This window comes from Candidatus Ozemobacteraceae bacterium (assembly GCA_035373905.1).
Lineage (GTDB): Bacteria > Muiribacteriota > Ozemobacteria > Ozemobacterales > Ozemobacteraceae > MWAR01.
The window spans coordinates 1-114048 of the sequence record DAOSOK010000017.1 but is presented as its reverse complement, the minus strand read 5'-3'; the positions used below and the strand labels follow the sequence as shown (position 1 = coordinate 114048).

The window sequence follows — 114048 nt, the reverse complement described above, 5'->3', positions numbered from 1 at the left end:
AATCGATCCGGTGTCAAGCGCAAACTCGCTCTAGAACGCATAGTGAGAATTGCTGACTGCGCGGAAGTTTGAAGAGGGAAGGATGAAGTTTGAAAAAGGGAGAGGGACGGTGCGATGCGTTCGCCCTTCGACAGGATCAGGGCGAACGGGGGCATCATGGCGCAGGAAACAATAGTTCCTGAAATACGACCTGCCCGGCCGAGAGACTCGACGGGCAGGTCGATCGAGAGAGGGGGATTACTTCAGGTCGTGGTCGACGACGGCAACCATATAGCGGGAGGTATTGTTCATCGTGCGGCGGTCGACGGCGATCTTCACGTTGAAGGAGGCCGGCTTCGGGTGGCCGACGGTGAGGAAGGTGCGGTGGATGATCTCCTGCTTTTCGTTGGAGCAGAAGACGTCGAGGCGGATCTGCTTCGCGTTCTTGCGGAGATAGGCGAGGGCGGCCTTCTGGTCGACCGACAGGCCGGCTTCGTCGGCGTCGAGGTTCACGATCTCGGAAATCAGACCGGTGACTTCCCAATACCCGTCGATGAACGCCTTCTCGCTCTCGAGAACGCGGATCGTGGCGTCGACGATGATCAGTTCCTGCGTCTGGGCCATGCCCGCAACGGGGACGAGGGCAACGCAGAACGCGCAGAGAAGGGCGAGCAGACTGATGCGTGAAAACATGTGGTCATTCCTCCGGTAGCTGATTGAATTTTGAAATGCGACAACGCGAAACGCAATATGCATGCCACCTTGAAAAATGTTTATTCAAGCCTCTCTGCCGTTCATGGCTGCCGACTTTCCGTACACGGTGCCGAAAGATTCGGCACGTCCCGTGGTCTGAACCCCCGGAATGTTCGAATCCAATCACCGCCGTTGTCCCACAAGGGCGGGTTTGAAACCCGCCCCTACAACAGATGGTGCATCGGAATGTGACGGAAAATGGCCCTTGATGGAAAAGACTTCGGAGTTCGGAGCCGGCAGCCGAAAGACGAAGTGGTGCATTCTTTTTCTTCGACGAGAGAAACCTGAATCATGGCCGACAACAAGCGCCCGGCGATCATCCGCCTGACGGCTCTGGGAGCCGCTCTGGCGGTGATGCTTTGCATCTGCCCTCGGCCGGCGGCCGCCTCGCGGTTCACCGCTGCGTGGGATTACGACTCGAAGACCGCCATCGACAGCACGCGCAAGGACTCCTACACCGTCGAGTATCCCGCCCCCCTGTATGCGCCCGTCGCGAAGCCGGCGGCTTACGACAAGAGCTTCGTCAGCACGGTGCAGGATCTGAACTTCACCCTCCGCGGCGACCTGTCGGAGCGACATTTCATCGACGTCAGGGAGACGTTCCACTACCAGGGATATCGCCCCGAGGATGAGAAAGCCTTCGCCGTCGACACCTACAAATACTCGGCGCTCGACCACACGTTCGATTTGACCTACGGCCTCTCGGTCGGCGAGGCCGACCTCCTCATGCTCGATTACGTGAACGCCGCCTACCGGCTTCCGATCGAAAATATATTCAACTATACATCGAACATGGCGAAGATCCGGTACGACCACCGGGCGGGCGATCACACGGGTCTCGGCTTCGAAGGCTCGTACGAAGAGCGCGAATTCGCCGACGACCGCGACGCGAACTACGAGGAGGGCAATCTCTCGATCGACCTCTCGGCGTTCCTGCCCGAGCGGCTTCACTACACGCCGGTCAGCAACTCGATCCGCGGCGAGCGCTCGACGTTCGAACGTATCCCGACGGGCATGGCGACCCGGAAAGCCGTCAACGCGTATACCGACTGGACCCGCCGCCCCGGCGAACCCGATCCGCAGGCCCGATTCGTCTCGCGCGTCGCCCGCGGAGCGCTGTATCTCGGCCTCACGGGGAATCTGAAACGACAGCGCCGGACGACGATCGACAACGGGTTCGATCAGCCTTCCGGCACCTTCCGCGCGACGTACGAGGCGAACCGCCAGACCAGCCTGACGCTCGAGGAGACGTATTCCTCGCGCAGGCACGACAAGGAATCGGATGCCTATTCCCTGTTCAACCACGATTCGAACAGACTTTCGCTTTCCGGGCAGTACCGGCCGTCCGAACGATTCCTGCACCTGATGACCCTGTATGACGAGCGGTATCTCCACTCCACACACGAGGAGCACGATTACCGCGTCGACGCGTTCCTGTGGGAAAACTATTTCACCGGGCGGCGCACCGCAGCCAGTCTGAATCTCAAGGCCACCAGGACCAGATACGGAACGCCCCGGGCCTTTTTCGCGGATTCCGACGAGTATCAGATGCTTTTCGGCTACGACTACCCTTTCACTCCGACCTGGCTGCTTCACCTGAAGGACGAGTGGCTCGACACGAAATACGACCAGTTCGAAGATCTCGTGCTGTCGTCGAACACGCGGCACACCTGGCGCGTCGGCGTCGAAAAGCAGCTGTCGACCTCCCAGAGCCTCGAACTCGGCTACCAGAGCCGCCGCGAACGACACACCACCCATACCGCGAACAACATCACCGAGAAATCGCTGATTTTCAGCTGGCTCTCGAACTTCTGATCGTTCCGGCGTTTCACGCGCCGGGTCATCGTCGTTTCCCTCTGCGTTCCACCTCCCGCACGCTTCGTGTGAATCCGGAAATTGTCTCCCGGAATTCGGGGCTTTTGAGTTGAGGGTCCGCATCTCTCTGTGATAAACTCAGGCGGCTTATGCTGTCTTTGCTCGTGCTGGGGGTGATGACCCGGGAGATCCGCGCGTCCGATCTGCGGTCTCTGACGTCGTCCGCCTGCTGCGAGGGAGACGGTCAGACGGCCGTGATCTGCAATGCCTCCGGTCTCTTCGGAACCGGCGGCCGACCGGCGGGTCACGTCGAACGGCTCTTTGACAGTGGAATCGACGTTATCACGCTCGGGGCGAAATCCCTGGCGAGGCCTGCCGTGCGCGAGTTTCTGGCCTCGGACAATCCCGCGAGACCGATCATCCGGCCGTTGAATCTCCCTCCCGGAGCCCCCGGAAAGGGGTCGGTGAAGCTGGAAACTCCCGCCGGAGCCTGCTGGATCGTCTCGCTCGACACCGGAGACGACCGTTTTCCCGTCGAGCCGGCGTGGGAAACGCTCATCCCGTTCGAGCGTTCGCTTCCCGACCGACTGCCCATAGTGATCGACATCCACGGCCCCGGTCTGGAGCTGAAGCAAGCGCTCGCATGGCGTGCCTCCCCTCTTGGCAGGCCGATCCACGTGATCGGAACCGGTCTGGGCTGCATCGCGGGCCATCCTACCGTTCGAAACGGCCGGGCATGCGTTCCCGATGCGGGTGTCGCAGCCGAAGAGTCGGCGATCAACGGCATCCCGCCAGACGCCTGGTGGCAGCATCGAGAACATCTGCGGGGAGGCTCATCGCTGCCTCCGGAACGGGTTCTGATCGATGCGGTCAGACTTCACCTCGCCGAGAACGGCCGGGCGGATTCGCTCGAACGCCTGCGTCTCGTGGCGAACCCGTGAAACAAAACGTCGATTCCATTGAACGGATGGAAATATGGTAAAATCTGCTCGGGCTCGCGTTCAACGCAGGCCGTTGCTCAAGGAGAAAAAAACGGGTGGTCGAAGCTTCCGGCGGTGACGTGGTGCAGGTCCTTTACAAGACCCAGCGCGACATTCTCGCCAACGCCAAAGATTCCGACTCGCTGCTTGCCATTCTCAGCAAGGCGGCCCGCGAACTGTCGGGCCAGCCGGGGTTTGCCGTCCTGTTTTACGACGTCGCCTCGAAGCAGACGCGTGTGCGCTTCTCGGACGGCTTCGACGCCGCTTCCCTGACCGCCTACTGCAAATCGTTCACCGCCGCAAAGCTCGGCAATCTGCCGATCTCCAGCGAAATCGTCTCGACCCTGGAAGGCAGCCGCCGGTATTTCATCCCGATCGGCGACGAGCTGCTGCCGTTCGGCGCGCTGATCCTGCCCGTCACCGAGACGCGCACCTTCGATTACGGCATCGACGAGTTCCGAAGCATCGCCGCCGACGCGATCGGCCGCTTCATGGAAGTCGAGCTCGTCAAGCTCCAGATGGCCGAACTGGCGACGTTGCTCGAGATCGGCAAGGCGATCAGCTCGACCCTCGACCTGAACGACCTGCTGCGCAAGATCATGCAGATGGCCACGAAGGTCATGCGATGCGAAACATCGACCGTCTATCTCGTCGACCGGCAGACCAACGAACTGTATTTCCACATCGTTCAGGGCGACCCGAACGTCGGCTCCAAGCTCCAGGAGATCCGCCTCCCGATGGGAACCGGCCTCGCAGGCTGGTGCGCCAAGGAGAACAAGCCCGTCATCGTGCCCGACACGGCGAAAGACCCGCGGTTCTTCAAGGGCGCCGACAAGAAATCGGGCTTCGTCACGCGGTCGATGATCTGCGTGCCGATGCGCCTGAAAGACGAGGTGATCGGCGTCCTGCAGGTTCTCAACCGCACCGGCGACATCCCGTTCAACGATCACGACGTCGAGATTCTCGAGGCGCTCGCGAACCAGGCGGTGTCGGCCATCGACAACGCGCGGCTGTATGAGAACATCCAGAAGGTCTACCTGTCGACGATCGAGGTTCTCGCGACCGCGATCGACGCGAAAGATCCGTACACGCAGGGCCATTCCCGGCGCGTCACCCAGTATTCCGTCGCCATCGCCGAAGAGATCAACATGAACCGCAAGGAGATCGACGCGGTTCGATACGCCGGTCTGCTTCACGACGTCGGCAAGATCGGCATCAACGACAGCATCATCCGGAAGCCGTCGCGGCTGACCGACGAGGAATACGCGATCATCAAGAAGCACCCCGAAATCGGCGCCAAGATCCTGCGCCCCGTCGATTTTCTCGCCGACAAGGTGCCCGGCGTCAAGCATCACCACGAGTATTACGACGGACGCGGCTACCCCGACCACCTCAAGGGCGAGGAGATCCCGCTGATCGCGCGCATCATCTGCGTCGCCGACGCGTTCGACGCCATGACGACCAACCGCCCCTACCGCAAAGGACTCAGCTTCAACACCGCCGTGGCGGAGTTGAAAAAATTCTCGGGGAAGCAGTTCGACCCCGGCTGCGTCGATGCGTTCCTGCAGGCGTTCGAGAAAAAGTTGTTCCAGTATTTCGAGAAGGTCGGCGATACCGGCGACATGGTCCTCAAACAGGACCCGGCCGAGGCCGAGGAAAGCCACGGCCCCGCCGGCGGCAGTCTCGAAGGACAGCCGTATCCGCCCATGATGGCGATCGGCAACACCCCGTCCTCGCAGCCGTACCCGCCGATCATCCCCGCCGGTAACGAGCCGCCCGGCAAGGGAACGCCCTCGTCCCAGCCGTATCCCCCGGTCATCCCTCCGGGAAGCGAGCCCGCCGCAAAGGGAACGCCCTCATCCCAGCCGTATCCCCCGGTCATTCCCGCCGGAAACGAAACGTCGGCGAAAGGCGCGGAGGCACCGAAGCCCGACCCATCGGGCACCGAAAAGAAGTAGTCGCTAAAATATATCTATAGTTATATCGAAGCCCGGCCGGAGTTCCGGCCGGGCTTCGGTTTTCTGCGGAGTGCGAATGCGGGATTCGATCAGCGATCCGGGTTGGTTTCGCTCGAGCGGAGATTGATGAAGATGTCGAGAAGTGTCCGGCCGAACGCGATCATGTCGGGCCTGTATCCCTGCTTCACGAGCAGTTCCTCGGACTCGCGCCATTTCGTCTGCCGCTCGGCGAGCTGCTCGGGGGTCTCGCTCGACCATTTGTCGAGCTGGAGCGCGTTCACCACCATTTCGCCGAGGACCGCGAGTTTCTGGGGGGTCATGAACAGGCGACCGTCCTTCCAGATGCCTTTCGCCCAATTCATGTGGAGGCTGATCTCTTCGGGAAGGCGGACGGTGGGGTTGTCCTCGTAGGGTTCGACGATCAGGTCATGCTCGCAATGCGGGCAGGGGAAGCGCTCTCCCGGCCGGAACGTCTCCGAAAACATCTGATTGTGACACAACGGGCACTGAACGGACTGCATGCGACTGCGTCTCCTCTCTGAATCAAACCCTGATTTCCGTCGGACTTCGCAAATTCTACCACGGCGCCCCCTCCCGGAAAACCCGGTTCTTTCTGCCGCGTGCGACCTCCTGCGGCCGAAGGATTTTTCCCAGGAGGGAGAAGGAATGTGAACGTTTTGTGGAATTCGGCCGATAAAGGAAGCGGATTCATATGCCTTTTGCGGAACGACACCCTCAATCGACCTACCTGCCGCCCCGGCCGGTCGGGTATGTTCCCGTCGCCGGCGGCCGCGGCCCGACGTCGTGGCATTGCCTCCACTGCGGAAAGCGCAATTTGTCCACGTCGAAGTTCTGCGGCGGATGCGCGGCGCCCAGCCGGCTTCCGGCCGAGTTTCTCGAATCGCTGGAAACCCGGAACCACGAGGCGCAGACGCCTGCGCCGACCCAGCCGCCTTCCGCCCACGCGCTGGCGACGGCCGGCGTCCCCACTCCGGCGAAGCCTGTTGAGCCGGCCGAGGCGACCGTCTCGGCGGTCGCGACCTTCACGACCATCTCCGTCATCCCGCAGATCGATCCGCCGGAACCAAAGCTGATCGAACGAATCGACCTGAGCGTTCAGCCGCAGCAGCAGATTCCCGAGCAGCCGGCACCCCGGGAAAACCCCGTCCCCCCCCCGAGCCCGGCCACGCAACCCGCGGCCGTTCCGCAGGAAAGCGTCTGTCGCGAAGCCGCTCACGAACCGGCCACAACAAAAGCCGCCCGCCGCAGGCCGGCCCCGCACCTCCGTGAGCTGGTCGGCCTGATCGCTCCGTCGGTCCGCTCGATCCGGGCATCGATCGTCGCCGCCGCTTCGAACGCGGCGCGCCTGATCGTCTCCCATGTCTCGGCTCGGCACAGTCTGGCCGTCGGGATCGTCTCGGTGCTCGTCCTGTGCGCGCTCTGGCCGATGCCGACCTTGACCGCCGCCAAAAGCATGACGATCCCCGCCCTGGAAGGCGGCAAGCCGGTGTTCTGGAATGATATGCAAGAATATATTTCGAAGAAGCTCGGCCTGAGCATCTCCGATACCGAACTGCTCGCCCGAGCCGCGTGGGGCGACGTTCCCTCACTGCATCTCCCGATGACCTGCGAAAGGGCCCTCGCGATCGAGTCGGTGGTCAACCAGCGCGGAACCGGCTCCCTCGTCGTCTTCCCGAACATTCCGTTCCGAGGCCCCCTCCTGGACCGCCATCTTCAGATGACGGCGAGCGCCCCGGCGCCGTTCTCGGATGTTCCGCTCGATCATCCGGTCTACGACGCCTGGCGGGCCCTGCTCGCCATGACGCCGCCGCCGCCCGTCGCGCTCCCGAGCGGGAAAGCATGTCCCTACGAGGTGATCCGGTGGGAGGAATGGCAGCCGCTGGTGGCGGCGGTCTGGCGCTCCTGCCGGCCGGGCCGGACGCCCCCGGAAGATGTGCTCGCCGAGCGGTCCGGCACCGTCACAGGCGACGACGCGGACCGCTCGCTCCGGGCGCTGGCAGAAGGGCTGGGAGTCGAGATCGGGGAGACTCCGTTCCGGGCGAACCCGCAGGAAAGACCGAGCCGGATGGAAACCCTGGCGGCCCTGTCCCGACTTCTCACCGCCGCTCGCAAGATCGCGGAAGAGGCGGACGGCGCATGATTTCCACGAGCCTTCGCGCGCTGCTGATGACCGCGATCATCCTCGGATTTCCCGGGTCGCCGGCCTGCGCGAAAGAGCCGACGCGGATCGAGGACGTCGTCGTCAGTACCTCCGACACCGACGGGAGCGTCGAGATCAGAATGACCGTTCCCGCACAGCCGGTCATCAGCTGGATCGCCGCCGACTCCTGCTGGCGCCTCGATTTTCCGGGGGTGACGACGGCCCGGACCGCGGGCGATCCTCTCTCTTCCGAGTTTCGCGGTCCTCTGCGCCAGATCTGGCTGGGGCAGGTCAACCAGGATCCGCCCGTCCAGCGATTCAACCTGTACGTGAAACCCGGCACGGGCATGAAAGTCGCCCACACGACCGCCGGACTGACGGTCCGCCTCAAGGTGGGGATGCCGATCGGTTCGTTCTCTTCCGGAGGAGGAAACGCGCCTCTCCCGGCTCCGCTGATGTTGCCCGGCCACGGCGGGGGAAGCGTCGAGATCGACGTGAAGCGGGCCCCCGTGATGCCGCTGCTCGGCGAGCTGTCGAAAAAAGCCGGCATCACGCTGCGGCTTCGCGACGACCCGCCGGCGCTCGTTTCGTTCCGCACGCAAAGCGACTCGGCCATGGCGGCCCTCAACAGGCTCGCTCTCCGGATGGGCATGACGCTGACGCAGGAAGACGGCGAATGGTGGCTGAGCTCGAAACGGAACCCCCTGCTCAAGCTCCCGTCGAACGGACTCGTTTCGACCGCGGCCCTGCACGGCATCACCGTGAGGGAAGCCCTGAACCGGCTTGGGGGGCGCGAACTCGGGAAAAAGCTGTGCGACGGCGTTTCCCCCGACCTGCTCTCGAAGAAACCCGACCTTTACCCGGAAGGCCTTTCGCCGCGTTCGATGGCCCAGTATCTGAGAGAAATATATTGATGAACATATTCGATCGGGCGGGCGCAACGGTCCGGCCACGGCTTTTCGCAGGCATCGCCGGCGCCGGGATCGTCATTCTGATCCTGGCTGGATGGTGCTCTCCGGACGCCGCGCCCCGGATAGATCTCCTCACGAGGCGGGACGTCGGTCTGCACCTGGCACGGGGGTTTCTCCAGACGGGCGGCGCCGTCGCGCTCCCGCCCGACCTGGATGCGGCGGCGGACGCGGATATCGGCCCGTTGATCGCCTCCGGTCACATGGGTGTGTTTCCCGACGGAACCTTCAGACCCGAAACGACGATGCGGATCGGGGAAGTTCTCGCCGTCTGGGCGCGCCTCTGGAAGAGCCTGCACCGGGAGAACGTTGCTCCCGCCGGAAGCGCCCCTCCGTCAGCCGGATTCGATTCGCGATGGCGCTGGGCCGCAGAGCATCTCGCTCTCCTTGCGGAAGCGGATGCGGAAGCGGCGGCCGCGGTGGCGGCCTCGTCACCCGACGCGCCGGCGTCGCGAGACTTCTGGCGATACCTTCCCCTGCCGGACGGCAGGAGGACGGCGCCCCCGAGCACTCCCGACGAGCCGGCCTGTCCCTTCGATCCGCGGACGACGGGACTCGTGATCGACGCCGTCACCGGAAGGCCCCTTCCGGGGGCCGTCGGAACAATCGATGGGAAGGCATTTGCGTCGGACGCCCACGGACGCTTTCGTCTTCCGGACGGCCCGACCGATGCGATTCGCGACGTTTTCGTCGCCGTCAACGGGTATCGGAGCCTTTCGTTCCGCTGGAATCCCGGGTTGAGGCCAGAGCTGAAACTGTCGTTGAAACAGTTCCGGGCTCCCGTCGACGTCCGCGTGCTGACGGCATCCGGCGAACCGGCGCCGGGAATCAGCCTTTCGCTCCCGGATGCGGCCGCATGCGTGACGGATGACGACGGAATGGCCAGACTCCGGTCGATCCGGCCGGGGTATCACCGTCTGCGCGTGGCGGCGCCGAACAAGGCCTCCACGACGATGCTCATTTCCGTCGCCGAGAGCGGCGGCGTGCATACCATCAGACTTCCCGCCTCGTTCGCGTTCTGATCGCCGGGCCTTTTCGGCAGAGCATCAGAGAATCCTCCCGTTCGCCCTGAGCTGCTCGAAGCCTGTCCTGAGCATGTCGAAGGGGGCGAGGACCTCTCGTGCTCTGACAAGCTCAGCACGAACGGGACCGCGACTCTGGCTATCGGGATGCAGGAATCAATGAAGGAGGGCAAACGTGCCGTCGGGTCGTTTTTCGGCCCTGCCTGACGCGACGAGTTCGGACACGAGCGTTCTCAGCCGTTCCGCATCTCCGCCGAAGACGTGATGGAGCTGTTCGAACGTGCATGGATGCCTGCCGAGGAGATCGATGATTTCCGGGCCGGTCGGCGGACGCTGCGATGACGCCGGCCTGGGGAGCGGCGAATGATCGAACGCCGTCGAGACGGGGACGTTCAGGCCCAGGGCCGTTCTGAACCCTTCCAGGAGTTCGGGGGCCGCCTTGGACAGCGACGCATCGACGGGGCTTCGCACGGCGGAGTTGAGATACACCGCTCCCAGGCCGGGGAGTTCCCTGAGGAACCGGCCGAGGTCCTCGGTTTCGCATGGGGCGTCGTTGAGGCCTGGACAGACGAACACCTCGAGCTCGAGGAAGCCGGAAAATTCCGCCCCGAACGTCTTCAGTCCCTGTAATATATTTGATAATTTTATATTTGGCGACGGCCGGTGGATCGAACGCCAGGTTTCCTCGTGTACGCTGCACAGGGTCGGCATCACGCGGTCGGCGAGAAGCAGATCGGCGCGGACGTCCGCGCGATCGAGGAGCGACCCGTTCGTGATGACGCAGACGGGCGCCGCGCTCAGTTTTCTGATGCCGCGAAGGACGGCGCCGAGCCCCGCGTAGAGGGTCGGTTCGCCGGTGCCGGAGCAGGTGATCCAGTCGGGAGGCTCGATCGTCGCAAGTTTTTCCCGCAGTTCCGAGAGCAGATCCGACGGCTCGAAAAACATCCGCCGCTCGGAGCCGAGATGGTTCGTCTCCGTCAGCTGACAGTAGCGGCAGTCGTAGGTGCAGGTTTTCGCCGGCGTCAGATCGAGACCCAGCGATCGCCCGAGCCGTCGGGACGGAACGGGGCCGAAAACGCGCGAGGTCATCGTCCGGGCTATTCGACGCTCAGCGCCAGACCGGCAACGACCTCGGTCAGCTTGATCCTGTCGCCGCACCCGGCGAGGTCTCCGCCGAATTCATACGGGGGAGAATAGATCGCATCGACGCGGGCGACGAGCGGGAACTTGTATTTCCCGAACGCGAAATCGCGGATCTTGTATCCGACGAAGGCGCGAAACAGGCCGTTGACGCCGTCCTTGAGATCGAGGTTGTAGCGGGTTTTCCCGAGGTCCTTCAGGCCGTCGGTGAACAGGATGATGTTACCGCCGACCCCGCCTCCGAAGAAAATCTTCGGCCCCTTGTAATAATACCGGTTGAACGAGAACTGGACCCGGTCGATGCGTTCGTCGTTCTTCATGCCGAACGGCACCATCGGCCGCCAGGAGTATTCGATGACTTCGGAGTAACCGCTCTTGCGCTTGATGAAGGCGACGCGCGGCTCGAAAAAGTCCTTGTAGCCATGCTTCGTGAACCACCGTGCGCCGAACTCGGGCGAGACCTTCTCGAGAACGGGAACCCCGGAGGCCGTCGTTCCCGCCTCTTCCGCGGCCCGGACCGGAAGGCATATCGCCGCCAATACAATAACAATTGCTATGACATGACGCATCGGGGAGATATCCTTTCTCATTGGCAGGAGGGTCTGGTCTTCCAGACGATCAGCAGGGCGATCGCCAGGCCGAAGCCGAACAGGACGTAAGGGAGCGGGGAACGGGCTTCGCGGCATTCGGCCTCGTCCTCGAGGTGGTCCCGCACGTGCCGCATGCGGTTGAACCGCTGCGTCAGCTGGCGCTTCAGCGGCCCGTCAGGCAGGGCCTCTATCGCCTTATTGAGATCCCCCATGGCCCCGTCGAGGCCGTCGATCGTTTTCGGGTCGAGCATGCGTGTTCTCCTTTGACGTATGCGCGTATGATAGCAGAATCACTCGACGGATGGCGACGGGCTGCCGGTATACCTGTGAAGCTCGGCCAATTGCGTCTCGGAGAGATTCATCCCCTTGAGACGGCCGAGAAGCTCCGCCGCGTCGGTCCGCCTCCCGAGGCGGTTGAACCGTTCGACGATGCCGAACATGGTATCCGGGTCGATCAGGGGGCTTTTCAAAGCCGCCTGATATTGGAGAACCGCCGCATCGGTCTGACGGCGGGTCCAGTACAGGTCCCCCAGCTTCACGAGGGGGGCCGGGTTCTGCCCGTCGATCTCGAGAGCGCGCCTGAAGGCGGATTCGGCCTGCGCATCCTGCCGGAGGGCGAGGTAGACGTCGCCCTGGAGCAGGGCGAGTTCCGGCGAGTCGGGGTTTTCCGCGACGCCGACGCTGACGATCGACAGCGCCTCTTCCGCAAGGCCATTCGCCAGAAGCGTCTTCGTGAACGGTCCGAAGGCCCGCGGGTTGCTTCGCGTCGTCGCCGCGGGGACGCCGGAATCGGCGGACGCTCCGGTCGCGCGCGCCGCCAGTCCGGCCGCGTGGCCGCGAAGGCCGAGTTCGTCGTACGCCCGGCTCAGCGCCTTGAGGGCGTTGGCGTTGCTCCGCTCCTGTTTGAGCGCGAGCAGGTAGTGGGCGGCCGCGTCGCTCGGTCTGTTCATCGCCATGTAGACGTTTCCGAGATTCATGCGGGCGTTGAAATTCGTCGGAGAAGCCGCCAGGATTCGGCCGAACCCGTCGATCGCCTCCTGGTATCGGCCGGCGCGGGCCGACTCAAGCGCGGCCTGGTAGACCGGATCGGACGTCTCGCTTCCGGTCGAAGGCGGAACGACGACGTTCCCGACCGATGTCGAACGAATCGCCACGGGGAGAGGTTCAGCCGCGACAGCGACGGGAACGGAGGCGGCCGGCGCCGCAGGGGCGGGAAGCGGCTTTCCGAGGGCCGCGGCGATGCGGAGCGCATACGGGTCGGACGGCGCAAGATAGGCCTTCGCGCTTTCCCAGACGGCTTTCGCCTCGGGTTCCATGCCGGCCTGCTTGAGGTTGAGTCCCGCGAAATACCGGAACTTCAGGTTCGCGGGTTCCCTGGCGAGGGCTTTGTCGAACCAGTCACGCGCCTCGTCGGCCTTTCCCTGCTCCATCGCCAACTGGCCGATATTGAACATCGCCGGGGCGTAGGAAGGATTCGCGGAGAGGGCTCGTTTCCAGCATGCTCCGGCCTCGGCGAATCTGCCGAGCTTCGCGTAGACCAGGCCCGTCTCGTCGAACACCTGGGCGGTCGCCTTGTTTTCCGATGCGAGCTCGTTCAGCGCCTGAAGCGCATCGTCGGTGCGGCCGGCGAACTGGAGGCACCGGGCGCGCAGCAGGCGCGCGCGAAGGTCGTCCGGCGAGCCGGAGAGGTAGGTTTCGACGAGGGCGAGAGCGTCCTCGTGCCTGCCCATGCGCTCGTACAGCGTCGCCTGGCGCAGTTTCGCCCAGGCGGCGTCGGGATGGGCGGCAAGATACGTTTCGAGAAGGGCCTGCTGTCCGGCCAGGTCGCCGGCCGACTCGAGCCGGGCCAGCTTTCGGACGGTGTCGGCGTCGGGCTCGTCGGACTGGTCCGACGAAGGGCTTTCTGCCTGGCCGACGGGGATGGTGTTCGCGAGATCGGCCTTGAGCGTCAGCGCCTCTGCATTTCGGGGAGCGAATTCGAGCACCTGCTCGACCTGTCGGAGCGCGCCGCGCACGTCACCCATGCGTCTCAGCAGGGACGCGTAGGAAACGAGGCCGGCCTCGAAGTTCGGATGGGCATCGACCAACTCTTTCAGCTCGCGCTGGGCCTCGACCAGGCGATCGCCGTCCATCAGGAGCTTCGCGAGGTCGAGCCGAGGCATCGGACTGTCGGGAATGATCCCGATGGCCTCCCTGAACGCCTTTTCGGCTTCAGCCGGCCGGCCGGCCGAAGCCTTCGTTTCGCCCAGGCGCCTGTATGCTTCGGCAAGTCGTTTCTCGGTCTGCCGGGGCTCGTATTTCATCGCCAGACATCGTTTCCAGAGTCGAATCGCTTTTTCCGGGTCTCCCGCTTCGAGCGCCCCGGCCGCATCGGCGTCGAGAAGGCCCGCCAACCCCTGACGCACGCTCGCATCGCCCGGTTGCAGGACTTCGGCCTTTTCCAGCGCCTTTTTCACGTCCTCGTCCGGGCGGTTCAGCGCGACGAGGCTGCGCGCCAGCAAGCGATGTGCCTCCCCGTCGGCCGGATGGCTTTCGATCCGCTTCCGGGCGAGCCGTTCAGCGGTCTTCGCGTCGCCCCGGTCGAGCGCGGCGCGGATACGAGCGTTGGCCTCGCTTCCCGGGATCTCCTTCCCGCTCTTTTCCGGCCGTTCGACGGTCGCGGAGACCGGGTTCCGACGCCGGCCGCCACCGCCGCAGCCCGCGAGGGTCGTGGCCAGGAGAGCTACCGAAAGCCCCCCGATCAGAAGAGGAGTTCGCATGAAACGCATGGGGAAAAACCTCCGTGAGGGGCTTCGGATCTTGCCTAGATGAACAGTTCGCTGACGGAGCGCTTGTCGTAGATGCGCTGGATGGCTTCGCCCACCAGCCGCGACAGCGAAATCGTGTGAACGCGACACTTCTTGCGCTTTTCCTCGTCGACCGGAATCGAGTCGGTCGTCACGATCTCGGTCACGGCGGAGGGCGCGATCCGCTCGGCAGCCGGGTCGGAGAGGAGGGCGTGAGTGCAGCAGGCGATGATCTTCTTCACGCCTTTTTCGGAAAGAGCTTCGGCGACCCTGACCAGCGTGCCCGCCGTGTCGATGATGTCGTCGATGATGATGACGTCGCGGCCCTTGACCTCGCCGATGACGTTCATCACGACGGCCTTGTTGGCTTCGGGGCGACGCTTGTCGATGATCGCGAGAGGCAGACCGAGCCTGTTGGCGAACGCCCTGGCGCGGTGAACGCCGCCGGTGTCGGGCGAGACGATGACCGTGTTCGAGAGGTCCGAACTCCGGAAATGGTCGGCGAGCAGGGTCGAGGCCGAGAGATGATCGACGGGGATGTCGAAGAAGCCCTGGAGGGCGGGGTCATGCATATCGACCGATACAATACGCCCGGCGCCGGCCGTGCAGATGAGGTTGGCGACGAGTTTCGCGGTAATCGGCTCGCGGCCGGTGCTCTTCTTTTCCTGGCGGCTGTAGCCGAAATACGGCACGACGGCCGTGACGCTGCCGGCCGAGGCGCGGCGGAGCGCGTCGATCGTGATCAGCAGGCGCATCAGGTTGTCCGTCACCGGCGGACAGGTCGGCTGGATGATGAACGTGTCGCAGCCGCGCACCGACTCGTCGATGCGGCAGTACAACTCGCCGTCGGCGAACTTGTTGTGCATGATCCTGCCCTCGCGGACCTGCAGATACTCGCAGATCGACTGTACAAGCTTGGGATTCGCGGTGCCGGAGAAGATCTTCACCTGCTTGCCGTTGACCATGACCTTCGATGCCTCCGTTGGCTCGTTCGGGGCCGGGCTCAGGCGGGCTCGTTCCCCGAGATGTTCGTGAATGGTGAAAGGGTCACGCCGTCGCGGACGGTCGCGCGGTCGATCACGCTGAATCTGACGACGGCGCCGTCGCCGACGTTCGAGTCCGAAATCATCGTCTGGGGGCCGATGACGGCGCGACGTCCGACGGAGGTCGCGCCGGTCAGCGTCGTTCCAGGCCAGACGACGGTCTCTGCGCCGATCGTCACGCCGGGCTCGATCCAGGTCTGGCCGGGGTCGAGAATCGTCACGCCGGCCGCCATGTGACGTTCGAGCACCTGGCGGCGCAGGATGTCGCCCACCATCGCCAGGTCGGCGCGGCTGTTGATGCCGAGGGTCGACCGCTCGTCCCGCTCCCGGATCGCGAGAACGCGCTTTCCGTCGGTCGTCAGCATCCCGACGATGTCCGTCAGGTAGTATTCCTTCTGATTGTTGCGGTTGGTCAGCTTGAAGAGCCGCTCGTAGAGCGCCGGGCCGTCGAAGAGATAGATCGCCAGGTTCACTTCCCTGATTTTCTTCTGGTCGTCGGAGCAGTCCTTGGCCTCGCGAATCTCGGTCACGTTGCCGTCCCGGTCTCGCAGGATGCGGCCGTATCCGCCCGGTTCGGCCATGTCGAGAGTCATCATCGTGCAGGCCGGCCGCTCGCGCAGGTGCGTCTCGACCATGGTGCGAAGGGTGTCGCGCGACAGGAGGGGCGTGTCACCGCACACCACGAGCAGATGTGCGGGCGGCGTCGGGCAGGCGCGGGCGAAGCACTGGGCCGCGTGGCCCGTTCCGAGCTGCTCGGGCTGTTCGACAAACATGGTCCCGTCGTCGCGCAGCGCCTCGATCAGGCGCTCCTTGCCGAATCCCACGACGACATGGACCGGGTCGGCGCCGATCGAGCGCACCGTGTCGATGACGTATCGGACCATCGGGCGGCCGAGAATCGGGTGGAGGACCTTCGGCAGGTCGGATTTCATCCGGACCCCTTTGCCGGCGGCGAGAACGAGGGCGGTGATGCTGTCGGCAGCCATGCTGGCGACCTCCCGGGGCGTTCAGTTCACACAGGGTTGAAAAAAAAGAGCTGGGGCGCCAGGATTCGAACCTGGGAATGCATGCTCCAAAGGCATGTGTCTTACCGCTTGACGACGCCCCAAAAAGCGCTCGGAAGAGCTCGCGAGCACGGGCTACACGGTAGCACAAAACCGCGTTTCCTGCAACGGTCAGGGACGGGCGAGTTCGTCCTCGTAGGCGCGGAGGATGCTCGCCTGGATGCGGCCGCGGAGTTCGCCGGTCACGGGGATGACGAGGTCATGGAAACGCCCGTCCGGGGCGCGGCGCGCGGGCATGCTCACGAAGAGGCCTCGCGGGGTTTCGATCACTTTGAAGTCGCGGATCGCCAGTTCGCCGTCGAACGTGACCTCGGCGAAGGCTCGCGTCTGTCCCTGAGGGGTTTTCAGCCGGACGATCCTGATGTCGGTGATGTTCAAAACTTCAGGATGAATTCGGTCCAGACCTTCTGGTCGCTGGCCGGCTTGCGGTCTTTCGTCTCGGACGGGCTCGTCTCGTTGCGATACCCGGCCTTGATGATGACGTCCTGGCCGGCCTGGACGATACCCTCGACCTGGACGTTCTCGTTGGGATCGAACGTCTCGATCTCGGAGCGCTTGTAGGAAACCTTGCCCTGGAGCGAAGGCATGAAACTGTAGATGGCCTCGAGATAATAGTTTCTGAGGGCCAGGGCGGAGACGTCGTCGTTCGCCGCATGCGCGTCGATGGGCCGGACCAGTTCGTCCTGCGCGGTTTTCGGCATCGCGGGGGCCACGCGGTTCGCCTGAACGACCGGGCTGGCCTGCGGCCTGACCGACGAGGTCTGGAGAGGGTTCTTCACGACCGTGGCATGGTCGATCTCGCCGTAGAGCGAGAGGCGGCCGATTCGGCGAACGCCCGAGATGCGGGGGGAATCCTCCTGCGGCTGGGCGTAGCCAGTCATCAGAGTCAGCGTCGTATCGAACTCGTCCACGCCGATCCGGCGTGATTCGCGGATTCGGCGGAGGGGAATCTCGAAGGCGGAGGAATCTTCTTCGGCAAGCGAGGAACTCCGCAGAACCAGTTCCCCGGTGAAGGGCTGGGAAGAGGCTTCCGGCAGCTGAAAGCGCTCGGCGACGGTCTGTTCGACGCGCGGGGCGAGCAACTGGCTGTCGAGGGAGATGCGAAACTCGCCGAGGGGTTCGCTTTCCTGGGGGGTGGTGCGAATGGCAGGTTGGCCGGCGAGGTTGAATTTCATCGGAGAAACAGGCTGCGCAATAACGGAGCCGACCGCGCACAGCAACAGCGCGATCGCGACCGGGAGCCTGGATGCAAGATTCAACTGCCGAAGCATAGCTATTCCCTCAAAGGGAATAGTATATCACATATAAGGGAAAAGGCAAGGGAAAAGTGGCGAAAAAACCGCTTCAGTCCAGCTCCAGATCGCGATGTTTCCGGGAAACGAGCACCTGGGGATGCTCGAGCGTGTCGGCGAGATACTCGGCCATGGCGACCGACCGGTGCCGTCCGCCCGTGCAGCCGATCGCGATCTGGACGCGTGTTTTCGGTTCCTGGACGAACTGCGGGATCAGGTATTCGAGAAACTCCTTCAGCCGCCCGACGAACTGGCTTCCGACTTCGGAGCCGAGGACGAAATCGGCCACTGGCTTGTCGAGCCCCGAAAGGTATTTCATCTCGGGAACGTAATAGGGATTCGGCAGGAACCGCACGTCGAACACCATGTCGGCATCGAGCGGGATTCCGTGCTTGAATCCGAAGCTCACGATGACGAGCGACATGGACTGGGATGCGGATTCGTAGTCGATGATCTTGCGGATCTCGTCGTACAGCTCGTGCGAGGAGAGTTCCGAGGTGTTGATGATGAAGTCGGCTCGCGCGCGAATCTCGGCCAGCCGTTTCCGTTCGTATTTGATGTCGTCGACGATGCGCCCGCCCGAACTGAGCGGGTGTTTGCGGCGGGTTTCGGAGAACCGCCTTACGAGAATGTCGTCTTCGGCCTCGAGGAACAGGATCCTGACCCTGACCCCCATGTTTTCGAGCTGCTGAAGCGATTCATTCATGCTCTCGAAGAACTTGCCGCCGCGGATGTCGATGACGATCGCGACCTTGGTGATTTTCCCGTGAGTGTCGTAGCAGAGCTGGGCGAATTTCGGCAGGAGCGTCGGCGGAAGGTTGTCGATCAGGAAATGGCCGGCATCCTCGAAGAACCGGCTGGCCTTCGTCAGGCCGGCGCCGGAGAGCCCCGTGATGATCGTCATCATGAGGTTCGGCGACGGGGTTCCGGGAGACTGGGTCTGTGAAAGGGATTCCATGGTGTCTTTCGCCTCCGCGCTCAGGTGAACAGGTCCAGGACGAGGCCCCGGATCTCGTCGAGAGAGCCGAGAAGCGCCAGGGCCTTGTCTTTCTGGAGGGATTCCCGCGTCATGCCGTCGACATCGTGTTTCACGGTCTCGACGAGCTGATATACCTTCTGCTGGCCGTCTTTCATGCTGCCAAGTTCCTGCCGAAGCGAGAACGTTTCTTTCGAAACACGGTCCAGATACTGGGCGACAGCGTCCTTGTAATCGTCGAGCTTTTCTTCGTCGGGGGACCGGAAGAATGCGTCGCCGATGGAGCGCACCTTGTCGAGCATCTGGCGCAGATCGCCGTCGAGCACCTGGCGCCTGGCGCTTTTCACCGCCGAACCGAAACCGGCGCGATCCGCTCCGCCCGCCGGTCCCGTGGATTTTTTCGCCGCCTCGCGCCGCGCCGGATCGACGGCGGGTCCCTTCACCTTGATGTCAACCATGGAACGGCTCCGTGCCCGTCACAATTCCGTTCCGCACAGGACGACGCGGTTACGGCCCTGCCCCTTGGCCTGGTACATCGAACTGTCGGCCTTCTGAATGAGCTCGTCCTTCGAATCGGCGTTCAGCGGGAAGCCGGCGACGCCGATCGAGATGGTGCAGTGCAGGGGCGGCTGGCCCGGCGCGAGGGCGGGGAACTCGAACTTCGCCGTGTCGCGCCTGATGCGTTCCGCGACGATGCGGGCATCCGACTGGGTCGTCTCGGGCAGGATGATGACGAACTCCTCGCCGCCGTAGCGGGCCGCGATGTCCGTCGATCGGATGTTGCGCCGCAGGATCAGGCTGACCTCGCGGAGAATGATGTCGCCCTGCTGGTGCCCGTACTGGTCGTTGATCATCTTGAAATGGTCGATGTCGCAGAGAAGCAGCGACAGGGTGGAGTTGTATCTGCGACTCCGCTTCACTTCCTCGTCGAGGCGGAGCTGGAAGTAGCGATGGACGTACAGTTTCGTGATCGAGTCGGTGATGGCGAGCGAGTAGAGACGGGCGTTCTCGTAGGCGATGACGGCCTGGGAGGCCAGCGTCGTGAAGAATTCGAGATCGTTTTCGGTGAAGGGTTCGCCGTTGATCTTCTGGCCGATCTTCATCACGCCGTAGATCTCGCCCTCTTTCAGGAGCGGGATGTAGACGGAGAACGGCAGCATGCGGTTCACGGCGAGGTAGCTCTGGAAATTGGATGCCTTCGTGAGCTCGTGAGAAAGGATCGGCTTTTTTTCCTTCTCGAGGGTGGTCATGGCCCATGACTCGGCGGGGTCCTTGCACAGCCCGTCGACCTCTTCCGATGAGATGCCCTTGAACGCCTTCACCTCGAGGTCCGGCCGGTCTTCCGCGGAGAGCATCAGCACGCCCTTGTTGGCCCACACGGTCTCGAGAAACATGTCAATCGAGCTTTTGATCAGCTCTTCGAGGTTGAGGGTCGAGCTGAGCACTTTGCCGGCCTGCTGGAGCGCCATCAGGTTGAACACCTTCCGGTCGAGTTCGTTCTTCGTTGCCTCGGACTTCTCGTAGAGCGTCGCATTGTTGATCGAGGTGCATGCGAGGCCGACGACGGCCTGGATCAGCTGCCGGTCTGCATCGGAATAGGCGCTTCCGTCCTTTTTCTCGCCCAGAACCACGATGCCGACGAAATGGTCCTTGATGCGCATCGGGAACAGGGTCCGGATCGACCGGACGGCGTCGGTTTCGAACTCGGCGGCCATCAGGGTCAGATCGGTCTCGGCCGGCGACCAGCACTCCTCCTGGGATAATATACTTGAAGCTATTTTATTATCCGAGTAGAACCGGAACTTCGCGAACAGCTCGGGCGGAAAGCCGAGAAGGTCCTTGATCGTGATCATGTCGGTGCGGTCGTTGTAGAGCATGATCGCCGCGCCGGCCGTCCCGATGCGCTCCATGAATAGTGTCAGAAGCGTCCGGATCAGGGAGTCGATGCTGAGCGTGGTGCCCATCGAGCGGCTGGCGGAGTACAGGACGGACAGCGAATCGACCTTCTGGGCCAGCTCCTTGTTCATGCTGCTGATCGTCTGCATGTAGTTCTCGATCGCGCCCCGCGATTCGACGAGGGTGCTGACGATCTTCGACATCCCCTGATGGACGTCCTGGACCGCGGCGAATTCGATCTTCTCGAGACTCTGGTCGAAATCGCCGTCGGCGATGTTGTCCGATATCTCGACGAACCGGCGGAGCGGTTTCATGATGCTCCGGTAGACGATGACCTGGACGACCACGGCGGTCGCGGCCGCGATAGCCACGTACGGCACGAGGGGCAACTCGACGCCGTTTTTCCGGAAGATGAACCAGCCTGCCACCCAGACGGTGAGCAGGTAGGCCTGGATTCGCAGGGTGAAATTCATGCCGGGGCCTCACAGCCGAGATTCAGGGCGAACCGGGCGTTGAGGGCGGCCGAAACGTCGCGGGCAATCTGCGCGACGTCGCGGTCGGCAGGGATGACGAGGTAGCGTTCCGGCTCGGAAGCGGCCGCCGCGAGATATCCTTCCCGGACGCGGCGGTGAAACGCGAGCTCTTCGGACTCGATGCGGTCGGGGGCGCCGCGGCCGGAGGTTCTGACACGCTCGAGCCCTTTTTCGGGCGGCAGGTCGAACAGAACCGTGGCATCGGGCAGGAACCCGGAGCCGAGAAAATCGATATGCAGCTTGCGGATCGCGGCGACGTCGATCCCGCGGCCGTATCCCTGGTAGGCGAGACTGCTGTCGAAATAGCGATCGCACAGAATGATGCAGCCGCGCGCTTTCGCCGGCTCGATGACTTTTTTCCAGTGTTCCGTGCGCTGAGCGAGCATCAGAAACACTTCCGTCTCGGGCTCCAGGGAGACGCCGGTTTTATCCAGGAGGATGCTCCGGATGCGGTCGCCGGCGGTCGTACCGCCCGGTTCGCGCGTAAGAATCACGGTTCGTCCGACCGCTTCGAGTTCGGCCGCAAGCCGCCTGATCTGGGTGCTCTTGCCGCTGCCTTCGGGCCCCTCGAACGTGATGAACAGCCCCGGCGATCGGCTCGGGGCGGTTGTTCCGGCGGCAGGCGGATGCATCATCGGATCGAAGACGTCGTTCAGCCCAGCTCGAAAAACTCGTTGAGCTTCGTGAGGCGGAAGACGTTGAGAACGGCTTCCGTCGGGTTGGCGATGACCATGCGTCCCTGGCTTCGAAGGATTTCCTTCTTGAGGTAGACGAGCATGCCGAGCCCCGAGCTGTCGATGTATCCGACGCTGTTCATCTCGATCACGTACGTCCAGACGCCCTCCTCGAGCTTCTCGAGAACGGTCGACTTGAGCGTCTTCGCCTGATGGACGTCCAACTCTCCGTCGAGGACGAAGGTCGTGCGCTGATGCGCCGCATCCCGCTGTATGTCTATCTTCACATGGGGCCTCCGGTCGTGAAAAGAGGTTTCAGCAATTTTACCATACGCAAGGTCACCATCCCCGTGGGGGGGTCTGTTGAATATACCACGTCATCCATGATGTTGCGCATGATATAAACGCCGAGCCCTCCGCCTTTGTATTCATCGAGATCCGGGAGGGGGATCGAATCAGGATTGAACCCGGAATCTTCATAGATCACGCGAATCAGGTAGAGCATCGGGGAAATCTGGATCGTGACCCCGAATTTTTTCGTCGGATCGTATTTGAACGCATGCTTGATGACGTTCGTGCATGCCTCGGTCACGGCGAGCTTGATGTCGTTGAGCAGGGTCTCGTCGAGAAGCATCGAATGGGCGCTTGCCTCGAGAAGACGCCGCACGAGGGCAAGGCAACGCGGATTGCCCGACAGTTCGAGATCGACGAGCGTCGTCCTGTCAGGCGCCGAATCAATCAACTTGTCTATATCGTATCCGCCGGAAACGGGCACCTTGGGCAAGATCCTTTCCAGGCGCGTCAGATCTTCAGGGCCAACTCCGGTTCCGATAGTATCACGGCCTGTCGAATCGCGTCCACCCGTGCCGCACGACCGAGCTCGCGATACATTTTCGCGAGCAGCATCTGGTATTCGACCGCATGAGGGTCGAGAAAAACGGCCGTCTCCAGATGTTTTGCCGCCCGGTCCGTCTGGGCGAGGTCTTCGAAGCCGAGATAGCATCGGGCGACCGCCGCATGGGCGGGGGCCAGGTCGGGATGTTCCCGCGCGATCTTCTCGCAGAGTTTCAGGTTCTGGTTCAGCGCCCGGAGCCGATCGGCGCCCTTGAGGAACTCGAGTTGCGCCTCCATCAGCCCCCAGCGCGACCACTGCGGCGCATCGGCCATCGAGGCGGCCTTGTTCCAGCTCAGGAGGGCCCGGCGCGACCATTCCTCGCGCTGCGTCGAGCGGCGCGCCATGATCGTCTGGGCGACGGCGAGATCGTATGCGGGCCAGGGGTCGATCTGGGACGCCTTCACCTGTTCCTGGACCGTTCCGAGGAATTCCATCAGCAGGTTCTTCCCGCCGGCCTCGCTCTCGTGCGACATCATCTCGACGATCCGGCGCCGGTACAGGCCGTTGTCGGGAAACAGGTTTTTGAGAGAGGTGTAACAGCGCCGCGCGTCCCCGTAGAACTGGAAGTTCTCGTGGAGTTTCGCCAGCGCAAGGAGTTGGGTCGGATCGGAACTCTGCCTGACCACTTCCTGCAAATGGTGCGCCGCCTTCTTCACGTCCCCCCGGGCCCGGAAGACCAGCGTCAGGCCTCGCTGAGCCCACGGATCGTCGCCGTTGCGGTACAGGGCCTCCTCGAATAATTCCTGGGCCTTCGCCAGCGCCTCGGTCTGGGAACGGGTTCCCATGCCGAAGATATACTGCGCGAATCCCTCGACCAGCGCCGGCACCGGGCTGTTTTTGCCGAGACCGGACAACTCGGCCTGCACATGCTTCATCAGCGAACCGAGCATGTCGCGCTCGAACCGGTCTCCTTTGACCTGGCCGCGCTTGAGTCTGAGGAGCGCGATATGCGTCTCGACGTCGCCCGGCTGATCTTTCAGCGCCGAAGCCAGGAGCTCGATCGCAAGCGTCTGCTTTTCCTCGCTCTCATACACCCGCGCGAGCTGGCGGCTCACCCATACGTCGCGCGGATCGGCGGCGCGCACCTTCGAGAGCATCTCCGAGGCGCGGCCGAACGCGCCGATGCGAAGGCAGACGTCGGCAAGAAGCCGCATCCAGGCTGTTTCGCGCGGAACGAGTTCGAGAGCCCGGTCGAGCCGCTCGACCGCGGTGAGAAGAAACCGTTTTTTAATCGCCTCGCGCGCCTGTTGAACGAACTGCTCGCCGTCGGCCCGGGCTTTCTCGATGCGGATAAGTTCGGGCGCCTGGTAGGCCCGGGCGCAGGTCGGATCGAGATGGGAAGCGGTTTCGAACGCTTTCTCGGCCTCCCTGAACTTGCCGAGCCGGATCAGGGTCTCACCCAGGTCGCACCAGGACTCGGGCGTGGCCTGGCCGGCCTCGATGAACGCCTTCTGCGCCTTCGCGACGCGCGCGAATTCGCCTTGGGCGCGGGCGCAACGGATCACGCCTTCCAGGGCCCAGGCGGTCCCGGGAACGCTTTCGAGGAACCGCTCGTATTCGGCGAGGGCTTTCGCCGTGTCGTTTTCGGCCTCGAGAATTTCGCACAGCATCCGGACGATCCCGGGATGATGCGGACTGCAACTGCGGGCTCGCTCGAGCTCGCTTTTCGCCCGGCCGGGCCGGCGTCTCTTCTGATAATATTCCGCCAGCGATAGAAACACCTCGCCGTCGCGCACGTTCTGCCGGTGAATCCGTTCGAACAGCTCTTCGGCTTTCTCCTCCATCCCCATGTCGCCGTAGAGGCGGCCCATTTCGAGGAGAACCGGGATTCTCGTCGGAGCCGCCGCCAGGGCCCGCTCGAACTCGAGCATCGCCTGGCCGCGCTCGCCGCTTCCCAGGTATGCCCGGCCCAGGCCGAGCCGGAGCTCGAAATCGTCCGGAAATTTCGCCAGAGCGTCCCGGTAATGGCGGATCGCGCCGTCGTGGAACGACTGGGCCATCATCGCCTGGCCGAGCAGGAGGAACATCTCGCGCGACTCACCGGTCTGCTTGCGGTACGCGGTCAGGTCGATCTGCGCCGCGACCGCATCTCCGAGACTCAGCTCGATCTCGGAAAGCCTGAGAAGAATCTCCGGCTTGCGCGGCGCCGCGTCCCGCAGCCGCTGAAGCCGGTCGAGCGCCTTCTGGCGCCGGCCGGACTCGTGGAGGATCCTGGCGGCCTGGAGGTCCGCCTCGATATCGCCGCCCGGGCTCAGCTTTACGACCGTGTCGAGCGCGGCCAGCGCCTCGTCGTGCCGCCCCAGCGTCTCGAGGATCTCGGCGCCGAGCCGGTGGATGCGGACGTCGTTCGGCGCGATGGCCTTGGCCGCCCGAAACGTCGAAAACGCCCGTTCTCCCTTTCCCGAGGCGAGCAGAGCCGCGCCGAGTCGCAGATACGCATCGGCAGAGGTCGGCGACCGTTTCACCTCGGCCGTCAGAGCCTCGAGCTCGGCGGGGGTGACGGCGCCGGACGCGCGTCCCCGCGGCGCCGACGGCGAAGCGGATTCGGGCGTTCCTTCGACGGACGATTCGAGGCGGGCTCCGCACGAACCGCAGAAACGGCGGTTGGGCTCGTTCGGCTGGGCGCAGGTTGGACAGACCGGCATGGCTTACATCTCCTGGGGCGCTTCGATGCCAAGCAGGTCGAGGCCGAGCGCCAGGGTTCGCCGCGTGATGCGGCACAGGGCGAGGCGCGACCTGCGTTGCTGCGGGTCGGCCGCCACGAGCACCGGGCACTGATCGTAAAAGCCCGAGAATGCGGTCGCGAGGTCGAACAGGTAGGTGCACAGGGTGTGAGGTCGCAGATCGGCTTCGACCGAGGCAACGACGTCCGCGAACTCCAGGAGCTTCAAACCGAGCGCCCGTTCTGCCGGCTCGACGAGGACGGGATCGCCGAGATCTTCGGCATCCGCGATTCCTCCCTTGCGGAAGATCGAGCAGATGCGGGCATGCGCGTATTGCAGATACGGCGCGGTGTTGCCCTGCAGAGCGAGCATGCGGTCGAACGAGAATATATAGTCATTATTACGGTTCTGACTCAGATCGGCGTATTTGACGGCGCCGATGCCGACGGCTTTGGCGACGCGGCGCTTCTGCTCTTCGGGCAGATCGGCGTTCTTCTCGCAGACCGTGGCGTAGGCGCGTTCAACGGCTTCCGAGATGAGGTCGGAGAGTTTCACGTTCTCGCCGCTGCGCGTCTTGAGAGGCTTGTTGTCCTCGCCGAGCACGCTTCCGAACGGCACGTGTTCGAAGCTGACGGAGGTCCCGTCGGCCCGTTTCGTCCAGCCGCAGACCGTCGCCACGTCGAACACCTGCGCGAAGTGCAGAGCCTGGCGGGCGTCGGTCACGTAGATCACGCGATCAGCGGCCAGCTCGTTCACGCGATAGATCACCGCCGCCAGGTCGAACGTCTCGTAGTTGTAGCCGCCGTCGGACTTCTGGACGATGACGGGAAGCGGGCTGCCGTCCTTCGCCTTGAAATGCTCGAGGAACACGCACCGGGCGCCCTGCGACTCGACGAGCCGGCCGGCCTGTTTTACGGCTTCGACCGCCGCCGCCAGGCGGTCGCGGTAGAAGCTCTCGCCGCACTCGTGCTCCGGCGTCAGTCTGACGCCCAGCTCGGCGTACATGCGATAGACCTCGGCCATCGAGACGCGGGTCACGGTGCGCCAGTCGCGGAGCAGCTGCTCGTCCCCGTTCTGAAGCTTCACGAGGATGTCGTGACACGTCGCGGCTGCGGTCGGGTCTTCCTTGCAGGCGGCCGTCGCATCGCGATACAGCGTTTCCAGCTTCGCGAGGGTCAGTTCGGACTCGACCGGCACGCCGCGGGCTTCGATGTCGCGCAGGAGCGGGCCGGCCTTCCAGATGACCATGGCGATGGGCAGTCCCCAGTCGCCGAGATGATTCTGGCGGATCACCTTTTCACCGCGGGCTTCGAGCACGCGCGAAAGCACGTCGCCGATGATGGTGGAACGAAGATGGCCGACATGCATCTGCTTCGCTATATTCACGCTCGAATAATCGATGACGACGGTCTGGGGCCGGTCTTCGCGCCGCACGCCCAGGTCGGCCTGCTTCGCGGTTTCAGCGAGCACGCGGCCGATGACGGCCGTCTTGAGAAACATATTGATGAAGCCCGGCGGCGCGACCTCGATGCGGTCGAACCAGTCGGTCTCGGTCCGGAGAATCGCGGCGATCTCCTCGGCGAGTTCGAGCGGCCGTTTCTTCGCGGGTTTCGCCAGGCGCATGGCGGTGTTCAGGGCGAAGTCGCCCTTCGAACGGTCGGGCGGCACCTGGAGATCGAAGACGCCGGCCGGGTCGACGCCGTACCGGCGCACCGTTTCCGTCAGTTTCGCTGCGATCAGGGCGGTCAGGGGCTTTTTCACAAACGGTCTCCTGGAACTCGGGCACCCGCGGGGGATGCCGGGATGGACGACGGCGGCTCAGGCCTTGGAGCGCATGATCAGCCACACGCCGATGCTGCCGATGATGAAGTTCGGCAGCCAGACGCCCACGAAGGGCGACACGTAACCACCGGTGGCGAAGGCCTTTCCGGCGGCGAAAAAGACGTAGTACAGGAAAATGATCACGACCGACATGCCGATCCCGATGCTGGTGCCGGAGCGGCTCGTCTGCGTGCCGAGCGGCGCGCCGAGAAGAACGAAGATCAGGCTCGCGAACGGAATCGAGGTCTTGGTCCAGAACTCGATCCAGTTCTGCTTCAGGGCCTTGCCGGTCAGTCCCTTGCCCTGGAGGTCCTGGATGTAGGCATAGAGCTCGCCCAGGTTCATCCGGCGGGGGTCCTTGTTGTCCGGCACGTCGTCGGGGTTCACGTAATGCGTGTCGATCGGGTAGTCGAGCGTGTCGAAGTAGGTGTAGTGATAATCGGCGCCGGAGCTGCGAAGGTCCGAGATGCGGCCGTTCCAGAACACGCACTTCCCGTCGGAGATCCGGGCTTTCGCGGCCTCGATGACCCGCGGGTAGTTCTTCGCCTGGCCTTCGTACATGATGACGCCGAACATGTCGCGGGTTTCCTTGTCGAACTCCTGAACGAAGAATTTCCGTCCGGGACCGGCCTCGAAGAACCGGTTCGCGGCGATCTTCGGAAGGGGCCGCTTGAGCGTGACCTCGCGCCTGAACAGTTTGCTGAACTTGTCGTTCGCGACCGGCACCACTTTCTCGTTGAACAGAAACGTGACGCCCGTGACGGCGATTCCGGCGACGACGGCCGGCATCGCGATGCGCGTGAAGCTGTACCCGCCCGCCTTCATGGCGATGACCTCGGAATCGGACGAGAGGCGGCCGAACGCCACGAGCGTGCCGAGCAGGATGGCCATGGGAAAGCTGATGACGAGGGTGGGCGGAAGATTGTAGACGAAGAACAGGAAGACGACCGAGGGAGGAACGCCCTTCGTGAAAATGAGGTTGATCAGCTCCATCATCAGGTCGATCAGCCAGATCGCGACGAAAAACGCCATTCCGAACAGGAACGGCTGCAGGAGCTCGGCAAAGATATAGCGATCGATCGTCTTCAGCATGTTTCCTACCGCGTCGGCGGGTTCGTCCGAACCCTCACTGTACCGTGACGCGACGGCAATTGCAACAGGAAACTCTTGCTCTGCGTCGGATTTCCTGCCACAATTGGAAAACGGATATGGGCATCGAAATCGAACGGAAATTCCTGGTCACCGGAGATGCTTGGCGCACGGGCGCGCGGGGCGTATTCTATCGTCAGGGATATCTTTCGACGGCAAAGGAACGGACCGTCCGCGTCAGAATCGCCGGCGACCGCGGGTTTCTCACCATCAAGGGGGAATCCTCCGGCGCGGCCAGGGCGGAGTACGAGTATGAGATCCCCGCCGTCGACGCCCGGGAGATGCTCGAGCGTCTCTGTGAAAAGCCCCTCATCGAGAAAACGCGGTATACCGTCGCATTCGCCGGCAGGAAGTGGGAGATCGACGAGTTTGCGGGCGAGAACGAAGGTTTGATAGTCGCTGAAATAGAATTTTCCGGCGAAGGCGTTCACTTCGAACTTCCCTCCTGGGCCGGCCGAGAAGTGACGGGCGACCCCCGCTATTTCAACTCCAGCCTGGCCCGGAACCCCTGGCGGAACTGGAACACCGCCTGACGGTCACTTTGCGTGATTGCCCGGGAACGCCGCCGTCACGTCGGACGGCAGGCTCGGCCCGAACTCCTTCAGCCTGCGCTCCAGGTCCTCCCGGGCACTCGGCTCGATCGCGTAAAATGCGACCGTATCGCTGCCGCAGATGATGTTGTTTTCGATCTTCCACGTCGCCACCTGCGTCCAGGAGGCGGGAATGCCGCCGAACACCTTGTACCAGTCGGGGGTCAGGATCGCCGTTTCCGCGCCGGCCCGCCTGGCAAGCCGTTCGATCGACTCCGTGGAGTATTCGTGGCGGATTCGGACGCGATAGACTTCGGGGCTGGCAAGGCCGAACAGGTCCAGGATGGGGGTGTCGGAGTAATAGGCGACGGCCCCGATATCGTTCAGGGCCACGGTCTTCCCGGTCCCCTTCGCCGCGAGAAATCGCGCCAGCTGCACCTGCTGGTCACCGATGTTCCGATACGCACGAGGGGTGTCGACCAGGGACAGCGCCGCCCGCGTGACGAACGGCCAGAACAGCACGCAGACGAGCGCGGAGAAAACGATCGAATGGAATTTCCGCCGATCGTCCCGCTGCGACGCATGAACGACGACGTCGTTCACGAAGGCCGGCAGGGCGGTCGTCATTCCGACCGCGATCAGGTAGGCTTCGTATCGGTAGAACCAGCCGACGCCGACGAATTCGGCATGGATGAGCGATGAGAGGGCGAACATGCCCGCGGCGCCGGCAAACCGGAACGACTCGTTCGTCCCTTCCCGTCTCGCGCGGATAAGCGTGTAGACGCCCAGCGCCATCATCACCAGCAGGGGTGGACAGACCAGGATTCGCATGGCGGCCTTCACCAGCGGTGTATACAGAAGCCACGACGGAAGTCCCTGGGCGAGCCCGACCGTTTTCACCAGGATCGACGCCGGCACGAAGGGCATTCTATTTACAATACTATATATTCCGAACAGAACCACTGGGAGGAGGGAAGCCAGAACCAGGGGGACGGCGAAATTCCATTTTCGTCTCCAGGCCAGCACTAGAAAGACCGGGGCAACCAGGGCCATGCTCTCATACCGCGTCGCAACCGTGAGCGCGGCGATTGCCGAGAGCGTCAGGAAGCCTTCGGAAGGCTTCGATGAATCGGGGCCAGGCCAGAGAAACTCCGCCGCCTTCAGGATGAAGAGAACCGCCAGCAGCGCATGCAGAAGATGCTCCATTCCCGAAAGGATGAGCGCCGGCGCGGGAATCGCGAACATGAGCGCGCACAGGAACGCGAAGCGGCGCCACGGCCGCCCGGCGTAGCCGTCCCAGGAGTCGCACAGCAGCGAATCGGCAACGGCGACCAGCAGACAGGCGAAGAGAACGTTCAATGCGAGCGGCGCCAGATCGCTTGCCCCGAAAATGCGGCACCAGAGGGCGAGAAGGATCGTCCAGAGAGGGGAGGAGGAGGCGGAGGAGAATTCGCGGGGTGACACGCCCCAGATGCCGTGCTCGGCGAGCGTTCTGCCGATCGTCAGGTGGATATAGGCGTCGTCCAGGGCGTAGACGAACGTGCCGTTCGCCGCGGTGCTGTCATACCAGCCGGCGAAGGCCGTGACGAACACGAGGCATATCACGGCGACGACGGGCCATCTCGACCTTCCGGTCATGACATCATTCCTCGCCCTGGGATTTCGAGGGCGGCGCCGGCGGGCGACCGCTCGGGAAAACGAAGCGGATGGCGTCGGCGACCGTCCGGACGCGGGTGATACCGGCGCCCTTGGGGGGGTCCCCGGCTTCCGAGACCAGGAAGCGCGTGAAGCCGAACCGGCGGCCTTCCGCCAGGCGGCGTTCGACGCCGGAGACCGGCCGGATGTCGCCCGAAAGCGTCAGCTCGCCGGCCATCAGGAGGTCGCGCGGCACCGGTTTGTCCCAGGCGCTGCCGACGAGGGCCATCGCGAGGCCGAGGTCGCCGCCGGGTTCGCCGAGCCGCAGGCCGCCCGCCACGTTCACGAAGACATCGCGGTTGTAGAATTTCAGCCCGCCGTGTTTTTCGAGCACGGCGAGCACGAGATGGAGCCGGTTCGAATCGATGCCCGACACCACGCGGCGCGGCATCGACAGGAACGAGTGGGTCACCAGGGTCTGCAGTTCGGCCAGGATGCAGCGGGATCCTTCGAGAAGCGGCACCACGACGACGCCGGGAGATTCGGTGCGGTGGCGGCTGACGAAGAGGTCGGACGGGTTCAGCACCGGCATCAGGCCGTTTCCCGTCATCTGGAACACCGCGACCTCGCCTGTGGCGCCGAATCGGTTCTTGAACACGCGCAGGATGCGAAAATTCGAATTGATCTCACCCTCGAAGTAGAGGACGGTGTCGACGATGTGCTCGAGCACCTTCGGGCCGGCGATCGCGCCTTCCTTCGTCACGTGGCCGATGATCATGACCGGCAGACCTCGGTCTTTGCCGAACTTCGTGAGGATGGCGGCGCACTCGCGCACCTGGGCGACCGCGCCGGGCGTGGCTTCGAGCTGAGGAGTGAACACCGTCTGGATCGAGTCGATGACGAGCAGGCGCGGCTGGTAGGTCATCACGGCCCCGAGCGCCGCGTCGATGTTCTGCTCGGAAACGAGGAAGATGTCCTTCCCGTTGCCGATGCCGAGCCGGTCGGCGCGAAGCTTGATCTGGGTCAGGGACTCTTCGCCCGAGATGTAGAGAATGGGCTTGATCGTCACCCCGAGCCGCGAGGCGAGCTGGAGCATGAAGGTCGACTTGCCGACGCCGGGCTCGCCGCCGATCAGGGTGATGCCGCCGGGAACGAGGCCGCCGCCGATCAGCTCGTCAAACGTATCGAAGCCGGTCGCGAAGCGGGCGGCCCGTTCCGCCTTCACGTCGTCGAGGGACTGGCACAGCGCGAGGTTCGCCGCCCCCGACTTGAAATCGTGCATCGTCGGGCGGCCGGCCGGGCCCGCGGCCTCGGCGACGATGGTGTTCCACTCCTCACACCCGCTGCACTGGCCCTGCCACTTGCTGTAACTCTGTCCGCACGTCTGGCACGCGTAGGTCACACCGTTCTTGCGGCCCATATCGTCTCTCCCTGCCTGTCTCGCTCCGGCACACCGGGCACCGATCAGGATATCACACCGCCGTCGTCCGGTCCGGCGCTTCCCCGCGCCGAATCAGCAGCCACCAGAACCAGGCCGCCCAGGCGAGCGGCAGGTAGGCGATCGCGAGCGGAAGACGATCCGAAAACGGCATGAACGGCATGAGGCCCGTCACAAGAAATACATATTTTGCTATTTTATAAGACGGCGCTCGCCCGAACGCCTCGACGGCCGCCGGTGTCAGGAGCAGGTAGGAATAACTCTTGAACCGCGGGACGACCAGAGCATAGGCGAGCACCGCGAGGAACACGGCCCGCCGGCGGGCCTCTTCTCCCTCTGCTGAGGCGCGATATCCGACCCTCCAGGTCGCCAGGCCGACGGCGAAGCTCACCAGAAGGGAGGGGATCAGCGCCTTTCCGGATGCGACGCTGCCGATCGGAACTCCCAGCAGATCACGCCAGAGAGCAACCTGGCTTTGGTTGTTCAGGCCTCTCTCGTCGATGGACGCGGCCAGGGAGAAAAACCTGCTCCACGACTCGGGCGCAACCGCGACCAGCACGCCCGTAAGGGCGGCGAGGCCCGCGACGGACATCGCCAGCGTGCGTCCGTGGCGCGGCGAACGCCAGGTTAGCAGAGAGATGAACGCCAGCGGCGCCAGCTTGGGCTGTCCGGCGAGAACGATCAGGGCGGCGAACCGCTCCGTCCGACCGTCGATCCAGGCTTCCAGAGCCAGCCAGACGAGGAGCGCCTCGAAAACGGCGATATTGCCCGCCCCCAGATCGGAAAAGAGGGCCCCGTGAAACCCCAGCATCGCGAACCAAACGAGGTTCCCCGCATGTTCCCCGACGATCCTCCTCCAGCATCGGATCAGCAGGATCAGCGCACCGACCTTCGCCGCGAGAAAAACCAGGTGGAAGAGCGGAAGAGGCAGCAGCGAGAGGATGCCGATGAACGGCAAGACCGTCGGCGGGTAGACGAACGGCAGGGGTGGCTTTCCCGTCATCTTCGTCAGGAGCATCAGGTCGTAGGGATCGGCGCCGGTCATCCAGGCCCGGCCGGCCCAGAAGTAGGCTTCGGTGTCCCACTGGAAGAGGCCCATCAAGGAGCCGGCTGCGACGGCAGCGATGAAGGCTGCAAGAACGATCAGATCCGGTCGACGCGCCAGGAGGGATGAATGCTGCGTCGGCGGCCGGTCAGCGGGCAACGGACCTGCTCCCGCGGCCGCGCTTTTCCGCTTTGGGTCTGGGTGAAGACGCCGGGCCCAGAATCTCGGCCAGGAAGCGGCCGGTCATGGACGCCGGGTTCGCGGCGAGGTCCTCCGGCGTGCCGGCGGCGATGATGCGGCCGCCGGCGTCGCCGCCTTCGGGGCCGAGGTCGATGACCCAGTCCGCCGTTTTCACGACGTCGAGGTTGTGCTCGACGACGACCACGGTGTTTCCCTTTTCCACGAGGCGGCTCAGAACCCCGAGCAGGCACCGCACGTCCTGGAAGTGAAGGCCCGTCGTCGGCTCGTCGAGGATGTAGAACGTCTGGCCTGTCGCCATACGGGACAGTTCGGTCGCGAGTTTGATGCGCTGCGCCTCGCCGCCGGACAGCGTGGTGCTGGCCTGGCCGAGCGTGATATACCCGAGACCGACGTCGCGGAGCGTTTCGAGCTTGCGTCTGAGGACGTAATGCGCCTCGAAGAAGGCGAGCGCGTCGTTCACGGTCATCGCGAGCACGTCGGCGATGTTCTTCCCCTTGAAGTGGACCTTCAGCGTCTCGTCGTTGAACCGCAGTCCTTTGCAGGCCTCGCAGGTGACGAAAACGTCGGGAAGGAAGTGCATCTCGATCTGGATCTGCCCCGATCCCTCGCAGACCTCGCACCGGCCGCCCTTCACGTTGAAGCTGAATCTGCCCGGCGTATAGCCTCGCGAGCGGGCTTCGACGGTCTGCGAGAACAGGGTGCGGATGGGGGAAAAGAGACCGGTATAGGTGCAGGGGTTCGACCTCGGCGTGCGGCCGATGGGATCCTGGTCTATATTTACCACTTTATTTATATGTTCGAGCCCGTCGAGTCCCGCATGCCCACCAACGTCGAGATGGGTCTTGACGAGGCGGTTCGACAGCAGCGGATACAGGGTGTCCGTCACGAGACTGGACTTGCCCGAGCCCGAGACGCCGGTGATCGCGATCAGCCGGCCGAGAGGGAACTCGACGTCTATATCTTTCAAATTATTATGTCGTGCGCCTCTGAGCGTCAGGGTCTTCCCGTTCCCCCCGCGCCGCGTATCCGGCGGCGAAATTCGCTCGATGCCTGCCAGGAAACGCCCCGTGAGGCTCTCCCGGTCGGCCGCGACCTCGGCCGGAGTCCCTTCCGCGACGAGTCGCCCGCCTTCGGTTCCGGCCCCGGGCCCCAGGTCGACGAGGTGATCGGCTTCGAGCATGATCTCGTGATCGTGCTCGACGACCAGCACGGTGTTTCCGAGACTGCGCAGGCTTTTGAGCGTGTCGATCAGACGCCGGTTGTCGCGCGGATGCAAGCCGATGCTGGGCTCGTCGAGCACGTATGTGATGCCGACCAGCGCCGATCCGATCTGCGTCGCCAGGCGGATGCGCTGCGCCTCGCCCCCAGACAGGGTGTGGGCCGGCCTCGCGAGCGTCAGGTAATCGAGGCCGACGTCGTTCAGAAACCGCAACCGGCTGCGGATCTCCTCGAGGATCTTCTTGCAGATGAACGCCTGTCGCTCGGTCAGAACGAGCTTCTCGAAAAACCGGACCAGGCTCCCGACCGACATCTGGGTCAGCCCGTGAATGCTGAGGTTCTCGACGGTCACCGCAAGGGCGGCCGGGGAGAGGCGCTTCCCGGCGCACCCGGGGCACGGGAGCTCGCGCATGAACCGCTCGTACCAGGCGCGGGCTTCGTCCGACGGCGTTTCGCGGTATCGCCGCTCGAACATGGGAATGATTCCTTCGAAAGGCTTCTTGAACGTCGCCGACATGCGGCGACCCTCGTAGAACACCTCGATTTCGTCCGTTCCCGACCCCTTGAACAGAATATCCATGACTTTTTTCGGGAGCTTCTCGACCGGGGTGTGCAGCGAAAAGCCGTAATGCTTCGCCAGGCTGTCGAGCCAGTGGCCGAGAATCGTCTCCTCGCCCGTGCCCATCGCCTTGAGGGCGCCGTCGGCAAGCGACACGCTCCGGTCGGGAATGAACAGGTCGGGATCGACGACGAGCTGGCTGCCCAGCCCCGAACAGTGCGTGCAGGCCCCGTAGGGAGCGTTGAACGAGAAGAGCCGGGGCTTGATCTCGGGCAGGCTGATCTCGCACCTCCCGCATCGGAGCTTCTCGCTGAACAGGATCTCCTGGCCCTTCGGTCCGTCCGGTTTCTCGAGAACGACGACCAGCTGGCCGTCGGCCATCTTGAACGCCAGTTCGACGGCATCGTTGAGCCGGGAAGCCTCTTCCCGAACGCCGGAGAGGGAAACCCTGTCTATAGCTATTTCTATTGTATGCGCGCGCTTCGCGTCGAGCCGCGGAAGTTCGTCCTCAAGGAGACGGAGTTCCCCGTCGACGCGCACCCGGGAAAACCCCTCGCGGCGCAGTTCCTCGAACACCTTCTGGTATTCCCCCTTGCGGCCGCGCACGACCGGCGCGAGCAGCGTCAGCCGGGTTCCCGCCGGGTATTCGAGCAGAACGTCGACGATCTGGGCGGGGGTCGAACTGGTGACTTTCGCACCGCACTCGGGGCAGTGAGGCTCGCCGACGGCGGCGAAGAGAAGCCGGAAATAATCGTACAGCTCCGTGACGGTGCCGACCGTCGAACGCGGGTTCCGCGAGGTCGTCTTCTGCTGGATCGCAATGGTGGGCGACAGCCCGTCGATGCTTTCCACATCCGGCTTTTCCATCTGCTGGAGGAACTGGCGGGCGTAGGAGGAAAGCGACTCCATATACCGCCGCTGCCCCTCGGCATGGATCGTGTCGAACGCAAGCGAGCTCTTTCCGGAACCGGAAACACCGGTGATGACGGTCAGCGCATTGCGGGGAATGCCGAGCGTCAGATCCTTGAGGTTATGGACGCGGGCTTTGACGATGCGAATCATGGAAACGCATCAGCGCCAGTCGTACTGAATGACGCTCGCCTGGGTGGGATTTCCCAGCTGGTTGGCATCGAACACAATCTTGTAGAATCCGGACACCTTGACCCGGCGACTCGCGCTCTTCTTGCTGTAGACCTCGACGAGACCGTTCTTCACCACGACTTCGCCGGTTCCTTTCGCCTGGTTGTACAGCACCTTGAAAAGTCCGGAAGCGCCCTTGGCGACGATACCGCCGCACTCGATCTCCAGCAGATCGCGTCCGTCGAGGGAGATCGCCGCCGTGAGCTCGCCCCGGCTCAGCTTCACCGACTCCCTGACGACGCGGTTCTCCTTCTCGTGCAACGTCGCCTTCATGACGGTCATTTCGGACATCGAGGCCAGTTTCACGACGTTGTCGAGCTGCAGCTTGACAGACAACTGGCCGCCCTTGTCGGCCTTGAACGTGTACTCGTCGTTGAAGGTGAAGTTCGGAGCGATTTTTTCCCAGTCTCCGATCGATCGGCCCAGGACGGGGCCCTTCACTTCCGCCACGGAAACGGCGTACATCTTGTCGCGTTCTTCCTTGTATGCCTTTTCCGCCGCGCGGTTCCGCAGGATCGACAGGAACACGAGGCCGCACACGATGGCGACGACGACGGAGGCGGCGATGATATACATCCGCTTCTTGTCGGCTTCCTGTTTCTGCAGCAGGGCCTGCTTTTCGCGGTCCTGCTGCAGCTTCTTCAGCGATTTGTGATCGAGTTTTTCAAGCTGATGCCATTGCTTTGCCATGTGTCGTCAACCGATTCTGCAACTTTCTACGGCAGCGTTTCAAGGCCGACGTTGGGCGTCGCCATCGTCGAATTGTCCTTGAACGCTTTGGGATCTTTGGGATATACGCAGTGGATCGAAATTTTCAGCGGCTGGAACTCCGTCGCCCCCGAGGGGAGCGGGCCGGGGGCCTCGAATTTGATCCAGGCCACATCGCGAACGAGCGTCTGCCTCCCCGGTTGTCCGTCGTCCACAAGATTGAGCTGGCCGGATTTCGCATACTGGGGGGCGGCCGTCGTGAATTTCCGGTTGACGATCTCGACGGAGAGATCTCCGACGCTGGTCAGGGTATTCTCCCGGCCCTCGAACCACAGGGTGAATTCTTTCATGACGCCCGCCGCGGGCGGCTTTTCCGGCTGGCAGGAAACCCAGGTCAGGACCTTTTTCTTCGCACCGGCGGCGGGCGCGGCTATTTCCTGGTGGTTCGCGAGGATCTTGACGAAGTATTTCCGCGCGACCGCTGGGTCGGAGTTGTCGGACGGATCGCTGATGCCGTCCTGGAGCAGCGTTGTCGGATATGAGGTGCTCTTGAGTTCCTTGCTGAGAAACCCCGTTGCAATGCGCAGTTCGTCGACGGCCGAGTTCGTCCACTGGGCTCTTCCCGCGGTTTTCGAGCCTCCGATGAAGATCTTGTAGGAAAAAATGAGGAAGACGGACAGGATCGCGACGGCGATCATCAGCTCGAGCAGGGTGAACCCGCGACACGCCGATTCCCGGCGCGACGCGGATCCCGTGCGGCAAGGCATGTTCGTCATTTTCCGGACCGCGTGATCTTCTGGATTTTCTTCTGGACTTGCGTGAAGCGCGCGCCCTTGAAGTCGACGATGCTTCCCTCGACCTCGATCTCGATCGCTTCCTCGTTGTAGCGGCGAAGTTCCTTCATGGCGTGGATATTCACCTTTGTGACACGATAACACATCGTGTAGGGAAATCCATCCGATCCTTTTCCGAGGGCCCAACTCTTCGCGTTGTTGATCGTCGGGCTGATGTTCGTCTCGAGCGCCGGCTGAATGTGTTTTCCGTCCTTGAGCATGTTGGTGCAGTCACGTATATAGTAATCGAGATACTTGCCTGCTCTCCAGCTCGGATCGGGCTTCACGGGCTGGACATAGCGGAGCCGCATGTCGGCCTGCGCCATGCCCGGCGCCAGATAGCGGTAGTCGGGGTTGTAGAAGCTGCCCATGCGGATGTAGGTGTCGTCACGGCCTTCCAGCTGCATGTAGAAGAATTTCGGCCGCTCGTTTTTGTCGCGCTCCTCGTTCGGCAGGACGCGGTAATACACGCCCGAGAAGCCCTGCAGGGGCTTGAATACCTGCCTTCCCTGAGCATCGGTTCCGAGGATTTCCGAGAAATCGCAGAGGGGGTTTTTGCCCTGGCTGAACTCGACGGCGTCGTAGAACTCCGTCGGGAAGAGCTTCGCCTTGAGCAGGATATGCTGGATGGCCGCGCGGGCCGCGAAAAAGGCCTGCTGGTTCTGGAGGTTGAGCCGGTTGTGGCCGGCCACGTTGCGATGCTGGAAGAACATCGAGGCAACGAGGATCATCAGGCAGAACGCGAAGAACAGCGCGATGACGATGGCCATGCCGCGGCGGTTCGTGGTCACCGGTTGATGTCTCCCTTCATCGTGATCAGGTGGATCCGCTGGATATCCGGACCGTCCGAATCGGGACTCTTGTATTTCCGCTTATCCATGTTCCACTGGACCTCGACGATCAGGCGCTTCATCGTGCAGAACGCGAACGTATCGTCATCGGTATAGTTCACCTTCTCGCTCGACATCCGCTGCGTGTATCGGGCCGCCGTGGGATTGAGGAACCGCGGGGAATCGTCGCCGGCGTCGTATCCTTCGTCCTTATAGATGTTGTCGGCCGGCTGGGCAACGCCCTTCTTGTCGGCCGTCAGCTCCGTCTCCCAGCGGGGAGACAGGGCGGTCGTGGTGAACAGGTTGTATTTCTGGAACCACTTCGGGTCGGACAGCCTCCCCGGGTTCTGCAGGAACGAAAAGGTCAGTTCGTTCACGGACGAAAAATCGGTCGGGGCGGAAACGGGGAATCCCGTACCGATCTGTTTGCGCTCCGGCTTCGCGTCCGCGGGAGCAGGCAGGGCGGCGAGGTCTTCGACGTACAGCGTCACGAGATAACTGATGCCACGCGGATCGGTGACGATGCCCCGACACGGATATCCGCGGGCGCCCTCGTCCGTCGAGCCAGGGAACAGCATCTGCGCGATTCCCTTGAGCCAGTTCGCGTCGTATCTGGAATATTCGGAAGCGGGAAGGCCCGAGATGCTCAGATATCCAGGGTTTCCCATGCGTAGTATTTCAAAAGGAATATTATCGAGCGCGGCGTTCAGTACGTCGGAGGCCTTGGTGATCGCGAAAGCCTGCGATGCCGTGAGATCGGTATCCTCCGTGCCTTTGTGGATCATGTTGAAAACCGGCAGGAGAGCGACCGCGAGGATGACCAGGGCGATCATGATCTCGACGAACGTCAGTGCCCGTCGCAGCCGCAGAACGCGGGGCGCGCGAGACACGTGAGGCCGACGGCCGGATCGCCGGGCGGCCGCTTCCGCGACGGTCATAGCAGTTCCGACGCGAGCGCCGACAGCGACGACCGTTCCGACTTGTTGAGGATGATATGGCCGAAAAGGGCGTTGTTCTTGAACTTCTCGATGATGAAGTTCAGGCCGTTCGAGGAGCTGTCGAGGTATGGGTTGTCGATCTGGTAGGGATCGCCGGTGAGAACGACTTTCGTGCCGTCGCCGGCGCGGCTGACGATCGTTTTCACCTCGTGCGGCGTGAGGTTCTGCGCCTCGTCGACGATCAGATACTGCTTCGGAATGCTCCGGCCGCGGATGTAGGTGATGGCTTCGATCTGCACCTTCTGCGACTCGATCAGGAACTTGATCTTCTTGTCGACGTCGTCGGAGTTGTTATACAGCTTGTCCATCACGAACTCGAGGTTGTCGAAGATCGGCTGCATCCAGTGGCTCAGCTTTTCATCCTTCGAGCCGGGCAGGAAGCCGATATCCTTGCCGAGCGGCATGATCGGCCGGCTGACGAGAAGTTTGCGGTACACGTGCTCGTCGATCGTCTTCTGGAGGCCGCAGGCGAGCGCCAGGAGAGTCTTTCCGGTTCCGGCGCGCCCGACGAGCGACACCAGGCTGATCTCGTTGCACAGCAGCAGCTCGGTCGCGAACTTCTGCTGAAGGTTCGCCGGCTCGACGCCCCAGGGCCGGGCGCTCTGATGATACAGCGGGATGATCTTTTTCGTCTGGCCGCAGAACTTGCCGAGGGCCGTCTTGTTCTCGTTCTCGGCGGCCTTCAGAAGCACGAACTCGTTGAGATACAGATCGTCGCCGGCATACTCCAGCGTTTTTTCCGCCAGGAATTTCTCGATTTCCTTGGCCGGAAGAATCAGCTCCCGCCAGCCGGTGTACAGTTCGTCGATATCGATCTTGTTGGTTTTGAAATCCTCGGTAATGACGCCGAGCGCATCGGCTTTGATGCGGGCGTTGATGTCCTTGCTGACGAAAATGACGTGCCGGCCCTGCTTCTTGAGGAAGAGCGCGCAGGCCAGGATGCGATTGTCGACCTTGCCCTTGTCGAAGCCGTACGGGATCTCCATCTCGCTGTCGAGCAGGACCTGGATGCTTCCGCCCGAGGGAAGCGGGATGCCCTCGTACAATCGCCCTTTCTGGCGCAGGGAATCGAGCTCGCGCGACGCCGACCGGGCTTCGCGGCCTCGCTCATCGTTGAATCCCTTGAATCTGTCGAGTTCTTCGATGACGCCGAGCGGAATGACGAGATCGTTGTCCTTGAAGGAAAACAACGCCTGATGGCTGTGAAGGATGACATTGGTGTCGATGACGAACGTTTTTTTCACGTGGGCCGTCCTTTGTCAGAAGGCTATTTGGATCAGCGTACTCTAGCATACGCACCCCATCCAGTCAAACGCAGCTCACGACTGGCAGCAATTCTCAGTGAGCGTTCTGGTACGGGTTTTGAGGGGAACCTCTGTCGGGATGTGGCTCGAAAGCTGTTCTGCAAGCTCATCTTCGCGACAGGTTTGAGATTGGGCTCTAGAACACTGGCTCCGCAGGAAAAGGGGAAAAATGGGTGATAAAGATGAATTTCTGGCATCTCCTTCCGTCCATCTCGAAGAACCGCTCCCTATGTTGATCTTCCCCTGCGGGCACCTAGGTTCGGGATTGAACGTGTACACATCAAATCGATCCGGTGTCAAGCGCAAACTCGCTCTAGAACGCATAGTGAGAATTGCTGCACGACTGGTTCAGGCAAGAAACTCTCTCAACATTCAACGACGTTGTGCCGATACCTGATCCGGATACCTATCGATCGACGCGTCCCATGCCCTGACGGCGGCGCGCCGGTGACAATGCGGAAAGGAACGGCCTTCCATGAAGAACCGCACGCTCAGTGTCATTCTGCTCTCCGGACTTCTCGCCCTGCACCTCCAGGCATCGCCCCTGGCGGCGCAGGAATACCCCGACGCATACGATCTGGACGTCGTATCGACGGCCCCGCCCGGGCGCGACGTCCCTCTCATCGATCCTTCCTCCGTGGGAATCGGCGGCAACGACGATTCCTCGGACGAAACGATCGCGTTCGTCTCCGGCGAGGGCGGCTACGACGCTTCGATCGAGGCCGACGGCATGGAAGAGGATGATGCCGCCCCCACCGCTTCCTCCGGCGATTCCGGCGGCTCGCAAAGCTATACGATCCGGAAAGGCGACACGCTCGGCTCGATTTCGCGCAAGTTCTACGGCTCGACGAAGTATTGGAAGAAGATTGCGGCCGCGAACGGCATCAGCAACCCCGCGGCGTTGAAAGTCGGCCGCAAGATCGTGATTCCTTCCGTCGGCAAGACCGTGACGAAGCGGAAACGCCCGGCACGGAGCTATGCGCCGCCGGCCATCGAAACGCGGACCGTCACGCCGCCGGCCCTCCAGCTGCCCCCCGTCACGGGCGGCAACGACCAGGTGCTCTACTCGGACAAGGGCCTGCCGCCGGTCATTCTGCCGGGCACCGAGAAGAAAACCGATGATTCGCGGCGGATGGTCAACTTCGACGGCATGACGGGCCTGGTGCACACCATCGCCGCCTACCCCCTCGGCAAGGGCAAGTTCTCGACGGCGTTCGGCGTAATCTGGAACAAGATCGTCAAGCGCGACGGCACCCGCCTCGTGAACGGAGAAGACGGCGACTATTACCAGTTCCCGATCGCCCTCACCTACTCGGCTGAGGACTTCGAGATCGGCATGCAGCTGCCATTTGAATCCTACGACATCTACGCCCCGATCACCTACAACTTCCGCGACGGAACCGACTCGGGCATGGGCGATGCGTCGCTCCGCCTCAAGTTCTCCTCGCAGAACGAAAACATGGCCTCGTGTCTCGGCTTCGGCGCGATCTTCCCGACAAACGACCGCGCGATCGGCAACACCGAGAACGACAACGCCTGGGAGCTGTTCGGCGGCGTCTCGACCAAGCGCAAGGAGGGCGGCAACTTCCACCTGAACTGCGGTTACGAGGCCGGATCGGGGAACACCGCTCACGAGGGCGTCTTCGTGAACGTTGGGTTCGAGTATCTCGCAAACGAGTCGTTCTCGTTCATGGGTGAAGTGAACGCCTACAACCGGGTCAACAACGGCCGCAGCACCGATCTGACGCTCGGCCTGCGGTATTTCGTGAAGGAAGGCATGGCCCTGACGCTGGCAGCTCCGATCTCGCTCAGCAATGACATGTTCTTCGGCTACGACTACCGGCTCGAAGGCCAGCTGCAGTACCACTACTAAAGCACTCGCATCAACGCCGGGGGCGGTCCGATCGGACCGCCCCCGGCGCGTTTCAGCACAACATGCGTGGGCTCATCCCCGGACGGCTTTCTTCTTCCGGCAGAAGGCGATTTCTTTGGCGAGCAGCTCCCCGAGACTCGAGGCCTGGAACTTCAGTTTCGATCTCGCCTTTTTCAGGTCGGCCGCCGCCATGTCGATTTCGCGCGAGGCAAGCAGCACGTCGTTGCCGCCCAAAGCATTCTCGCCGGCCATGTCGAGGCAGTACAGGCTTCCGTCTGCCGACTCGCCGACGATGCTCAGGCCAAGCCGATAGAATGATTCGCCATATTCGTCCCAGACGTTGAGATCGATGAGATCTTTCAGAGGCAGCAGCCTGAACCGTCCGACGTCCAGGGACTCCACGGGGTCGTGCTTTCGATAGAACTTTTTCAGCTCGTCCGGGAAATCCATCGAGCGCAATTCCTTGAACTCGGCCTCTTCGAGTTCCTGGAAACAGTCGGGGAACAGGAGTTCCAGCTCTTTCGCCACATCTTCGAACGTCATATCGTTTCTCCCGATACCGCAGTTCGGGCCGCCTGCGGAAATGGAGCCCAGCATACCATACCGCCAAAGAGTCGGCCCCCGGTTTTCACCGGGGGCCGGCCTGCTTCAGACGTGTTTTATATACGTATTTCTCTATGCGTCGTCTCTGCGACTCCGCGGTTCGTCACGGCGTCTACTCGGGAATGGCGATCGGACGTTCGACGCGGCCGGAGCCGAGGCAGATATTGCAGGTCTGGCGGCCGGTTCCGCGGCACCAGTTGCACAGCGTCTGAATCGGCTGGCCGTTCTGGCCCTGGACGACGATGATGCCCGTTCCGTTGCAGGTGTTGCAGCGAACCCAGCCGTACCCGTTGCATGTCCAGCAGCGCTCGGTGCGGAGTTCCAGGCGGAAACCCGCCTGCGCTTCGGGAGAATAGCGGGCGCATTCGTCGCTTTCGCACACGGCCCATTTGTAGTGATGATCGATCGGAAGTCGGCCTTCATCCATCTCGCAGGAGCGGGTATTGAGCACGATCCGCTCGAAGACGGTCTTGTTCGCGGTGACGTCGTACAGGGTGACGGCGGCGTATTTCCCAAGACCGCTCCAGGTGAAGGTCGGGGCGGTCGGGTCGCTGTTCTTCGCGAGCGCAAGGCCGGTCGGGCGGGCCACCGGCGCGCAGGGGGGCATATTCTCGACGGCTTCGAGCCGGACGTTCAGCGTGCCCTTGCTTCCGAACACGGCTTTCGGCAGATGGACGCGGACGTAGTAGTAGGTCGGGGTCAGTTCTTCCCGCTCGATCACGAGCTTGCCGCTCAGGGTCAGCGAGCGCCGGAAGAAGGACATGCCTTTTTGGGCCATCGCGTCGGGAAGGTCGATGCGGTGTTCCCAGCTCTGCGCGGCCTGGTTCATGCCGAGCTTGTGGTCGAAGTTCTGCGTGAGCGTCTCGGCCCCGGCGATCGCAGGAAGCAGGAACAGGCAGACGGTTACCAGCAGAAGAAAACGAACGAGTGTCCTCATGGGTGCCTCCAGATATCAAAATCTCTCTCCCCAGTATCGGCTCCCTCGGGCGTTACCGGCAAGTCGCAGCTGTTGTCCAGGCCGCCGGGCGGCATCGGACCGCCCTTTCACGCCATGCCACCCGCCGGGGGCGTTACATGATTTATGCAATCCTCGGCTGCACGGAACGAACGATCCTCGTCACCCAGAACAGCCCGACACTCCCGACGACCAGGTCGGTCGCCAGGCGCCCCGCAAAAACGCCGCGGACGCCGCCGTACCACGCCCCGACAAACGACAACGGCAGAAGCAACACGAGGATTCGGAGGGCGTTCAGCGCCGTCGCCGAGGCGGGACGATGCATGCCCGTGAGGATGAAGCCGCAATATCGGTGGACCTCCATCATGCCGTAGCCCCAGGCGATAATGCGCACGTAGGAGATCAGGATTCCCGCCACTTTCGGGTCATCGGTGAAGAAAGCGGCGATCAGCGGAGCTCCGAGGCTGAAGATCGCCGCAACGATCGCACCATATGCCAGAGCAAACCGCGTCGACAGGCTCTTCGCCTCCATGATCCGGTCCAGCCGGCGGGCGCCGAAATTCTGACTGACGAAGGGGGTCAGCGAGATTCCGAGCGCCATGGGAATGACGAACGCGAACATCTCGATGCGACTCGCGGCGCCGCAGGCGGCGACCGCCTCGTTCCCGAAACGGCTGATGAGCCCGGTGATGACGGCCGACGAGACGGGCATGAGCATCATGCTGATGATGCTCGGAACGGCGAAACCAAGAATCTGCCTCCACGAGGCGAGAACTCCGCCACCCTTCCAGAGCCCGAAATCGAGAAGGTGGTGTTTCACGGACAGCAGATGAAAGAGCCATACGGTCGAAGCAAGCTGCGAAAGGACGGTGGCGAGAGAGGCGCCGAATATTCCCAGAGCAGGGCATCCGAAAAGTCCGAAGATCATGATCGGATCGAGAACGACATTGAGCGCCGGTCCCAGGAGCATGAAGCTGCTCGCGGCTTTTGAATCGCCGAGCGAGATGAGAATGCCGTTTCCCATCATGGGAAGCGCCATCGTCACGGCGCCGAGATACCACGTGCGCATGTATTCGCCGATGAGCGGCAGCGTCGCGGCATCAGCCCCGAGTCGCGTGAAGACGGGCACGATGCTCAGATAGCCTGCAACCGCCAGCGCGCCCGCGACGAGCATGGTCAGAAGAACCCCGTGCGAAACCAGCCTGGATGCCGTCTCCCGGTCCTGGCGGCCCAGCGCGTGCGACGTCAGCGTCGTGACCCCCGTGCCGATGCCGCCCGCCGTGAAGGTCAGCAGCATGACGACGGGAAACGTGAACCCCATCGCGGCGAGCGGCAGCGTTCCGAGCCTGGCCACGAACCAGGTGTCGGCGAAGTTGTAGGCAGTCATCGCGAAGGTGCCGGCCAGCATGGGGAAAGCCGTGCGAAACAATGTCGCGCGGACACTTCCCTGAACCAGGCTGGCCATAGGGTTACGCATTTTTCACCGGTGTGGCATCAGGCGCCGTTTCCAGAGGGCGTATCGGCGTCGCCGCGATCGCTCTCAGGGCTCTTTTCCGGCTCGGGTTCGGGAACCCGCACCGACATCACCTGAATTTTCTGCCCCGTCGCCTTGCGAATATGGAACCTGAATCCGTCGACCGCGAAAACCTCTCCGGAGGCCGGAATGCGCCCTGTCTGCCGGAGGGCGATCCCCGCGAGGGTTTCGACGTCTTCGCACAGCGTCTCGCTCAGCGGGGGAAGCTTTTTCTTCTTCAGTTCGGCCTGGATTTCCGATATCCCCGTCCGCCCTTCGGCCTCGAACACCCTCGGGTTCACCCAGCGGATACGGGCGGCGCCCTGGTCGTATTCGTCGCTGATCTCTCCGAAAATCTGCTCGACGATGTCTTCGAGCGTGATGATGCCGGACGTCGTGCCGAACTCGTCGACCACCACCGCGAGGTGCGTCCGGCTCTGCCGCATCTTGTCGAAAATGCCTCCGATCCGGGCGGTCTCGGGAAAGAAGAGCGGCGGGCTCATCACGTCGGGGATCCGGAACGATCCGCGCAGATGATCGAATCGAACGACTTCCTTGATGTTGAGAATGCCGACGATCTGATCGAGGCTTTCGCGGAACACCGGCAGGCGCGAATATAATTCTTTTGTATATATATCACGAGCTTCTTCCAGCGAAGCCGTTTCCGAAATCGCGCACATCTGGGTCCGGTGGATCATGATCTCCCGCGCCATCGTCTCGTTCAGGAACATCGACCGGCCGATCAATTCGCGCTCCATGGGATCGATGACGCCCGCCTTCTGGCTCATTCTCACCAGGGCGAGGAGCTCGTCGGCGGAAGGCCCCGTGCGATTCTGCGGTGTTCCGATGACAAAAAGCACCAGGCGGTTCGCGAGATTCAGGATCGCCAGGAGCGGCGTCAGCAGCTTGACGAGGTAGTGGCAGGGATACGCGATCCAGAGAGTGATCCGCTCGCTGAACCGAATGGCGATATTTTTCGGAATCACCTCGCCGCCGATCAGCAGGACGGTGATCGAGAGGACGGACGCCGCGACCGGCGCCGACCATGCCGGAAGGGGCGAGTTCAGGATCATCGCGTCGAAGACCGTCGCCGCATAGACGGCCAGCAGGGTGTTCACGATGTTGTTGCCGATCAGCAGGGCCCCGATGACCGTGCCGCGGGAGGCGATCAACGAGAGCGCCATGGCCGCCCGCCGGTTCCCTTTTTCGGCCAGCGGCGCCAGACCGACGTCGGAGACCGATGTCAGCGCGGTTTCGGACCCCGAAAAGAATGCCGAACCGCCCAGGAGCAGGAGGAAGACGAACCCGTCGAACAGCGTCATCGCAACCGCTGTTCCCCGGAGGGTCGGGCGCGGGCTCCGCGGGGCGCCGTCAACCGCACCGCCTCCCGGATCGCGGCGACGAGGCCGCGGGGGTCGGCGACGCCGCGGCCGGCGATGTCGTAGGCGGTGCCGTGCCCGACGGAGGTGCGCACGTATGGCAGGCCGAGCGTCACGTTCACGCACCGGATGCCGCCGAGCGCCTTGATCGCGATCAGGCCCTGGTCGTGGGTCTGCGCGACGAAATACGCGGTCGTTCGCCGGTATTCGGCCTTGAAGAGGCTGTCGGCGGGAACGGGGCCTTCGACGCTCGGGTTGAGGAAACGAAATTTTTCTATAGCTGGTATTATTGATATCCGCTCCTCGTCGCCGAACAGGCCGTGTTCCCCGGCATGCGGATTCAGTCCCGCGACGCGGATGAGCGGATGCGGGGTCCGCCTCGTCGCAACGGCCTCGTGCGCAAGCCTGATCGTCTCGTACACCGAATCGACGGTGAGCAGCGCCGGAACGTCGCGCCAGGCGACGTGCAGAGTCGTCATGGCGACGCGGAACCGTCCCCAGACCATCGCCATGCGGGTATCGGCGACGTCGGCGAGCGCGCACAACATGTCGGTATGCCCCGAAAAGCGGGAACCGGCCAACCGGATGGCTTCCTTGCCGATCGGCCCCGTGATCATGCCGGCGCAGATCCCGGTTGCGCACAGGGCGTGCGCGGCCTCGACGGCGGCGACGGCGGCTTCCCCGCCCTCGCGGCAGATCGCGCCGGCCCTGAACGGGCCGGGATGCCCGGTATCGAGAAGCTTGACGCCGGGAGCGTCCGGATCGAAGGCCCCGGCGGCATCGACGGGAACCCAGCGCGGAACGGCCAGGCCCGCGGCGCGATGCGCCGCCTCGATCGCGGCACGCGATCCGACGACGATGAGCCTGCCGGCGATGCCGGTCGGGAGGTCCGGGAGGGCTTTCGCGGCGATTTCCGGCCCGATGCCGCACGGGTCGCCCAGGGTGAGAGCGAGCATCGGGGATGTGCGTCGGCGCTCGCCGGAAGGTTCAGGGATGCTCATGCGCCTGTTCCAGGTCGAGCCGGAGGACGCCGTCGAACGGGTCGATCTGCCGGAACCTCACGGTCAGCCGTTGTCCCGGCATCACGTCGAACGCAGGCTTTCTCGCATGACGAAAGTCGGCCGTACGCTCGACATACACCGTCAGATCGTTGTTTCCGACGTCGACGACGACGCCGGGAGACGTATCGCGGCCGGCGGCCTGCTCCTGCTTCAGATACTTCAGCAGATAATACCACTCGCGATGTTTCATGACCTCTTCGCTCGTGCGCACCGCTTCTTCTGCCATCATGGCCGCCTGTTCGAGCCCCTCCCGGTCGAGGGGCGCGGCGGCGCCGGCCAGGACCGACTTGATCTGCCGGTGCAGCAGGAGATCCCCGTATCGGCGAAGCGGCGAGGTGATCTGGCAGTACGGTTCGATGCCGAGCGCGCAATGCTTCCCGGACTGGACGGTCACGACGGTTTTCTTGAATTTTCTGAGAGCCGTGAAGAAGGCGACCGGCTCGAACATTTCGGGCACCTCGACCTGCTCCTCGGGAGCGTCCTGGATGCGGTACAGGCACGCGATCTCCCTGTCCCGGCACCAGGCCGCCGCGACGTGGTTCGCCCAGATCATGAACTCGGCCACCATGTCCTGGGTCGGGCTGTTCGCCGGCCGCCAGCCCAGCTTGACGAGGTCGCCGTCGAGGCTGATCTTGCGCTCGGGCTGGCGCTCGAAGACGAGCGCGCCGTCTCGCCGCCGACGCGCGCGCAGCAGGCCTGCAAGCCGAACAGCCGCGTCGAGGTCGCCGTTGCCGGCAGCGTATAATTTATCGGCTGATATATAATCAGTCGCATGCGTGACCCGGATCACGGTCTCCTCGATCACCGAATGGATCGTCTCCCCGCCTGGGCCGAAGTGCATCCGCACCGTGAGCGCGAGGCGATCCGCGTCCTGATTGAGGCCGAGCGACTCTTCCGAAAGGACCGGTGGTAGCATCGGAATGTTGCCGTCAGGAAGATACAGCGTCGCCCCGCGTCTGCACGCTTCGTGCTCGAGCGGCGACCCGGGCGCGATGACCGCCGCGGGATCGGCGATATGCACCTCGAGAACGAGTCCGTCGTCCTTGTCCGGCGAGATCGAAAACGCGTCGTCGCGGTCCCGCGTTCCCTCCGAGTCGATGGCCCAGGTCGGAACGCCGCGACGGTCGCGGCGGTTCGCCGGATCAACCGGCCGGGCGGCGATTTTCCCGGCCGCCGCGAGGATTTCCTCCGGGAACGCTGTCGGAATGCGATATTTCCGCAACAGCAGGTGCTCGTCGGGCTCGAACACGCCGATGCGCACGAGATAGGCGAACAGCTTGCGGTCTTGAGCGATGCCGGCCCGTTCCAGCAGATCCCACAGTTTTTTCGGGACGGGCGCCTCGCTTCCGAACACCGCGGCGCTCACGAGGTGGTCGACGACCGCGGCGACGTTTTCCGGAAGGGGGTGTCCGGATTTGGGCGCCTGTTTCAGGGCGGCAACCAACTCGTCATCCTCCCGCTCCTGCTCGAGCCGCTTTTTCTCGCGCGCGACGGCCGCCTCGGCCTCCTCGACCGGAACCGGGACCCAGCCTTCCTTGCGCGCCTTGAAATACCAAGGGTCGGCATGCAGTCTTCGAAGAACCGCCGCCTCGAGATCGTCGTCGGCCGGGCTGGCCAGGAACTCGGCGAGCTCGCGAAGCGCGTAGGGCCGCTGATCTTCGGCAAGCAGGGAGTGCAGCCCGGCAAGATCGATGCCGGCGGCCAGTTCCGACCGCTTCCGGTCGATGCGCTGGGCGCCCTCGAACGCGGCGTCCGTGTCGAAGATGCCGACCCGCGACGGGCCGCCGGAATGAAGGATGCTCCGCTCGGTGACCGTCGTTTCCTTGCGGTTGAGGAGAAGCACCCTGACGCCCTTCGCGGAAACCGACAGGACGACACCCATCGTGGGGGTGCGTTCTTTGCTGTCGAATTCAACAATACTGCCGGCTATTATTGACATGGTTCGGGATTTTTCCTGAAAACGTTTTTCCACCCGGCCGGGGGAAGGGGTATTGTATCACCTTCCGCCGCTCCGCGAAGCATCAGGGGACGATCATTTTTTCGACGAAAGCAGAAAGAACAGGATGATCAGACCGAGCAGCGGGTGCGCCGTGATGACCGGCAGGAGAATCAGGGCGAGGAGAAGGCTTCCGCAGCCGCAATTGCCGGCCCTCACCGAATGCGCTCCTGTCGCCCATTCGGCATCTTCAGCGCCTTCCCAGGGTGTCGGCGACGCTCGCGAACCAGGATCGGACGGCATCCGCCGCTTCGAGATACGCCTGGGCCGCGCTTTCCCCGTTCTCGGCTCCGTCGGCGACGGAGGGCTTCTCGACGGCATACGAGCCGGCTTCCTGGCGGAGATTCACGGGTCGGTATCCGGCCGTTCCCACGCTGAATGGCCGGTTGGGAACGAGCAGCAGCAGCAACGGGTCGAAGTCCGTTGCTTCCCCGTATGCCGCGGCGGCTTCGCTGGCCGCATGCGGGCTTGTGCTGGCGCGGGGCGGATACAGTCCCGCGAGGGAACCGATCGCCGGAGCCACGAGAGCGGCGCGGGACTCCTCATGCCGATACGGCTGCTGATCGTCGCGCCATTCTTCCAGCGCAGCGGCAAGAAGCTCGCCCATCGTCGACCGCTCGTGCCGGGTGAAACTGATCAGACGCCACGCGAGATGACTCCGCTCACCGCCCGACCAGTTCGACACATCGCGCCAGTCACCGCTTTTCATCGACTCGAACCTGCTTCGCAGCTGCCTGGTGAACGCCTGGTGCCTCTTCTTGTCCGCCTCGATGCGCGACTCGGCCTCAGCCCCCGCCGCGACGGCCAGGAACCGGGAGGCGGAAGCCAGGTCGGGGGCGATGTGGATGAACAGGAACTCCAGCAGGCGCGTCGCCTCGTGCGGATCATTCACGAGCGCCGACCGGGTACACTCGGCGAGTTCCCGAACGATCTCGAGCCGCAGGGGGGTGAACCCACACCTCCCGCTGTCGGGCAGGTCATCGGCGAGACCGAAGGGGGTCGTTCGCGACTGCGCCGGGCGGGTCAGGCGCCGCAACCTCAGGTTGAGATACGAGAGCACCGACTCGGGCCGGTTCACTTTCTCGACTCGGATGTCCTCGATCAGGATCAGGAAGAGCTCGGTCAGAATCTCCCTGCATCGGTCGGTGAACGTCAGGGACGATCTCTGCCAGAACCGCGCCTGGTCCATCACGAAAGGCCCGAACGCGCTCAGCAGCTCGTCGACGCCGCGTTCCGGCGCGGCAAGAAACGAAGACAACGCCTGTTCGAGCGTCGCATCCCGCATGATCCTCACCTCGAGCGTTATGTGAATAAAGTATAGCGGCTGCCAAAAGATTTTTTCATCTTTTTTTTCCCCGACCCCGCCGGCCGGTTGATGTATGGGTGACGACCGCCGAACGGAGGATAAACGACATGATGTGCTGCAACGAGTGCCCGTTTCACCCGACCCTTGGAAACGCCATCGAGCGCTGTCCGAACCCGGTCTGTTCCGCATCCGGCCACCAGTGCCGCGACGGATACTGCGCCCTCACGGTGCGGGAGCGGTGTTTCCAGGATCAGTTCGTCATCAGCCGCCTCTACCAGGAGCACCCCCTCGCGATCCGGCTCGCGGAACACACCTTCGAAACCGCCTGCCTCCGGCGCGACCGGCCGCTCCTCCTGTCGCTCCTCCATGCCGCCACCCCTGAACTGCGCCGCACCTTCTGGAAGCGCCTTCACGAGTTTCAGCCGCGCGTCCTCTGGATGCTCAATCCCGTATTCGCCGCGGCAGGCCTTTCTCCCGTTCCCTCCCTCCAGGGGCTTGGCTCACGCGAAGAAGCGTATATGGAAGCCCTGTATGCCAACCCCTACGCCGGAAGATTTCTCTTCCCGCCCGACCGCGAACCGCCCCAGCCCTGGAACATATCCGTACGTGCAACTGCCGGCTCGATGAACGCCTGAAGGAGGTTTCGATCATGATGTGCTGCGCTCAGTGTCCCCTGCGACCGCAATCCCGGCCGAACGGTGGCCGACCAGCCGCCGCCGGGGGAACCGGGTACACCCGCCCATCTCTGCCCGAAGGCCTGTTCGTCTGTCTTTCACCCAATTGCCCGCGCCCGGGGATGACGGTCGACACCGTCGGGAACGCTTCTGCCGAAGCCGTTCACGCGTGTCAGGACTGTCCTCAGAGGCAGAAAGTCGATCTCTGTCCGCACGACCTCTGGGTTGTGACCGGCCTCGCACGCGGAGACGAATTTGCCGCCCGGACAGCCCACCACACCCTCGACACCATTGTTTCATGTGAATCGGAGGAACTGGCCTGCGAGTTGTTTCTGACCGCCGAACCCGAAACGAGAAGCGACCTGTGGCATCGCATGACGGCATGCCATCCCGACCGCCTCGACCTGCTGAATCAGCTCTTCGAGCGCCTCGGGCTCCCCCCCCTCGACAGAGGCCAGTGGCCCGACCGCATTTTCGACTATCGCCTCGCCATCGCCTGAAAACCTCCTTCAGCGGTTGTGACGTCCGAGATGTTGCGACATGCGACAGGGAGCCGGCGTATCATGTCCCGTGGCGACACCGTTATGAGACGACGTCTCGCCGGAGAAAACACATGGCCGAACCTTTGCATATCTGCTCATATATAGTATCACGACTCATATCTGGAGGGCAGACCGGCGTCGACCGTGCGGCGCTCGACGTCGCCCTCGAGCTCGGCATTCCGGCGGGCGGCTGGTGTCCCGCCGGCAGGCGCAGCGCCAGCGGACCCATCCCGGCCCGGTATCCGCTCGTCGAGACGGAAGCGGCAGCATACCCTCAGCGAACGAGACAGAATATCCGCGACTCGGATGCGACGCTGGTGATCACACGGGGCGAACCGTCGGGCGGAACCCTGCTGACGATCCGTCTCGCCGAACGGATGAAACGTCCCTGCCTCGTGATCGATTTCTCGATACAGCGCCTGCCGGTCGCGCGGATCGAGATTCTCGAATGGCTTCGGAACATACGCCCGGCCGTGCTGAACGTCGCGGGGCCGAGGGCCTCGGAATCTCCCGGACTCGGCCGAAGCGTGCGCGCCGTGCTGCGCGACGTTCTCGCTCCGCCCCCGCCCGGGTCGCCTTCCGCTCCGTGGCCTCCGAAACGGCCCCGCTCGCCGAAACTCCCCGGAATACCGGAATGAGCCGTAGTTTCAGCCGTTTGGAAGCTGCGGAGCGCCCGATCCGCCGGGCAGTTTGAGCATCTCCTCGCGCACCTGGCGTTTCATCTCTTCGGGAAGGCGAGATTCGTAGATCGAGATGATTTCGAGACCGTCGCGGTGCAGGGCTTCGGCTTCGGCGAACATCTTCCCGAGCTGGTCGATCGTGCGCTTCAGATCGTCGGAGAGTTGCTTTTCGACGGTGCTCCATTTCGAGACGAGCGCAGCGTTCAGCTTCTGATTATGTTCGAGAAGCTTGTAGATGAGCATCTGCGGGTTTCCCTGGGAAGCGCCCTTGAACTCGGCAAACTTGAGCCCCATCTCCTGCTTCCAGGCTTTCAGCGACTCGAGTTCGGCCAGCAGCGAACGGATCTGCTCGTCCTTCTCGTCGAGTTTCTGCTTGAACGACTCCTCGATGCGTTTCGACTGCTTGTAGAGGTCTTCCGACAGGCTGGCGCGGGCGCCCTCATGTTCCGATTTCACGGCTTTCAGCTCGCGTTCCGACTGCTCGCGGATCATCGCGATCTCGCGATTCTTGAAATACAGCCCGATCTTGGCGCCGATCGTGAACAGCACGGTGATGACGAGTACAAAGAGAATGGCTGATACGGTATCCATGTATGCCCCCCGTCGATGATGGCACATGACCAGCTCCGGAATCCGGATCGCGGGGCCGGTCACCGCATGTTTACTCGCCGGTAAAGACGGCCCGACTGATGCCGCCGTTCACGGTCCCCGAGGCGGGATGGGCGATCCACACATTTCCATGGGCGACCTCGACGTCGCCGCAAGTGTTGATCGTCAGGCGATTCGCAAGGTTGAAGGTGGTGGGTTCTCCCATGTCAAGATATAGCATCAACCCGGCGTTCGTGGGAACCCATGTTTCTCTGTAGACATCGGCAACCCGGTCGACCATGCCGAAGGGAGTGAATCCGGTCGCCAACTGGGCCCAGTCATTCGTGCCAGACTTATACACGATCCCGGCACCGTTCCCGCCCGCATACCAGACGTCGCTCTTCTTCGTGAAGAAATTTGCCCCGCCGCCGAGCGGCGTCGTCAGCCTTGTGAACCCGGAGGACTCGGCAAACTGGAACAGGCCGTTTGCCGCCGCATCGCCGGTTCCGCAGGCGATCGTCAGGGTCGAGTCGGGATCGCAGTAGATCATGGTCGTGCGGGAAGCCGTCATTCCGTCGGCTTTCCCGTAGAAGGAGAACGCGCCGTCGTCCTTTTGCCTCGCGATCGTTTTCGCCGCCGTTGCGTCGGACAGGCCGACCCAGAGAATCTTTTCTGCTGACGTCTTTTTTTCGGCCAATGCCGTGATTTTCAAACCGGCAAAGCCGTTGACGGCCGCGATCGAGCCGTCGGCATTCCACCGGTAGAGGCCGTTGTCCGTGCCGATCAGGAGACTGCCCGACGCTTCGAGCAGAAGAGCGTTGATGCTCTGCGTCACGGCGTCAATCGGGAATCCAGCGGCGGTCACTCTGGCGAATCCCGGCTCGGTCGTCGTCGGATTTCCGAGGTAGAGACCGCTCCCAGTTCCTGCGAAGAGATACGACGCGTTCCCCGCGATGGCGCGCACGTCTGCCGGGGTCGTATACGTCGTGAACCGGTAACCGTTATATTTCACTCCCGAGGATGGGTTGAAGGGATCTCCGCCCGAACAGGCGACCAGCAGGGGAAGAGCAGCGCACAACAGCGCAATGAGGCATTTTCTCACAAAATGTATCTCCTGATGTATATGGTATGATATTATTTATTTTTACTTACGCGAAGGTGATGTCGCCGCTCGTGCTGAGGACGTTGAACGAGGCGCCGGCCGTCCCGGATTCGGCGACGGTTCCGGCGCCGCCGGCCTGTTTCGAGATGCCCTGCCAGCGGATCTCCATGTTGCCGGTGCGGGTGCCGGCGTCGATGCGGCTCCAGGGCCCCTGCGCCCGCTCGACCGCCACGTCGCCCGACGTCGTCTCGATCGTCACCGACGTCGCGTCGCCGACGTCGGCGTCGATGATCAGAACGTCGCCGGAAATGCTGTGAATGCCCACGTTCGCGAGCCGAACGCCTTTCAGAATCACGTTGCCCGAGGTCGTCCGCAGCTTGCCCCGAACGGCGCCGCTTTCAAGGGAGATGTCGCCGCTCACGGTGTCGACGCCGCCGTCTTCGAACTCGACGTGGCGCAGCGCGACGTCGCCGCTGATCGTCTGGATCTGCCCGGCGGTGAACGCTCCGGCGACCTTGACGGAAGCCGTATCGGTTTCTATATCAAGGTGAATACCCTTCGGAAGCGTCAACTCCATCTCGAGAATCGCCTTCACGGGCGCGGAGCGGCTGATGCCGATGACGGCCGTGTCATGTTCGATCCGGACCGCGTTCTCGCGGAACCAGATCGTGGGGGTGGTCGTTCCCAGCGCCGAGCGGCTGATACGGCCGCGCACCTTCAGCGCAAATGCGCTGCCTTCGAGGACCCGCACGGAGCCGAACAGGTTCTCGATGCGGCAACGGCGGCACGAGGAAACCGCGGCCGGCTCGGTGAGATCGACGTCGATCTCGACGCCGTCGAGCGGCTGGCCGCGCATATGGGCAAAATCGTTGAAGGCCGACCCGACCATCGTCTGCATCCAGCCGCCGAACTCCTTCATGCGCGTCTTCAGTTCCCGGCTGGGCGGCTCGATCTTGCGCATCGCGTCGCGCATCGTTTTCTGCACGCTGTCGGCGAATTTCGAGATCTCCTCCGCCAGCGGGGGGCGGGTTGGCGACGAAGCCGGCTGCTCCTGCGCACCGGTTTTCTGCTTTTCATCCCGTTCGAGAGCCGCAAGCAGCTCCTCAGACTGGTCGACGGTGATCTTTCCCTCGGCAAGCATGGCCAGAATTCGTTTGCGGGCTTCAGACATGCGTCCTCTCCTCCTTGTTCGACCGGCTTCGCTCGTCACGAACCCGATATCGTTCTTTCGATTCTACCACGATCCTTCTCCGCCCCCGAAATGCCGTTCCGGGAATTCGCGGAATTCGAATTTCACCGGCGCTGCATCGCCCGGGCGGGTTATTGAGCCCTGCATATCAAAAACCAGTTTCGTGTCTCCGTTCGTGCTGAGCTTGTCGAAGCACGAACAGCCACTTGCCGATGGTTCCTCATTTCGCCCTTCGACAGGCTCAGGGCGAACGGTTGGTTTTCATTCTGCAGGACTCAATAACCCGCCCCTATAGATGATTGCAATCAGAATGGCACGCGATACGTTCTCTCATGCAGCCGGCATTGGAAAGCCGCTCCATGGCGCACTCGAGGGCTCCACGGGAAATGTCGCCTCCCGCCCACGTTCTGCCGAGTCGTTCGGCCGCGACGAGGGTCGTGCCGCTCCCGCAGCACAGGTCTGCGACCGCTTCTCCCGGGGCGCTCAGGGCGCTCACGATCCGCTCCAGAAGGGCCAGCGGCTTCTGCGTCGGATACCCCGATCGCTCAGGGGAGTTGGGGTTGATGATCGGGATGTCCCAGACATCGTCGACAGGCGTTCCCAGCGGATGCGCCCGGTATTTTTTCCCGCTTTTCGACGTCACGCCCCGCAGCAGAAAGCCCGAGTCGGCCTTGTAGGGAACCCGCACCGCGTCCGAATCGAAATACGGCTTCCCGCCTGCCGCATACCAGAGAATCGTGTCGTGCTTGTTTGAAAACCTGCTCCTCGAGCGGCCGCCACCGGTGTAATGCCAGACGATCTCGTTCACGAAAGCATCCTCGCCCATCAGCTCGTCCAGCATTACCTTCGCATAATGAACCGTCCGCCAGTCGAGATGCAGCACCAGGCTCCCGGATGGAACGAGAAGTGGAAGAACCGCCTCCAGCCGCTCATGAAGCCAGGGAAGATACGACGCAAGCCGGCCGGGCCACGCATCCGGGTAGCGCCATTCCGACCGGGTCCCGACCCGCTCCTTCCCCGTCAGGAACGGCGGATCGAGGTAGACGAGCCGGAACGCACGCTTCGGAAGCCGCGACGCCGTTTCCAGCACGTCGCCAAGAAACAGGCTTCTGCGAAAATCTGCGTTCATCTGCGGATCATTCCGGTTCCGGCTTCGAGAAACGGCCGCCGCCCGACAGGGGCGACGGCCGCGCATGAAACGGATCCGCTCAGCAGGCGCCGAGGCGGGGGGCCAGGTAAGCCTGGAGCTGGTCGATGGCGACGCGGTCCTGGGCCATGGTGTTGCGGTCGCGCACGGTGACCGTCTTGTCTTCGAGGGTCTGGAAGTCGACGGTGATGCAGAACGGCGTGCCGACCTCGTCCTGCCGGCGGTACAGCTTGCCGATGCCTGCCGTGTCGTCATAGACGGTGCGCCAGCCGAAGCGCATCAGGCTCTTCTTGATCTCCTTGGCCGTCGAGACGATGCCGTCGTGGTTCTTCTTGAGCGGCAGCACGGCGACCTTGATGGGGGCCAGCTCGGGGTGCAGGCGCAGCACGACGCGCTTGTCGTCGTTCACCGTCTCCTCGACATACGAATCCATCAGGAAGGCGAGCGTGGCGCGGTCGACGCCGGCCGACGGCTCGATGATATACGGCACGATATGCTGGTTCGTCTCGTGGTCGAACCAGGTCAGCTTGTTGACCGCGTGCTCGTTCGGAATCTCCCGGCCGTCCTTCAGCACGAGCTTGCCGCCCTTGCTGTGGCAGGTGAGATCGAACGACGTGCGGTTCGCGACGCCCTCGACCTCGTCGAACTGCCTGGCCTCGTCGGGCCGTTCGGGGAAGAAGCGGTACAGGATGTCGGTCGTGGCCTTCGCGTAGTGGGCCAGCTCTTCCGGCTTCTGCGCCAGCTTGCGCAGGTTGGTCGGGTTGATGCCGAGCTGAACATACCAGTTGAACCGCTCCTCGACCCACTTTTCGTGCCATTCCATGTCGGAGCCGGGCTTCACGAAGAACTCGATCTCCATCTGCTCGAACTCGCGCACGCGGAAGATGAAGTTCTTCGGGGTGATCTCGTTGCGGAACGCCTTTCCGATCTGGGCGATGCCGAACGGCACCTTGCGGTTCGTCGAGTCGAGCACGTTCTTGAAGTTCACGAAGATGCCCTGGGCCGTCTCGGGCCGCAGGTAGGCGATGTTCGAGTCGTCGGCGACGGGGCCGACGGTGGTCTTGAACATCAGGTTGAACGGCCGCGGCTCGGTCAGGTCGTGGGCGCCGCCCTCGGCGCACTTCTCGTTCGGGTCGACCTGGTCGGCGCGGAACCGGCGCTTGCACTTGCGGCAGTCGACCATCGGGTCGGAGAACGTGTCCTCATGGCCGCTGTATTTGAGAACGAGGCGGTTCATGAGAATGGAGCAGTCGAGGCCTTCCATGTCGTCGCGCTCGTAGACCATGCGGCGCCACCAGGCCCGCTTCACGTTGTTCTTCAGTTCGACCCCGAGCGGGCCGTAGTCCCACGTGCCCTGGAGGCCGCCGTACTGGTCGCTGCCCTGGAAAAGAAATCCGCGGCGCTTGCACAGGGAAATGATGGTATCGAGATCTGCCATGGTCTGCTCCTGTCGTCGTGCTCTGTCTGGAATCGGTGTTCGGATCAGCCGCCATTATACGGGCCCGCGCCCCCTCTGGCAAGAACCGGCTGCGTCGTCGTTCGAGAGCAGGCACGTTTTGACAGCCGGGAAGCGCGCCTGTATGATCTCTCTTCATGACAAAGCATCTGAAACCTTCCGCCATTTGCATTTACTGCGCCTCGAGTGCCGACGTTTCCGACCGTATCCGCGATGAAGGCCGCAGGGTCGGCACGCTTCTCGCCGAAAACGGCCTCGACCTGGTCTACGGCGGCACCACCTGCGGCCTCATGAAGGTCGTCGCAGACGCCCACAAGACGGCGGGCGGCCGCGTCATAGGCATCGTGCCGGAGTTCATGCTCGCGCACGGCATCGGCAACGCCGACGGACAGGACGAAACCGTCGTCGTCCCCGACATGGCGGCCCGCAAATCGAAGATGATCGAGCGCTCGGGCGGCTTCATCGTCCTGCCGGGCGGCATGGGAACTCTCGACGAGCTGTTCGACACGCTGGTCAACAAGCAGCTCGGCCGCCATGCGAAGCCGATCGTGCTGATGAATACCGATGGATATTATAATCCTCTCATCAGTCTTCTGAAACACGGCATCGAGTGCCGCACGATCCGGGCCGAGCACATGTCGCTGTTCTCGGTGGCGAACACCCCGGAAGAAGCGATCCGCCTTCTCGCCGAGTCGAAGGTCGACGAGAAAAGCCTGAAGATGCGCGGCTAACCGCGCGGAAGCGCCGCGATGCCGGCGGGGTCGAGATCCGACAGGCGGCCCGGCCGGAAGCCGCGGCCCAGCAACTCGTCGAGCATCCTCGGCAGGGCTTTCGCCCCGGTTTTGCTGCCCACGTGCATGAGAATGACGGAGCCGCGCCGCACCCGCGAACGCACCTTCTGCTGGATCGAGGCCACGGAGGGCTCTTTCCAGTCGAGGGTGTCGATGTTCCAGTAGACCGGCTTGTAGCCGAGTTCCTCGACGATCGCCTCCACCCGCCGGTTCTGCGCCCCGAAGGGGAACCGGAAGAACGGCGCGAATCGCCGCCCCAGCACCGTCTGCATCGCCTGTTCCGCCTTTTCCAGCTCGGCGGCGATCTTGTCCTTCCCCCAGGCGGCCATGTTCGGATGGCGCATGCTGTGGTTCGCGATCTCGTGACCGTCGGCGAGAATCCTCCGGCCGAGCGCCGGGTAGGATGTCACCCACTGGCCCGTCAGGAAAAAGGTCGTTTTCAACCCCCGCGCCTTCAGCGCCCCGAGGATCGCATCGACACCGTCGGCGTCGGCTCCCCCGTCGAACGTCACGAACACCTGGCCGCCGGAATCTCCCGGGAGGGGATGCTGGTACATCTGCGGCGCTTCGCGCTCTTCCGCGGGTTCCGCCTCTTCAGGCTCTTCGGATGACTCTGTCTTCTCCGGTATTGCTCGTTGCGTCTTCCCGTGGCCCCGCTTCTCAGGCGAAGGTGACGCAGGCGCCGGTGACGGCCGCTTCGCGACCGCAACGGATACCGGCTCGAGAACAGGCTTCGCGGGGGCATCCGGCGTGACCGGAGGCAGATTCACCGTGGTGGGGACCTTCGCCCGAACATCGTCGAACGCGCGGTTCAGCCGCCACAGACGTTCTTCGGCCTGACTGAACGACGGGCACAGTCTCAGGGCCTCGTGATAGGCGCGCCGGGCGTCTTCGCGCCGCTTTCCGTCCTCGTGAAGCAGGCCCAGGTTATACCAGGTCCAGTAGGTCGGCTGGACGCGCAGGCTGGCCTGGTACCACGCGAGCGACTCGGCGGCATATCCGAGGCGCCGCAGGGCGCTTCCGATATTATTATAAAAGTGAACATAATCAGGCGCTATATCAAGCGCATGCCGCCAGGTGCGGATCGCGCCGATCAGGTCGCCCGCCTTGGCCTGCTCGATGCCCCAGGCGTTCAGGGCCGCCACGTCCCTCGGGTTGGCTTCGAGCGCAGCGGCGATGTCGCGCATACCGACGGCGACGGCCGGGGCGGCACAGAACAGAAGCATGGCCGCCAGGAGAATCAGGCGCACGATTCCCCGAAACATCGCAACGGGTTCTTTCACGGCCGTCGGAAGATCACGCATCGCTCCGGGCGTCAGTCGCCGGCCGCGGCGGGCGACGTGGATGACGCCGGCAGTCGGCCGATCCAGAGAGTGTTGAGCGGATTCGCCCAGATCAGGCGGCTGAAAGGCGGGCATGTTCGGCTGTAGATCGCGATGCGGTCCTGCGGCCGGAGTTTTTCGACCCAGGGTCTGAACGAGACGGGCGCCATGTGGGCATACAGGATGTTCATGAAGATCAGCCTGTCCTCTTCGGGCATCTGCGAGGGTTCCTTGCCGAGAATGTATTTCCACCGTCCATCGGGATACGTATAGACAAGCGTATTGTATAAGCCCATATCGGGATGATAGAGGATTCCGCCCGGCTCCGGCAGCAGATTCGCCTGGTCCGGCTTCGTGATGTCGATGGTTTCCAGCGTCGCGGCGTTCGCCCAGCGGTCGCGGGTGTTGGCCGTCGTGAAGAGGAACAGCGCCAGGCCGAGCGTCAGCGCGAGGCCGATTCTTCCGGGCGACGACGGCCCCTGCGCCCGCTTGAGGAACGAATGGAGCTCGAGCGTGACCCAGGCGATGACCGCCGGCGCGCCCCAGTCCGTCCAGAACCGGATCACCTTGAAGCCGAGAATCCAGTAGAGGACGCACAGGAAAAACAGGGGACTTTTGACGACCTGGAGTTTCCAGGCGCGTCTCGCCTGCCGCCAGAGCAGAAAGAGCGCGACGACGACGGCGATATCCATGTTCTGGGGATTCGACCAGAGCTCCATCACCAGCTGGCGCTCGAGCAGCTGCGTATTGACGGTCCGGAACACGTGAACGACGCTCTGGACAGTGAACTCCCAGGCATGCCCCGTCGCGACCAAGCCGACCGTCACGCCCGCCAGCACGCTGACCGCGAGGCGGCGCAGGACGCGCCATTCGCCTGAGAGCGCGGTCACCGCCAGCGGAACGGCGAACAGGTAGAACACCGCGTGGGAAAAGGACGCCAGTCCCGCGAACAGCGCGAGAACGGCCATGACGCCGAGGGGCGCCCGGCGCGCCCGCAGGCGGCGCCACCAGAGCCCGAAAAACAGCATGAACGCCATGTCGAAGTTGTGGGGCCGCCCCAACAGGGTTCTCGTCCAGTCCGGGTCGGCCATGAAGCAGGCGAGCAGCCCCCCGAGCAACGCCTCGGACCGCTCCAGCGCGAAGAGGGGCAGGGCGGTGATCACCCAGAACATGATCGCCACGATGGCGGTCATGAGCAGTTCTTTGTCGCGCCCCAGCACCTCGAAGAGGCCCCTCCAGAGATTCAGCCACCCGACGTGGATGCTGATACGGGTGTCCTCGTTCAGAACGAGATAATCGACCAGGGTCCTGCCGGATGCGATGACGCCGCAGTTCGACCGGATATCGTCGGGAGGCGCGAAGCCGAGGCTCAATATTTTCAACGGTATACAAGCGACGACCGCCAGCGAGATGACGAGGGCGAGAAGCGGGATGTATTTTGTCATGACGGCTCGATTATAGCGTAACTTCCGGTTGAATGATAAGCTGTCGCCAACGGGAGCGAAACGACGTGATTCCCCAGTCCATCAAACGCTTGATCGCCGCCGAAGTGTCGGCGGTTTCCCGCTACGCCGACCGCGTCATCGCCCTGCATCCGTATGCGCACGATCGCGGCGAGCTGCTTCACCGTCTCGACTGCCCTGACAAACAGGTGGTGGCGCGGAACGCCGACCCGCCAGACCTGTCGGGCGAGCGCGCCCGGCGCTCGGTCCTGCTCCTGAACGGCCAGTTCAATCACGAACCGGACATCCAGAGCTACCTCACCGGTCTCAAGCCCTTCCTGAGCCGCACTTCACGGCTGGTCGTCGTCACGTACAACCCCTACCTGTATCTCGCCCTGCTCGCGAAACGGCGCCTCCTGGGTGAAACCAACGCGTCGATGACCTTTCTCACCAGCGATAACCTGCATCACCTCGCGAAGGTTTCCGGCTACGAGGTCGTCCGGATCAGGCCCGTCGGCTTTCTCCCGGATTTCAACGGCCTCAGTCGGGAAGCGAACTCCCTGTTTCCCGTCCTTCCCGGCATCAACCGCCTCGCCTTCGCCAACGTGATCGTCCTGCGGCCGGTCATCCCCGAATCCGCCCGTCCATCGCTCTCGATCGTCGTGCCCGCGCGAAACGAACGGGGGAACATCCGCCCGCTTCTCGAGCGCATCACCCTGCCCGACGGGTGCCGCGCCGAAGTCCTCTTCGTCGAGGGCCATTCGACGGACGGAACCTGGGAGGAAATCCTGCGGACGATCCCGGAATTCACGGGCCGTTTCCCCATCAGAACCCTGAAGCAGCCGGGAAAAGGCAAGAATGACGCCGTCCTGGCCGGCTTCGCGGAAGCTCGCAACGAGCTTCTGACCGTCCTTGACGCCGACATGACCGTGCCGCCGGAGATGCTCGGCCGCTTCGTCGAAGCCTACTCGCGCGGCCTGGGAGACTTCATCCACGGCAACCGCCTGATGTATCCGATGGAGGCGGATGCCATGCAGCCGCTGAACTGGCTGGGCAACAAGGGCTTCGCGAAGCTCCTGAGCTACGTGCTCGACACGCCGATGGACGACGCGCTGTGCGGCACGAAGCTGTTCCCCCGCCACGACTGGCCGCGCCTCATGCGCTGGATCGCCGATTTCGGCAACCGCGACCCGTTCGGCGATTTCAACTTCCTCTTCTTCGCCGCCGAGACCGGCCTCGGCATCGTCGACATCCCGATCCGGTATCTCGCCAGAACGTACGGCGAAACGAACATTCTCCGGTTCCGTCACGGCTGGGAACTGCTGAAAATGGTCCTCCACGGCTTCAGAAACGTCACGATGGGAAAACGTCTGCCGTGAGTCATGATGAAACTCTTGTCATCAGCCCTCAATCTGCGGAAGGGTTCTTGAAACGACAATCACCCGCATACTCGATCCCGTTCGTGCGGAGCTTGTCGAAGCACGAACAGCCACTTGCAGATGGTTCCTTCTTTCCCCCTTCGACAGGCTCAGGGCGAATGGGTGGCTTTCATTCTGCAGGAATCAATACCAGATGAGACGAGTAGTGGCGATATGTTCCGGGAATTCTCAGCCGCGGCGCTTGTAATCGACCTCGCGCTTGCGGATGCGGGCGGCGCCCGGCGTGACTTCGAGCCACTCGTCCTCGGCCACGTATTCCAGCGCCTGGTCGAGCGTCATCCGGCGCGGCGGAGCGATGTGCGTCAACTCTTCCTTCGTCGAGCTGCGGTGGTTGGTGAGATGCTTCATCCGGACGATGTTCACATACATATCTCCGGCTATAGGTCTCTCGCCGACGACGAGGCCGACGTAAATCTCCTCGGCGGGGCCGTAGAACAGCGTGCCGCGCTCGACGAGCATCTCGATCGCGTAGGACGTCGAAAGGCCCGCTTCCATCGCGACCATGACGCCGACCCGACGACCGGGAATGTCGCCTCGATAGGGTTCGTATCCCTTGAAACACTGGTTCATGACGCCCGTTCCGTTGGTGATCGTCAGCAGCGCCGACCGGAAGCCGAGCAGGCCGCGCGCGGGGGCGCTGAAGATCAGGCGCAGCGTGCCGTCGGGTAGCTTCTTCGAGTTCTCCATGATCGCCTTGCGCGGGCCAAGCACTTCCATGACCGCCCCGACGTAGTTCTCGGGAAGGTCGATCGTCAGCTCCTCGATCGGCTCGAGCAGGTTGCCGTTCTCGTCCTTCGTGATGATCGCCTGGGGTTTGGAAACCTGAAGCTCATACCCCTCGCGCCGCATCGTCTCGACGAGAATGCCCAGATGCAGTTCGCCGCGGCCGGAGACCTTCACCGTGTCGGGCGAATCCGTCGGTTCGACCTTCATCGCGACGTTGGTCTCGAGCTCCTTCATCAGGCGGTTCTGGATCTGGCGCGCCGTCAGGAACTTGCCCTCGCGGCCGGCCAGCGGGCTCTGGTTCGGGGCGAACAGCATCGACAGCACGGGCTGGTCGATCGGAATCACGGGAAGCGGCTCGGCCTCCATCGAGACCGAGACGGTATCGCCGATCGACACGTCGGTCAGGCCGGCCACGGCGGCGATATCCCCGGCGCACACCTCGGGTGTTTCGACCCGGCGCACGCCCTGGAAATTGTACAACTGCACGATCTTCGAGGATCGCGGGGTCTTGCCCTCGTGCAGCAGCCAGACGTCGGATTTCTGTTTCAGAACCCCGTCGAACACGCGGCCGATCGCGATGCGACCGACGTAATCGTTGTAATCGAGGCTCGTGACGAGCAGCTTGCCCGGCTTTTCCAGCGAGCCCGCAGGCGGCGGAACGAACTCGACGATGGATTCCAGCAGCGGCCGGATTGTATCCCGCGGATCGTCGAGCTTGCGGCAGGCATATCCGGACCGGCCCGAGGCGAACAGGATCGGATACTCGAGCGCGTCGTCCTCGGCGCCGACATCGATCAGCAGGTCGAGCACTTCGTCGACGACCTCCTCCGGCCGCGCATCGGGACGGTCGATCTTGTTGATCACGACGATCGGCTTGAGACCCGCCGCCAGGGCCTTTTTCAGCACGAACCGGGTCTGGGGCATCGGGCCCTCGAATGCGTCGACGACGAGCAGGCAGCCGTTGGCCATCTGCATGACGCGCTCGACCTCGCCCCCGAAATCCACGTGCCCGGGGGTATCTATCAGGTTGATTTTCACGCCGTTGAAATCGAGTGACATGTTCTTGGCGAGAATCGTGATCCCGCGCTCGCGCTCGAGGTCGTTGCTGTCGAGGAACCGCTCGGCGATCTGCTGGTTTTCGCGAAACAACCCGGACTGGCGGATCATGGCGTCGACCAGGGTGGTCTTTCCGTGATCGACGTGCGCAATGATCGCGACGTTGCGAATCATCGATGGATTGTAACGCGACTGAAACTGTATCGTACTCACCTGCTGACAAACCTCCGGCTGCTGCGACTGAAGAACTGAAACAAAAGAAAAATCCGCCGTGAACGCATCCATCAGGTGCCCGGCGGACCGCTTCCTGCGTGATGTGGGCAATAAGACTACACCAGAGGAATCCGCAATGCAAGACAATTACACACAACGAACGTTTGTTGTACACTGCCGTCACAGCCATGCCCAGCCAAACCGGTTACCTCCTGCAGAAGAAATCCATCCCGGGGCGCATGAACGCACGATGTTCGAGAATGCACTGACATGATGATGAAAGGGCTTCTCGACCGGCTTCGTCTGCCCGGGGCGAAAGAGCTTCCCGGCCTCGACGACGAGGCCGCGGCCCGGGTTTTCCGGAAGATCCTGAACCGGAAACCGTATCTTCGGGCTCTCTACAGCCGGTTTTACCGGATCCTGCTGAAGGAGGCCGGGACCTGCACGCCTCTCGTGGAACTGGGCAGCGGTTCGGGGTTCCTTCCCCGGATCGCTCCGGCGGTCATCGCATCCGACATCCTTCCGGCACCTGACCTCGATCTTCGCTGTTCCGCCCTGGAACTGCCGTTCAGATGCGACTCCGTCGGCGCCTTTCTCATGTTCGACGTGTTTCACCACGTGAAGGACGCCGGGGCGTTCCTCGCCGAGATGCATCGCGCCCTGAAGCCCGGCGGCAGAATCGTCATGATCGAGCCGGCAGCCACCCCGTTCGCGCGATTCATCTACGGCCGCTTCCATCACGAACCGTTCGATCCGCAGGCGGGCTGGACCATCCCCGGTGGCGGCCCACGCTCGGGCGCGAACGGTGCCCTTCCCTGGATCGTGTTTATGCGCGACAGGCCCCGTCTCGAACGCGAGTTCCCCGGCCTCCGTCTGAAGCCGCCGAGCCTCCACACCCCGTTCAGCTACCTGGTGAGCGGGGGGCTTTCTTTCCGCCAGTTTCTGCCGGGCTGGACCGAACCGGCAATCGCCTTTCTGGAGCGGCGTCTCGTTCCGGTCATGAGCCTGCTCGCGATGTTCATGACCGTCACGCTGGAAAAGGACGTTTCCCGCTGAAAGCGAATAAAGCACTCATTATATTTTATATGATATATCTACAAAAGGAATGAGCGCTTTCCATCCGCGACAGTTTCCTCGTTTTGCCGAGAATCCGGATTTATCGGCAATTCCCGGCGTTCGCGGGAATGTCACCTGGAGAACGGGCCCGTTCGCGAAAGAACGTCGTCACGCCGTGCTCTTCGAGAAGTCTTGCCCCGATGCGGGTGTTTGAAACGCCGTCGGCAAGGCGGTATCGGAACGCGAGACGGCCCTCGCGGATTTCGGCGTTGAAGCATTGGAAGCGGATATTCCCGTTCGGCCGGATCTCGGGTTCGAGTTCGACCAGGTGCGACGAAATGAGAAAGAAATGCTCCCTGAGTCCTGCGAGGCCGTTGATGACAAGCTTCGAGCACTCAAACGCATCCAGCACGTTCGTTCCTTTGAAAATCTCGTCGATGATCACCATCAGCCGAAGCTTTCCGGCGCAGAACTGGAGAATGCGCTGGATCCTCACGACTTCCGCCATGAACCCGCTGATTCCGAGCCGGACATCGTCGTGCATCGTCAGTTCGCAGAACAGGTAATCGACAGGGGAAACCGTCATCGATTCCGCCGGAACCCCCATTCCGATATGCGCCAGAACGAGGGAGATCCCGACCGCCTTCATGAACGTCGACTTTCCGGCCATGTTCGGCCCCGTCAGGAACAAAAGGTTCCTCTCCTCGTCGAGCAGGAAGTCGTTTCGCACCGGACGCGACAGGAACGGATGGAACAAGCCCCTGATCTCGAGTCGTCGCCCGGGGTCGTCGACGATCGTGGGAAACTCGAATCCATTCTCCCTGGTGGCGATCGCCATTCCAAGATGGGCATCGAGCCGGTACATGATTTCCAGCATCTTCCGAAGGTTCTCTTTGTTCTGGATCCGAAGCAGATAATCGATGACGAAGACGTCGACCGTGGAAGGATCCTTTCCCTGGGCGACAATTTTCTCGACATCGATCATTTTATATAACTTATAAAATTCATCAATGACGCGTTTCAATCCCTGCGGGCAGTTCCCGTGCGAACGAACGCCCTCGATGAATCTTCCGCACGCCTGAATCGACCGTATGGCATCCTGCAATCCCACGCGGCAAAACCGGAACATCTCCGGATACTGGTACCGGTAGGCATACGACTGCAGATATCGATTCCAGGTAAGCGTCAAATCGACGCCCATATAGTTCGATTCCAGGTAGAGTTCTAAGTCTTGGGCGTCCTTGTCTCCGATCGGAAACGCCAGTTCCGACGCTTCATCGTGGAAAAACCGCGTCATTTCCTGGAGGTCGCGAACCGAGAAATCGGGCCCGGGACCGTTTTTCACCAGATCTTTGAGAAAGGCGGAGCCACCGGCCGTCCGGCATCGGTCGACAAAGCGCATGACGGGATGACCGCCATGCCGACATTCGAACACTTCGAGATCGCAAAGGGTTTCCCTGTCGGTTCGCATGCGTCCCCCTCCATCAACCGTTGTTTCGTCGCCCTTGAACCGCCGATTCGCCAGCCGCCGCCCCAAACGCGCATCGCAACTCCTCGAGCTGCCGGATCGCATCGGTGTATCTCCGGCGCATCGGCTCGATCTGATCGGCCCGGTTTCTTCGGTAATCCAGCGTGGCTCTCATCGCCCCATGGGTGGCCGCGACGGTCTCCTTCAGCCGATTGTCGAGATCCGAACCGAAGCGCAGGAAGGTCTGATCGAGGCTTTGGAAGATCGGCCACCGAAGATTTTCGACGTTCTCGATCACCAGGGCCCGCAGCTGTTCCGCTATCCGCGCAAGCATGCGGGCCTTGATGGTGGCTGCCGAGGAAAACCGGCTCAGGAAGCCGCCCGCGAAGGAGCGGAGTCCCGACCGCCATTTATGCGTGACCCAGTAGGGTTGCTCGACCATCCGAAAGGCATCGGCGCTTTCCGGGGCCTGGTAAGGAATATCGAAGAGCTCGGCGGCGGTTCGCCGGATAGCCCCGATCAGTTCGTCGGTTCGTGTCTGGAAAGGCCGGAGCGCCTCACCCATCTTTGCTTCGAAGACCTTGACCGCCTTTCCCGTCTCGTGTTCGAAATACCCGGGAATAGCCTGCGCAACGGCTTCCCGAAGGGCCGTCTCATCTCCGCCGGCGCCGTTTCCCTTTTCCATCACCTCCCGCACCAGGCTGTCGAGATAGGTGAAAGAGCGCTTTCGCAGGTCTTCTGAATACTCCTCCAAATACTCGTGCATTCGTCGATTGGTTCCTTTGAGGAGGTCCTGGGAGGTCAGCCGTTCCTGCTCGATTTCCTTCAGCTTTTCTTCGAATGTGCCAAGTCTCCGCTCGAGTTCTTCGATGGAAATGGCCATCGACCGCAACCGAACCTCGACCGACATGATCAGCTCGTCGGTCAACGCCAGCGCCTTCCGAGAAATGGCCGCCGCCAGCGCTCTGCTCTTTCCGGTGGCCAGAAAGTCGACTAGGTGCGCCTCCAGCGCCTCCAGCCCGCTTTCTTTCCAGAGTAAGGGGTCGTTCGCCAGTCGCCCCTTCAAACCCCGTCGGGCAGAAACCGAAAAGATCTCGGCCGGCGTGGCGAGCCCACCGTGGCTCGCCAGCACCTGGCCGAAAAATTCGAGGGCGGTGGCCCGCTCCGAGGAGTCCAGGTAATCGACCTTGTTCATGATGAAGCACAGGTGGGGCACCTTGGTACGAACCTGGCCGAGAAACTCGATCTCCACCTCGGTGACGGGCGGGTCGGCAGACACGATGAACAGGGCAGCATCACACTGCGAGAGGAAATTCAGGGTCGCTTCCGTATTGTGCCGGAAGGTCGAGCCGATCCCCGGGGTATCGACCAGCACCACGCCCTTTTGCAGGATTGCCGCAGGCAGGAAAACCTCGACGTGCGAGACGTTGAGCCGGTTCTTCGGATTTCCGGTTTCCGTGACATACCCCTCGAGAAACGCGTGGAGGGCCCCGTCGTCGGGAAACGTCCGATCTTCAGGCGGTTTGGTGTCGGAAAAGGCGATCCGGGCGCGACGCCGCTCTCCCCATGATAGAAATGTGGGAATTGCCGTCAGGGGAACCACCGACGTGGCCAGGACTTCCGCGCCGAGCAGGGCATTCAGGATGGTGCTCTTCCCCCGTTTGAACTGACCCAGGACGGCCAGATGAAACCGGCCCTCGAGAAGGCGGCCCTTCAGCTCCTCGAATTTGGCTGCAATTCCCGCGTGCTCAGGCTCGAGCGTTTTCAGCAACGCCACTGCCGTTGTCAACAGCGGCGGCAGGCTTTCCATGGGCGTCTTCCCCTGAAGCCGTTGTTCTTCACATTTCATCGTCTGCTCCGACAAAGTGCTTCTCCTTTCGCGCATGGTCATGCATCTTCGAGGGTCGTGCCGGCCTCGGCTTCATGGAATCCGGAGAACCCCGGGAAGAAAGGACAACAGCACGAACGCAACAACCCAGAAGAAGATGAAGGCAACGATCCCAAACTCGAGTGCCATTCGCCAGGTTTTGCGGGAATCGGTGAAATGGTGCTCGTATTCCTGATAGGCGATGAGAAAAGCGCACAACCCGGCCAACCCGCCGAAGACGGACGAAATACAGGCAATACCCAGCGCCGTTCCCATCTCATGACCTCACCCGAATACCAATGCCCGAAAAGCGGCAAGCCATCTTCGCACAAGGGAGGAATGCCGCTTTTTCTCCCCCTCGGGCAGCACCGTATGGACCTGAAAGAATTTCTTTTCCACCCTCTGCCATGCATCCGCCTCGTTCCCGAGCGGCTCTTCATTGAGATAATCCGTTTTCCGGGCAAACAATCGCAGATCTCCGGCTAGTGCGGCAAACGCCTTTGCCTCCTGCTGCATCAGCCACTCTTTGTCCTCCGCATCATCGATCAGAGCCAGAACCTTGCGCAGATGGTGCAGGCACAGACCGAAGGAGCTCTGGAAACGTTCCCGGAAATCCCTTTCCGAAAGATGATCGACGAATTCCTGCTGATATGCCATGGCGGACTGGTCCACTCGCCGGGACAAAGGGCAGGGGGCTTCGGGAGCGAGCTCCGAGTCCCCGTTGCGCAACCGATCTGCGACGGATTGCGCGATGTTTCCGTAAATAAGGCTCATTCCGAGCGGATCGTATCGTTGCAGGGCAACCTGCATCGGCTCCGCCGCAAAACCGAAAGACCTCGCCAGAGATGCGTTGACGCCGGGGTCTCTCGCATTCTCATAAAAGAGGTCGTCGATGAGCTTTTCCATTTCTTTGGCCCGAAGAAAGCACACCGGACAGTTCCGGATTTCCGGGGCCATGGCATCCCACAAGCGAAAGAAGGAAAAGTGCCGATAAGCCCGTCGGCGATCTTTCCGAGCATCACTCGCCAATTTTCAAGCACCAAAGCCACACGGCTGCGACGAGGACAAGAAGACTTCCAAAACCATCCCCCCCGTTCATCGCTGAGATTGCTTTTTCCATCGGTGTTTCCTTCCGTCTTCCCACATCGGTGTTTTGCCGCATTCCCGGTCAACCGAAATGCAATGTTCACCAGAAATCTGATCGGATATTCAGCCGTGTAAGACCATGTAGATGCCGATGAAGACCAGTAAATACGCAACGTACTTTTGAAATTTTTCTCGGGGAAGCTTTTCGATCAAGCGCTTTGAAGACCACGTTCCAAGGATCATTGCAAGACTCATGAACCCGGCCAACAGCCACAGATGTTGAGGCATGGGAACGTAGTGCTGATACACGGACATTTTCACCCCGTGCATGACGAGGGCGGTAATTGCCTCGCTGGCAACATACGCAACAGGGTCCAGATTCAGCGTAAGGAAGACGGCCGCCCCGAGCGGACCAGCGCTGCCGACCAGGCCTGATAGAAAGCCGACAACTCCGCCCCCGGCAATCAACAGAAACGGACCGCCTTTTAACTCGAGAAGCCCGTAATACTTGAGTCCGACTGCCATCAGAAGAACGGAGCCAACGCAACGAGTAACAACAACTTTCGACAGGCCAATGAACGAAAATGCCCCTAATGCGCTCAATGGAACGGCAGTTACCAAAAACAGACCTACCGACCGCCATTGTATCCGCGAGAACCCGAAGCAAGCCCTGGAAATATTGCCGATGAACTGGGTAATGGTCAGCAAGGGAACCGCATGAACGGAACCCACTGTCCCCACAAGGAGCGGCAATAAAAGAAGCGCGCCGCCAAACCCCGCCGCACCTGAAATAGCGGCTGCAACATACGTAGCCGCTACGAGAAGCAGCAAGGAAAGCATTGTCCGGCCGCCGAGAACCGAATTTTAATAGTGCTTCAATCGAATGGCGCTGGCCGGCGGGGATTCCGTATCTTTCAGATCGTAGTTCGAATCAATGAAGACGGGGATCGCTTCGGGGAATTCCCGAAGCAACGCGTTCAAGTTCCGGGGCTGGTTTTCGAACACAGCCACGACGCTCCCCAGCTCCCGGATTCGATTACAGGAGTCTTGTTTGAATTTGAAGTCTTTGATTTCCGGGCTCGACTTGAGCATGAGAATCGCCGTCTTCCCATCCAGCGGGAGGCCGTGCTTTTGAAGGCTTTCTTCGGTTCCTTTGCCCATTTGCGGGGTGTCCCGGCCGGTCAGATACACGATCAGCGCGCCTTTGTCGTGGCACGCGTTTACGAACGCCGGGCCGCCGGGAATAGGCTCGTCGATAACGACGTATTCGTTGGTGAAGAACCGCTTGAACCAGAAATTCCTCACCGAAGAAACCGTTTCAGCGGTTGTAACGGATATATTTTTGAGGGTATCGACGATACTGTAGCCTGCGTCTTTGGCCGTTACCTGTGAAATAGCCTTGGCGTCAGGATTCGAACTGTTTTCCTTTGCCCATTCCTGAAGGATTCGGACATTTCGTTGCGCGGTGTCGAACAGTGTTCCATCGAGATCGAACACTACGACGGGAATTTTCTTTTCTGCCACCGTTTTTTCAACGGCGGCGATGACCGAAGCGAGATCTTTTGTTTCAGGAGCTTTGGCGATAACCGGATTCAAAAGACCCAGGCACAGCACACACACCAAGAATGAAACGATCAATGTACGCATGTGAGTCGACCAACCTTTCCTTTTCAGATGTTTACTTTCGTAAAGTTGCAATCAGACGTTTCGGATGCCGAAGCAAATCCAGGGCAGATATAATATCATTACATATAATATGTGCGGCAAGGCAGGTTTCCGTTGCCGCCCCTTCCGCCTGCATGACCGCAATTCCGAGAGCGGCCTCTTTCAGCATCAGCCGGTCGTTCTGGCCGTTGCCGATGGCGACGACCTGAGCGGCGTCAAGGGAATGCACGATCTGCTGTTTTGCCCCGGCTTGGTCATCCTTCCCGAGGATGGCCAACGCGGCCTTGACGTTTTTCAACTGGCTTTGAGCCAACCCGAAGGTATCGGCGGTCAGGATGCGGATGGCCAGATGTTGAGAAAGCTCGTTCAGGGCTTCCTCGACACCGGGAAGAAGATACCCGTCGACAGCAAGCGTTCCGTTGTAATCCAGAACCAAGTGCTGCAGGGTCAGACGTTTGTAGCCTGGGATATCGATCTGAAGCATGGCTCAAGCATTCTTGAAGGTTTTTTTACCGGCAAAGCCGGCTGCGGAACCCAGTTCACGCTCGATGCGGAGAAGCTGATTGAATTTGGCGATGCGCTCGCTGCGACAGCCGGAACCGGTTTTGAGGTGGCCGGCCCCGACCGCGACGGTCAAATCGGCAATCGTGGTGTCTTCCGTTTCGCCGGAGCGATGGGAAACGAAGCAGTTATACTGATTCCGTTTCGCCAGATTGATGGCATCGAGAGTTTCGGTGATGGTTCCGATCTGGTTCAACTTGATGAGAACGGAGTTGGCGATTTTCTTCTGAATACCTTGGGCAATAATTTGGGGATTCGTGCAGAAAATATCATCCCCGACCAGCTCGACACGGTCGCCTAATTCACTCGTCAGCGCGCGCCAACCGTCCCAATCGTTTTCGGCCATACCGTCTTCGAGAAGGACGATCGGGTATTGCTTGGCCCAGGAAGCCCAGAGTTTCACCATTTCATCGGATGTTTTCTTCGATTTGTCGGATTTGAAAAACACGTATTTGCCGTCCTCCCACATTTCGCTGGCGGCGGGATCGAGACAAATGGAAATATCCCAACCGGGTTTATAGCCGGCCTTGGTGATCGCCTCCAGGATGATGTCGACGGCTTCCTCGTTGGACTTCAGGTTCGGGGCAAAGCCGCCCTCGTCGCCGACGCCCGTGCTGTATCCCTTCTGGTTGAGGATGGATTTCAGGGCGTGAAAGGTTTCCATGCCCTTGCGAATGGCCTCAGAGAAGCTGGAAGCCCGGTGGGGGGCGATCATGAATTCCTGAAAATCGACGTTATTGTCGGCGTGTTTTCCCCCGTTGATGACGTTCATGCATGGAACCGGAAGCAAAGTGGCCTGAACGCCGCCAAGATATCGGTAAAGCGGCATCTTGTGGACAGCGGCGGCCGCCCGGGCAACAGCCATGGACACGGCAAGAATCGCGTTGGCACCGAGATTTCCCTTGTTGGGAGAGCCGTCCAGGTCGATCATCAGACGGTCGATTTCGGTTTGCTGGGAGACATCTTTCCCGAGAATGGCGGGGGCGATTTTGGTTCGCACGTTTTCCACTGCTTTTAAAACGCCTTTTCCGCTGTACCGGGCCTTGTCGCCGTCGCGCAGTTCCACCGCCTCTTTTTCGCCGGTCGAAGCACCGGAAGGGACGATGGCCCGGGCTCTGGTTCCGTCGGCGAGGGTGATTTCCACCTCGACGGTCGGATTGCCGCGCGAATCGAGAACCTCAAAAGAATCAACCGAAAGAATGTTCACAGAATTTCTCCTCGAAATACTATATAGACCCTCTTATATACTCATGGCTCTCACTCATGTTTCGATTTCTGCAGCTTCACCGTTTGAGACCCAAGATGACAACGCCGATGCCGACGAGGGAAATACCAAGCCATTCCCTGGCTGTCGGGCGCTCTCCAAGAAACAGCGTGGCGAATACCGCGACAAGAACAAGGCTCAACTTGTCTACCGGCGCCACTTTCGAAGCGTCTCCCATCTGCAGCGCCCGGAAATAACAGACCCACGAAGCGCCCGTTGCCACTCCTGAAAGGGTGAGAAACAACCAGTTCCGAGGGCTCAGAGACAAAGGATCTCGCCACTTCCCCGTGTATTTCACGAACACGAACAATATCCCCAGGATCACGACGGTACGAAACAGCGTGGCGAAGTCGGAATCGATGCCGTCTATTCCGATTTTAGCACAGATTGCCGTGAGGGCTGCAAAGACGGCTGAACCCAACGCCCAGTAAAACCATGGCGGCATTATATCGGACATTCTTTTTTTACCTCGACTCCCTCTGGATCGTGCGTTTCGCGGATCGTTCGAATCGGACAACAGCGCCGGGACAACAAAACGACAAGATACGAAATGCAAACCCCGAGGAGCATGCCGCAGAGAACATCGAGCGGATAATGAACGCCGACATATACTCGAGAATATGAAATGACCAGGGAAAGGCAGGCCAGCGGGAACCCGGCGCACACCCCATACTCGAGCCAAACGAGGGCTGCCACGGCCGCCGAGTTCGCGGCATGAGACGAGGGAAAGGATTTGCTGCGCGAACACGGAACCAGCAGGCGCTTTTCCGCGGCTGCGCAACAGGGGCGTTGCCGACCCCACAGGGGCTTCATGAGATGCGAACTGGCTTGATCAGCAAGAGCCACCACCACAGCCATTCCGAGAGCGAGACGTCTGAACCTGCCGCTGAAGCCAAACAGCAGCAGAAACCAGAGGATCACGAGGAGCGGCACCCAATTCGATTGCGTGGTAATGATCGGCATGATGAAATCAAAGAACGGGTTTGTCCAAACTCCGTTCAGGGAATGGAATGCAGCCATGTCCAATGAGATCAGCATGACGCCGTCCCTTTTTCATGAGGTTGCGTCGGCATGTGGGAATGATGCTCGTGCTCGTGGGACGCCGGAAGATGCAGCCACCGGTCGGTTGCCTTCTTCGCGGCGATAGCTCCGATAGGGGCGGTCAGAAGAATGCTCAACGTCGCAAGAGCCAGAATGGTTTCCCCGGGGCCGGTCGGAAGGCCGGCGGCTTTCATTGCCACCAGGGGAGCGGCCCCAATAGCCGCTTGAACGCTTGCTTTCGGGAGCCAGGCCGCCGTTACCGCCATTTTCTCGCCCGAATCGAAATTCCCCCCGAACAAGGCCACCCACACACCAAGCGACCGGGCCAGGACTCCGGCGAAAATGATGAGGACTCCGGCCAGACCGGCATTCAAGGCAACCGTCGGGTTAAATTCAGCGCCAACGACGGCGAAAAGAATAATTTCCGCAAAGATCCAGATTTTGCTCAGTTTTGCGGCAATTTCATGAGCTATCTTTTCACGGCGGGTGAGAATGATGCAGCCGATGGTCATGGTAGCGATAAGTCCGGAAAATGGCGTTGCGAGGCTGGTTGTGCGTTCGATATTCACGAGCAGGAGCGCCAGCGCGAGAATCGCCAGGCCTCGTTTGGTTGCTCGCGGGTTATACGATTCAAACGCCTTGTACAAAATCACACCCACGATCAGACCCACCGCCAAACCGTTGAACAGCGCGACCGGGATTTTTACGAACTGATACGCCACACTTGCATCCGCGTGGGCATACATGGATATGAACACATTGCAAATCAGAATGTTCAAAATATTATCCAGCGATGCCGCAGTCAGGATCAGGTGAGGAATGTGCTTTTCAAGCCCCCGTTTCTCTTCGATGCATTGAAGCATGAAGGGAATGATGACGGCCGGGGAAACTGCCGGCAAAATGAACCCCAGGGTGAACGAAGAGTTCCAGGAGAAGGAAAACACGGTATGAGCGAGTGAAGCGATCGTGAGTGCCTCGAAAAGAGAGGGAATGATCGCAAGCAGGAGCAGTCGAATGCCGAATGTGCGAAGGGTTTGAAGGTGAATCGAAAAACCCGCTCGTAAAAGGATGACAACCAGCGCAATCAGCCGAAGATCCGTGCTGATCGCCAAAAGATTCGGGGCTACCTGATCGGTGCAATAGGGGCCCAAAAGAAATCCGACGCAAAGAATGCCGATGAATCCCGGAAGCCGAATCCTGCGAACGCCCCATTCGACCAACATCGAGAGGATGAGAATTTTTGCAAGACTGAAAGCCAAAGGACAATCCTTTACAAAATGATTTGCCTCGAAATCCGGATAAAAAAACTCCTGCACAGCGGCACACAAGGCCGGTTTGCAGGAGTCATCAGCTTGAAAAGCGGTTATCGGGGGACTCCATCCCCCTGAACAGATTTAAGTGTATCAAAAAAGTCTTGTGATTTCCAGAAAAAAAGGGAACCCCCGGAGCGAAGCCGGGAAGCAGTATCGAGTCATGCAGCATGAACATCACCCGTTCGCCCTGAGCTTGTCGAAGGGCGAAATGAGGAATCATCGGCAAGTGGCTGTTCGTGCTTCGACAAGCTCAGCACAAACGGTATCGAGTATGCGGGTGATTGTCGTGTTACTTGTGAGACGAGTCGTATGTCACCGGGGCTTGTACTGTTCGAAGGCTTTCTTGTCGAACGCGCGGCGGTAGGCCTCTTCGGGCGCGATCTTGCGCGACTTCACGAGGTCCGTCAGGGCCTGATCCATCGTCTGCATGCCGACCTGCTTGCTGGTCTGCATGATCGAGGTGAGCTGGAAGGTCTTGTTCTCGCGGATCAGGTTGGCGACGGCGGGCACGTTGACCAGGATCTCGAGCGCGCAAACGCGGCTCATGCCGTCGATCGTCGGGATGAGCTGCTGGGCGACGATGCCGACAAGCGCGTCGGCGAGCTGGGTGCGGATCTGGTCCTGCTGGTGGGCGGGGAAGACGTCGACGACGCGGTCGACCGACTGGGCGGCCGACGGCGTGTGCAGCGTGGCGAAGACGAGGTGGCCGGTTTCGGCCGCCGTGACGGCGAGCGAGATCGTTTCGTAGTCGCGCATTTCGCCGACGAGAATGACGTCGGGGTCTTCGCGGAGGGCCGAGCGCAGGGCGGCGGCGAACGATTTGGTGTTCACGCCGATCTCGCGCTGGTTGACGATGCACTGCTTGTGCTTGTGGACGAATTCGATCGGGTCCTCGATCGTCAGGATGTGGTCCTGCCGCTCGTCGTTGACCTGGTCGACCATCGCCGCGAGGGTCGTCGATTTTCCGGAGCCGGTCGGCCCCGTGACGAGGATCAGGCCCTTGTTGCGGCGCGCCAGATCCGACAGGATGGCCGGCAGCTTCAGATCCGCCACGGTCTTGATCTTCGACGGAATGACGCGGAAGACGGCCCCGATGCCGAGACGGTTGTTGAAGATGTTGCAGCGGTAGCGGGACACTTCCGGCAGTTCATACGAAATGTCGAGTTCGAGTTCCTTCTCGAAGCGGTCGCGCTGGTCGTTGTTGAGGAACTCGAAGATCAGCCGCTTCGTGTCCTTGCTCGACAGCGGCGGCAGGTCGGTGGGCCAGAGCTTGCCCTGGAGCCGCATCATCGGCGGCGAGCCGACCGTGAGATGAAGGTCGGATCCGCCCTTGTCGACGATCAGCCGAAGCAGATCGGTGATGGCATACTGCTCGCTATCCACCTGGGCGGCGCGTTTCGGCCGCTGTTCTTCGGGCCGGGACGTCGGCGCGGCAGGCATGGACGACGGCGAAGGAATGCCGGTCGCCTGCGGGATACCGGTGGAGGCCGGGATACCGCTCGACGGCGACGACGGCGACGAGGGCGGTCGCGGAATGCCGGTAGACGGAGGCAGACCCGGGGGCCGGGGAACGCCGGCCGCCGAGGGCGCGCCGGGCGGCGACGGCGGGCGGGGAACGCCGGGAGGCGACGGCGGCGCAACGGGGGCAGCCGGCGGCTGGGCGGGCGTTCCCGGCGCCGACGGCGGCTTCTGGGCGCCGTCGCCGCTTCCGAAGAACTTGTTGAAGAAACTGTCGTTATCGCTCATGGTTCACGTCTCAGAACAGGCGCAGGAACTCGTCCACGCTCGTTTCGCCGCTCGCGATGAGGGCCAGCGTGCGGTCTTCCAGGGTCGGAATCTCCTGCTTGCGGGCGAACTGGTAGAACTCCTGGTAACTCTGGCGACCGATCATCATGCGCCGCAACGTCGGCGACGTCGGCAGAAACTCGGTGACGAGCGTGCGGCCCGCGTATCCGGTCTGGTGGCAGGTTTCGCAGCCCACGGCCTCGAAGACGGTCGGCTCGGCCGGCAGGTGCATCCGCTCGGCGACGTCCGGCGGAAGCGTTCCCGGTTTTTTACACTGCGGACACAGCGTCCGGATCAGGCGCTGCGACAGGAAGCCGCAAAGAGAGCTGGCGATGACGACGGGGTCCGCGACTTTTTCCAGCAAGCGCACGACACTGCTCGGCGCGTCGTAGGCCATGAACGAGGTCAGGATCGTCTTCCCGCCCAGGCCGGCAAACCCGAGCTCCTCGACGATCGGCTGGTCTCCGGGGTGGTCGATGTAGACGACGTCGGGATCGAGGAGCAGGGCGAGCTCGAGGCCCTCCTTGATGGTCCCGATGCCGTTCTGGCCGATCTGGATCTGGGTGATCTGGGGAAGGTTCGCCTGCACCGGCTCTTCGACGGTGACGATCTTCTTCTTCTCGACGTCGAAGCTGCTCAGCACGTAGTAATGCGTCGTGGTGCGCCCCGACTCGCGCGGCCCGGTTATATAGAGGATGCCATGGTTCGCATGCACGAACCCGACGATCTCGTCGAGCACCGCTTTGCCGCCCTTGCCGATCTGGATGTTGATGTTGCTGAAGTCGTTCAGCTTGAGGATGACCATCTCGCCGTTCACGGTCGGGTAGAACATCGACTGGACGTTCACCCACCGACCCGAGACCGAGACGCGGAAATGGCCGACGGCCATCACCGGGGCCGCGCCGCCGCTCGGAACGGGCACCTGCGAAAGCACCTTGAGCTTCGAGATGACTTCCTGGTGAACCTTGATCGGGATCTCGAGTTTGCGCGTCAGGCAGGAGCAGGTACGGAATCGGATGACGACGCCCTTTTCCGACGGCTCGAAATGGATGCGGTCGACGCGGTTGATGATCGCCTGGCCTAGAATATAGTTGATGATTTTTTCCGGCGCCTCGAGGCCTTTCGGAATGCCCCGGTCGCCTTTTTCGCCGGTGGACTCCGGCGGCGGGGGCGGCAGGTCGCCGGTCATGCGCTCGCCGGTGTCGAGCGGCCCGTAGATCGCGGTGTAGGTCTGCTCGAAATCGAACTTCGTGCAGATCGAGACCGACACCTGCATGCCGAGCCGCGCGGCCAGCGTCTCGATGGCTTCGGACTCGAGCGGATCCACCATGCAGATATTGAACTGGTTTCCGGCCTGATAGAGCGGCATCAGCCGGAACTCGCGCGCGAACTCTGCCGGGACCAGCTTCACGGCGGCCGGCTCGACGATGTCGGCATTCAGGTGGATGAACGAGATGTTGAGCTGGTTTCCGAGCGCCCAGATGATGTCGTCCTCGGACACGATGCCGAGCTCGGTGAGGGCCGCTCCGAGTTTGAGTCCCTTCTCTTTCTGATACCCCAGCGCCTGCTTTAGCTGGTCGCCGTTGATCAGGTTGCAATCGATCAGGATATCGCCAAGTCGTTTCTTTTGCGTGCTCATGGTATCACTATTGTATAGAACCGGGGCATGCAAGGCAACAGAAAGAAAACGGCCGGCAACCCCGAACGGGTGCCGGCCGCATGTTTTCGCGTATTAGCGGCGGTTGGTGTTGATGGTTTCTTTCAGATCCTTGCCGGGAACGAAGCGGGCGACGTTGGTGGCCGGGATCTTGATGGTCTTCTTGGTCTGGGGGTTGATGCCGGTGCGGGCCTTGCGGGTCGCGACCTTGAACGAGCCGAAGCCGACGAGGCGGACTTCTTCGTGCTTCCGCATGGCGGTCTTGATGATGTCGAGGGTGGCGTCGAGGGCCTGGGTGGCCTGGGTCTGGGACAGGTTGGTGTTCTTGGCGATTTCCCGCACGAGTTCGATCTTCTTCACTTGGTGGATCCTCCTGGTAAAAATTGGGGTTGAGAACTGATGCAACAAGCCTACTTATTCAAAACCGGCCTGTCAAGCCCCCTTCGAAAATATTTTTCCCCCTGTACCCTTAGCGGAGCCGGTTTCGAACGTTCTCAAGCCGCTGGAAGAGCATGGACTGCCGCTCTCGGCTGTTTTTCAGGCTCTCCGTCAGCCCGCTCAGCCGTTCCCTGATCTGGTCGGCCGTCAGGCTCTCGGAACCGCCGGCATTCAAGCGGCTTTTCAACGTTTCGATTTCGGAAAGCAGTCGCGTGATTTCCTGCTGGACCATCACGAGCTGGCTCCGATTCCGGAGATACTCCTCGCGCAGGGCCGGCTGCCCGGTCGCGCCGAGCGCCCCGGACCGGGCTTGGCCGAACCTGGCCCCGATGCTCTCGGAAAGCGCGGCAGCGTCGATTTCCGCTCCCACCGAAGCCGTTTCCGGCGGCAATCCGTCCCGGGCCGCGCCGCCGTCTTCCCTGCGTTCATCGAGATGCAGCCGCCGATCCCGCATCTTCCGGAAAAACTCGGCGCTGGCCCGCGCCGAGCTCGTTTCCTGCCACGCCTCTTCGGTCCGTTCCTCCGGCTGCGCAGGAACGGCCGTTTCCGCGGGTTCCTGCCGGTATACCGGCTTCCAGCCCTCTGCCGTCGAAGGTTTCATCGGAGGCAGGCCGCGGGGCAGTTCCGCCCGCCCCGGACCGATCTTCATCGGGACGATGCTCTTCCATTCGCTCTGCATGCGGGCATCTTCGCCGGCCGGATCGAACCGCTTCACCGCTTCTCCTGTTTGCTCGCGGTCGTTCACGATCGCCATCATGCCGCGCTGGAGGACGAGCTGCCGGTTGCGCGCGTCGCCGTGCGCCCTCACCGAGACGATGCCCTCGAACGTCCGCACCCGCGTCCGGCCGAACCGGTCGACGGCCACGTCGAACGTGGTGCCGAGAACGCCGCAGAGCGTCGTCGGCGTCGTCACCTGGAAGGTGCCCGGTTGTTTTTTCAGGGCGAACCAGCACTCGCCAACCTGGAGCTGAACGCCTGTTTTCAAAAGGGTGACCCGCGTGTTTCCCCTGATGCGCAGCAGGCTCCCGTCGGAATACGACAACTCGGCCCGCGCCTCCCCTTCCGAACGAAGCATGTCCTGGAACCGGACGGCGATCGGCTCGGGCCCGAGATCGAGCCAGGTGCTGCCGCCGTTCCGGGAAAGCGCCGCCCGGCCGCGCAGCAACTGAAACGTCATCGTCTCATCCGCCCCCGCACAAAACGCCACGGAGGCCGAACAGGCGATCAGACCCGCCAGCAGAAAGCAAAGAGGGAAATACAGCCGGAACCATGCGCCACGCTTCATCAAACTATCCTCCAAGGACAGATGCTACCGTCCCGGGCAGTATACACCTCCTCCTCATCATCCATGAAGGGGGAAGCCGTTCAAACCGTTCCGACAAACCTCGCGGGTCCGAACTTCGTCCCGGCACTCGAGGGATGTTTTGAATGGACAATACGACTGTTTTGCGCTACGTTTGAGGTGAGAGGGACATTTCAAATCACCGTGAGAGGAGGCGTGCCATGGAAAACGACATCATCACGATCGAGTGTCCGTGCGGCGCTGTGTTCGAAGTCGAAAAGGAAGAGGTCGATATCTCGGGAGACCGCTGGACCCACTGCCCCAAGTGCAACCGCAAACTCCCCATCCCCGAGGAAAACGACGACTGAGTCTCACCCCACCCGTAACCAGAACCGGAGGTCCGACAGGACCTCCGGTCTTTTTTTCCGCCCACAGATATTATATTATTTATTATAAACAATGATCTGCGACATCTGCGGATCCTTCGTTTTCGATTCTCCTTGGCGAGACTGTTGCTCTCTCAGAACTCGGCGCTGCCGGTGGTGCGGGGGAAGGGCGCCGTGTCGCGGATGTTGCCCATGCCCGTCACAAACATCAGGAACCGGTCGAAGCCCAAACCGAAGCCGCTGTGGACAGCCGTGCCGTATGTGCGCGTCTCGAGATACCACCACATGCTCTCTTCGGGAATCTTGAACTCCTCGATCTTGCGTTTGAGCACGTCGTATCGCTCCTCGCGCTGCGATCCGCCGATGATCTCGCCGATGCCGGGCGCGAGCACGTCCATCGCGCGCACCGTCTTCCCGTCTTCGTTGAGCCGCATGTAGAACGCCTTGATCTCCTTCGGATAGTCGGTGAGAATCGTCGGTTTCTTGAAATGTTTCTCGACGAGATACCGCTCGTGCTCCGACTGGAGGTCGATGCCCCATGTGTCGACGGGATACTGGAACTTCTTCTTTTTATTTGGGGTCGAATTTTTCAGGATCTCGATCGCCTCGGTGTAGGTGATGCGCTCGAACTTGTTCTCGACCATGAAGTGCAGCTTCTGCAGCAGCCCCATCTCGCTGCGCTCCTCTTGCTTCTTCGTCTTTTCCTCTTCCGCGAGGCGCTTGTCGAAGAACTCGAGGTCGTCCTTGCAGTTGTCGAGAGCATAGCGCACGAGATATTTCAGGAAATCCTCGGCCAGGTCCATGTTGTCGTTCAGGTCGGCGAACGCCACCTCGGGCTCGATCATCCAAAACTCGGCCGCGTGCCGGGAGGTGTTCGAGTTCTCGGCGCGAAACGTGGGGCCGAACGTGTAGACCTTCCCGAGCGCCATCGCGGCAAGCTCGGCTTCGAGCTGGCCCGAGACGGTCAGGTTCGTGGCTTTGCCGAAGAAATCCTTCGAGAAGTCGACGCTGCCGTCCTCCTTCAGGGGCGGGTTCTTCGGGTCCAGCGTCGTGACGCGGAACATCGCGCCGGCGCCCTCGCAGTCCGACCCGGTGATGATTGGGCTGTGAACGTAGAAAAAGCCGCGGTCGTTGAAGAACTTGTGAATCGCGAACGCCATCGCGTGCCGGATGCGGAACATCGCGCCGAACGTGTTGGTGCGGAATCGCAGGTGGGCGATCTCGCGCAGGAACTCGAGCGAGTGTTTCTTCGGCTGAAGCGGGTATTTCTCGGGATCGGCGGCGCCGAGCACCTCGACCTTCTCAGCTTTCAGCTCGACCGCCTGGCCGCTGCCCTGCGAGGCAACGAGGTTGCCGGTGATGCGCACGGCCGCGCCCGTCGTGACGTCGGTCAGCATGGCCTCGGTAATCGAGCCGCCCTCGAGGTCGGCGACGGCCTGGAGATTCCGGATCGTCGAGCCGTCATTGACGGCGATGAAGGCGACGTTCTTGCTGGTGCGCTTCGTCCGGACCCATCCGTTGACGACGACGGGGGCGGAAGACGGGGACATCTTGAGTATCTGGGCGATAGTCGGCTGCATTGACGACGCACCTCCATGCGAATGATCCTGCGGCTTCGCGGCAGGCCTGCGAAAGCAGGTTATACCCCGAATCCCCTTCCGTCATCAAGTCCCGTCACAGGATCAGAGGAAGCGCGCCGGCTTTCACGACAACTGGATCACGGAGAGACGCCGTTGAACCATGATCGTTTTCAGGATTTCATCTGCGACATTTGCTTCATCAGCGTTATCTGCTGATTGGTTCTCACCATGAAAGGCGATTGTCAGACCTTCACCCAGGGGGCAAAGCGCGTCTTCCGGGGAGGCGGCTTGAGAGCGTTTTCCATCGCCTCTCTGATCCGGCCGATCGAGGCTGAGATTTCCTGTCTCCGCTCCTCGTCGGCGGTCTGTTCGAGTGCCGATTCGAGAGCATGGACGGAATCCGCGCCCGGCAATCCCTCGAAAACGCCCAGGGCCTCTCTAAACAGGAATGGATCGGCGAAAAGCTCGATCAGCACCGGAAACAGCCGCGTCTCGTTCAGCGCCCGCACGGCGTGGCATGCCGAAGCCTGCATGTGCGCCTTTCCTTCGAGCCGGAGCATGCGTTCGACGACGCCCATGGCTTCGTCCCGGTCATACTCTCCGATGGCGATGGCGGCGTTCGACCGAACGCGGTTGTCGGCATGGTTGAGCAACTGGGTCAGCATCACGAAGGTCTTCTGGCTCTTGATGGCCTGGATTCCCTCGATCGTGTTGGCGACCACGCGCGAGTCTTCATGCCGCAGATACGGGGCCACCCGGATGAGCATCTCATCGTCGGGGAAACTCTGCCCGAGATGCTTGGTGAGGAACGAGAGGACCGACTCGTCCGGTTTCGACTCGAGAAGCGCCAGCAGGGGTTCCCTGATGCTCTCATCGGGGTTCTCGCAGACGATCTTCAGCTCCTCGACCGTGACCGCGCCCGGCTCCGAAGCGATTTTCGCGAGAATCTCCTCGCGGCTCGGGGGCGGGGGCGGTTCCTCGGGCGGCGGAACGACGGCATTCTGCGATACGGTCGCCGGATCGACGCCTTTGAACGAATACGTCACATCGACCTTGTTCAGGAGCTTCTTGGCCCAGAAAACGACTCCCAAATCCCGGTGGAATTTCAGGTCGTACAGCACCTCAAACAGGATCTTGCTCGAACAGTCGGTCTGGGACTCGAAGAGCTCCTTGAGGAGCGCCGTGATCGACTCGGGCGTTCCCGTTTTGAGATCGAAGGCAATCTTTTTGATATCCATGATCGCGCTACTGTACCCCAGACGTGCGCGGATTTCAAATGTCATTCCATTCCCGCCGGACAGCCGCCGCAAAGGCAGGGATCGAGATTTCGGCAGATCGCGTGAAGCGTTCCGTAAAACTTCGTGACCGGACATATCGACCATGCTATAATCGCTTCAAGAGGAAAAAACCTCAGGGTAATCCAAACGGAATAACGAGAGGCATGTCCGATTCCGCCGTTGGGGGAACGCACCGCATGTTCCGGAATGCTCGGTTCGGTCATACCAGCGTCGGCAAGCTGTTGGCACACCCAATACGGATCTTCACAGAGGAACAACCAAATGAGTCTGATCCAATGCTGTGAATGCGGCAAGGAAATTTCGTCGCATGCAGCGAGATGCGTTCATTGCGGTTTTCCGGCGAATGGAACGAGGCTCGGAATCTGCAGAAAACCGGTGAAACTCTTTCTGAGCGTGCTGCTCCTGTCGACACTCGCCGGGGGCGTGATCTGGAAAGAACCTCTTCTCCGGCATTTCAAGCTCGATCGAGCCAAGGAGAGCGGCGTTACGGCTTCCGGAACGGTCGCTTCAACTGACGCGTCCGCTCCCGCCTCAACGGCGGCCCGCCTTGCGTCCGGCTCGTCGGCGGAAGATGAAATCCGGGCCAACGCCTCGGATGCCGGATCCATCGATCCCCGGCTGGTGTTTGAAAACTCCCCGGAGAACGCAACCGACGACGAAGACCTGGCTCCCGGAACCGGAACGGCGTTCCTTCTTCCTGCCGTAACTCCTTCGACTGCGCTTGCCTCGAGCGCGAGCGCAGCCGTCGATCCCGAAACGATCGTCAGGCGCGTCATCGAGCGGAACAAGGAGATCTATCGGACCTTCCAGGCGCTGGACTACACTCATTACTGGACCGCCGATGATCTGGACAAGGTTGCCCGATGCGATGCGGAGCGCAAGGAACTCTTATACGCCCTTTCCTCGCTTCAGCTGATCGCACAGAACCCGGAATACGCCCTGGTCATCGAGTTTCTCCGCCTGGAAAACGCGGCGGCGATGGCCGTCATGGACTATTACCGGGACCTCATCGTCAACCGCTACGCCCGTCCCGCGAATCCGTTCTTCGTCACCCGGCTTCAGAAAGCGTTTTCCGATGTCCGGAAGCTCGAAGGAAAGCTCGACAAATACGGGTGGAAAAAGGTGTACGCCACGTGGGGCCAGGGGAAAAAGGAGAACCCTGCCCGGTGACCGCTCAATGGCGGCACCGGCGGGGATGAAGGGAGGAAATACATGCTCGTTGACTGCCCCGAATGTTCCGGCAGGATTTCATCCCTTGCCGATATCTGCCCCAATTGCGGCTACCCCGTCGAAACGCTCGGATTGCAGAAACCGCCGGACCAGGCGCCGGAAGAACCCCCGGTCGCCAACGGCTCCGAAGATGACGCGAGGTTTCAGCGAAGTCGGTTTGAAGGAAAATTCAAGAAGGTGACCAAGGAAATCGAGATCCTCCGCGAGCAAACGCGGCTCGTCACAGGGTGTATCTTCACATCGCATTCCTTTTCCCAGGAACAGCTTCTGAAATCCGAACGTTTCGCCAGGATGGACTCGATCGTCAAGAAGATCGACGACGACGCCATGAACTGGTTCTGCGCGAACAACGCTTCCCATGTAGCCGAAGATACATATCGATCGATACGCAGACAGGTGCTGAGCGACATCGCCGAATTGAAGCGCGAAATTTCCGAGCGCCAACCCACCTGGTGGGAAAACACCCTGGCTTCCGTCAAACAATTCCTTCTCCGCTTCGGCATCTGATTTTTCGATTTGCCAGAAACGCTCGTCCCGTGCTATTCTGTGAGCGTTGCCGGAATGGCGGAATTGGCAGACGCACGGGACTCAAAATCCCGCGCCCCCTAAAGGCGTGTCGGTTCGACCCCGACTTCCGGCACCGATGAGGCTCGAGCCTCTCTAGAAAGCCCCGACGGCTTTGAACCGTTGGGGTTTTTGCATTCAGGATGTTATTTCGGAAAGCAGCGTCACGACGACCATGCGTAGCGACGGAATGTCTTCGGAGATAATCTTTTCGATGATCGAAAGATCTACTCCCTCGTAATCGTGAGCGATGATATTTCGAACGACATACGCGCCGTGAACGGGAAGCTGGGCAGACCATAGCTTGTTTTCGACCTTCTGAATCGTCTCTCCAATCTGAAGAAGGCACATGAGAACGGCATCACATGCCATGGAATCGTGAAAGAGCGCCTCCACGGAGGGAAAGCGTGCCTGATATTCTTGCAGGTCGTCTATCTTCGCAAGAACGAAGCGAAGACGAGCGACATCGCTCCTGTCAGACATAGATCAAGTCTCGCTCGATCTCTTCTTTGAGCACCCGGTTCGAGGTGTTGGCAGAGGCGAGATCGACCTGCCGGCCCAATTCCGCCATCAATTCGTGTTTTATCTTGTCAAGCCTGCTCAGTGACGCAAATCCGCCATACTGCTTCAGGAAGAGAGCTTCGACCTGATAGAGCAGGTCGATGTCGCTTTCCGGGGTTTCATCACCACGGGCCACCGACCCGAAGACGCCAAGGATGACGAACCCCTCGGCAAGGTAACGATTTTTCAGTGTTGCCAGCCGGGAGGAAAGTTCGGGGTTTAGCTTCTTCATGCAAGCATTATCTCAGATGCTATCGAGAACGACAAGGCCAGGTTTTTCATAATAGCACATCGTTTACAATCAAATACGTCCGAGCAAAGGCAGGTTCGACCCCGACTTCCGGCCCGAGCGCAGAACCGCCGCTTCCATCTGGAAGCGGCGGTTCTGCGCTCGGGCCGCAGTCGTCAGACGTTCACGTCGGTCGAGCGGCGCTTGTATTCCTGGGTCGGCGGGAAGACCAGGTCGCAGACGTCGAGGGCGATCTGCAGCTCCTCGTTGGTCGGTACGACCATGACGGTCGTCGGCGAGTACGGGTGCGAGATGATGCCCTCGCGGGAGCCCATGGTGCGGTTCAGTTCGTAGTCCATGAAGATGCCGATGTTCTCGAGGCGGTGGCAGATTCGTTCGCGCATCCTCCAGCCGTTCTGGCCGATGCCGCCGGTGAAGACGAACAGGTCGACTTTGACCAGCGTCGCCATGTAGGCGCCGACGTAGTGCCTGACCCGGTGCGCGTAGGCTTCCAGCGCCTGGATGGCGGCCGGGTGACCGGTTTCGGCGGCCTTTTCGAGGTCCCGCAGATCGTTCGAAAGGCCGGATAGGCCGAGCAGGCCGCTCTTCTTGTTCAGCATCGTGTTCATCTGCTTCGCACTGTAGCCGCGATCGTGGAGGTAGAACAGGATGGCTGGATCGATGTCGCCGCTGCGGGTTCCCATGATCAGGCCCTCGAGCGGGGTGAACCCCATCGAGGTGTCGATGGATTTGCCGTTTTCGATCGCGGTGATCGAAGCGCCGTTTCCGAGGTGGGCGGAAATCACGTTCGTGTTCTCGGGCGAGCGCTTCATCAGGCCGATGGCGCGGGCCGACACGTACCGATGGCTGGTGCCGTGGAACCCGTATCGCCGAATGCGATGCTCGTCATACAGCTCCCGCGGAATCGCATACAGGTAGGCGTGCGGCGGCATCGTCTGATGGAACGCCGTGTCGAACACCGCAACCTGCGGCACGTCGGGCAGAAGCTCCTTCGCGGCACGGATACCGGTCAGGTTCGGCGGGTTGTGCAGTGGAGCGAGCTCGGCGCACTTCTCGATCGTCTCGATGACGTCGTCCGTGATGACGACGGACGAGGCGTATTTCTCGCCGCCGTGAACGACCCGGTGACCGATGCCGGCAATTTCCCGGATGTCGTCGAGAATCCCGTGGTGCTCATCCACCAAGTGCTGCGCCACGAGCGCGATGGCGGCCCGGTGGTCGGGAATCGGCTGTTCGTGTTCGAACGTGCCTCCGGGCGTGCTCTGTTCGATCCGGCCGGCTTCTTCGCCGATGCGCTCGACGAGGCCCCGACCGAGGCTTTCCCGGTGAGGCATGCGGAAAACTTCGTATTTGAGTGAACTGCTGCCGCAGTTGAGAACGAGGATCAACTGCGCTTCGAGGTCCGTCTTCGTCATTCCCCTGGCATCTCCCCGCGCGGCCTTCTCTTTCCAATCGCCGCGACTCACCGTCACGATATGCCATGCTCGTCTTCAGGTCAAGAAAAAGCGCGAATCCCCCCGAAGCGGTGCGGCTTCGGAGGGATTCGCAGGCAGAACGGCTTCAGCCGCCCTGCGTTTCGAGGAACTTCGCACGCTCCTCGACCCAGCGGCCGACGAAATGGCCCACATCCTTTTCGAAGCCGTGCATCTTTTTGAAACCGTCGACGACGCCCCGCGCCTGGTCGAGCTCGGCCATCGAGCCGGCTGACTGAATAGCATTATATATACTTTTCTTCACGGCATCGAGCTCGTCGAGCTTCTCACCGATCCGGGCCATGGTCCCCGGGGTGTGGTGCGGCACGCCGGGATGCATGACGACGTCGAGATACGCGGTGATGGCGGCGAAGCTCCACATGTCTTTCTCGAGCTTCTGCGCATCGATGGCCCACGCGCACATGACCGGCGAAAACAGGACGACCGCAAGAAGAACCAGCACAAACCGTTTCATTCGTTTCTCCTCTTTGAATATCAGCGTCTGTCCTCCCCACGCAATACCCTTGCCACCGGGGAACAGGCTTGTACAGCTTTCGTTCACCCGGGAACCCAGCCGTTCGCCGGATTTTCACCAACCCGGGTGCCGGTTTTTCGACCATCCCGGCCCATGCCGTGGTGAAGACGCACCTCTGGACCATCACGAAATCCGATCCGCAGGTGACGCAGATGGAATTCTGAAAACCTTCTGTTCTTCATTCGCCCTTCATCTGCGGATGCGCTCCGAAGCTTTCCAGCCGCAATTCACGGTCTTGTGGGATACCGGGGCGTGGGTTACCCTTGTCGAAGACAACCGAAAGGGGACGAACCATGCCCGTCAGAAAAACAACCGTTTCCGGGGGCCGAAAGAATGCGCGAGGGAGCAAAATCGCATCCGGAAAGGCCGCCGCTGGAAAGCCGCTGACCCCGGAGGACTTGGCGCGGTTCGTCCTGGTCGAAGATTGCCGCATCGCCCCAGAGGGCGACACGATTCTCTTCACGAGACGCCACGTCGACGACGAGAACAAGACCGTCGCGAACCTCTGGACGGTCGCCACAGACGGTCGCTCCGCGCCGCGCCAGTTCACGACCGGCGGCAAGGACGGCCACGGCAGGTTCTCTCCCGACGGCCGCCACATCGCCTTCCTCAGCGGCCGCGACAAGTCCCTCCAGCAGATCTGGATGATCCCGCGACTGGGCGGCGAAGCCCTCCAGCTCACGAACTTCCCCGAAGGCTCGATCGGCGAGTTCCGATGGTCGCCCGACGGACGCAGCATCGCCGTCTCGTTCCGCGAGCAGGACCCCGACTGGACCGAGAAGGCCCGCAAGGACCGGGAAACGAGGGGGCTCAGCACACCGCCCCGCACGCTGGATAATCTCTGGTACCGCCTCGACGGGGACGGGTATTTCAATACTTCACGCTATTTTCTCTTCATCGTCGACGCCGCGAACGGCACGCACCGGAAACTGTTCGACCGGGCGCCGCTCGGCATCGGCAGTTTCGACTGGTCGCCCGACGGCCGCGAGCTGGTCGTCGTCGCCAACCAGGACCCCGACGCGTTCACGAAACCCTGGAAAACCCGACTGGTCATCGTCGACGCGAAGAGCGGCCGCGCCAGGCCCCTTCCCGGCCAGACCGACGGAATGCGCAACGGCGTCGCCTGGTCGCCGGACGGCACCCTGATCGCCTTTTCGGGCACGATGGGCCGGCAGGAAGTCTGGCGCGCGGTGAACCAGCACCTGTTCGTCGTCGATCCCCGCACCGGCGCCCAGCGTTGCGTGACCGAGGGCGCCGACGTGTGTCTCGAGTCGGCGGTCCTGAGCGACACGCGCGAAGCCGATTTCATGCCGGTGTTCCACTGGACGCCCGACTCACGGTCGATCTGGTTCGAGGCCGGCGTCGAGGGAACGCGGCGGCTCGCCCGCGTGCCGATCGGCGGCGGGGAGCTGGAATGGCTCACCGACGGCCCCGACCAGGCTTCGTTCGGCGGCTTTTCGGCCGACGGGACCAAAATCGCCATGCGGCGCGGCAGTCCGCTCGATCTTGATGATATAGCAATAGGAATACACTCCGCCGACGGGGCTCTTTCCGCGCGCCCCCTGACCCGCTTCAACCACGACCTCCTCTCGGGAGCCCTTCTGTCGAAGCCCGAGACGCACTGGGTCGAGTCCGCCGACGGGACCCCCGTCCAGCTCTGGGTCATGAAGCCGGTCGGTTTCGAGAGCGGAAGGAAATACCCGGCTCTGCTCGAGATCCACGGCGGCCCGCACGCCCAGTATGGCGGCCGGTTCTTCCACGAATTCCAGGCGCTCGCAGCCGCCGGCTACGTCGTCGTCTTCAGCAACCCCCGAGGCAGCAAGGGCTACGGCGAGGCGTTCGCCGACCGGATCTGCGGCGACTGGGGAAACGCCGACTGGCAGGATCTGCAGGCCGTCATCGACTGGATGCGCAGGCGCGTCTACGTCGACACGAAGCGCATGGGCGTGCTGGGCGGCAGCTACGGCGGCTACATGACGAACTGGATCATCGGCCACACCGACGCGTTCGCCGCCGCCGTCTCGGACCGCTGCGTCAGCAACCTCGTCAGCATGGCCGGCACCAGCGACTACCCAACCGTTCCCGACTCCTACTGGCCCGGCAACGCCTGGGATCGCCCGGAAGAGCTGTGGAACCAGAGTCCGCTGAAATACGCCGGCGCGATCGAAACCCCGACGCTCTTCATCCACAGCGAGGGAGACCTGCGCTGCAGCATCGAGCAGGCGGAGCAGCTCTTCACCGCCCTCCAGCTGCGCGGCGTCCCGAGCCGCCTGGTGCGCTACCCGTCCTCGACCAGCCACGGCATGAGCCGCACAGGCCCCGCCGATCTCCGCATCCACCGCCTGCGCCAGATCCTCGACTGGTTCGACCGCTGGCTGAAACCGGGAATGGAAAAACCGCCGGCCCCGAAACAGGGAAAAGCCCGACCTTGAAGCGATCGTCACGGGAAACAGCTTATTGAGTCCCGCCGAATCAAATTCGCCCATTCGCCCTGAGCTTGTCGAAGGGCGAGAGCCACTCGTGCTTCGACAGGCTCAGCACGAACGGGAACGCAAAACTGGCTTTCGTCATGCAGAAATCAAGAAGAAGAAGAAGAGATTTCCGTCAGCTCCACGGAAAAACCCCTCCCGGAGACCCGGAAGGGGTTTTTCATCGGTTTCAGAATTCGTATCAGGGCAGCTTCTTCTCGACCAGCTCCATCGTCGTGACGCTCTTCATCGGGACGGTCATGGTGGTGACCATCTTCACGAGACTGCCGGGCACCTCGTCGGAAGCCCAGATCTTCGTCGCCACTTCCGCGCCCTGCTGGTTCACCGTCGACTCGACGACCTTACACGTGAAGCTGCCGGCCGGGACCGTGACCTGCTCCTCGGTGGTCTTCGCGTCGGCCTTGACCATCTCGGCCAGCTTCGGATCAACCCGCGTGTTCTCGATTTTGGCCGGGTAATCCATCTTCGTCGCTGGCATCTCCATCTTGTTGCCGGCGACGACGGTGACGCCGCCCATCTCCACGACGACCTTTTCGGGGGTCACTTCGAGAAGCCTGTAGGTGATCTCGCTCTCGGTCTTCATGTTCGACACTTCCGACACCTGCTTGTATTTCAGCTCGGCCCCGACCTTGAACTTCGACCAGATGCCGTACGCCGGGTTGTCGACCATCTCGGCGGCAAACGCCGTCGCGGCGGCCAGAACAGCCATCAGAACGAATGCAAAACGCTTCATGACACGCTCCTTGTGAACGATGTTTCGCCGGAACTCTTCGACCGCTCCGACATCGCAGGCCCGATTCTATCACGATTTCGTTTTGGAGCCAATCCGCAGATGACACGGATGGCATCTCTGACACCGTCCGTGCTGAGCCTGTCGAAGCACGAACGCTCCGCCCTTCGAGAGGCTCAGGGCGAACGGCTGTATTATATCTGTCTGTATACAACATAGTCGAATCGAGATGTCTGTCGCCTGACATATGAGCCGAGGAGGGGCCATTCTCTCTTTGCCCTGTTTGTGATATGAAGATGATGAAACATGCGAACGGAAGAGGAGACGCCGATGCAGCGAACGAATCCGGGGCCGGGCCGTCGCCGCGGCGTTTCCTGCTTCCAGGCGTTGTTCGGTTTCGTGTTTTGCGCGCTCGGTCTGGCGGCCTGCGGGGTCCTCACCTGGACGTGGATCCAGGAAAACCGCACGCGATTCTGGGAGAAAACGCCCTGCACGATCATCGACGGCCGGATCGAGGAAGCCTCCGACCACCAGGGCGGCTTCTCGTTCCGGCCCCGCATCCGGTATTCCTACGAGTTCGGCGGCAAACCCTACATCTCCGACAGGGTCGCCCCGACGGAGGTGATCGAAGACGACTACGCGGACGCCCAGGAGCTGTTGGACGCCTTTCCCGCAGGAAACGCCGCCTTCTGCCGCGTCGATCCCGGCGATCCCGCGCAGGCGGTGCTCCGGCACGGCTCGCCCTGGACGATCCTGATTGCGCTGTTCCCGCTGATCTTCGTGGCGATCGGGCTCGGCGTCATGCGGGGCGGCCGGACCGACGACGGGAAAGAGACGGCACCAATCTCGTCAACCTCGTCCCGGACGCTCCCGCCGTGGGCCGTTCGGCTGTTGTTCGGGGTGTTCGCCCTGGTCGGCATGGGAATCGGCTGGTCGCTTTTCGTGGTGCCGGCTATAAACATCCATCGAAGCGCCTCCTGGAAGCGCGTTCCCTGCACCGTCTTGCAGAGCCAGGTTCGGACGCATTCGGGTGACGACGGCGACACCTACAGCGTGAACATTCTATATTCTTACGAATGGAACGGCCGCCCATACAAGTCGAACAGATACGACTTCTTTCAGGGATCGAGCGGCGGATACCTGTCGAAGCAGGCCATCGTGAACAAGCATCCCGCGGGGCATCGGACGACCTGTCTGATTAATCCGGATCAGCCGCGCGAAGCCGTGCTGACCCGCGAAGCGTCGGGAAACCTGCTGCCCGGGCTGATTCCCCTCTTGTTTTTCATGGTCGGCTCCGCCGGCCTGCTCCTCTATCGGGGCGAGGCCCCGGCCGCTTCGGCCTGCCTTCCCCGAGGCAGAACCGCAATCCACCCGGCCGGCGGGCCTGTCATACTGCATTCCAAAATCGGCCCGGGGCTTCGCGTCGCCGTCAGCATCGGCATCTGCCTGCTCTGGAACGGCATCCTGACGATTCCCGCCTCCGAGATTCTCCAGAGCTTTCAAAAAGGCCGGCCGGAGTGGTTCATGGCGGTCTTCATGACGCCGTTTTTCCTGGTCGGTCTCGGCATGGCGGGATATGTCATCTACACGGCGCTGGCGTATTTCAACCCGCGCATCGAGATCGCCGTGGGGGCGTCGGCCGTTCCGCTGGGCGGCGAGATCAGGCTGAAATGGCGTCTGCACGGCCGGGCCGGGCGCATTCGAAAGTTTCTTCTCGGCATCGAAGCATCCGAAGCTGCGACCTACCGACGAGGCACCTCCACGGTGACGGACACGGAAGTCTTCTTCCGGCAGATCGTGTTCGAATCGGAGGACCCGCGCGAGTTCTCGTCGGGAAAAGCCGTTTTCGCCATTCCCCGCAACTCGATGCACTCCTTCGACGCCCCGAACAACAAGATCGTCTGGGAACTGGTCGTGACCGGTGAGATCCCCCGCTGGCCAGACCTCGGCGAGCGGTTCGAACTGACGATTCTGCCGCTGCCCGCAGAGCAGGAGAATTCCGGCGATGCCTGAGCCGACCATTCATCTTGAAATACCAGGAACGGGCCTGAAACCAGGCGAACAGCTGCGAGGCCGGGCTGCCTGGAATCTGGCGACCGTTCCCGGGAAGCTCGAAATCCGGCTGTTCTGGTACACCCGGGGCCGCGGCACCCGCGACGTCGGTGTGGTCGAGCGACGGATTGTCGCCCATCCGTCACCCGACGGGGAAGAAGCGTTCGCGTTTCACCTGCCAGACGGACCCTACAGCTTTTCCGGGAAACTGATCTCGGTGACGTGGGCCGTCGAACTGGTGGCGGACGAGGAAACGGTCGGAGAGCGGGCCGAGTTCGTTCTGGCACCCGATCGCCGGGAAATCCTGCTCGGAACAACGTCCTGATGCTCGCCCGCGAGAATCCCTTCCGCTCGGACCGCATCGAATCCCTGCGATATGAAATGCCGGCCGCCGAGTGGGACGACCTGTTTGCGCGGTTTCACGCACACGGCCGGCGCGGAGCGCTCGTCGGGCCCGAAGGGGTCGGCAAGACCACCCTCCTCGAAGACCTCGCCCCGTATCTTTGCCGGATGGGCCTGCGACCGCGATTCATCAGGCTGAACCGCCGCCAGGCCGATTGGAAAACCCTCTTGGATGGCCTGGCCGGCGAAGTGACCGGAACCGACGCTGTCTTGCTCGACGGGGCCGAACAACTGTCGATGCTCCAGTGGCTCTTTTTCCGATGGCGTACCCGCCGAGCCGGGGCCATCGTCGTTACGTCGCATGGAACGGGACTGCTGCCCACGCTGCGCGCGTGTCCGGCGTGCGAGACCTTGTTCGGCGACTTCGTCGCCCGCCTCTCGGGAAACGCCTGCGACGGGATCGATCCGGTGCAGGTGTTCCGGGCTCACGGAGGCAACATGCGTGAAGCATTTCGCACGTTATATATGCATGCGGCCGGGTGCGTCGGCGACGGTCAGGAGTGACGATTCCTCACGCCCGCTTCGATCAGCAGCGGGTCGGGTGAGTCGAGCGAGCCGCCCGCGATGTGCGCGGCCTCGCGGCAGCCGGCGTCGCAGTCAAGCGCCTCGCCGCACCCGCGGCAGGATTCGGGCAAATATCGTTTCGTCTTGAACCGCTGCCAGTAGGGCGTGGCGATGGCGGCGGAAAGGTCGCGCCAGGTGCCGAGATGGACCGGCGAGTGGTTGCACGGCCGCACGCGGCCCGCCGGGTCGATCGCGAAGAAATCCACGCCGCCCGAACAGCGGGTTCCGATCGTGAGCATCCGGTATTCGGCCTCGATGACGCATTTCGGCAGTTCGGTGCCGATCGAGCCGTAGGTGTTCGCCTCACGGCAGGCATGTTCGGCGGTCTGCAGCATCTCCGTCAGCTGGGCCCTGTTCAGGCAGAGATCGTTCCGGCCGGTTCCCCGGCCGCCCGGCAGAAACCGGTTCAGCAGCAGCTGACGGCCGCCGTTCAGAAAGCCCGTCGCGATCGTCTCGAACAGTTCCGGCAGGTTGCGTGTCGTGACGCAGACGCTGACGACGGTCGGAACCCCGGCGGCATCGAACGCCCGCAGGGCCGCGAGCGCCCGTTCCGGGTCGCCGCCGCCGGTATGCTCGGCATAGGTGGAGAGCCCGGGCAGGCTCACCACGACCGCCTTCACCACGTCGCGCACGGCCGCGGCTCGTTCGGGCGTGACCAGCCGGCCGTTCGTGATGAGGGTCACGTAGAAGGGCTTTTCTTCGGTGCCGACGAGCTTTCCTGCCGCATCGAACACCGGATACCGGGCGCGGGCTCCGCGCAGATGGTCGAGAATCTCATCGCAGCCGTCCTTCAGAAACGGCTCCCCGCCGGAAAGCGCGATCCCCGTCACCCCGCGGGCGGCGAGCGCATCGATGCAGGAGATCCAGTCCGCGGCCGTCATCTCGGCTTCGCGGGCGTATTCCCCGGCCGGGTTGTCCCACGGCACGGAGCAAAACACGCACTGGTGATTGCACCGGAAGGTCAGCTCCAGAACGGCTGTTTTGGGCACGGCGAGATTCATCATCCCGATGAGTGTATCATCCATGCTTCCTTTTGGAGTGAGGTTTTCGTAAACTGAAGCCGTACGATGTCCACGAACCAGCCGAACGAACCAAATCAGGAACACGCCCGCCCCACATCGCCGCCGCGCGGGTGGTCATGCTTGTCATGCCTGTTTGCGCTGGTGCTCTCGTGGTTTTTCCTCAAATTCGGCATGCTGTTCGCGGCGGCGCTCGTCTATTTCAAGGGATCCCCCGGATATGCGCTTGCGGCGGCCGGCATCTTTCTTTTCAGCTTTGTCTGGCAGCTCCGGGCGGCCCGCTTCGGCTGCCTCATGCCGATCTTCATCTTCGGCGCGTTCCTGGCGTCTGAATCCGTCGTCGTATGTCTGGCGCTTCATGAAGCCGGCGCCTTCAAGAACGTCGATTTCACCGAGGCGCGCCGGTCTCTCGAAAAGAACGCGCCCGGCCTTCTCGAGTTCGGGCGGCGTCTCTTCAACGCCGGATCGAATCTGGCGAAGGGCAGGATCGGCCTCGGCGACGCCCGCATCGCCGAGCTCGAGGAGGCGTTTCGGCGCAATCCCGGCAGTCCCGACGCGGTGCTGGCGCTTGCCGACGCATACATGGCGAAGAACGACCTGCCCTCGGTCAGGCTGGCCACGGCCCTGTATGAGGCGTTGGTGGAAACCGATCCGTGCGATGCCTTTCTGGCGAGGCTTGCGGACGCGTACGCGCGGATGTTCCGGTTCGACCTCGCGTTCGCCACGGCGGCCCGACGGACATGGCAGCCCGACGGCGGGTTCGGGAAAGCGGCCCGCCAGCTTGCGTGGCTTGCCGCGGCCAGCGGAGATCTTTCGCGCGGGATCTTCGAGCTCGAGCGCATCCTGCGGCAGAACCCCTCTGAGCCGGAAGAAGTGATGCTTCTCCTGGCCGGTCTGTACGATGACGTGGGCAACAGGCAGCAGGCGCGGGTCCTGCTCGACCGGATCATCGCGGAAACGCCCGCCGCGCTGAACGTCGCGAAAACGGCTGCCGCGATGAGACAAAAGATGGGAAACTGAGATGAGAACGCGACTTCCCGGCTTCATCCTCATCCTCCTTCTCGCGTTCGCCGGCCTGTGCTTCCCGGGCGAAGCCCCAGGCCAGAACGTATCCAACGACGACCTGGTCGCATACGCGCGCGCGGCCGCCGCTGGACAAGCGACCGAGCGGCAGAAGGCCGTCCTGTTCGCGAACAACGAGCGGCTCAACAACCTCGCGATGGCCGGAAAGATCTCCGACGCCGAGTATCAGCATAACCAGCGGGCCTTCGTCGAGAAGAACGACGAGTTGATACGCACCGCTTCGACCCGGCACGGCCTCGCCGTCGCTCCGCCGAAGAACGCCGACACGTACAAGGCCGGAACCGACACCGACCGCCAGCTCCAAAACCCGCAGGGAGAGCTCACCGTCGACCACGTGAAGAAGGTCCGCCAGGAATACAACCGGGAAGTCGCCGGGTATCTCTCGGCGCAGGGCGTGCAAACCTCGCCGGGCGAGAACTGGGCGAAAAAGCTCACGACCGATATCATGCCCTCGCCGTACGACATGAAGCCGGCGGATTTCAAAAATGCCAACAGCTATATCAACGCCGAGGGCGGGCTGGCATACACGAGCGCGGAGGCGGCGAAGCTTCAGCTCGCCATCGACGGCGGGCGGCCCGTTTCCCCGACGATGCACGAGGCGGCCGCATACCATGCTGAGATGCAGAAGAAGGCGGCCGTCATGAACGCCGAGATCCGACGGCTCAACGCCGAACGGGCGAAGCGCACCGATCCCGCCGAGATTGATAATATAGATATTGAAATACGCAAACACACCGCCTTCATGAGCAAATATCTCGGCCGCGACGAGAAGGCCGCCGAGCTCGTCGGCGGCGCGGGAAACGAGGCCGGACCCTCGGAAGACGTCTATTCGCGCGGTTCGGCCGAGAGAATCCGGCAGGCGCAGAAACGCGACGCGTCGAGGGCGACGCAGAACGCCGAAGCGTCGGTCGGCGCCGTCAGCGAGCACCTGGCCCGCAACGCGACCCGGAAATTCAACGACGCGATCGCGGGCGCCGCCGTGGCCGGCGGCGACACCGCGGCGGCGAAGGCCATTATCGCTGAAAATATAAAAAACCTCCCCCCGACCCTGAAAGCCCAGGCCGTGGCGGACCTCGAAATCAAGTACGGCGGCGACTTCGCCCGGGGAGTGAACGCCGAACTGAAGAAACCGTCCGCCCCGCCGCCGGCAGGGAACGGCAGAGCGACGGTCGCCAGCCGCCTCGGCCTCGTCAGCACCATCCTGAACGTCGGTACTCAGTATTCCCAGGGCAAGTCCACGACCGAGATCCTCTGGAACATGTCGCTCGGCGGCACCCTCGAAACGGTCAGCGCCGAGACGGCCGACTACACCAAAAAAGAGGTCGAGCGGCTCAAACTCAAGTATCTCGCCCTCGGCGAAGACCCGGAATCCACGGCCGTCAAGCTGAAGATCATGGCCGAAGCCACCGTCAAGGGAACCTTCCACGGCACCGCGATCGGCAGCTACGAACTGCTGAAATCCGCGACCCACACCGCGGCAGGGGCGGCCGCGGCCGCGGCGGATGCCGCGATCTTCCTCGTCGGCGAGACGCTCGACACGCGCAATGTGCTCGAGACGACGTTCGCCGAGATCCAGGCGCAGAACATGGAGCAGAGCGTGCAGAACGCGAAGGCCGTCAAGTTCGGAAAGGATGGAATCACCGAGCTGAAGCGGCTGGCGAACGATGCGGCGTATCTCAAAACCGTGCTCGAACAGAACGCAAGATCGGCGCGCCAGTTCTGCCGCGCCGCCGACGTCGCCCTCGAACGGCTCCAGGAGGAGCAGCGCGAGATCGACGGCGCGAAGGGGTCGGATGCCCTGAAAACCCTTCCCGCGACGGAAGTGCGACTCGCGAAAAACCTGATGGCGACCACGGCCGCGCTGGAGCTGATGAGCCGCCAGGCCGAGGCCGCGAAACGGGCCCTCGCCCTCGGCGGCGACCCGAAAGAGGCCTTGGCGACGACCCAGGCGCTCGCATCGAGCCTCGAGCAACACGCGGCGGCGATCGAGGCGTGCAGGGCGGAGATGTTCGAGATCGGCCGTCTTTCCGCTTCAAACAGCATGACTGACATCGTATCCGGGTTTGAGGCCGGAAAGGCGGCGCTGTCCGACACGGCCCGACAGGCGGCCGCCAACGCCGAGATCATGAGGAAGAACGAGGCCCGCTTCAAAAAAACGATCGCGGATTTCGACAGCCTGAAGGCCCGCATCGAGAAAGCCGGAGAGTTTTTCTCGGGAAAACGCGAAAGCGACGAGGCGGACTGGGTCGTGATCAGGTCACGCCTGAACGGCATCGCGCGGCCCGACGCCGCCATGCCCGAAGACTTCTTCGGCGAGGTCGGCACGCTCGAACGCCTTCCCGAAAAGATCACCTCGAGCATCGCCCGCCTCCGTCCGTCGCCGGGCTCGTCGCAGGCGAGCGCCCCGGAGATCGGCCCCCTCGCCGACGCGGTTCTTGAGCGACTGACGCCCCGCTACAACGCCGCAGCCCGCTCCCTCGCCGGGTTGAAGGCGGCCCTCGATGCCCTCCGCGCCGCCGCCGGCAAAAAACCGGCCCAGGGGCCGACGTGGAGCGAGATACAGGCGGCGAAGGATCAAAAGAAGCCCGTCCAACCGTCGAAGCCCGCGGAACAACCGCGCGTGAAACAGCCGCCGAAAAGCGACGGGCGCCTTCCCTGCGGCCACATGCCCGGCGAATGCCCCAAAGACGGCATCAAGTCGATCAAGTGCCGGCTCCACTCGGGTTCGATCAGCAACCGCTGATCCGCTAATCCGTAATCCGGGGACGTGATATCGAACACCGCAAAGGCGTTTTCCTGATACATGAATCGTCTCGGGGGGCGGATCTCATCCCCTTTCTCGAGAAGGTTTCGGCCCCGGCCGGCCCGGACGGAGAGACTTGCCAACCAGACGTTCGACCTCTGACAGGAAGCTCTCATTTCCCAATGGGCGCCCCGTCCTCGAATGGAGACGGATACGAGAGAAAAAATCCTGGGACGGCTCATGCCGAAGGAACTCTCGCCAATCGACAGCAACGAATTCCAACATCGGAGAAACCTTCACCACATGGTTGTCTATTCCCTGAAGATGCGCCGCCGCGCTGCTCCAGGGGTAGGAAAAAGGGTCTTGCACAAGACCGGCTGTTACCGGATTGAGCTCCACGTACCGGACCGCAGCATGGAGATGAGCCTGATCGAGCAGGCAGGAATGAAATCGATCCTGCCACAGAAAGCCTTTCCAGCCTTCCCGGAAATTCACCATTCGGGAGTATCGCCGGTGCGTTTCGCCGATTCCCCGTGCCAGCGCGTTTTTCTGGGAAGGAACTGCGATCAGATGAACGTGATTGGGCATAAGGCAGTATGCCCATATTTCCACTCCGGTTTTCTGGCACCATTCGGAGAGAATGGAAAGATACGTTCGATAGTCATCTGAAGAGAAAAACGTGGGCATCCGCCGATTTCCCCGCTGAGTGACATGGTGCGGTAAACCCACCCCGACAACACGCGACATTCTTGCCATCTTTTCCAACTCCTTGTGTGGTCTACCAATAACTCACCCGAACATACCCTTCGGGGAAAATTATTGAGACAGGAGATAGGAAAATCCGCGGAAGGGAGATGATTCAATTCCGTATCACGTCCCCCGAATTCACTGCCGGCTTTTGAACTTTCGGTGGGCGCCGTGAATGTGGCGGGCGAGCAACGGGAACCGCGACAGGAAGGGCAGGGCAAGCACCTTGTCGAAATAGAACTCGGCCTGCTCGTCCAGCCCCAGGCGCGCCGACAGCTCGGCGCCCAGGAAGCCGTTCACCACGACCGCCCGCTCCCCGAGCAGTTCCTGGCCCGGTCGCAGTTTCTCGCGCACCGCCTCCCAGCTCGTGAACCGCTTGCTGAGCGGGAGATAGGGGTGATACAGGCGCATGATGCACTCGAGGGCCCGGGTTTGATAATCTGTTTCCATCAGGGGTTTCCCCAGACGGCGGCACATCCAGGACGCCTTGAGATAGATGCCGGCCGCCAGGCGGTCGTATTCCAGCGGCTCCAGCTCTTTCGCGCAGAGAGCCGCGAGATCGAAGCTCCGCACGCCCTCGGTCAGCGTCCGCTCGTTCTGGAAATCCAGGTCGTGAGAGGCTTTGACGCGCTCCTCCAGCTTGGATTCCTCGAGAAACTTCGCGATGGTTTCCGGCAAAAAAGCCGCCCGCTGGAAGCGTCCGGCGAAATTCGCGTACAAGCAGGACGGGCAGACCACGATGGCGTAGGTTTCCGGAACGATGCCTTCCTTGCAGACCGGGCAGAAATCGGTGTCCGCCGTGTGGTATTCGACCGCGCCGGGCTTCAGCTGCTGCGTGCCGAATCGTTCCCTGCAGACGCCGCACTCGAAAAATATCACATGATATGGATTTCCCTGCTGTTCGGCCCCGCCGGCGTCGCCGGGAACGGGGCGCAGCGGGAACAGATACTCGTTTTCGACGATCTCCGGCTCCTCGTTGAGGGAACTCAGGGTCTGGACAAGCCGCGGGACGCTGAGTGGCTTCACCAGGATGCCGTTGGCCAGCTGGCCCATGCACTCCTCGGCGAGCTCGCGCGTGAAGCTGGTGGCGAGAAAGACGATCTTCACCTCGGGCGCCTCCTTCATGCCCAGAGTCGCAATCTCGGGCATGGACTCCTGGAAGCCGTCGAGGTCGATGAACCACGCGACGGTCGGCTCGGCGCTCGACATGCGCGCGATTTCGCGATAGCTCCAGGCGCGCTGGAAGCGGAAGCCGAACTCCTTCATCGTCAGTCCGACGAGCGTGGCGAGCGTTTCGTCCTTCGTGAGCAGGAGGCACTGCCTGGTGTCGCCCTTCTGGTCCGTTTTCGGCGCCGACCGTTCGAAGGCCGCCCGGATCTCGCGAAGGCACGCCAGCAGCGGCGCCAGCGCCGGACGGTTTTCCGGCTCGCCCCTCGTCATGCCCATCAGATGTTCGAGGAACGGGAACAGCGGATCCTGCGGCGTCAGTGCCTTCAGGGAGATGGTGTCCTCCGTGCCGCGCCCCGGGCGCGAGTGACTCATCTCTTTGGCGCCGGCCAGGCCGGAAGGGAGCCGGCCGAAGATCAGTTCCCAGAAAATGAGGCCGGCCGAGTAGATGTCGCTCGCGGCGGTCACCGGCCCGCCTTTCCACTGTTCCGGAGCCAGGTAGACGCCTTCGATCCCCGCCTTCTCCCGGGACATCTGGGCGACGGGATACATCGGGTATCCGCCGATCCGGGGCGCGTTCTTTTCTCCGACCATGATGAACGCCGGCTGGAGGTTTCCGTGAACTTCGCCGCGCTCGTGAATCGCCGAAAGGGCGTCGAGAACGTTCAGCATGAAGAGCGAGAGCGCGTCGTGGTCCTTGGCGAAGGTTTCCCCGACCTGGTCCAGCGGCCGGCCGGCCGGCAGTTCCATGGCCATGAGCCGGCGCCCGTCGCGCCGGTCGGTCTGGTGAAGCACGATCTCGCAGACGCCCGGGTGACGAACCTCGCCCAGCCGCTTCAGACGCTCGGCAACGGCGGTTTCGGGCTGCGCGACGGATCCACGGACGATCTGAACCAGCACGCGCGTGTCGGTCTTCGTGTCCCAGGCCTGGTAAAACTCGCCGAACGGCCCCTTCTGGACCAGCGGGCCGAGCGGGAACCGCATGGACAGAGCATTCGACCGTTTCAGCAGGGTTTCCTTCACGCTCTGGAGCGTCTGGATGACGTCGTCGATCTCGGGCCGTTTTTCAGGATTCTTGTCGAGCATCCGGAGAAGGATCTCGGAAAAGAGGCGTCCGACCTGACTTTCCTGGAGCAGATCGATCGGCACGGGGGCTGTCAGATGCTGCATGACGATCGCGAGAAACGCGTCGGACGTGTCTTCCGGGGCGACGAAGGGCGGCGTGCCCATCACCAGCTCCCAGAGAACGATGCCGAGCGAGTAGATGTCGGACCGGTATGTGATGTTCGGCCGGCCTTCGCACTGCTCGGGCGACATGTAATGGGGGGTGCCCAGCGCAATGCCGGTCTGGGTCTGTTTTTTCGAGCCCTTGGCGATGCCGAAGTCGACGATTTTCAAGTCGCCGGCCGCGTTGACCAGGATATTCGAAGGTTTGAGATCGCGATGGATGATCTTCTTCGCATGGACCGCCTTCATGCCGTCGAGGAGGTCGAGAAACATCCTGATCAGCCGCGTGGGATTGCGGGCCAGCTCGTCCTGAAAATCCATCAGGTTCCTGCCGGGAAAGCATTCCATGACCATGAAGGGAAGCCCGGTCTTTACGTCGGTCTCGAGCGCATATACCTCGACGATTCGCGGATGCCGGATGGTCGCCAGGATCTCGCCTTCCTGCCGGAAACGGCTCACGCCGGCCGGGTCATGCGAAAAATCGCGGTGCAGGAACTTCAGGGCGACCTGGCGGGACTTGCGCTCGTCGAACGCCTTGAAGACGGCGCCCATGCCGCCCTCGCCCAGCGTGGAAAGGATGTGGTAATTCCCGTTGATGATGGTCCCGATCGAAAACATGGCTCGTGAGTTCCTGTCCGGCTGATCCGGTTACTGGCCGCCCGCGCGGCAGACCCATGATAGCACAACCCGCCCGCCGCGACGCGACCGGTCAGCCGCCGCGCGGCGTCCAGCCCGCGGCATCGCACGCATCGAGCAGGGCCGTCCTGAACGCCGTCAGATCGGGATACCGCGCCTCGGCGAGAATCTTCCCGGGATCGGCCCCGGCTTCCACGGCCGGTTCGGCCAGCGCCCGGTCGATGACCGCGGCGATCTGCGCGGGAACGTCCGGGTTCCGCGTTCTGACGGGAACCGGAGGGTGGCCGGCGAAGACGCGCAGGAAATCGGCCAGCCCGGCGGGCCGCCCGGCCTTCCGGACCTCGTTCCGCAGTTCGGCCACCCCGTCGCGGGGCAGGCATCCCGTGAGCAGTTCGTAGAAAACGGCCGCGACGGAAAACACCTCGGACGCGGGCAGGGTTCTGCCGAACCAGGTGATGCGCTCCCGGGGCCAGTAGGGAGCCGCATCGTGATAGAGGTCGGACAGCATGATCTGCGAAAGCCCCGTCGCCTCGAGCCCGTGAAACAGCCCGAAATCCGCTACGCGGGCGCGGCTGTCGGGACCGCGCCCGGACACGAGGATATTGCTCGGCTTTATATTTCGATGATATATATCGCCTGATTTTGCTATCGCGTAGACCAGCCCGTCGAGCGTCTCTCCCATGATCGGCACCGCCTCGTCGGGGCCGAGCCGCCCTCCGCGCATGTTGAGAAGCTGCGCCAGGTTCCTTCCGTCGACGTATTCGCGTGCGCTGACGAACACGTTCCCGTCGCGCCAGACGCCGTACTGCCGGCAGAGCGACGGATGCACGAGTTCTCCGAGGGCTTTCGCGCGCGCCAGGAACGCGTCGGCGGCCTCGTCGGTGAAGACAACGTTCGGAACGAGGGTCTTCAGCGAGACCATCTCGCCCGACCGGACGTCGACGGCCTGGTAGACCACGCCCATCCAGCCGCGCCCGAGCTCCGGCCCGACCTGATACTGCCCGGCGAGCGCGGACGCCGCAAGTTCGCCCATCGAGGCCGTCGGGGTTCCCGCGAAGGGAAGCGCCCGCCGCGTCGTCGTGCGCCGCCGGGCCGTCGTGCCGGGAACGGCGCCCTCGTCGATCGACACCGAGATGCGGTTCTGCCCGACGACGATCTGGTCGCCGTCCGACAGGAACGTCGCCTTCGACGCCGGTCGGGCCAGTCCCCGTCCGGTAGTATCGCGCCCGCCATACAATCTGTCGTTCACGTACACTCCGTTCGTGCTGCCGAGGTCCGACAGCAGGACGAACGGCGGCGAAATCTCCAGGAGAAAGTGATGCCGCGACACGAACGGATCGTTCTCGACCCGCAGCGCAGCATCGGTGGCCCGTCCGAACAGGACGCACCCGGGCCGCTCGAAGGTCACCGCCCGCCCCTTGAGCTCCCCCTGGAGAACCTTCAGTTCGACGACCGCCACCGGCCGGTTCCTCCGCATTCTTCACGACATAGTCACCCGTATGGTGCGGCTTGCATCATATCACACCGCATCCCGCTGATGAGCGATGCGGCGGAAAAATCTGGTATCATGCCCCCATGAACAAGCGAAACAGGCGCGGAGCGCCCTGGCTGTACCTGATCCTGGCCCTCCTGGCCGCGATCTTCCTGTATCTGTTCGGCTGGCCGATCGTCAGCCGGGCGATTCTCCACCGCGGCGACGAGGCCCTCGAAGAAACATCCGGGCCCGCGAAACCGGCCGCCGGCGCCCCCGCGCTTCCCGGCGGCGACGTGCCCGACGAGCCCTGAGCCCGGCCTCTCGAAAGGAATCATCCGATGACCGACTCGAAAAAACGGTGGGCCGTGATCAGGCAGAAAATCTCGAAGGGCGACCTTTACCTCGAGGAAACCGTCGAGGTGTTCGACGACGAGGCCCGGGCCCGCGCGAGCCTCGAAGCCCGCCGGAAATCCGCCGGCGGCACCTTCCAGGACTGGGTTGAATACACCCTCCGCGAACTGAACCCCTGACCGTTCGCACCGCCGTGGTTTCTATACGTATTCATATACTTCACACCGCGGTCATGCCGGGCGGGCGGCCGGTTGCCCATTGCATGCCTTTCGACTACAATCGTCCGAGAACCAGCGAGCGCCATTCCCCGAGGAGAAAGAGAGCCATGTCGCCCCGTCGATCGCCCAAGAAGCCCAACAAGGTTTGCCGTCAGCGCATCAGGAACAGGTCATACTACCGGATGGTTTCCCTCCTGGAAGATTTGGTTCAGCCGGAACTCGCAGAATTCGGCCAGGTCAGGTCCGTCCAGAACGCCCTCTGGATGCACATTCCGCAACTCAATCTGACGAAAAAACCCGACGGAATGCACCTCGGCCTCTGCGTCTCCTCCGGCGACCGCCCCGTGATGGCGTTCGGCACCAGCCGCCTCGAAAACCGCGACTGGAATAGGCCGTGGCTGTTCCTGGTCGAACGGAACGACGCCCCGTTCCTCAAGCGCGCAACCCTGTTCCTGCTCAAATACAGGCTCCCGATCACCCTCGACGACATCTTCCGCAAACCCAACGTCCGGGGAACCCTCCCCCCGCACCTCAAAGAACAGCTCCTCGAAAAGCTTTCCAGATACTACGCCTCATCCGAGTTCGCGAAAACGCCCGGAGGCGCCTCATGAGCCGCGCATTTCTCGAATCCTTCAAGGCCTTCTTCCAAACCCGCTCCCTGCAAGACTACGAGACCGCCTACCTCGAGCTGAACCGGAGCGTCGAACGCTGGCTGAAGCGCCACGGCCAGCACAACCGCGGCGGCGTCAGCGCCGTCTCTTCCGATGCCGCCGGCGCCGGCGTCCCCGACCTCGCCAAAGACGTCGCCCAGGAAGCCTGGATGATCCTCTGCCCGGTCTCCCCGGCCCGTTCGCGCGCCCGCACCGTCATCTTCGAACCCGACCGCCACCCCGACCTGTTCACCCGCTTCCAGCGCGGCGACGCCGTTCCGGCCATGATCGGGTATCTCAACAAGGTCATCCGGACCGCCGCCGACATGGTGTCGACCGAGAAAACCATCCTCAATTTCAGACGCCTCAGCAGTGCGGTCCAGACCAGGTTCCGCGACCTCGGGAAACGGCGGATCCTGAGTTGCCGGAAAACGTTCTATTTCCTGCGCGATGCGAAACCCACCCACCGCGACCCCTCCCCGGACGAAGCCGTTTTCGCATCCCTGCCCGGGTTCTTCCGGCGGCACCGCTTCTGTGCGACCGCCACCCCGACCAAATGGCAGTATCCCGGCCTGTCCGAACTCATCGCAGACTTCTGGCAACAGACCTTCGCGAAGCTGATCGAGCTTTCCGCCGGCCACATGACGAACCTGCTCGACGCCCACTTCGGAATCCTGCAGACCGGCATTTCTCTCCAGGAGCCCGGCTCCGACGACGACGCCGATGATATCACCCCCGTCGAAGCCGAGGCGAGCCAGCGCCGCCACAAGCTCGAGGACAACCTCGGCTACACCCAGGAAATCCTGATCGAGAACTGGCTCGGGCGCAGCATCTCCCACGCCTGCTGGCGCCTGCGCGCCAACCCCGAGGGCGCCACGCGCATGTTGCTGGCGGGCGCGCTCGATCTCTGCCGCATCGCCCCGGAAATCGCCGCCCACCTGCACCTCCCCCCCGCTTGGATCGAACGCATGCGCGGCCGGCCGAATTTCGGCGAGGCCGCGATGGAATTATTGAACCTGGAGGAAGTACAGGCCTTTGACAGGTTGAAAGCCTTCCATCTCTTCTGTCAGGACCGCCTCGAAGACCTGACGGGGGCGAAGGTGGTGCGGAATACCCGCAACGAGGGAAAAGTGTTTGCGAAGTCGGATGACGGCGTCAGGCTGGATATCGCGATGGTTCGTCTGCATGCGAAGCTGTTCGAGAAGTTTCTTCCGGTCATGCGCGACTATGCGGAGCAGGCCGAAACGGCCCCGCCGGACGACCCCGCGACGCCGCCCCGACGATCGCGGGCCCGGAAGGAGAACGATCGATGAACTGCCCCAGCACTGCAACAATCACGGCCTTTCGCCGCGGAACGCTCGGCGCCGCAGAGACCCGAAAGCTCGAACGGCACCTGCAATCCTGCCCGTCCTGCGCGAACCTCGCCAGGCTGGCCATCCCACAATGCCCCGAAGAAACCAGGCGGCGCGCCGAAACCACCGCCCGCCTGCTCGCCGCTCCGCGGCCCGAAACCCTCGCCGTCGGCCAGCTCTGGTCGCTGGTCGTGCCGGGGGCCGACCCCGAGTTCGGCGTCCTCACCGGCGACGAGCGCGGCTCGCTCGACCCCAAACGCCCCGACATCCGGGTCAGCTTCGTCACGGTCGAGCCGCGCCCCGAGAACCTCAGCCCCGACGACGTCGTCGGAAAGGCCGCCGATTCCCCGCTCGAGCGGCCGATCCTCGTCGAATACTGGAACGAATGGCCCGTCGCGGCAAGCCGGCTCGCGCACTGCTTCGGCGAAATCTCGGCGCCGCTCCGAAAAAGCCTCCTCAACCGGCTCGCGGGCGCCGCGAACGCCGCATCCGCCGCCGTGTCGCCCCTGGTGCGCATCTTCCGCGACTCCCGCATCAGGAAAGCCTCGATCTTCCTCACCGAAACCCTCGCGACTGCACTGGCCGACGACGCCGCCGGCCCCCTCGAGGCCGTGTATGAGATCTCCCCGCCAGCCAACGAACGGCTCCCGATGTCCGGGACAGATGCCCCCGGACCCCTCGAGGACGTATACGAGATCTCCCCGGCCAACGAACGGCTCCTGATGACCGCGAAAGACGCTCCCGGCAAAGTCGAGCACCCGCTGGTCGGGCGCCTGCTTGGCGACCTGCGGAAAAAAACGCCGACGGTGGCCAGGTTCCGCCGCTCGGCCGGCGGCATCCGCTTCACCACACGCCGCAAAGGCGAAGAATTCTCGCTGACGATGCTCGACGCCCGCGGGAAGGTCCTCCTCCGCCGCGACTCCCGCAACGGCGTGCTGGACCTCGTTCCCGGCGGAGACGGCTGGGAAGAGGCGCTGAAGGCTGAAAAGACCCTGAAACGGCTGAAGATCACTCCGAGGTGATCCCGTGAATTCCGAGCTCCTCGCGACCTGCCTCGCATCCGTGCGCCGGCTCTGGCACTGCCCGCTCGCCGATCCCGCCGACGCCGAACCCCTGCTCGGACGACTCGAAGCCGAGGGAGAAGCCCGTCTGCGGAAGCATCTCGGCGACCTCCTGCGCGAACGCCCCGTCATCCTTCCCGGCCTCGCCGGCATGGTGCCCGACCGGCTTTCCGACGATCAGCAGGACATTCGCTTTGACCGCATCGGCGACGAAGCCGACCGGATGCTCCGCCATCCCGACCTCCTCAACATGACGTCCGACGCGACCCGGAGCCTGGGCGAGGCCTTCGCGTCGCTCGAACTCGAATGCGAAGACATCGCCGCCCGCCTGTTCGAGATCGCCGAACGGAAACAACGCCTGGAAACACGCACCCGCTCCGAACTGCGAGAGACGGGGGCCGGACACATGCCCCACCTGCTGATCGTCCGCCCCCAGGGCCGCTGGAAAACGGTGCTGACGGGCCCCCTCGTCACGACGTCCGACGAACTGCTGAGCCGCCTGTACGCCGACTGGGTGTCCCGCGCGGACCCCGAGTTCCGAGAGTCGTGGAAAACCGTCGAACGCCTCATCGCCGCCGATTTCGGCCCCGAACTCGCCGACGAGCGCCCCTTCCTGGTCTACCCGCCCGCCGGCCTGCTCGAGATTCCGATCAAGGGCCAATCGGCCGGCCTGGCCCTCTGGTTCACCCTCTGGCTGAGGCTCCAGAACCGCTCCCTGCACTGCCCCGTCGCGATGACCGGCCGCGTCACCAGCGACGGCCTCATCGAAAAGGTCGGCGACGTCCGCGAGAAGGTCCTCGTCGCCCTCCAGGGCGAGTATTCCGTCGTCTTCATCCCCGAAGACAACCGCCAGGAATGCCTCGACTTGCTCAAAACCAACCGCGTCCGGCCCGTCTCGAAGCTCCGCGACCTGGAAGCCTGGTTCCACCTTTCCGACCCCGTCGCCCGCACCGGGCGCGAACTCGAAACGATCCACGCCGGAAACCGCGCGCGCCGGTATTTCAACAGCATCGACGCCGACGAGCGCGACGCATGGTTCCGCAGTATTCTCGCGTCCGGGCATTGGACGACCGTCTGGGAGCGCTCCCGCGAACTCGTCATCAAGCGGCCGCGCGGCGGCCGGGCCGCGACCTGGACGCTCTGGCTGGAGTTCCTCCGCGACTGTTTTCTCCGCCTCGGGAAGAGCCTCGAACCGGCATCGGAACCCCGGCTGTGGTGCGAATGGTTCTCGGCGGTCCTCCCCGATCCGGTGGCGACGGCCTTCCTGCCTCTCGCACTGGCCTGGTTCGGCGATCGCTCGGGAGTCTCCCTCGACCCCGTCTATTACCGCCTGGCGAACCGGGTCTTCGCCCACGACCCCGACCATCGGTTCGCGATGCACCTCGGCAACCCCATTCTCGACCCCCGCCATGAGGGACTCTGGGCAAGCCCGCAGTTCCGGCGACGCTATCCGCTCCTGCTCTGGAGCCACCTCTCTGAGCCGCTCCTGGCGATCGATCTTCTCCTCTCCCTCCCGAAGCCCCACCGCGACGAGCTGAAATGGATGGATCTGTTCCTCGCAGAACTCGGAAATCCGCAGTTTTCGGCCGACTCCTATGCCGCCTCGACCGACGAACATCGGCGCCGGTTCGGCAAAACGATGCGCCGGCTTCTCAGGGCCGTGATGACGAGCGAGATGCCCGAATGGCTCCCGACCTTCGCCGAGCGACTTTCCTTCGACGACCGGGTGGCGCTCCTCTGGAGCATCCGATACCGCCTCCGCAAGGCTCGCCATCCGCGGACGGCGGTCGTCGATCGCCACCTGCGCGCCCATTGCGCCGCAATCCAATCCGACCACACCGGTGAGACGAAGAAGCCGCTCGTCGCTCTTCCCGTCGTCAGGACACTGCTGAAAACCTCCTGCCCGGGGAAACGGCGGCTCGCCGAAATCCTCGAAGGCCTTTCCAAAGCCGTCGCAGACGCCGGCCGCAAGACCCTCAAACCTCTCGAGAAGGCCGTGAAAATCGTGCTGACCGAGGCGGAAAACCGCCCCATGCACAGTTCCGGGGCGGGTCTCGGCCTGAACCGCATTCCGGCCGCGATACGGCGGTTCGAACGGGAACGGGAAAAGGAAACTCGTCGATCCGCTCTGCCGAAAGAGGTGTCCGACGTGACGAACGGAATTCTTCACGCCGCCCTGAGAGGGATATCCCCCTGGAAACCCGGCACCGGCCGACCGGAGTCGGGGGGCAACGCTCCGACCGACGGGAATACGGCGGCGGAAGACTGGGCGTTCCTGGGAAATCCTGCGCTCGAAATCGCACACGGCATGCTCGGATGCCAGCGCTCGAAACCTTTTTCCTCTGAAGCGTTCAAGCGTTCGTTCGAGAGGCTCGGAACGTGGACCCTCCTTCGGGGGGGGCACCCCGGAGCCGTGTTGAATCACGGGGTTCTGTGTCACTGGATGGGAAGCGTCGCCGGGCGGATGAAACGGGCTCTTCCGACGGACGTCGCGAAGACGATGAGCCCCGCCCAGGCCTTGCCCTTCCTCGCGGGCTGTCTGCGTGAACGGCCGAACGCGAGACCGGCGGACCTGTTCGAAATCGTCGAAAAGGCCCTGCCGCGAGTGACGTGGCGTGACGCTTTGTGGTTGGCGTGCTTCGAACCCGGCCGGTTTCCGTCCTGGAACGTTCTGATCGCGGAACTGGCCGAACGGCAGAGCGCCCACCTCGAATCATTGCGGGCCGGAAAGGTCGATTACCAGGCGGAGCATGCCTGCACCCTCGCGATGATCGCCTGGACCGGCTGGGATGCGTGCCTCGACGCACGGCTCAGGGAGGTCGTTCGAAGAGAAGCCGGGAACTTCGAGCAGACCTTCGATTCTCCCGAAACGAGCCGCAAAATGATTCAGGCGGTTCTGCCGTTTCTGCATCTGCGGGGCATCGGGTCGGGAAAGACTTCCCAGTCTTTTAGGCGGCTCGTTGCCGCGCTCGGTCGCGAAGCGGGGTTTCCTCTGCTCGCCACCGCCTACTTCGCGGCCGTACGCCCCTGGGAAAAACGGCGTTCCGAGACCCCGTTTCACCCACGCATCCCCGATCGCCTCTGGACGTCGGCGTACGAACGAAGCCTCTTCGTGACGATCGGACTCGTCGAGCACGCCCTGCACGGCGATGCCGATCGTCTGCGCCGTTACCTGCTGACGGATGTGCTCGACCTCCCCAACTCCTTCTTTGCCCTGGATCTTCTCTCGAACCATCCCCGACACCCCAAATCGAATTTCCCCATCCCCCGCAGAGTCGCATCCGAACATCGTAGGGGCGGATCGTGATCCGCCCGGCTTACGACCTGCCCCTTTTCTTCGCTTTCGTAAAAAATTCGTGCTGCTCGACAACGTGTGGTATACTGAAAACGGAAGAGGAAAAACCGCCCCTCCCGATCATTGAGAAGAGAACCCCAGAGGGCCGCAATCGTGAACCGGTTGACGAGCACCTCCCACCCCCCTCGCAAACCCGCTGTTTTCGTCGAGGTACTCGGAAAATGAAATCCGCTTCCAGTGCGGTTTTCCGACCCTTCAGGGGGGTCCGGCTGAATTTTCAGCACTTTTTTGAGGGGGGTGCTCGGAAACCGCCCCACCAGCCCTCACCAGATCACGATCCTCAGTCCAAGGGTCGCATTCCCAACCCCACCAAATCGGGGATTGAAACATACGCGCATCTCATTAATAGAAACAAGAATGTGTTTGTGTCGCATTCCCAACCCCACCAAATCGGGGATTGAAACAATTTCCGCTCGAACCGCTGGTTATACCCCCGTTTCTGTCGCATTCCCAACCCCACCAAATCGGGGATTGAAACATCTGCCGTCGAACACATAATCATTGTGTCCGTAGACGTCGCATTCCCAACCCCACCAAATCGGGGATTGAAACAAATATTCTCACATCACTCCCTCCTGTCGTGTATCGGGTCGCATTCCCAACCCCACCAAATCGGGGATTGAAACCAATCTCAAGAAGCGGGGAAGGCAGATTTATATTTTGCGTCGCATTCCCAACCCCACCAAATCGGGGATTGAAACATCCTGTCCGTTCCCTCC

General features: G+C 62.4%; 99 protein-coding genes, 2 tRNA genes, 1 CRISPR repeat array and 1 riboswitch. Of the genes, 31 read left to right on the top strand and 70 right to left on the bottom strand.

All coding sequences use genetic code 11. The annotated features are described in order from the left end of the window. Positions 1-237: 237 nt before the first annotated feature. Entirely contained in the window at positions 238-672 is a 435-nt protein-coding gene (locus tag PLU72_10385) for a hypothetical protein (protein ID HOT28588.1), read from the bottom strand. Positions 673-1023: 351 nt separating this feature from the next. Between PLU72_10385 and PLU72_10380 the strand changes: the two genes are divergently transcribed. The 3 genes from PLU72_10380 to PLU72_10370 all read left to right on the top strand — a co-directional run bounded on the left by PLU72_10380 (position 1024) and on the right by PLU72_10370 (position 5485). Further along, the gene (locus tag PLU72_10380; protein ID HOT28587.1) at positions 1024-2547 is read left to right on the top strand and encodes a hypothetical protein; all 1524 of its coding nucleotides are present in this window, start codon (positions 1024-1026) and stop codon (positions 2545-2547) included. 149 nt (positions 2548-2696) lie between these two features. Further along, positions 2697-3488, top strand: coding sequence for a YmdB family metallophosphoesterase (locus tag PLU72_10375; GenBank protein HOT28586.1), 792 nt, complete (start codon positions 2697-2699; stop codon positions 3486-3488). A 95-nt stretch (positions 3489-3583) separates the two neighbouring features. Continuing rightward, complete coding sequence (locus PLU72_10370; protein ID HOT28585.1) at positions 3584-5485, top strand: HD domain-containing protein; 1902 nt, start codon at positions 3584-3586, stop codon at positions 5483-5485. Positions 5486-5574: 89 nt separating this feature from the next. On the opposite strand, the gene PLU72_10365 is transcribed toward PLU72_10370, so the two are convergent. Further along, positions 5575-6006 (bottom strand): hypothetical protein, encoded by a 432-nt coding sequence (locus PLU72_10365; GenBank protein ID HOT28584.1) that lies wholly within the window; start codon positions 6004-6006, stop codon positions 5575-5577. Positions 6007-6197: 191 nt separating this feature from the next. On the opposite strand from PLU72_10365, the gene PLU72_10360 reads away from it, so the two are divergent. Genes PLU72_10360 through PLU72_10350 form a run of 3 tightly spaced genes read left to right on the top strand, consistent with a single transcriptional unit; the run spans position 6198 to position 9636 of the window. Continuing rightward, complete coding sequence (locus PLU72_10360; protein ID HOT28583.1) at positions 6198-7646, top strand: hypothetical protein; 1449 nt, start codon at positions 6198-6200, stop codon at positions 7644-7646. Continuing rightward, entirely contained in the window at positions 7643-8560 is a 918-nt protein-coding gene (locus PLU72_10355; GenBank protein ID HOT28582.1) for a hypothetical protein, read from the top strand. The genes PLU72_10360 and PLU72_10355 overlap by 4 nt, the downstream gene beginning before the upstream one ends. Continuing rightward, positions 8560-9636 carry a hypothetical protein gene (locus PLU72_10350; protein HOT28581.1) on the top strand — a complete coding sequence of 359 codons (1077 nt, stop codon included), beginning with the start codon at positions 8560-8562 and terminating at the stop codon, positions 9634-9636. The genes PLU72_10355 and PLU72_10350 overlap by 1 nt, the downstream gene beginning before the upstream one ends. 156 nt (positions 9637-9792) lie before the next feature. On the opposite strand, the gene PLU72_10345 is transcribed toward PLU72_10350, so the two are convergent. The 18 genes from PLU72_10345 to PLU72_10260 form a co-directional block, all read right to left on the bottom strand. Next, positions 9793-10725, bottom strand: coding sequence for a radical SAM protein (locus PLU72_10345; protein HOT28580.1), 933 nt, complete (start codon positions 10723-10725; stop codon positions 9793-9795). Between the two features lie 8 nt (positions 10726-10733). Continuing rightward, on the bottom strand, positions 10734-11345 hold the full coding sequence (locus PLU72_10340; protein HOT28579.1) for a hypothetical protein: 612 nt from the start codon (positions 11343-11345) through the stop codon (positions 10734-10736). A 17-nt stretch (positions 11346-11362) separates the two neighbouring features. Then, positions 11363-11617: a hypothetical protein gene (locus tag PLU72_10335; protein ID HOT28578.1), complete on the bottom strand. Its 255-nt coding sequence runs from the start codon at positions 11615-11617 to the stop codon at positions 11363-11365. 39 nt (positions 11618-11656) lie between these two features. After that, on the bottom strand, positions 11657-14134 hold the full coding sequence (locus tag PLU72_10330; protein ID HOT28577.1) for a tetratricopeptide repeat protein: 2478 nt from the start codon (positions 14132-14134) through the stop codon (positions 11657-11659). Between the two features lie 35 nt (positions 14135-14169). Next, positions 14170-15117, bottom strand: coding sequence for a ribose-phosphate pyrophosphokinase (locus tag PLU72_10325; protein ID HOT28576.1), 948 nt, complete (start codon positions 15115-15117; stop codon positions 14170-14172). Between the two features lie 38 nt (positions 15118-15155). Beyond that, the gene (locus PLU72_10320; protein ID HOT28575.1) at positions 15156-16181 is read right to left on the bottom strand and encodes an NTP transferase domain-containing protein; all 1026 of its coding nucleotides are present in this window, start codon (positions 16179-16181) and stop codon (positions 15156-15158) included. Between the two features lie 50 nt (positions 16182-16231). Next, a tRNA-Gln gene (locus PLU72_10315) sits at positions 16232-16303 on the bottom strand. Between the two features lie 67 nt (positions 16304-16370). After that, entirely contained in the window at positions 16371-16637 is a 267-nt protein-coding gene (locus PLU72_10310; GenBank protein HOT28574.1) for a SpoVG family protein, read from the bottom strand. After that, positions 16634-17530, bottom strand: a complete 897-nt coding sequence (locus PLU72_10305) for a hypothetical protein (GenBank protein ID HOT28573.1) — start codon at positions 17528-17530, stop codon at positions 16634-16636. Before PLU72_10305 ends, PLU72_10310 begins: the two co-directional genes overlap by 4 nt. A gap of 73 nt (positions 17531-17603) precedes the next feature. Beyond that, entirely contained in the window at positions 17604-18509 is a 906-nt protein-coding gene (gene rapZ, locus PLU72_10300) for an RNase adapter RapZ (protein ID HOT28572.1), read from the bottom strand. 20 nt (positions 18510-18529) lie between these two features. Continuing rightward, the gene (locus PLU72_10295) at positions 18530-18985 is read right to left on the bottom strand and encodes a DUF327 family protein (protein ID HOT28571.1); all 456 of its coding nucleotides are present in this window, start codon (positions 18983-18985) and stop codon (positions 18530-18532) included. Between the two features lie 18 nt (positions 18986-19003). Then, the gene (locus PLU72_10290; protein HOT28570.1) at positions 19004-20896 is read right to left on the bottom strand and encodes a diguanylate cyclase; all 1893 of its coding nucleotides are present in this window, start codon (positions 20894-20896) and stop codon (positions 19004-19006) included. Continuing rightward, positions 20893-21591 (bottom strand): dTMP kinase, encoded by a 699-nt coding sequence (tmk, locus tag PLU72_10285; protein ID HOT28569.1) that lies wholly within the window; start codon positions 21589-21591, stop codon positions 20893-20895. The genes PLU72_10290 and tmk overlap by 4 nt, the downstream gene beginning before the upstream one ends. Positions 21592-21608: 17 nt before the next feature. Then, positions 21609-21917, bottom strand: a complete 309-nt coding sequence (locus tag PLU72_10280; protein ID HOT28568.1) for an STAS domain-containing protein — start codon at positions 21915-21917, stop codon at positions 21609-21611. Continuing rightward, entirely contained in the window at positions 21914-22405 is a 492-nt protein-coding gene (locus PLU72_10275) for an ATP-binding protein (protein ID HOT28567.1), read from the bottom strand. Before PLU72_10275 ends, PLU72_10280 begins: the two co-directional genes overlap by 4 nt. A gap of 26 nt (positions 22406-22431) precedes the next feature. Further along, positions 22432-25170, bottom strand: coding sequence for a tetratricopeptide repeat protein (locus PLU72_10270; protein ID HOT28566.1), 2739 nt, complete (start codon positions 25168-25170; stop codon positions 22432-22434). Between the two features lie 3 nt (positions 25171-25173). Continuing rightward, positions 25174-26949, bottom strand: a complete 1776-nt coding sequence (argS, locus tag PLU72_10265; protein HOT28565.1) for an arginine--tRNA ligase — start codon at positions 26947-26949, stop codon at positions 25174-25176. Between the two features lie 57 nt (positions 26950-27006). Next, a complete protein-coding gene (locus PLU72_10260) occupies positions 27007-28101 on the bottom strand; it encodes an LptF/LptG family permease (protein HOT28564.1) in 1095 nt (364 codons plus the stop codon). Positions 28102-28217: 116 nt separating this feature from the next. On the opposite strand from PLU72_10260, the gene PLU72_10255 reads away from it, so the two are divergent. Beyond that, positions 28218-28691, top strand: coding sequence for a CYTH domain-containing protein (locus tag PLU72_10255; protein ID HOT28563.1), 474 nt, complete (start codon positions 28218-28220; stop codon positions 28689-28691). 3 nt (positions 28692-28694) lie between these two features. On the opposite strand, the gene PLU72_10250 is transcribed toward PLU72_10255, so the two are convergent. Genes PLU72_10250 through PLU72_10210 form a run of 9 tightly spaced genes read right to left on the bottom strand, consistent with a single transcriptional unit; the run spans position 28695 to position 40537 of the window. Beyond that, positions 28695-30326, bottom strand: coding sequence for a hypothetical protein (locus PLU72_10250; GenBank protein HOT28562.1), 1632 nt, complete (start codon positions 30324-30326; stop codon positions 28695-28697). Between the two features lie 4 nt (positions 30327-30330). Then, positions 30331-31743 carry a DNA repair protein RadA gene (gene radA / locus PLU72_10245; GenBank protein HOT28561.1) on the bottom strand — a complete coding sequence of 471 codons (1413 nt, stop codon included), beginning with the start codon at positions 31741-31743 and terminating at the stop codon, positions 30331-30333. A gap of 52 nt (positions 31744-31795) precedes the next feature. After that, the gene (locus tag PLU72_10240) at positions 31796-32965 is read right to left on the bottom strand and encodes a glycosyltransferase family 87 protein (GenBank protein HOT28560.1); all 1170 of its coding nucleotides are present in this window, start codon (positions 32963-32965) and stop codon (positions 31796-31798) included. After that, the gene (uvrA, locus tag PLU72_10235) at positions 32955-35846 is read right to left on the bottom strand and encodes an excinuclease ABC subunit UvrA (protein HOT28559.1); all 2892 of its coding nucleotides are present in this window, start codon (positions 35844-35846) and stop codon (positions 32955-32957) included. The genes PLU72_10240 and uvrA overlap by 11 nt, the downstream gene beginning before the upstream one ends. A 9-nt stretch (positions 35847-35855) precedes the next feature. Next, the gene (locus PLU72_10230) at positions 35856-36614 is read right to left on the bottom strand and encodes a FecR domain-containing protein (protein HOT28558.1); all 759 of its coding nucleotides are present in this window, start codon (positions 36612-36614) and stop codon (positions 35856-35858) included. A 26-nt stretch (positions 36615-36640) separates the two neighbouring features. Next, complete coding sequence (locus tag PLU72_10225; protein ID HOT28557.1) at positions 36641-37399, bottom strand: prepilin-type N-terminal cleavage/methylation domain-containing protein; 759 nt, start codon at positions 37397-37399, stop codon at positions 36641-36643. A 5-nt stretch (positions 37400-37404) separates the two neighbouring features. Continuing rightward, on the bottom strand, positions 37405-38256 hold the full coding sequence (locus PLU72_10220) for a hypothetical protein (GenBank protein ID HOT28556.1): 852 nt from the start codon (positions 38254-38256) through the stop codon (positions 37405-37407). Then, positions 38253-39233, bottom strand: a complete 981-nt coding sequence (locus tag PLU72_10215; GenBank protein ID HOT28555.1) for a prepilin-type N-terminal cleavage/methylation domain-containing protein — start codon at positions 39231-39233, stop codon at positions 38253-38255. Before PLU72_10215 ends, PLU72_10220 begins: the two co-directional genes overlap by 4 nt. After that, complete coding sequence (locus PLU72_10210) at positions 39230-40537, bottom strand: PhoH family protein (protein HOT28554.1); 1308 nt, start codon at positions 40535-40537, stop codon at positions 39230-39232. Before PLU72_10210 ends, PLU72_10215 begins: the two co-directional genes overlap by 4 nt. A 535-nt stretch (positions 40538-41072) precedes the next feature. On the opposite strand from PLU72_10210, the gene PLU72_10205 reads away from it, so the two are divergent. Further along, positions 41073-42470 carry a LysM peptidoglycan-binding domain-containing protein gene (locus PLU72_10205; protein HOT28553.1) on the top strand — a complete coding sequence of 466 codons (1398 nt, stop codon included), beginning with the start codon at positions 41073-41075 and terminating at the stop codon, positions 42468-42470. A 72-nt stretch (positions 42471-42542) separates the two neighbouring features. Here PLU72_10205 and PLU72_10200 read toward each other — a convergent pair whose 3' ends face one another. The 8 genes from PLU72_10200 to PLU72_10165 form a co-directional block, all read right to left on the bottom strand. After that, positions 42543-43013, bottom strand: coding sequence for a hypothetical protein (locus PLU72_10200; GenBank protein HOT28552.1), 471 nt, complete (start codon positions 43011-43013; stop codon positions 42543-42545). A gap of 172 nt (positions 43014-43185) precedes the next feature. Continuing rightward, positions 43186-44010 (bottom strand): hypothetical protein, encoded by an 825-nt coding sequence (locus PLU72_10195; protein HOT28551.1) that lies wholly within the window; start codon positions 44008-44010, stop codon positions 43186-43188. A gap of 142 nt (positions 44011-44152) precedes the next feature. Further along, positions 44153-45493 carry an MATE family efflux transporter gene (locus PLU72_10190; protein ID HOT28550.1) on the bottom strand — a complete coding sequence of 447 codons (1341 nt, stop codon included), beginning with the start codon at positions 45491-45493 and terminating at the stop codon, positions 44153-44155. A gap of 29 nt (positions 45494-45522) precedes the next feature. Next, positions 45523-46863, bottom strand: a complete 1341-nt coding sequence (locus tag PLU72_10185) for a hemolysin family protein (GenBank protein HOT28549.1) — start codon at positions 46861-46863, stop codon at positions 45523-45525. Then, a complete protein-coding gene (gene pdxA, locus PLU72_10180) occupies positions 46860-47921 on the bottom strand; it encodes a 4-hydroxythreonine-4-phosphate dehydrogenase PdxA (protein HOT28548.1) in 1062 nt (353 codons plus the stop codon). The genes PLU72_10185 and pdxA overlap by 4 nt, the downstream gene beginning before the upstream one ends. Then, entirely contained in the window at positions 47908-49920 is a 2013-nt protein-coding gene (locus PLU72_10175) for an RNB domain-containing ribonuclease (GenBank protein HOT28547.1), read from the bottom strand. The genes pdxA and PLU72_10175 overlap by 14 nt, the downstream gene beginning before the upstream one ends. Positions 49921-50013: 93 nt before the next feature. Continuing rightward, positions 50014-50136, bottom strand: coding sequence for a hypothetical protein (locus PLU72_10170; GenBank protein ID HOT28546.1), 123 nt, complete (start codon positions 50134-50136; stop codon positions 50014-50016). 31 nt (positions 50137-50167) lie between these two features. Continuing rightward, a complete protein-coding gene (locus PLU72_10165) occupies positions 50168-51262 on the bottom strand; it encodes a hypothetical protein (GenBank protein HOT28545.1) in 1095 nt (364 codons plus the stop codon). Positions 51263-51390: 128 nt separating this feature from the next. Between PLU72_10165 and PLU72_10160 the strand changes: the two genes are divergently transcribed. The 3 genes from PLU72_10160 to PLU72_10150 all read left to right on the top strand — a co-directional run bounded on the left by PLU72_10160 (position 51391) and on the right by PLU72_10150 (position 53137). Then, positions 51391-51918 carry a hypothetical protein gene (locus tag PLU72_10160; GenBank protein HOT28544.1) on the top strand — a complete coding sequence of 176 codons (528 nt, stop codon included), beginning with the start codon at positions 51391-51393 and terminating at the stop codon, positions 51916-51918. Positions 51919-51932: 14 nt separating this feature from the next. Beyond that, positions 51933-52457 carry a hypothetical protein gene (locus PLU72_10155; protein HOT28543.1) on the top strand — a complete coding sequence of 175 codons (525 nt, stop codon included), beginning with the start codon at positions 51933-51935 and terminating at the stop codon, positions 52455-52457. 113 nt (positions 52458-52570) lie between these two features. Continuing rightward, entirely contained in the window at positions 52571-53137 is a 567-nt protein-coding gene (locus PLU72_10150; protein ID HOT28542.1) for a putative molybdenum carrier protein, read from the top strand. 9 nt (positions 53138-53146) lie between these two features. On the opposite strand, the gene PLU72_10145 is transcribed toward PLU72_10150, so the two are convergent. The 5 genes from PLU72_10145 to PLU72_10125 form a co-directional block, all read right to left on the bottom strand. Further along, positions 53147-53770, bottom strand: a complete 624-nt coding sequence (locus tag PLU72_10145; protein ID HOT28541.1) for a hypothetical protein — start codon at positions 53768-53770, stop codon at positions 53147-53149. 70 nt (positions 53771-53840) lie between these two features. Further along, positions 53841-54869 carry a hypothetical protein gene (locus PLU72_10140; protein ID HOT28540.1) on the bottom strand — a complete coding sequence of 343 codons (1029 nt, stop codon included), beginning with the start codon at positions 54867-54869 and terminating at the stop codon, positions 53841-53843. 46 nt (positions 54870-54915) lie between these two features. Further along, positions 54916-56040, bottom strand: a complete 1125-nt coding sequence (locus PLU72_10135; protein ID HOT28539.1) for a DUF4097 family beta strand repeat-containing protein — start codon at positions 56038-56040, stop codon at positions 54916-54918. Between the two features lie 307 nt (positions 56041-56347). Further along, on the bottom strand, positions 56348-57187 hold the full coding sequence (locus PLU72_10130) for a site-specific DNA-methyltransferase (protein HOT28538.1): 840 nt from the start codon (positions 57185-57187) through the stop codon (positions 56348-56350). A 79-nt stretch (positions 57188-57266) separates the two neighbouring features. Then, on the bottom strand, positions 57267-58643 hold the full coding sequence (locus tag PLU72_10125; protein ID HOT28537.1) for a glycine--tRNA ligase: 1377 nt from the start codon (positions 58641-58643) through the stop codon (positions 57267-57269). A gap of 155 nt (positions 58644-58798) precedes the next feature. On the opposite strand from PLU72_10125, the gene PLU72_10120 reads away from it, so the two are divergent. Continuing rightward, a complete protein-coding gene (locus PLU72_10120; GenBank protein HOT28536.1) occupies positions 58799-59392 on the top strand; it encodes a TIGR00730 family Rossman fold protein in 594 nt (197 codons plus the stop codon). On the opposite strand, the gene PLU72_10115 is transcribed toward PLU72_10120, so the two are convergent. Beyond that, positions 59389-60756 carry a polysaccharide deacetylase family protein gene (locus tag PLU72_10115; GenBank protein HOT28535.1) on the bottom strand — a complete coding sequence of 456 codons (1368 nt, stop codon included), beginning with the start codon at positions 60754-60756 and terminating at the stop codon, positions 59389-59391. The two genes, PLU72_10120 and PLU72_10115, sit on opposite strands and share 4 nt — an antisense overlap. An 11-nt stretch (positions 60757-60767) precedes the next feature. Further along, positions 60768-62219: a hypothetical protein gene (locus PLU72_10110; GenBank protein ID HOT28534.1), complete on the bottom strand. Its 1452-nt coding sequence runs from the start codon at positions 62217-62219 to the stop codon at positions 60768-60770. Positions 62220-62284: 65 nt separating this feature from the next. Between PLU72_10110 and PLU72_10105 the strand changes: the two genes are divergently transcribed. After that, entirely contained in the window at positions 62285-63595 is a 1311-nt protein-coding gene (locus PLU72_10105; GenBank protein ID HOT28533.1) for a glycosyltransferase family 2 protein, read from the top strand. 228 nt (positions 63596-63823) lie between these two features. Here PLU72_10105 and typA read toward each other — a convergent pair whose 3' ends face one another. Next, entirely contained in the window at positions 63824-65611 is a 1788-nt protein-coding gene (typA, locus tag PLU72_10100; GenBank protein HOT28532.1) for a translational GTPase TypA, read from the bottom strand. Between the two features lie 309 nt (positions 65612-65920). Here typA and PLU72_10095 point away from each other — a divergent pair, with 309 nt between their 5' ends. Beyond that, positions 65921-66706, top strand: a complete 786-nt coding sequence (locus PLU72_10095) for a class I SAM-dependent methyltransferase (GenBank protein HOT28531.1) — start codon at positions 65921-65923, stop codon at positions 66704-66706. Between the two features lie 100 nt (positions 66707-66806). Here the strand turns inward: PLU72_10095 and PLU72_10090 are convergent, their stop codons facing one another. The 14 genes from PLU72_10090 to PLU72_10025 all read right to left on the bottom strand — a co-directional run bounded on the left by PLU72_10090 (position 66807) and on the right by PLU72_10025 (position 82136). Further along, the gene (locus tag PLU72_10090; protein ID HOT28530.1) at positions 66807-68177 is read right to left on the bottom strand and encodes a hypothetical protein; all 1371 of its coding nucleotides are present in this window, start codon (positions 68175-68177) and stop codon (positions 66807-66809) included. 13 nt (positions 68178-68190) lie between these two features. Next, on the bottom strand, positions 68191-70023 hold the full coding sequence (locus PLU72_10085) for a dynamin family protein (protein ID HOT28529.1): 1833 nt from the start codon (positions 70021-70023) through the stop codon (positions 68191-68193). A gap of 72 nt (positions 70024-70095) precedes the next feature. Continuing rightward, on the bottom strand, positions 70096-70317 hold the full coding sequence (locus tag PLU72_10080) for a hypothetical protein (protein HOT28528.1): 222 nt from the start codon (positions 70315-70317) through the stop codon (positions 70096-70098). 9 nt (positions 70318-70326) lie between these two features. Beyond that, entirely contained in the window at positions 70327-70998 is a 672-nt protein-coding gene (locus PLU72_10075) for a DUF6062 family protein (GenBank protein HOT28527.1), read from the bottom strand. A gap of 252 nt (positions 70999-71250) precedes the next feature. Beyond that, positions 71251-71967 carry a sulfite exporter TauE/SafE family protein gene (locus PLU72_10070; protein ID HOT28526.1) on the bottom strand — a complete coding sequence of 239 codons (717 nt, stop codon included), beginning with the start codon at positions 71965-71967 and terminating at the stop codon, positions 71251-71253. Positions 71968-71991: 24 nt separating this feature from the next. Further along, positions 71992-72774: a hypothetical protein gene (locus PLU72_10065; GenBank protein ID HOT28525.1), complete on the bottom strand. Its 783-nt coding sequence runs from the start codon at positions 72772-72774 to the stop codon at positions 71992-71994. Positions 72775-72805: 31 nt separating this feature from the next. Continuing rightward, on the bottom strand, positions 72806-73276 hold the full coding sequence (locus tag PLU72_10060; GenBank protein ID HOT28524.1) for an HAD hydrolase family protein: 471 nt from the start codon (positions 73274-73276) through the stop codon (positions 72806-72808). Between the two features lie 3 nt (positions 73277-73279). Beyond that, positions 73280-74560, bottom strand: coding sequence for a phosphopyruvate hydratase (eno, locus tag PLU72_10055; protein ID HOT28523.1), 1281 nt, complete (start codon positions 74558-74560; stop codon positions 73280-73282). 76 nt (positions 74561-74636) lie between these two features. Then, entirely contained in the window at positions 74637-75062 is a 426-nt protein-coding gene (locus PLU72_10050; GenBank protein HOT28522.1) for an EamA family transporter, read from the bottom strand. Between the two features lie 586 nt (positions 75063-75648). Beyond that, the gene (locus PLU72_10045; GenBank protein HOT28521.1) at positions 75649-76917 is read right to left on the bottom strand and encodes a cation:proton antiporter; all 1269 of its coding nucleotides are present in this window, start codon (positions 76915-76917) and stop codon (positions 75649-75651) included. A 72-nt stretch (positions 76918-76989) separates the two neighbouring features. Next, positions 76990-77051: riboswitch (Fluoride riboswitch) on the bottom strand. Positions 77052-77283: 232 nt separating this feature from the next. Next, positions 77284-78717: a type IV pilus twitching motility protein PilT gene (locus PLU72_10040; GenBank protein ID HOT28520.1), complete on the bottom strand. Its 1434-nt coding sequence runs from the start codon at positions 78715-78717 to the stop codon at positions 77284-77286. Between the two features lie 10 nt (positions 78718-78727). Then, a complete protein-coding gene (locus PLU72_10035) occupies positions 78728-80395 on the bottom strand; it encodes an ATPase, T2SS/T4P/T4SS family (protein HOT28519.1) in 1668 nt (555 codons plus the stop codon). Between the two features lie 93 nt (positions 80396-80488). Continuing rightward, complete coding sequence (locus tag PLU72_10030; GenBank protein HOT28518.1) at positions 80489-80773, bottom strand: HU family DNA-binding protein; 285 nt, start codon at positions 80771-80773, stop codon at positions 80489-80491. 109 nt (positions 80774-80882) lie between these two features. Then, positions 80883-82136 carry a FecR domain-containing protein gene (locus PLU72_10025; protein HOT28517.1) on the bottom strand — a complete coding sequence of 418 codons (1254 nt, stop codon included), beginning with the start codon at positions 82134-82136 and terminating at the stop codon, positions 80883-80885. 218 nt (positions 82137-82354) lie between these two features. Between PLU72_10025 and PLU72_10020 the strand changes: the two genes are divergently transcribed. Next, a complete protein-coding gene (locus PLU72_10020) occupies positions 82355-82501 on the top strand; it encodes a hypothetical protein (GenBank protein ID HOT28516.1) in 147 nt (48 codons plus the stop codon). A gap of 152 nt (positions 82502-82653) precedes the next feature. On the opposite strand, the gene asnS is transcribed toward PLU72_10020, so the two are convergent. After that, on the bottom strand, positions 82654-84099 hold the full coding sequence (gene asnS, locus PLU72_10015; protein HOT28515.1) for an asparagine--tRNA ligase: 1446 nt from the start codon (positions 84097-84099) through the stop codon (positions 82654-82656). Positions 84100-84341: 242 nt separating this feature from the next. Next, positions 84342-85337 carry a HEAT repeat domain-containing protein gene (locus tag PLU72_10010; protein ID HOT28514.1) on the bottom strand — a complete coding sequence of 332 codons (996 nt, stop codon included), beginning with the start codon at positions 85335-85337 and terminating at the stop codon, positions 84342-84344. A gap of 435 nt (positions 85338-85772) precedes the next feature. Here PLU72_10010 and PLU72_10005 point away from each other — a divergent pair, with 435 nt between their 5' ends. From PLU72_10005 to PLU72_09995, 3 genes are all read left to right on the top strand, one after another. Further along, on the top strand, positions 85773-86567 hold the full coding sequence (locus PLU72_10005; protein HOT28513.1) for a hypothetical protein: 795 nt from the start codon (positions 85773-85775) through the stop codon (positions 86565-86567). Between the two features lie 42 nt (positions 86568-86609). Then, positions 86610-87134 carry a hypothetical protein gene (locus tag PLU72_10000; GenBank protein HOT28512.1) on the top strand — a complete coding sequence of 175 codons (525 nt, stop codon included), beginning with the start codon at positions 86610-86612 and terminating at the stop codon, positions 87132-87134. Between the two features lie 48 nt (positions 87135-87182). Further along, positions 87183-87267 (top strand) — tRNA-Leu (locus PLU72_09995). A gap of 62 nt (positions 87268-87329) precedes the next feature. Here the strand turns inward: PLU72_09995 and PLU72_09990 are convergent. The 4 genes from PLU72_09990 to PLU72_09975 form a co-directional block, all read right to left on the bottom strand. Continuing rightward, entirely contained in the window at positions 87330-87674 is a 345-nt protein-coding gene (locus tag PLU72_09990; GenBank protein HOT28511.1) for a DUF86 domain-containing protein, read from the bottom strand. Then, positions 87667-87984 carry a nucleotidyltransferase domain-containing protein gene (locus PLU72_09985; GenBank protein HOT28510.1) on the bottom strand — a complete coding sequence of 106 codons (318 nt, stop codon included), beginning with the start codon at positions 87982-87984 and terminating at the stop codon, positions 87667-87669. Before PLU72_09985 ends, PLU72_09990 begins: the two co-directional genes overlap by 8 nt. 173 nt (positions 87985-88157) lie before the next feature. Further along, the gene (locus PLU72_09980; protein ID HOT28509.1) at positions 88158-89417 is read right to left on the bottom strand and encodes an acetate kinase; all 1260 of its coding nucleotides are present in this window, start codon (positions 89415-89417) and stop codon (positions 88158-88160) included. A gap of 145 nt (positions 89418-89562) precedes the next feature. Further along, complete coding sequence (locus PLU72_09975) at positions 89563-89949, bottom strand: hypothetical protein (GenBank protein ID HOT28508.1); 387 nt, start codon at positions 89947-89949, stop codon at positions 89563-89565. 68 nt (positions 89950-90017) lie between these two features. Between PLU72_09975 and PLU72_09970 the strand changes: the two genes are divergently transcribed. Next, a complete protein-coding gene (locus tag PLU72_09970) occupies positions 90018-90173 on the top strand; it encodes a hypothetical protein (protein HOT28507.1) in 156 nt (51 codons plus the stop codon). A gap of 129 nt (positions 90174-90302) precedes the next feature. Then, positions 90303-92441 (top strand): S9 family peptidase, encoded by a 2139-nt coding sequence (locus PLU72_09965; GenBank protein HOT28506.1) that lies wholly within the window; start codon positions 90303-90305, stop codon positions 92439-92441. A gap of 238 nt (positions 92442-92679) precedes the next feature. Here PLU72_09965 and PLU72_09960 read toward each other — a convergent pair whose 3' ends face one another. After that, positions 92680-93231 carry a hypothetical protein gene (locus tag PLU72_09960; GenBank protein HOT28505.1) on the bottom strand — a complete coding sequence of 184 codons (552 nt, stop codon included), beginning with the start codon at positions 93229-93231 and terminating at the stop codon, positions 92680-92682. 327 nt (positions 93232-93558) lie between these two features. Here PLU72_09960 and PLU72_09955 point away from each other — a divergent pair, with 327 nt between their 5' ends. From PLU72_09955 to PLU72_09945, 3 genes are read left to right on the top strand one after another with little or no spacing between them, the layout of a single operon-like run. Beyond that, positions 93559-95241: a DUF3592 domain-containing protein gene (locus tag PLU72_09955; GenBank protein ID HOT28504.1), complete on the top strand. Its 1683-nt coding sequence runs from the start codon at positions 93559-93561 to the stop codon at positions 95239-95241. Then, positions 95234-95605 carry a hypothetical protein gene (locus tag PLU72_09950; GenBank protein ID HOT28503.1) on the top strand — a complete coding sequence of 124 codons (372 nt, stop codon included), beginning with the start codon at positions 95234-95236 and terminating at the stop codon, positions 95603-95605. Before PLU72_09955 ends, PLU72_09950 begins: the two co-directional genes overlap by 8 nt. Then, positions 95605-96186: a hypothetical protein gene (locus PLU72_09945; protein ID HOT28502.1), complete on the top strand. Its 582-nt coding sequence runs from the start codon at positions 95605-95607 to the stop codon at positions 96184-96186. The genes PLU72_09950 and PLU72_09945 overlap by 1 nt, the downstream gene beginning before the upstream one ends. On the opposite strand, the gene PLU72_09940 is transcribed toward PLU72_09945, so the two are convergent. Then, entirely contained in the window at positions 96177-97271 is a 1095-nt protein-coding gene (locus PLU72_09940; protein ID HOT28501.1) for a radical SAM protein, read from the bottom strand. The genes PLU72_09945 and PLU72_09940 overlap by 10 nt on opposite strands. A 117-nt stretch (positions 97272-97388) precedes the next feature. Here PLU72_09940 and PLU72_09935 point away from each other — a divergent pair, with 117 nt between their 5' ends. Together PLU72_09935 and PLU72_09930 are read left to right on the top strand one after the other, a co-directional pair. Continuing rightward, the gene (locus tag PLU72_09935) at positions 97389-98285 is read left to right on the top strand and encodes a hypothetical protein (protein HOT28500.1); all 897 of its coding nucleotides are present in this window, start codon (positions 97389-97391) and stop codon (positions 98283-98285) included. A gap of 1 nt (position 98286) precedes the next feature. Then, positions 98287-101091 (top strand): hypothetical protein, encoded by a 2805-nt coding sequence (locus PLU72_09930; protein ID HOT28499.1) that lies wholly within the window; start codon positions 98287-98289, stop codon positions 101089-101091. Between the two features lie 84 nt (positions 101092-101175). On the opposite strand, the gene PLU72_09925 is transcribed toward PLU72_09930, so the two are convergent. From PLU72_09925 to PLU72_09915, 3 genes are all read right to left on the bottom strand, one after another. Then, on the bottom strand, positions 101176-101847 hold the full coding sequence (locus PLU72_09925) for a transposase (protein ID HOT28498.1): 672 nt from the start codon (positions 101845-101847) through the stop codon (positions 101176-101178). Between the two features lie 129 nt (positions 101848-101976). After that, the gene (locus tag PLU72_09920; protein ID HOT28497.1) at positions 101977-104850 is read right to left on the bottom strand and encodes a DUF2225 domain-containing protein; all 2874 of its coding nucleotides are present in this window, start codon (positions 104848-104850) and stop codon (positions 101977-101979) included. Positions 104851-104941: 91 nt separating this feature from the next. Beyond that, positions 104942-106327, bottom strand: a complete 1386-nt coding sequence (locus PLU72_09915; protein ID HOT28496.1) for an FHA domain-containing serine/threonine-protein kinase — start codon at positions 106325-106327, stop codon at positions 104942-104944. Between the two features lie 116 nt (positions 106328-106443). On the opposite strand from PLU72_09915, the gene PLU72_09910 reads away from it, so the two are divergent. From PLU72_09910 to PLU72_09885, 6 genes are all read left to right on the top strand, one after another. Beyond that, the gene (locus PLU72_09910) at positions 106444-106653 is read left to right on the top strand and encodes a hypothetical protein (protein HOT28495.1); all 210 of its coding nucleotides are present in this window, start codon (positions 106444-106446) and stop codon (positions 106651-106653) included. Positions 106654-106680: 27 nt separating this feature from the next. Beyond that, positions 106681-106872 carry a hypothetical protein gene (locus PLU72_09905; protein HOT28494.1) on the top strand — a complete coding sequence of 64 codons (192 nt, stop codon included), beginning with the start codon at positions 106681-106683 and terminating at the stop codon, positions 106870-106872. 146 nt (positions 106873-107018) lie between these two features. Beyond that, positions 107019-107522, top strand: coding sequence for a hypothetical protein (locus tag PLU72_09900; GenBank protein HOT28493.1), 504 nt, complete (start codon positions 107019-107021; stop codon positions 107520-107522). Beyond that, positions 107519-108874 (top strand): hypothetical protein, encoded by a 1356-nt coding sequence (locus PLU72_09895; protein HOT28492.1) that lies wholly within the window; start codon positions 107519-107521, stop codon positions 108872-108874. The genes PLU72_09900 and PLU72_09895 overlap by 4 nt, the downstream gene beginning before the upstream one ends. Next, positions 108871-109935, top strand: a complete 1065-nt coding sequence (locus PLU72_09890) for a zf-HC2 domain-containing protein (protein HOT28491.1) — start codon at positions 108871-108873, stop codon at positions 109933-109935. The genes PLU72_09895 and PLU72_09890 overlap by 4 nt, the downstream gene beginning before the upstream one ends. Before the next feature lie 4 nt (positions 109936-109939). Continuing rightward, on the top strand, positions 109940-113281 hold the full coding sequence (locus PLU72_09885) for a hypothetical protein (protein ID HOT28490.1): 3342 nt from the start codon (positions 109940-109942) through the stop codon (positions 113279-113281). A 339-nt stretch (positions 113282-113620) separates the two neighbouring features. Further along, positions 113621-114031: a CRISPR direct-repeat array (repeat unit 38 nt; unit sequence GTCGCATTCCCAACCCCACCAAATCGGGGATTGAAACA). Positions 114032-114048 lie beyond the last annotated feature (17 nt).

Excerpts from the sequence above, each read along its gene's own strand:
- PLU72_10385 (HOT28588.1), bottom strand. The coding sequence starts at position 672 with ATGTTTTCACGCATCAGTCTGCTCGCCCTTCTCTGCGCGTTCTGCGTT.
- PLU72_10380 (HOT28587.1), top strand. The coding sequence starts at position 1,024 with ATGGCCGACAACAAGCGCCCGGCGATCATCCGCCTGACGGCTCTGGGA.
- PLU72_10375 (HOT28586.1), top strand. The coding sequence starts at position 2,697 with ATGCTGTCTTTGCTCGTGCTGGGGGTGATGACCCGGGAGATCCGCGCG.
- PLU72_10365 (HOT28584.1), bottom strand. The coding sequence starts at position 6,006 with ATGCAGTCCGTTCAGTGCCCGTTGTGTCACAATCAGATGTTTTCGGAG.
- PLU72_10360 (HOT28583.1), top strand. The coding sequence starts at position 6,198 with ATGCCTTTTGCGGAACGACACCCTCAATCGACCTACCTGCCGCCCCGG.
- PLU72_10355 (HOT28582.1), top strand. The coding sequence starts at position 7,643 with ATGATTTCCACGAGCCTTCGCGCGCTGCTGATGACCGCGATCATCCTC.
- PLU72_10350 (HOT28581.1), top strand. The coding sequence starts at position 8,560 with ATGAACATATTCGATCGGGCGGGCGCAACGGTCCGGCCACGGCTTTTC.
- PLU72_10345 (HOT28580.1), bottom strand. The coding sequence starts at position 10,725 with ATGACCTCGCGCGTTTTCGGCCCCGTTCCGTCCCGACGGCTCGGGCGA.
- PLU72_10340 (HOT28579.1), bottom strand. The coding sequence starts at position 11,345 with ATGCGTCATGTCATAGCAATTGTTATTGTATTGGCGGCGATATGCCTT.
- PLU72_10335 (HOT28578.1), bottom strand. The coding sequence starts at position 11,617 with ATGCTCGACCCGAAAACGATCGACGGCCTCGACGGGGCCATGGGGGAT.
- PLU72_10330 (HOT28577.1), bottom strand. The coding sequence starts at position 14,134 with ATGCGTTTCATGCGAACTCCTCTTCTGATCGGGGGGCTTTCGGTAGCT.
- PLU72_10325 (HOT28576.1), bottom strand. The coding sequence starts at position 15,117 with ATGGTCAACGGCAAGCAGGTGAAGATCTTCTCCGGCACCGCGAATCCC.
- PLU72_10320 (HOT28575.1), bottom strand. The coding sequence starts at position 16,181 with ATGGCTGCCGACAGCATCACCGCCCTCGTTCTCGCCGCCGGCAAAGGG.
- PLU72_10305 (HOT28573.1), bottom strand. The coding sequence starts at position 17,530 with ATGCTTCGGCAGTTGAATCTTGCATCCAGGCTCCCGGTCGCGATCGCG.
- rapZ (HOT28572.1), bottom strand. The coding sequence starts at position 18,509 with ATGGAATCCCTTTCACAGACCCAGTCTCCCGGAACCCCGTCGCCGAAC.
- PLU72_10295 (HOT28571.1), bottom strand. The coding sequence starts at position 18,985 with ATGGTTGACATCAAGGTGAAGGGACCCGCCGTCGATCCGGCGCGGCGC.
- PLU72_10290 (HOT28570.1), bottom strand. The coding sequence starts at position 20,896 with ATGAATTTCACCCTGCGAATCCAGGCCTACCTGCTCACCGTCTGGGTG.
- tmk (HOT28569.1), bottom strand. The coding sequence starts at position 21,591 with ATGATGCATCCGCCTGCCGCCGGAACAACCGCCCCGAGCCGATCGCCG.
- PLU72_10270 (HOT28566.1), bottom strand. The coding sequence starts at position 25,170 with ATGCCGGTCTGTCCAACCTGCGCCCAGCCGAACGAGCCCAACCGCCGT.
- PLU72_10260 (HOT28564.1), bottom strand. The coding sequence starts at position 28,101 with ATGCTGAAGACGATCGATCGCTATATCTTTGCCGAGCTCCTGCAGCCG.
- PLU72_10255 (HOT28563.1), top strand. The coding sequence starts at position 28,218 with ATGGGCATCGAAATCGAACGGAAATTCCTGGTCACCGGAGATGCTTGG.
- PLU72_10250 (HOT28562.1), bottom strand. The coding sequence starts at position 30,326 with ATGACCGGAAGGTCGAGATGGCCCGTCGTCGCCGTGATATGCCTCGTG.
- radA (HOT28561.1), bottom strand. The coding sequence starts at position 31,743 with ATGGGCCGCAAGAACGGTGTGACCTACGCGTGCCAGACGTGCGGACAG.
- uvrA (HOT28559.1), bottom strand. The coding sequence starts at position 35,846 with ATGATTCGCATCGTCAAAGCCCGCGTCCATAACCTCAAGGATCTGACG.
- PLU72_10230 (HOT28558.1), bottom strand. The coding sequence starts at position 36,614 with ATGGCAAAGCAATGGCATCAGCTTGAAAAACTCGATCACAAATCGCTG.
- PLU72_10225 (HOT28557.1), bottom strand. The coding sequence starts at position 37,399 with ATGCCTTGCCGCACGGGATCCGCGTCGCGCCGGGAATCGGCGTGTCGC.
- PLU72_10215 (HOT28555.1), bottom strand. The coding sequence starts at position 39,233 with ATGACCGTCGCGGAAGCGGCCGCCCGGCGATCCGGCCGTCGGCCTCAC.
- PLU72_10205 (HOT28553.1), top strand. The coding sequence starts at position 41,073 with ATGAAGAACCGCACGCTCAGTGTCATTCTGCTCTCCGGACTTCTCGCC.
- PLU72_10200 (HOT28552.1), bottom strand. The coding sequence starts at position 43,013 with ATGACGTTCGAAGATGTGGCGAAAGAGCTGGAACTCCTGTTCCCCGAC.
- PLU72_10195 (HOT28551.1), bottom strand. The coding sequence starts at position 44,010 with ATGAGGACACTCGTTCGTTTTCTTCTGCTGGTAACCGTCTGCCTGTTC.
- PLU72_10190 (HOT28550.1), bottom strand. The coding sequence starts at position 45,493 with ATGGCCAGCCTGGTTCAGGGAAGTGTCCGCGCGACATTGTTTCGCACG.
- PLU72_10185 (HOT28549.1), bottom strand. The coding sequence starts at position 46,863 with ATGACGCTGTTCGACGGGTTCGTCTTCCTCCTGCTCCTGGGCGGTTCG.
- pdxA (HOT28548.1), bottom strand. The coding sequence starts at position 47,921 with ATGAGCATCCCTGAACCTTCCGGCGAGCGCCGACGCACATCCCCGATG.
- PLU72_10175 (HOT28547.1), bottom strand. The coding sequence starts at position 49,920 with ATGTCAATAATAGCCGGCAGTATTGTTGAATTCGACAGCAAAGAACGC.
- PLU72_10165 (HOT28545.1), bottom strand. The coding sequence starts at position 51,262 with ATGCGGGATGCGACGCTCGAACAGGCGTTGTCTTCGTTTCTTGCCGCG.
- PLU72_10160 (HOT28544.1), top strand. The coding sequence starts at position 51,391 with ATGATGTGCTGCAACGAGTGCCCGTTTCACCCGACCCTTGGAAACGCC.
- PLU72_10155 (HOT28543.1), top strand. The coding sequence starts at position 51,933 with ATGATGTGCTGCGCTCAGTGTCCCCTGCGACCGCAATCCCGGCCGAAC.
- PLU72_10150 (HOT28542.1), top strand. The coding sequence starts at position 52,571 with ATGGCCGAACCTTTGCATATCTGCTCATATATAGTATCACGACTCATA.
- PLU72_10145 (HOT28541.1), bottom strand. The coding sequence starts at position 53,770 with ATGGATACCGTATCAGCCATTCTCTTTGTACTCGTCATCACCGTGCTG.
- PLU72_10135 (HOT28539.1), bottom strand. The coding sequence starts at position 56,040 with ATGTCTGAAGCCCGCAAACGAATTCTGGCCATGCTTGCCGAGGGAAAG.
- PLU72_10130 (HOT28538.1), bottom strand. The coding sequence starts at position 57,187 with ATGAACGCAGATTTTCGCAGAAGCCTGTTTCTTGGCGACGTGCTGGAA.
- PLU72_10125 (HOT28537.1), bottom strand. The coding sequence starts at position 58,643 with ATGGCAGATCTCGATACCATCATTTCCCTGTGCAAGCGCCGCGGATTT.
- PLU72_10120 (HOT28536.1), top strand. The coding sequence starts at position 58,799 with ATGACAAAGCATCTGAAACCTTCCGCCATTTGCATTTACTGCGCCTCG.
- PLU72_10115 (HOT28535.1), bottom strand. The coding sequence starts at position 60,756 with ATGCGTGATCTTCCGACGGCCGTGAAAGAACCCGTTGCGATGTTTCGG.
- PLU72_10110 (HOT28534.1), bottom strand. The coding sequence starts at position 62,219 with ATGACAAAATACATCCCGCTTCTCGCCCTCGTCATCTCGCTGGCGGTC.
- typA (HOT28532.1), bottom strand. The coding sequence starts at position 65,611 with ATGATTCGCAACGTCGCGATCATTGCGCACGTCGATCACGGAAAGACC.
- PLU72_10095 (HOT28531.1), top strand. The coding sequence starts at position 65,921 with ATGATGATGAAAGGGCTTCTCGACCGGCTTCGTCTGCCCGGGGCGAAA.
- PLU72_10090 (HOT28530.1), bottom strand. The coding sequence starts at position 68,177 with ATGCGAACCGACAGGGAAACCCTTTGCGATCTCGAAGTGTTCGAATGT.
- PLU72_10085 (HOT28529.1), bottom strand. The coding sequence starts at position 70,023 with ATGAAATGTGAAGAACAACGGCTTCAGGGGAAGACGCCCATGGAAAGC.
- PLU72_10080 (HOT28528.1), bottom strand. The coding sequence starts at position 70,317 with ATGGGAACGGCGCTGGGTATTGCCTGTATTTCGTCCGTCTTCGGCGGG.
- PLU72_10075 (HOT28527.1), bottom strand. The coding sequence starts at position 70,998 with ATGGCCCCGGAAATCCGGAACTGTCCGGTGTGCTTTCTTCGGGCCAAA.
- PLU72_10070 (HOT28526.1), bottom strand. The coding sequence starts at position 71,967 with ATGCTTTCCTTGCTGCTTCTCGTAGCGGCTACGTATGTTGCAGCCGCT.
- PLU72_10065 (HOT28525.1), bottom strand. The coding sequence starts at position 72,774 with ATGCGTACATTGATCGTTTCATTCTTGGTGTGTGTGCTGTGCCTGGGT.
- PLU72_10060 (HOT28524.1), bottom strand. The coding sequence starts at position 73,276 with ATGCTTCAGATCGATATCCCAGGCTACAAACGTCTGACCCTGCAGCAC.
- PLU72_10050 (HOT28522.1), bottom strand. The coding sequence starts at position 75,062 with ATGCCGCCATGGTTTTACTGGGCGTTGGGTTCAGCCGTCTTTGCAGCC.
- PLU72_10040 (HOT28520.1), bottom strand. The coding sequence starts at position 78,717 with ATGAGCGATAACGACAGTTTCTTCAACAAGTTCTTCGGAAGCGGCGAC.
- PLU72_10035 (HOT28519.1), bottom strand. The coding sequence starts at position 80,395 with ATGAGCACGCAAAAGAAACGACTTGGCGATATCCTGATCGATTGCAAC.
- PLU72_10025 (HOT28517.1), bottom strand. The coding sequence starts at position 82,136 with ATGAAGCGTGGCGCATGGTTCCGGCTGTATTTCCCTCTTTGCTTTCTG.
- PLU72_10020 (HOT28516.1), top strand. The coding sequence starts at position 82,355 with ATGGAAAACGACATCATCACGATCGAGTGTCCGTGCGGCGCTGTGTTC.
- asnS (HOT28515.1), bottom strand. The coding sequence starts at position 84,099 with ATGCAGCCGACTATCGCCCAGATACTCAAGATGTCCCCGTCTTCCGCC.
- PLU72_10010 (HOT28514.1), bottom strand. The coding sequence starts at position 85,337 with ATGGATATCAAAAAGATTGCCTTCGATCTCAAAACGGGAACGCCCGAG.
- PLU72_10000 (HOT28512.1), top strand. The coding sequence starts at position 86,610 with ATGCTCGTTGACTGCCCCGAATGTTCCGGCAGGATTTCATCCCTTGCC.
- PLU72_09990 (HOT28511.1), bottom strand. The coding sequence starts at position 87,674 with ATGTCTGACAGGAGCGATGTCGCTCGTCTTCGCTTCGTTCTTGCGAAG.
- PLU72_09985 (HOT28510.1), bottom strand. The coding sequence starts at position 87,984 with ATGAAGAAGCTAAACCCCGAACTTTCCTCCCGGCTGGCAACACTGAAA.
- PLU72_09980 (HOT28509.1), bottom strand. The coding sequence starts at position 89,417 with ATGACGAAGACGGACCTCGAAGCGCAGTTGATCCTCGTTCTCAACTGC.
- PLU72_09975 (HOT28508.1), bottom strand. The coding sequence starts at position 89,949 with ATGAAACGGTTTGTGCTGGTTCTTCTTGCGGTCGTCCTGTTTTCGCCG.
- PLU72_09965 (HOT28506.1), top strand. The coding sequence starts at position 90,303 with ATGCCCGTCAGAAAAACAACCGTTTCCGGGGGCCGAAAGAATGCGCGA.
- PLU72_09960 (HOT28505.1), bottom strand. The coding sequence starts at position 93,231 with ATGAAGCGTTTTGCATTCGTTCTGATGGCTGTTCTGGCCGCCGCGACG.
- PLU72_09955 (HOT28504.1), top strand. The coding sequence starts at position 93,559 with ATGCAGCGAACGAATCCGGGGCCGGGCCGTCGCCGCGGCGTTTCCTGC.
- PLU72_09950 (HOT28503.1), top strand. The coding sequence starts at position 95,234 with ATGCCTGAGCCGACCATTCATCTTGAAATACCAGGAACGGGCCTGAAA.
- PLU72_09945 (HOT28502.1), top strand. The coding sequence starts at position 95,605 with ATGCTCGCCCGCGAGAATCCCTTCCGCTCGGACCGCATCGAATCCCTG.
- PLU72_09940 (HOT28501.1), bottom strand. The coding sequence starts at position 97,271 with ATGGATGATACACTCATCGGGATGATGAATCTCGCCGTGCCCAAAACA.
- PLU72_09930 (HOT28499.1), top strand. The coding sequence starts at position 98,287 with ATGAGAACGCGACTTCCCGGCTTCATCCTCATCCTCCTTCTCGCGTTC.
- PLU72_09925 (HOT28498.1), bottom strand. The coding sequence starts at position 101,847 with ATGGCAAGAATGTCGCGTGTTGTCGGGGTGGGTTTACCGCACCATGTC.
- PLU72_09920 (HOT28497.1), bottom strand. The coding sequence starts at position 104,850 with ATGTTTTCGATCGGGACCATCATCAACGGGAATTACCACATCCTTTCC.
- PLU72_09910 (HOT28495.1), top strand. The coding sequence starts at position 106,444 with ATGAACAAGCGAAACAGGCGCGGAGCGCCCTGGCTGTACCTGATCCTG.
- PLU72_09905 (HOT28494.1), top strand. The coding sequence starts at position 106,681 with ATGACCGACTCGAAAAAACGGTGGGCCGTGATCAGGCAGAAAATCTCG.
- PLU72_09900 (HOT28493.1), top strand. The coding sequence starts at position 107,019 with ATGTCGCCCCGTCGATCGCCCAAGAAGCCCAACAAGGTTTGCCGTCAG.
- PLU72_09895 (HOT28492.1), top strand. The coding sequence starts at position 107,519 with ATGAGCCGCGCATTTCTCGAATCCTTCAAGGCCTTCTTCCAAACCCGC.
- PLU72_09890 (HOT28491.1), top strand. The coding sequence starts at position 108,871 with ATGAACTGCCCCAGCACTGCAACAATCACGGCCTTTCGCCGCGGAACG.